This is a genomic window from Salinicola sp. RZ23 (assembly GCF_003206675.1).
GTDB classification, from domain to species: domain Bacteria; phylum Pseudomonadota; class Gammaproteobacteria; order Pseudomonadales; family Halomonadaceae; genus Salinicola; species Salinicola endophyticus.
Window position 1 is genome coordinate 1,886 of sequence record NZ_PZJK01000013.1, and the last position, 115,343, is coordinate 117,228.

A 115,343-nucleotide genomic window follows, 5' to 3' on the forward strand; every position below is an offset into this window, starting at 1 on the left:
CCGTGATCGAAGGGGTTGATGCCGGCGGCGCGCCCCTCCTCGTTGATGTGCTCGATCAGTTCCATGCCCACGCTTGCCGCCATGCGGTCGCGGAACTCGATCATCTCCTTGAACTTCCAGGTGGTGTTGACGTGCATCAGCGGGAACGGCGGCGTGCCCGGGTAGAACGCCTTGCGCGCCAGATGCAGCATCACCGAGGAGTCCTTGCCGATCGAGTAGAGCATCACCGGGTTGCGGAACTCGGCCGCGACCTCGCGGATGATGTGCATCGACTCCGCCTCGAGCTGCTTGAGGTGGGTTTGACGTTCCGGAGAGATTTCCAGCATGAGGGGTTCCGTACGGTTTGATGTCCCTATCCGCGCGTGTCGGCACTCGCGCTGCGGCAAGTGGTGGCACGCGCCACGGTCAGTGCGCGCTTTCCTGGCGCACGGCAATAACGTCTTCTTTGCGATGGATGGTGCCGCCAGGCATGGCAGCGTGCCTTACAGGGCACGGCGCAGCGCGCTTTCCCAGCGCGCATCACGCTGCGCGCAGACAATGAAAGCAGGGTTCACGTAGCTGTCACCTTGGGTACAGCGCAGCGGCGCCAGCGTCTCGGCTTCTAGCACCTCGCCCCCCGCCGCCAGCACCACCGCCTGGGCCGCCGCGGTGTCCCACTCGCAGGTCGGTGCCAGACGCGGGTAAAGATCGGCACGCCCCTCCGCCACCAGGCACAGCTTGAGCGAGCTGCCTAGGCTGGCGCGGCGATGCGCCGGCAGCCCGGCGCAGAAGGCCTCGACCGCCTCCGTGGCGTGGGAACGGCTGCCCACCACGATCCAGGCCTCAGCCGCGGGGTCGGGCAGAACGCGCACGCCGATCCGCTCGACCACCCCCGCTCCAACCTGTTTGAAGGCGCCGTGCGCGCTGCCCCACCAGGTGGTCGGGCCGGCCGGCAGCGCCGGGGCGTGAACGATGCCGAACACCGGCACCCCCGCCTCGATCAGGGCCACGTTGAGGGTGAACTCACCGTTGTGCTTGAGAAACTCCTTGGTGCCATCGAGCGGGTCAATCAGCCAATAGCGCGACCAGCTGCGGCGGGTCTCGAGCGTGGCTGTGGCGGCCTCTTCCGAGACCACAGGGTAACCCGGGGTATGCTGCGCGAGCGCCTGCACCAGAGCATCGTGGGCGGCCAGATCGGCCGCCGTCAGCGGCGAGTCGTCGGCCTTCCAGATCACCTGGGCATCACCTCGATAGATCGCCATGACCCGGTCGCCGGCCTCGTGCACCGCCTGCAGCAGCGCCGCCACCGGCAGACGCATTGCCGCATCTGCCCAGTGCGCGGTGTCAGCCCCGGCAGACGACGTCGCAGAGGTTTCCGTCGTCCTGCCCGTCCCGTGGGAGTGATGGCTCATGTTCGTGCGACTCCTGGTCTTGCTCACGGTGGGGTGTGGTGCCGGCGGCGCGGCGCACCAGCGGTCACCGCACACCCGGGGAGCGTCAGCGGCAACATGACGATGCCCATGTCGCGCCAGACGAAGAGTGCCGCGACCACGTTCTGCAGCGAGAGCACCAGGGCCAGCGACAGCGCCGCCCCCAGCGCGCCGAACAGCGGAATCAGGACCAAAAAGGCGATCAGCCCCAGGGTGGCACAGATCAGCGAGATGTTGCGCATCAGCCGCTCGCGGCCGGTCATGGTCAGCAGGAAAGCCACCGAACCGGTCGCGACATTGACCAGATGACCGATGGCGATGATCCGCAGCAGCGGCGCCGCGGCGCCGAACTCGGGCCCGAACCAGCCCAGCACCCAGGCCGGGAAGAGCAGACAGAGCAGCGCCAGCGGCAGCGCCATGCCCATGGCCACCCGGGTACTCTGACGCGCCAGCCGCGCCAGCGCAGGGTGGTCACCCTGGTGGTAGAGCCGCGAGAAGCGCGGCGGGAAGACCGCGTTGATCACCAGCAGGATGAAGCTGATGATCATGCCCACCCGCTCCGCCGACTTGAACAGCCCCAGGTCGACGTGGCTCAGCAGCGCACCGGCGATGAACATTCCCAGTACCTGCTGCAGGAACATCGACAGGTTGAGCATGATGAAGCTCTGGGCGGTGGCGAAGAAGGTGCCCTTGTTGGCCAGCGTGGTCATGTCCGGTGCCCCACGGATCACCGCCGCGTGTCGGCGCAGCCAGCGCAGGGTATGCAGCGCGCCCTGGGCAAAGACCAGCCAGGCGGCAGCGCAGAAGGCCCAGCTGGCCAGTACCAGCGAACGGCTGTCGCCGAGCAGCGCCAGCGCGAGAATGGCGATGGCCGCCCACAGCGAGATGGCGCCATTCTCCTGCAGGCTGGCTCGCGCCGGCATGCTGGCCCCCTTGAGGAACCCGGCGAGCACGAACGAGAGCGTGAAGGCCGGCGTGGCCACGGCGATCGCCGGCAGCATCTCGCCCAGCGTGGGCGCGGCGAAGACACCGGCGATCGGCGCACGCAGCAGCCAGATCGCCAGCGCGAAGAGCACACTCAGCGCGAGTGCCCGCATCAGCGCCCAGCGTAGATAGCAGCGCACGTTGGGGCTGTCGCTGTCCTGGCTGACATAGCGCATCAGCGAGCCGTTGAGGCCGTAACAGGCGATGATGCCGGCGCCGAAGATCAGGCTCTGTGCCAGTGCGAACAGCCCCACCCCCTGGGCGCCATAGAGCCGGCCCAGCACCACCCCGAGCATGACCGTGCCCAGGGCAGCCACGCCGCGTGCAGCGAAAGTGCGGCAGAGGTTGACCACGAGCTCGCCGCGCAGCCGGCTGCGGATCGCCGCGAACGCTGGCGTCATGGGTGCATCCTCGCGGCCCTTGGCGGCGTGGCGCAGCTCCTGTGTCGGGCGCTGGCTGCGTCGATGGTGATGGGTTTCATGGCGGCTCGCGGGATCACTGGTAGTTGTAGTGGTAGTAGCCGTAGCCATAGGCGGTTGCCGCCTTGCGCTCGACCGCGTTGAGGATGGCGCCGCGCGGTTCGACCCCGGCCGTGCGCAGGCGACCGATCGCCAGCTCCAGCTCCTTGACCGGATTACGCTCGAAGCGCACCAGCATCAGCGAGGTGCCGACCTGCTTGCCGATGATCGCAGCGTCAGTGACCGCCAGAATCGGCGGCGAATCGACGATCACCAGGTCGAAACGCTCACTGACGGTGGCGAGGAAGGCGCTGAAGCGCGGCCCCATCAGCAGCTCCGAGGGGTTGGGCGGCGCCGTGCCCCGGGCCACGTAAGCCAGCCCTTCGCACTCGCCGACCCCGCGGATCACCTCGTCCAGCGTCAGCCGGCCACCCAGCACGTCACTCAGTCCCGACTCAGAGGTCGCGCCGAAGACGTTGTGCACCTGCCCCTTGCGCATATCGGCATCGACCACCAGCACGCGCTGACCGGCCTGGGCGCAGACCGCCGCCAGGTTGACGCTGACGAAGCTCTTGCCCACGCCGGGGCTGGGGCCGGTGATCATCAAGCGATTGTCGTTCGCTTCGAGCATCGCGAAGTGCAGGCTGGTGCGCAAGCCGCGCAGCGCCTCGACCGACACGTCGGCGGGATTGCGCAGCGACAGCAGCCCCTGCGGATGGCGCGGGTCGCGCCGGGAGCCACGGCGATCACGTCGCTCGCGGCGGTTGAGCTTGCGCTGCTCGTCCGACAACGGCACCGTCGCATAGACCGCCAGCCCGGTCTCCTCGATCTGCTCCTGGGTCTCGATACCGCGATGGAAGAGCGCACGCAGGAACACTCCCGCGACGCCGACGATCAGACCGACGATCACCGCCACCGCCAGCAGCAGCGGCTTGTTGGGTGCCACCGGGGTCGCCTGGACCTGGGCCGAATCGAGCACGCGGACATTACCCACGGTGCTGGCCTCGGCGATGCGCGTCTCCTGCACCTTGTTGAGCAGCTGCACGTAGATCTCGTTGTTGACCTCGGCATCGCGCTTGAGACGCAGGATCTCCTGCTGGGTCTTGGGCATCCCCTTGATCTGCTGATCGAGATTCGCCCGCTCACGCTGAAGCTGAGCCTTCTTCTCCAACAACGCCTGGTAAGTGGGATGGCTCTTGGTGAAGCGCTGGGCGATCTCGGCCTCGTTCATCTCCAGCTCGTTGAGCTGGGCCTCCAGATTGACCAGACGATCGAGCACCGACTTGGTCTCCAGCGACAGGTCGACGCTGTCCTGGGATTCGCGATAGCGATTGAGCTTCTCCTCCGCGCGGTCGACCTGGGCGCGGATCTTGGGCACCTGGCCGTCGAGGAATTCGAGGCTCTTGCGCGCCTCCTCGGACTGGCGCTGAACGTTCTGCGAATAGTAGATATCGGCGATGGTGTTGAGGGTCTTTTCGGTCTCCTGCGGATCGGTGCCGGTGAGGCTCCAGCTCAGAATGCCGGTCTCGCTGCCCGCCTCGGCTACTGCCAGGCGCCCGCGCAGCGCATTGATGGCCGCGAGGCGCGAGCCGTGGCGCAGCTCGAAGGTGGCACCGGCGGCAGCGTCGATCGAGGTCACCCGCAGTGCCACCCCGCCGTGGGCGAAGTTGCTCAGTTCACCCAGCTTGCCTTCGCCCAGGTCGTTGCCGTCGGCATCGAACAGGCGATAGCGATAGCTGTTGAGCACCCGCAGTCGGAACGGCTGCCCCTCGTAGGCCTGGGACACCGGCATCTCGCTGACGGCGATCGACTCGCCACTGAAGGCATAGTGCCAGCCGGCAGCAAAACCGGGCCGCGAGACACCCTGGCGCTCAAGCAGACTGCCGATCACCGGCAGCGTCACCGGGGCTACGGAGATGTCGAGATTGAGCAGGTCGACCGCGCGCCCCAGCACCATGCGCGACTGGATGATCTCGATCTCCGACAGTGTCGGCGGCTCCTGGCCCAGCAGCGTCGAGACCTCCTTGAGCGGATTGTTGCCGGGTGACGCGCTCTCGATCTGCACCAGGGCATCGGCGCGATAGATCGGGGTCGCCACGCTGACATAGATCAGACCCAGCAGGGCGAAGGCGACGACACTCGCCAAGACCCACCTCTTGTGATCGACCAGAATCCCGAAGAGGCGCCGGATATCGATCTCTTCGTGGCTGCGCGGCGCGCTCGCCGATGGCGTCGAGGCTTGATTTCCCGACTGCGGGTTCGAGGCGTGAGTCATCGTGGGTCCTTGCATCCTTTCATCGTTCCGGCATCTTGCCGATCCAGCCATCGGCAGCGCTCACCATCAGGCCATGGACGTGCGCGAAGGCGCTCTCGCTCTTGTGATAGGGATCCGGGATCTCGGGCTCGGCGAGCCAGCGCCCGAACAGCAGGGTCTTGCCCGTGACCGCCGGATCGCGCTCGGCAATCGCCCGGCGCTGCCCCTCGCTCATCACCAGAACCAGCTCGGCGTCCTTGAGCATGTCGCCATCGAGCTGGCGTGCAGCGTGGACACCGAGGGTCAGACCGTCGCGCTCGGCACACCGCCGAGCACGTGGGTCGACGTCCTGGCCGACCAGCGCGCCCAGCCCCGCGGACTCGATCCGGCGACCGGGGAAGCGCTGGCGCAGCAGCGCCGCCGCCACCGGGCTGCGGCAGACGTTGCCGATGCAGACCACCAGAATGCGCTGGAACATGGTTCAGTTACCGTCCCTGAGTTCGTCGAAATCACGCGTGGCACGGGTCACCTGATAGACCGAAGTGATGGTCGGGGTGAGCTGGTTGATCACCCGGTTCCAGCGGCTCAGCGGCGCGGCGGTGACATAGACGATATCGGTGGGCTGGAGCATGAACTGGGTGCCCAGCACCAGCGCAGTGGCGTTGCGCGCATCGAGCTGATAGACGGTCGCCAGCTTGCCGCTGGCGGCGGGTGCCTGACGAATCACGAAGATCCCCTTGGCATCGGCCTCCGCCTCGTTCATGCCGCCGGCCTGGGAGAGTGCATCGGTCAGTGACAGCCGCGAGTTGCCCATCGGCAGCGAGACCGGATCGACCACTTCTCCCATCACGAACACCTTCTGGTTGCCCAGATCGGGGACGTGCACCACGTCGCCATCGCGCAGGCGGCGGTTGGCGCTGAGGTCGCCGTCCTGGAGCATGGCATGAACATCGATATGCTCGATCTCATCGCCGCGGGTGAGCACCACGTCATGCCAGTTGGCACTCTCGCGCATGCCGCCAGCCAGGTTGATGGCGTCGAGCAGCGTCAACGGCACGTTGGTGACCGGCATGACCCCGGGCTTGTCGACTTCGCCGGTGACATAGACCTTCTGGGAGTTGAAGCCGGCCACCTTGACGTCGACCTGGGGCGCAGCGATATACGCCGTCAGCCGCCGCTGCAGCTCGTCACGTACTGCATCCACAGTGCGTCCGGCCACCTTCATTCGACCCACATAGGGGTAGAAGATGGTGCCGTCGCTGCCGACGGTACTGCCGGATTCAGTGCTGGGGCGCTCGCCGCCCGCGGGAATGGTCAGTTCGGGATGGTCATAGACCGTCACCGAGAGCACGTCGCCCACCCCGACGCGATACTGATAGGGCGAAGCAGACGACGCCTCCCCGGCGCCTTCAACCGCGCGACTCAGCGCCGTCGGATCGGGCTTCCCGGCACTCCCCGCGCTGGCCTGCTGAGTACGAACCAGCCCCAGCGTGATCGGCTCGACATCGACCAGATCGTCGATGGGCGCCGAGTCAGTCTCATAGCCGATATGGCCACCGGGGGCGAAGGCGCAGCCACTGAGACCGGTAACCAGCAGCAGTGCGGCGAGACCGGCAAGGCCTCGTCCAACGCCGGCCGTTCTCATCAGAGACCTGCCTCGCGCCGGCCCGACCGCTTCCGGCCCCACCCTTTGACTCTTGCGTCTCATCCCGCTCGCCTCTGCCATTCGCGCCATCCCTGTCGCTCAACGCCGCTTGCCTGCGGCAGCATTTTCCTTGCCCCTGAATCCCTATCTTGCTGACGCCGCTTGCATGGCATCAGTGCATTGACTCAATACGTCAAAAGAGAGACAGACCCGACAAAATTAAATTTAAACACGCTACCGCCCCGAGGTTGTCATGGCATTCCCCGAAGCCCTTCATGAAGCTCTTGATTTAGTGAATCGCCCTAATTGAGAGCGATTTAAGCCGAGCCATCCTTCGCGGCAATTCGCTTTCATTCAAGCAATGCCAAAGTCGTGCCAACTTCATAAAAAGACACCTTCTGGAAACATGAAGATTACGCAACCACCGGCGAGACCGCATAACCTCGGTGAAAAATCATTTTCTTGCGTATTTGATGTCCACATTCGCGTTAGCCGGCTGTAACGAAATGGCGACAGGTTATCTGTGGCAAGCACCCAACAGGTGCGGCATCCGACTCCCCGAGCGGGCCTGAGCGTGACCTCAAGCGCCGCTAGACACCTTTGCAAAAACTCTATTAAAGCCAATTTTCAATAGCTTGCAGATCTCTCGAAACCACACCAGGCGGCTTGGGCTTTGGTCTTACTCCCCCACAGAGCGAGGCGTGATAATGTCGCAACACTGCCCGCCAATCGGCCCTTTCTGGTGCACACCTGCCAGCGACAGAACCCCTGTCGCCAATCACTGACAATTCCATTTAGGTTTTTACAAAACCCGTTAAAACGTTGCCAAAAGACACGCAACACTCCCCCTCGACATCGCCGTACCACCGCCCACGGTCACCGTTTCGTAACAATAACTCTCGATTCTCTTCTCAATACTGAGACAAGCACCTGGCTAAAATGACCTTCACTCTCGTGCCATCACGACTTGCACTCTTATTGATACCCATGATTTGACAACTTCCGATTGCCCCGCCGCATAATATTGGCAAGAATGTCATCGGTCTTCGGGCCACGGGCGGGGCGTTAATCGCACTCGTTTATCTTTCCACTCAGATAGGAGCTACCTATGAAGAAGCGAGCCATCTTGGCAGTCGCCTTCATGGCGGTCTCTTCGTTCGCTGCAGCCCAGGAAGTCGCTACGGGCAGCGCAGCCGGCGTAGGTACCGCCGCCAGCGCGTCGACGGCCTCGGCCGTGGGCGCCAGCACCACCGCCTCGTCGGTGGGCGCACTGGCTGCCGCTGGCGGAAGCGATGGAAGTGGTGGTACCGGTACCACCGGCACCACCGGTACGACCGGCACACGTTGATGCGCGTATTGGCTCAGCATTGCCGGGAAGGCCGCCCTCGGGCGGTCTTCTTCATGGGTCTCGCACTGGCGCTGTCGGGTTGCACCATCGGCAGCCAGCGCTCTCCCAGTGACGTCGTCGCCAGCCTGCGGGGGCCCGATGTGGCGACCCAGGCCGCAGCCCTGCCCTACGCCTCGCTGGCACTGGAAGTGGACGGCCACGGCGGACTGCTGGTACTGGCCAGCCAGCGCGGCGCGACGACCTACTGGCAGTTTCGCGACGGCGCCACACTGGCCCTCGAGGATGGCTATCCGGTGAACAGTGCCGGGCTGCGCAACGAGCTGTTGGGCACCCGTATCCTCATCGCCGAGGGGACGCCGCCGCCCTATCCGTGGCGTCAGCCGGGCAGCGAGACGCACTACCGGATCGAGCGCCAGTGGCAGGATGCCGAGGGCGCTCTGCACCAGGACAGCGCCCGGGCACAACTCAGCTGCGCAGCACCGACGTCGGTCGACCTGCCGCTGACCCGGCGCCGGCTGGCGCGCTGTCAGGAAACGCTGCACTGGGCCGGCGGCGCCACCACCGAGGCGACGCTATGGCGCGATCCCGAGGATCGCCGGCTATGGGCCTACGCCGGCCAGCCGTGGCCGGGCGCACCGACACTGACGTGGCAGATCGCCCGTCCCTGGTGACTGTCATGCCGAAGGATCGGCACGCAGCGCCGTTACACCGTCAGGGAAACGACCAGAACATGCGATCTCCCCTTACCTTCGCGCTGGGCCTGCTGGCGCTGGGCGCACTCGCGTTCGATGCCGCGGCCGCGCCGCTGGCGGACGAGGCCTCCTTCACCATCGAGATCCAGGGCCGCACGGCCCCGGCCACGACGCTGCTGGAGGCGTGGTCGGCGCTGTCGCGCCAGGCCCGGGTGAACTGGCCCTTCGCCTATGTCGGTGCCGAGCGCGCCGACGCCTCGGCGCACCAAGTGCAGAGGCGCCTGCTCGCCGAACTCGACGGGCTCGCCATGCAGGCCCGGCTACAGCGACAGCCTGCCCTGGCCAGCGGGCTCGACGCGTGGTCGCGGGCACTCGACGCACGGACGCTTGCACGTATTCCGGGACGGGTCGACCCCAGCTGGCTGATGGCGCATCCGCGCCAGATGCCGGCACTGGCCGATCTCGATCGCCTCGGCTGGTGCGAGACGCCGAATTGGGTCGAGGTGTGGACTCCACAGGGGGTGACGAGACTCGACTGGCACCCCGGGATGACCACCGAGACGCTGCTGGAGGCACTGCCCGAGGCCGCCCGTGCACAGAGCGAACGCCTGGCTTTGATCGATCCGCGTGGCGGGATACGCCGTCTCGGCATGGCAGCGTGGAATCGTGAATCGACCACGCTGGTGCCGGGTAGCCGGGTGGTGTTGCAACTTCCTATGAATGAGGTGAGCGCGCGCTGGGTCGATGCCAGCCTGCCCGACTTCCTGGCCACGCGCCTGCCCGGCGATACCTGCCACACCTTCACGCCCGACGCTGCTTCAGGCTCTACCACCGCCACCGACTGACGACGCCCCAAGCATGATGCTTCCGACCTCCCGCCGTTCCCGCGCGTTGCGCCGCGCAACCCCCGCCATGGGGCTCTCGCTGCCCTTGCTGCTGGGTGCCGCGCCCCATGCCGCTGCCGAGCTCGGCGCGTCCCAGAGCGATTTCGGGGGTGTCGGCCTGATGCAGACACCCAGCGCGCGCATGGCGCCCCTGGGCGAGATCTCGCTGCACTACAACCATGTCTCGCCCTATTCGCGCTATCAGGTCAGCGTGCAGCCGATGGATTGGCTCGAGGCGGGCTTCCGCTACACGTCGATCGGCAACCGTGACTACCGCGCTTCCGGCGACGCCGAACGGGACTATCTCGACAAGGGCATCGACTTCAAGCTCAGGCTCCATCGAGAAGATCGCTACACCCCGGCGCTGGCACTGGGCTTTCGCGACTTCGGCGGTACCGGGCTGTTCGGCAGCGAATATCTGGTGGCGAGCAAGCGCTGGAACGATCTCGACTTCACGCTGGGGCTCGGCTGGGGCTATCTGGGCGCCGGCGGCGGGCTAGGCAATCCGCTCTCGGCACTCTCGGGGCGCTTCGACTCGCGCCGCAGCGAGAACCCGGAAGAGGCCGGCGACTTCGAGTTCGGCGATCTGTTCAGCGGCGATATCGGCGTTTTCGGCGGGATCGAGTACCAGACCCCGTGGGAACCGCTGACACTGCAGCTCGAATACGACGGCAACGACTATCGTTCGGAGCCCCTCGACAACCCGCAGCGCCAGCGCTCGCCGCTCAACCTGGGCGCGCGCTGGCGCCTCGGCGAGCACCTCTCGCTGGCGGCGGGATGGGAGCGCGGCGATACCGCCATGCTCAGCCTTACCCTGAGCGCCAATCTGGCCGGCGCGAGCCAGGCCAAGACCGGCGATCCGCGGCCGCTGGCGGTGAACCCACCACCCGCGCGCACCACCGACGACTGGCAGGCGGTCAGCCACGATCTCCAGGCCAACGCCGGGATGCGGGTCCGCCGCATCACCCGGCGCAACGACGAGCTGGTGGTCGAGGCGGAAGCCACGCGCTACCGCTCGCTGATGGCCAGCGAGGGGCGCGCCAACCGCATTCTCAACAACCGCACCGCCGACGACATCGACACCTACCGCTACCGCTGGCAGAGCGCCGGCATGGGCCTGCGCGACGACGTCCACGATCGCCACGCCTTCCGCCGCGCCGCCGCCTCGGCGGCCTATGACCAGCAGTATCACTACGGACTCTACGCCACCACCCTGACCCAACCCCGCGACAGCGCGCCCAAGGGCGAGCTGCTCTATGCCGATGATCTCGAGCGCTTCGACTGGCGGCTGTCACCGGGCCTCAATCAGAACATCGGCGGTCCGGACGGCTTTCTCTACCAGCTCTATGCCAAGCTCGATGCCAACTATCGCACCGACGCCAACGGCTGGTTCAGCGGCCAGCTGGCGCTCAACCTGTTCGACAACCTGGAGCGCTACGACTACATCGCCGACTCCAAGCTGCCGCGGGTGCGCACCCATATCGGCGACTATCTCGACCAGACCAGTCTCGGCATCTACAACCTGCAGTACACCCGTACCGCGCGCCTTGGCGAGAACTGGTACGGCATGGCCTACGCCGGACTGCTGGAGATGATGTATGCCGGCGGCGGCGGCGAGGTGCTCTATCGCCCCTTCGACAGCCCGATCGCCTTCGGCGTCGATCTCAACTGGGTCAAGCAGCGCGACTTCGATCAGCGCTTCGGACTGCGCGACTACTCCACCTGGACCGGGCACGCCACCGCCTATATCGAGACCGGGGTCGAGGACGTCCTTGCCCAGGTGAGCGTGGGGCGCTATCTGGCCGGCGACCTGGGGGTCACCTTCGATCTCTCGCGTCAGTTCGACTCCGGCGTGCGCGTGGGCGCCTGGTCCACCTTCACCGATGCCGGCGACGCCTATGGCGAGGGCAGCTTCGACAAGGGCTTCTACGTCTCGATTCCCTTCGATGCCTTCTTCGATACCTCGAGCCGCAGCGCCACTACCCTTGCCTGGCAGCCGCTGACTCGTGACGGCGGCGCGCGCCTGGCGCGGAGATACACTCTCTACGGACTGACCCAGGATCGCGAGATGGAGCACTACTGGGAGGACTACGATCAGGTGTGGGATGCCCCCTAGGCTTGGTGCGCAAACGACCAGCGCTCGAGAGTACGGCGGTAAACATTGGCCCCAAATGCCCATGCTGGTGCCAACGGGGAGCCACTAGCGTGCCGAATCCGGCGAGTTCGCACGACCTCCGGCGCTACACTGGGGTCACTACCGGACTGCCGGACTCGTCTCGATGCACGACGCTTCTCAACTCAGCACGCCTAAATCCAGCGCGCCTGAACTCGACGCCTCCAGGCCCAACGCACCTGGGCTCGACGCCCCGTTCTCGCTCACCCCCGAGCAGTGCCGTCGGGCGCGCCTGGCCCGGGATGCACGCTTCGACGGTCGTTTCTTCATCGGGGTCGTCACCACCGGTATCTACTGCCGCCCGATCTGTCCGGTGACACCTCCCCACGAGGAGAACGTGCGCTACTTCGGCTCGGCAATCGCCGCCGCTGCCGCGGGTTTCCGACCCTGTCTGCGCTGCCGCCCGGATAGCGCCCCCCACTCGCCCCCCTGGCGCGGCACCCACACCACCTTGAGCCGGGCGCTGGCACTGATCGATGCCGGCAGCCTGCAGCGCGGCAGTGTGGCCTCACTGTGCCAGCGCCTGGGTATCGGTGAGCGCTATCTACGCCAGCTGTTCCAGCGTCACCTGGGGGTATCGCCCAAGACCTACGCGCTCTATCGCCAGTGCCTGTTTGCCAAGCAGCTGCTTCACGACACCGCGCTGCCGATCACCGATATCGCCTATGCCAGCGGCTTTACCAGCCTGCGCCGCTTCAACGACGCCTTCCAGCGCCAGCTACACCTCACTCCCAGCGCGCTGCGCCGCAGGCGCGCGGACCCGCAGGCGCCGCTGACATTGACGCTCACCTATCGTCCGCCCTACCACTGGGCGCGCCTGCGCCACTTCCATGCGCTGCATCGGCTTGCCGGGCTCGAGTGGATCGATGACGACAGCTTCGGACGCACCTTCCGCCTGGGCGAGGTCACCGGCCATTTCACCGCGCGCCATCTGCCAGAACGCCACGCCTTCAGCGTCAGCCTGGCGCTGAGCGATCTCTCCGTCCTCGACACCGTGGTCCGCTGCCTGCGTCGGCTGCTCGATCTGGATGCCGACACCCAGACGATCGAAGGCCATCTCGCCGCGGCGCTGCCGGGGCTCGCACTGACCCCCGGCCTGCGGTTGCCCGGGGTCTGGGACCTGTTCGAAGCGGGGGTGCGTGCGGTACTCGGTCAGCAGATCTCGATCGCCGCCGCCGTCCGACTGCAGCAGCAGCTGGTCGATCAGCTGGGCGAGCAGGATGCCGCCGGGCGCCGCCGTTTCCCCACGCCGGCGGCGATCGCCGCCAGCGATCTGGCCTTCCTCAAGCTGCCCGGGGCGCGGCGAGAGACGCTGAGGCGCTTCGCCACCGCCTATCGGGATGGCGAGCTCGGTGATGACCCCGCGAGCTGGCAGCGGCTCAAGGGCATCGGCCCCTGGACCGCCAAGGTCGCAGCCTTCCGTGGCCTCAGCGATCCCGACATCTGGCTCGATGGCGATGTCGGCCTGCGCCGAGCGCTGGCGCATCAGCCACAGCCACAGCCACAGCCGCTCGACCCCGCCTGCGCCGCGCCCTGGCGCAGCTACCTCACTCTGCAACTGTGGGACACCGTGATATGAACACACCGCTTTCGTTCGTCGCCCCTCGCCCGCTCGACCATCAACTCGGAGCGTGTCAGCACTACACCCCACCCACCGGCGTGCCGTTGGGCGAGATCGAGATCCGTGCCAGCGAGGCCGGCCTGACCTGGGTCGGATTCGTCACCGATGCCAGCGACAACGCCCGACCGAGTGCCCTGACCCGCCACTGTGCGCAGCAGCTCGATGCTTACTTCGCGGGGGAGCTTACCCATTTCGATCTCCCACTCGCCCCCGCAGGCACCGATTTCCAGCGTCAGGTATGGCAAGCGCTGACCAGGATCGGCTTCGGCGAGACCCGTTCCTATGCCGAACAGGCCCAGGCCATCGGCCGCCCCAGCGCGACCCGTGCAGTGGGCGCCGCCAACGGCCGCAATCCACTGGCGATCGTGGTGCCGTGTCACCGGGTGATCGGCGCCAATGGCCGCCTCACCGGCTACGCCGGCGGGCTCGAGCGCAAACGCTGGCTGCTGGCCCATGAGGGGCATGCCATTGCGAACTAGAGACGAGATATCCACGTACGACGCGCCCCGAACGCGAAAATGGCAACCGGCAAAATTTCCGGCAGAAAGCGCCTGATGGCATGCCTCAAATGGGGCCCGAAGAGCCAATTTGTCAACAAGTGTAAACAATCGGGAACGCTAGTCGACTAACGATGGAAACGGGCCTTACATTCCTCCTTACCAGCCACGCAGGGGGCCCATGCCATGTTAGAAAAACTACACCAGATTCGCGTGAAATATACGCTGGCCTTCTTGATGGTGCCCATAGCACTACTCATCTTGAGCGCAGCGGACTATCGTCTCATCGATGCGCTGAAATCGCGTCTCATGGAGTTCAGCGATACCTTCAACGAAGCGACGAACACAGTACTCAATGCCGATAGAGACATCTATCAGGCCAGGGCTGCGGAGTTGGACTATCTCTTGACCACGCCCGAGTCGCCTCGCGCAGCAGAGCTGGAGGCATCGTATCAGGAGAACGTGCAACAGGTTCAGGATAGGATGCTCGCCTTCCAGAAGCTGATGCACGACTATCCCGATATCGTCCAAGGTACCCAGGACTTCGCCCAGCGATACGCGGCCTGGGCATCAGCGTCCTCGGAGACACTGAGACTACACAAACTTGGTGACTCGGAAGCGGCTAGTCATCAGGCGGACAACGCCTCCATCGTTGCCCTGAATGATATGCGAGACATTCTGGACATCGCAGGAAATTCCACACTCGAGAGAGTTCACATCGTCGAGGATGAGGTTCTGGGATGGGCCAACACCCAGGGTATCTTCGTACTGATATTCAGTCTGCTCGTTCTGGTGGGCGCCGTCTCACTGGCCTTCGCGGGGCCGGTACTGATGTCCAAGGCTCTGCGCAAGATCACCGAGCGGGTGCGTGAAATTGCCGAGGGTGATGGCGACCTCACTGCGAGAATCTCCAGTGAAAGAAAGGATGAAATAGGCGATCTCGCCAACCGTGTCGACGACTTCATTGCCCGTATCGACGGTGTCCTTCAGGAGGTCCGGAGCAGCACGGAATCGGTCAATGTCGCCGCCAATGAGATTGCCAATGGCAGCACCAATCTGTCTGCCAAGACCGAGCAGGCAGCCTCCAACCTGCAACAGACGTCGGCCTCGATGGAGCAGATCTCAGCCACGGTCAAGAATACGGCGGACTCCTCGCAACAGGCCATCGTTCTGACACAGGAAACCCTGGAGGATGCCGAGGCCGGCCAGCAAACCATGCAGGCGGTCATCGCCACGATGAATGACATTCGCCAATCTTCGGTTCAGATCAGCGATATCGTCAGCCTGATCGACAGTATCGCATTCCAGACCAATATCCTGGCGCTGAATGCCTCGGTAGAGGCGGCCCGCGCCGGCGAACATGGGCGCGGTTTCGCGGTGGTCGCCCAGGAAGTGAGAACCCTCGCCAGCCGCTCCAGTGCCGCCTCTACCGAGATCCGAGAGCTGATCGACACCTCGGTATCCCACACTCAGAGTGGTGCAGGCCTGGTGGACGAGGCAGGTGAAGCGATGAAGAAGATCATGATCAGCGTCCAGCGGGTCAACGACGTCATTGCCGAAATCAGTGCCGGGACCAAAGAGCAGAGCGTGGGTATCAGTCAGGTCAATACGGCAGTCTCCGATCTCGATAGCATGACCCAGCACAATGCCTCGATGGTGGAACAGTCGCGTGCGGCCGCGTCGGAAATGCGCGATCAGGTCGCGCTGCTGAACGATCTGCTCGGGAGCTTCAAGCTGAGTGCCACGGCCGCTGATACCGCCACACCCGCTCCGCGACTCCCCACAGCGCCGGAAAACACCTCGGGGCGGGTCTCGCAGCAGAAGTCAGGAAACCCTGCCAAAGCCGAAGAGGAGTGGGCCTCCTTCTAATATATGATATCGCAACGGGCAGACATCCCTTAGGCTTTATCTGAAAGCCGACAAACGAAGGCCAGACCGGGACGCATCGCCAAGGCAGAAATCGGCGAAAGCGCGGACCGGGCTGGCGCATCCGCTCAGGCGATATCAATGAGCAGGTGACTTGCTCCGCTCGTCCTCCGGGCCATCTTTCTGACAATCTGAACGAGGTCCAGCGAGCCGATTTTCAATGCCGTATGGGCAAGCAGCGTACCTGTCAGACATGGCCTGGCTGGCAATGCTTACCAAAGTGCTTCCAGGAGGATCCTGCCATGAGTCGACTCGCTCTGATCGTCGATGACGACCCAGACATTCGCGACCTCTGCGAGCACCTGCTGCTTCAACGAGGCTACGGCGTGGACACCGCCGAGGGCCTCGAAGAACTGGCGAGATCGCCCCACAGATTACAGGTGGATTTGATATTACTGGATTTTTCGCTGGGGGAATTTACCGGGTTCGATATTCTGGAGTATCTCTTCGACCTGAAGATCGATGCCAGTATTCTCGTTCTCAGCGAGTGCAGCCATGACGTCGCGGATCGCATCATTCGCTACGGCAACCAGCGTGGTCTCGGCATGCTCGGCTTTCTGCACAAGTCGAAGCTCATCGCGGATCTGGCGCGTTGGCTGATACCGGCCAACAGCAAACCCAATGCCCCCACCGCGGAGGATCTGACCCGCGGGCTGACCCAGAATGAGCTGTTCCTGGTCTTCCAACCGAAGTTCGACCTCAACCTCAATCGTGTGGTCGGCGCCGAAGCGCTACTACGCTGGCAGGAGCCGAGTCGTGGTGTCATCTCACCCGATGTCATCATTCCCCTGGCCGAACGGCACGAGATGATGGTCGAGCTGACCTGGCAGGTGCTCACCCTCGCCTGCCGCCAGCTGCAGCGATGGCGACAACTGGAATGGAACCTCAGCCTTTCGGTCAATGTGCCCGCGGCGTGGATAAGGTCAGCCGGCCTGTTCGAGGCTTTCGATAGTTTGATCGGTCGCTACGACATCTCCTCCCACGACCTCATTCTGGAAGTCACGGAGTCCACCACGCTGGGGTGCCTGGGGTATGCCAAGCATATCCTCACCGGGCTGCGCCAGCGCGGCTGTCGCTTGTCACTGGACGACTTCGGCATCGGCTACTCGTCCATGATGCAACTGCACCGACTCACGTTCGACGAGCTGAAAGTCGACCGCAGCTTTATCTCCCGCATCGAACAGGACCAGCGCGCCGAGGCGATCGCGCTCTCCATCCTCGACCTGGGCCATCGGCTCGAGATGGTTGTGGTCGCGGAAGGTATCGAAACCCCCGAACAGCACGCGCTGCTCAAGGCCGCCGGCTACGATCTGGGACAGGGATTCTGGCTGGCCCGCCCACTCCCCGAGGCGCATTTCGACCACTGGTACCGGCATCTCGTCCCGCCAGTCACGCCTGGCGTGTAGCGACCTCGAGCTCGGGGAGCGAGATATCCATGCAGGCGAGCAAGGCTTCCCGCGAAGGTGCCCCGCTGTCAATCAAGGTGAGCAGGACAGCGGGCAACCTCTCGCTGTCCTGCTGCTCTGCCAGGCCTTCGCAGTGTGCCGCCAGGGTAGAAAGTTGCCGGAAACCCAGCGCCGCCGCCGCTCCCTTCAAGGCGTGCGCTTCTTGCTGCACGGTCGCGAAATTCTGCGCCTCGGCCGCACGGCGAAGGCCATCGAACCGGGTCGGCAGGCGCTGGAAGAACTGTCGGTAGAGCGACTCCACCGCCGCCTTCGGCAACGATGCCGACAGCTCTTTCAGGTTCGACTGACAGATATAGGTCGGCGTTGCGTCCACCGACGACGTCCGCTGCCCATTGGCACAAGGTGAGTTCGTCGGCATCTCACCGGCTCTGCCGTTATGGTGACGCGACAGATACTTGGCGAGCTCTCGCTGCAGACTGGCGCGGGTGAAGGGCTTGGTGATCACCCCCTGCATCCCGCTGTCGAAACAGCGCTGATGGTCTTCGGGCATGACGTTGGCAGTCATCGCCACGATCGGCAGACGCCCCCCCTGCTCACAGGCGCGCCAGCGCCGCGTAGTCTCCACACCGTCGAGCACGGGCATCTGCATGTCCATCAGCACCAGATCGAATGACTCATGCTGTGTATTCAACAACGACAGAGCCTTGCTGCCGTTTTCGGCCAGCGTCACCCGCAGGCCCAGGGACTCCATCAACCCCTTGGCCACCTGCTGATTGATCGGATTATCCTCGACCACCAGAACATGGCAGAACTGCAGTGCCATCGGCATCAGATCCGCCGGCATGAGATCGGAGGTCTCGGCGCTGTCGGCAGGCGCCTCCACCAGCGGCAGGCGGAACCAGAAACGACTTCCCTCGCCCTCTCGGCTCTCGAAAGCGATCTCCCCCTGCATCGCCTTAATCAAGCGCTTGCAGATCGCAAGCCCCAGACCGGTGCCTTCGTGCCGCCGGGTGATCGAGCTGTCCACCTGAGAAAATGGCGCGAAAAGTCGATCACACTTCTTGGCCGGAATACCGCAGCCAGTGTCACTCACGTCGAACCGCAGCCAGGCTTCCTCATCCCTACTCACGTAAAGCGTGACCCGGCCTGACAGCGTGAACTTGAAGGCGTTGTCGAGCAGGTTCATCACCACTTGACGAATACGTGTCACATCTCCCAGCACCTGCCTGGGCAACTCGGAAGAGAGTGTCGCCTCGAACGCCACGTCACTATTGCCGAGACGATAGATGTCACAGATCTGAGACACGAACGCTTCGAGCTCGAAGGCACTGCGGTCCAGGACCAGCGTGCCCGCCTCCAGTTTCGAATAGTCGAGGATATCGTTGATGATCACCTGCAAGCCGGCGGCACTCTGCTTCAAGGCGGATAGATAGCGCTCCCCCTGGCATGACCCGACTTCGCGCTCCAGCAGATCCGCCATGCCGACGATCCCGTTGAGCGGCGTGCGTATCTCATGACTCATCATGGCCATGAACTCCGACTTGACGAGACTGGCGGACTCCGCACGCTCGAGCGCACCGTTCAACGCCTCGCGCTGACTCTCGAGCTCCCGCAGCTGACGCTTGCACGCGCTCGCCTCACGCAGGAGTGCGCGGATCAGTACGGCAGCGGCGAGGACCGTCATGGCCAACTGGAACATCACCAAGGCGTAGAGCTGTGACAGTTGACGGTGCTCGCGATGATGCAGCGCTTCGGCCTGAATGTGGGCGCGCGTCATCAGGCGCTCCGACGCTGCAAGGAGGGGGGTAATCTCGCGGCGAAGTTCGGAGACCGACGCCAGGCGGCGATCCAGCGGTAGCGACGAGAGCGAAGTCAGCGCCGCACTCAGCCGACCCACTGCCTGGCCGAGCGATTCGTCTGGGCGGCCAGCGCTTCCCAGGGCGTCGCTCTGCTCACCTGCCACCTGTCGAGACAGGCTCACGACCTGGCGCGATAGGCCCTCGACGTCTCGCCGCAAGGCACGCCAATCGGTCTGTGAAGCAAGGGTTTCGATCTGCAGCGCAATCCGGTGACTCTCTTTATTCAACTGATGGCTAGCCCATATCAGCTCATCGGGCGACTGTTCTCCGACGACATGCTGTCGCACCAAGGTGATGCCGCCAGTGGTGAGCGTACTGATGAGAAAGAGGAGCGTGACCACAGTCACACCGGGGAATCGCCGGAACAGAGGTAAAACGTCTTTTAAGCTTGGCATCAACGAGTCCTGCAGTAGAACCAGCCAACTTCGGCACCCGGTGAACGAAGCCCAGGGCCATGGCGATATAGACGACACCTTTCCGGGACGACGAGGATCGAACCGGCGCCGATGCGTCACAGCCTCTTACCTATCGGGCAGCGTATGGTCCTCTCAGGCTGCGTGCCGACACGCTTGTCGCAAGAATCTTGGCTACACGACACTTTTATCGGCATATTGCCGATAAAAATTTAAACCGTCGTGACGGAGCGATCTCCAATTCCGGCTGGGAACTTGTATGTCGCTGAGGCAGACTGGATCGAGAACGGTAATGATCATTCAACGACAGGTTGTCGCATGACCTCATCGATACATATCGGCGTGCTGGAAGACGATCCCGATCAGCAGGCATTCATCACCATCTGCCTGGAAGGCGCCGGTCATCATGTGCACACCTATGCGCGCGCCAGCGAGTTCCAGCGTGCGCTGAAGACACAGCGCTTCGACCTCATCATCCTCGACTGGTATCTCCCCGACGCCAGCGGCATGGATATCCTGAGCCACCTGCGCACCCACGATGGCTGGCGGGGGCCGATCCTGTTCATCACGGCCAACCAGGCGGAGGCATCGGTGGTCAAGGCGCTGGAGCTGGGTGCCGACGACTTTCTGGGCAAGCCGCTGCGGCCGCTGGAGCTGGTGGCCCGGGTCAATGCCCTGGCCCGTCGCCTGGATCAGCACCAGGAGCGCGAGCGTTGCCGCCTGGGACCCTACGCCCTGGATGCGGATCAGCGCCAGGTGCTGCTATCCGATAGTCCGGTGACATTGACCGAACGGGAATACCGTTTGATCAGCCTCTTTTTCGCCCATAGTGGAGAACTGCTGTCGAGGGCGCATCTACTCGAGGTCGTATGGGGGCAGAATGGCAGTCTCTCCACACGCACTCTGGACACCCACGTCAGCCGCCTGCGACGCAAACTCGAGCTGGATGGCCGCCATGGCGTTCGCCTGCAGAGTATCTATCAGCATGGCTACCGCCTCGAGTGTCAGGTGGCGGCGTCCTGACGAGCCATCGCCTGCGACATAGTTACACACCCCCGGCACCGACGATTGGCGCCACCGCCCGTAACCGCTAGAGTCGCGGGTCGACCGACGATGCGACGGACTCCGGCCATGACCCGCCTGTGGCACCACTGCTACCGACCTCTGACCTGGCTGGCGCTGTTCGCCATGCTGATGTCGTTCGTCGGTCCTTTGGTGAGCCAGTCCCAGCGTCTGATGGAGATGCCCGCGCACGGCGGCATGCCGAGTGCCGCGCTGCAAGCGCCAAGCCATCACGCCGATTCGATGCCCGGCGCCCCGGGCGTGGTCGATGCCGCCCAGACCCAGGCCGGCGCCAAGAGTGAGCGCGGCACACCACGCTTCAGTGCCAGCGATCACTGGCACCTGGCGGCCTGCGGCTATTGCGAGCTGTTCCTGCACGCCCCGGGGATCGCCACGCCCGCGGTGATACCGCCGCCCATCGTGCAACCCGCGGCCCCCAGCGTGGCAGCGCCCACGCCGCTGGAAACGCCGCCCGACCCGCACGCACGCTTTTCGCCCCGCGCACCACCTGGCGCCTTCGTCTTGAGCTGACTTCCCAGCGCCCGCCGCCTCAACGCGTCGGGCCCTGTCGGCACGCCCATGCGGCGCTGCCGACGTCGCCAATTCGGAGATCGCCATGTCGACCCCCATGGCGGCGGCCGAGCGCCGCCGCACTCGCCAACTGCTGCTCGCGATGATCACGCGACTGCACTTCTACGTCGGTCTCTTCGTGGGACCCTTCCTGCTGATCGCAGCGCTCTCGGGGATCGCCTACGCGCTGACCCCACAGCTCGAGCAGTGGGTCTACCATGACGCCCTGACCACCCAGAGCGAGGGCAAGGCACAGCCGCTGGCCCGCCAGATCGCCGCCGCCCAGGCCGCCGCGGGGATCAGCACAGCCCCCGCCGCCGTGCGCCCGGCACCGGCGGCTGGCCAGACCACGCGCGTGATGTTCGATGATCCCGGGGTGGGCGAATTTCAGCACCGCGCGCTGTTCATCGACCCGGTGACGCTGGCGGTACGCGGCGATCTGCCGGTCTACGGCACCAGCGGCGTGCTGCCGCTACGCACCACCATCGACCAGCTCCACCGCAGCCTGCTGCTGGGCGAGCCCGGGCGCCTCTACAGCGAGCTCGCTGCCTCCTGGCTGTGGCTGCTGGCGCTGGGCGGCGTGGTGCTGTGGTGGCAGCGCCGCGGTGCCCGGCGCGCCCCGGCGGCCAACCCGCAGCGTCGGCGCCAACGTCACGCCAGCTTGGGCATCGTGGCCGCGCTGGGGCTGGTGTTCTTCTCCGCCACCGGCCTGACCTGGTCGAAATGGGCCGGCGGCAATATCGCCGAACTGCGTCATGCCTGGGGCTGGGGCACGCCGAGTGTTTCCACCTCGCTCAAGGGGCACGAGGCGGCGGCCGCCGATCCCCACGCCGAGCATCATCACGGCGCGGGGGGCATGGACATGGGCGCACAGGTCACCGATGCCGACTTCGACCGCGCACTGGCGGCGGCCCGCCACGCCGGCCTGCTGGCGGGCAAGATCGAGCTGCAGCCACCCTCGGCACCGGACCGCGCCTGGAAGGTGCGCGAGATCGGCCGCGAGTGGCCCACCGAGGTCGACCAGGTGGCGCTGGATCCGCACAGTTTTGCGGTACTCGATCGCACCGACTTCACTACCTTTCCGCTGGCGGCCAAGCTCACCCGCTGGGGCATCGACCTGCACATGGGCGTGCTCTTCGGGCTGCCCAATCAGCTGGTACTGGTAGCGGTGGCCGGCAGCCTGGCAACCCTGATCTGCTGGGGCTATCGGATGTGGTGGCAGCGGCGTCCGACCAGCGGCACGCGCGCCGCACCGCAGACCCTGAGCGCGCTGTTCGTGCAGCTGGGCTGGGGGCCACGCCTGGGCATGTTGCTGGTGGCACTGCCCCTGGGCCTGGCCCTGCCGGTGATGGGCGCAAGCCTTCTGCTGTTCGTGGCGATCGACTGGCTGCGCTGGCGTCTGTCGAGCCCCGCGAGCGTCGCGCGCACCGCCTGATAGCGATCGCGAGCGCACCGCCCAATGGTGCGCTCGCAGCCTTCAGGTCTGGTGTGCCGGGGGCCGAATGCTATGGTAGGGCCTCGCTCCACTGCCACGGCCCGCTGTCGATGACCCGCACCCACCACCCCCGCCCCCAGCTCCAGCTGCGCCTGGTCGCCGAGCGCGATATCGTGCTCGGCCCGGGCAAGATCGCGCTGCTCGAGGCGATCGAGCACCACGGCTCGATCGCCGCCGCCTGCCGCGAGATGCATCTGAGCTACAAGAAGGCGTGGCAGTTGCTGGAGACCATGGGCCGTCACTTCGACACCCCGCTGGTCGACACCTGCTCCGGCGGCAGCCAGCGCGGCGGCGCCACGCTGACCCCCTTGGCCCGCGAGCTCATCGTCCACTACCGCGCACTGCTACAGCGTCTCGACGCAGCCCCGGAAAGCGAGGCCCTGCGCGCGATGCTGCGACCACTGAACACGCCGACGCCCCCTGACCGCTGATCGACGCATCGATACACCGCCGCTGGCCGTGCCGCTGGCGAGAGAGTCGACGCTCTTCCCCACCTGGTCTATAGTCTTTCCCGTTATTTCCAAACAGACATAGCGAGAATGCCATGCCACCGCTGCGCACCGTCGCCACCCTCGGCGCCCTGCTGTTCACGCTGCTGCCGCTCAGCGCCAGCGCTGCCGAGCGCATTCAGGTGTTCGCCGCGGCCTCGCTCACCGATGCCATGAACAGTGCCATCGCCAGCTACGAATCACAGCACGATGTCGAGGTGGTACCGGTCTACGCCTCCTCCTCCACCCTGGCGCGCCAGATCGCCAACGGCGCCCCGGCGGATCTCTACCTCTCGGCCAACGAGCAGTGGATGGACTGGCTCGCCGATCAGGGCACCACGGTCGATCAGCGTATCGACCTGCTCGCCAACCGGCTGGTGCTGATCGCTCCGCGCGGCAGCGATATCGCGCCCTTCACCCCCGGCGATGGCACATCTATCGCCGCGCGACTGGGCGCCGGCGAGCGGCTCTCGGTGGGCAATACCGACCACGTACCGGCGGGGATCTACGCCAAGCAGGCGCTCGAATCCCTCGGCGAGTGGCAGGCGCTGCAGTCGCGTCTGGCCAGTGGCGACAACGTGCGCGCGGCCATGGCCCTGGTCGAGCGTGGTGAAACGCCACTGGGGATCGTCTATCAGACGGATGCCGAAGCCAGCGACGACGTGCGCCAGGTCGGCATCTTCCCCGACGCCAGCCATACACCGATCACCTACCCCATGGCGGTGGTCACCCCAGCGCCCAGCGCCGCCACCGAGGCGCTGCGCCAGTGGCTGGCCGGTGACGCGGCGCGCCGGATCTTCACCCGCTACGGCTTCACGCCGCTCACCGGCGACTGAGCCGGGTGCTCTCGGACGCCGAATGGCAGGCGCTGGCGCTGAGCCTCAAGATCGCCGGCAGCGCGGTGGGCTGGACCCTGATCCCCGGAGTCGCACTGGCCTGGCTGCTGGCGCGCCACGAGTTTCGCGGCAAGGCACTGCTGGATGGTGTCATCCACCTGCCGCTGGTGCTGCCGCCGGTGGTGGTGGGCTATCTGCTGCTGCTGGCGCTGGGGCGCCAGGGCTGGGTAGGGCACTGGCTGCAGACGACGCTCGGCGTCACCCTGCCGTTCACCTGGCAGGGCGCCGCCGTGGCCGGCGGGGTCATGGCCTTTCCGCTGCTGGTACGCGCGGTGCGGCTGTCGCTGGAAGCGGTCGATCCCAAGCTCGAGGCGGCCGCGGCAACCCTCGGCGCCGGGCGCTGGCGAGTCCTCTTCACCATCACCCTGCCGCTGGCCCTGCCCGGCCTGCTCACCGGCAGCGTGCTGGCCTTCGCCCGCGCGTTGTCGGAGTTCGGCGCCACCATCACCTTCGCGTCGAACATTCCCGGCGAGACCCGAACCCTGCCGCTGGCGCTCTACACGCTGATCCAGACACCCGGCAAGGAGGCCGCCGCCGCACGGCTGTGCGCGCTCTCCATCGCCATCGCGATGCTCTCGCTGATCGCTTCCGAGTGGCTCGCCCGCCGCGCCCGGCGGCGCCTGCAGGAGCGCGACCGATGAGCACACTGACGACCACCAGCGCCCTTTCACTCGATCTGCGCAAGCGGCTCGGCGACTTCACCCTGGAGGTGGCCCTGGAGGTGGCAGCAAGCGGCGTCACTGCGCTGTTCGGCGAGTCCGGCAGCGGCAAGACTAGCCTGCTGCGCCTGATCGCCGGTCTCGACCGCCCGGATGCAGGGCATGTGCGCCTGGGCCAGCAGTGGCTGACCCACTGCCAGCGCGGTATCGCGGTACCCGTGCATCGGCGCCGACTCGGGGTCGTGTTCCAGGAGCCGCGCCTGTTTCCCCACTACCGTGTGCGCAGCAACCTCACCTATGGCATGCCGCGGGCCGCCCGTGGGCGCTTCGACGACCTGATCGCACTGCTGGGTATCGAGCCGCTGCTCGAGCGCCTGCCGGGCACGCTCTCCGGCGGCGAAGCCCGGCGCGTCGCCGTCGGCCGTGCGCTGCTCGCCCAGCCCCGCCTGCTGCTGCTGGACGAACCGCTGACCGGTCTCGATGGCGAGCGCAAGCAGGAGCTGCTGCGCTACCTGGTGCGGCTGACCCGGGAGATCGACATTCCCGTGCTCTACGTCAGCCACGACACCCAGGAGATCACCGCCATCGCCGACCACCTGGCGCTCATCGACAGCGGGCGCCTGGTGGCCCACGGCCCGCTCGATGCGCTACTGCTGCGACTCGATCTCGGCGGTCGCCTGGGAGGCTTCGACGCAGCATCACGGCTGTACGGCAGAGTGAGCGCCCAGGATGCCCACTACGCACTCACCCAGATCACCCTGGCCGATGGCCAGAGGCTACGTGTGCCGCGTATCGATCAACCGCTCGGCAGCGGGGTACGTCTGCGTGTCGGGGTACGAGATGTCGCGATCGCTCTGGCCATGCCGGCAGATACCAGCTATCGCAACGGTCTCGTGGCGCGCATCGTCGATACCGCCCCCTCGACGCACGACCCCAGCGCCCAGGAACTGCGCCTGGCGGTCGGCGAGCAGTCGCTGCGCGCCCGCCTGACTCGACAGGCATGCGACGAGATGGGCCTGACACCGGGGCGGGAGGTCATCGCCCTGATCCGCAGCGTCGCTTTCGAGGCGCCAGGCTGAGTCGATCCGCCAATCACGTGAGGACGGCAGCGCGAAGACAATCCCTTTCCGTCTCGAATGGCTGCATCAGGGTTTTTCTTCAACCGAAACAACGGCTTCTCTTGGCGGGTACAGGCCCGCTCACCGAGCACTGTTTCTTTTTGTAATTATTGGATTTTAAACGAAAAAGTCATTAGCTGTCGGCGTCGTCGCTCGGCTAGAATGGCCATGGCAGGAAGCCTGGCTCAGGGACCCCGCTCAAGGATCGAGCGTGATGGCAAGGATCGCGCCAGGGAGAGCCCAGGGATAGATCGAGAGCAAATGGAGCTTGCCGGCGCTCAAGGTCGAGACTCGACAGGAGGTCGAGTGCGAAGGGACTCGCTTCCGTCGTGGTGTTCTCGACGTGCTATTGTCGCCGTTTTACCCTCATCGTCTGCTCCCCACCTTGATCGTACGTGTCGCTACGCCACGGCTACCCGATCTTCTTCTATCGCCCCCCGTTACCGAACGCCTTTCCATTGCCCGTATCGCTATAGACCGCCCTTCTATCGACAGCCCCTTCTATCCGAATGCGCCGCGCTATCCATGCGCTTGCAGACACGCCTTACACTCTGATCCCTGACCTCTCTGCCACAAGCCTGCGACTGCCTGACGGTGCAGGGAGATCGTGCCATGGCGATCACGCTTCACGCCCGCGTCAGCCCGCACCCTTTCAGAATCACCTGGCACAGACAGTCGCTGGCCGCAGCGAAGTCGGCATCCCCCAGCTGGGCCTGTCCGGTGATGCCGATCACCTGTGCCTCGAAATCGGCGTAGTGCTGGGTCGCCGACCAGATCAGGAAGATCAGCCACACCGGGTCCACCGGATCCATGCGCCCCTGCTCGGCCCAGCGCCGGAAGATCGCCGCCCGCGACTCGACCCACTCGCGCATGCTGCCGGCGAGAGTCTCCTGCAGAAACGGCGCCCCCTGCAGTATCTCGTTGGCGAACAGCCGCGAGCTGAGCGGATGCGTCTGGCTAAGCGCCATCTTGCTGCGGATGAACGCCTCGATCACCGTGGCCGGGTCGTCCTCTTCGCTGATGTCGCTGAGCGCGGTGTTCCAGCGCGTCATGGTGCGTTCCAGCAGTGCCACGTAGAGCCGTCGCTTGCTGCCCACGTAGTAGAGCACGTTGGACTTGGGCAGCTCGGCGGCGGCGGCGATCGCCTGGATACTGGCGCCACGGTAGCCGTGGCGCGCGAAGACCAGCTCCGCGGCGTCGAAGATCCGCCGTTCGTTACGCTCACGAACCGTCGGTCCCGCTGCACTCGAGTCGTTCACGCGCTCTCCTTGAATCGTCGATGGTCCACGCGCAATCTTACCCGAACCCTCTTGCCTCCGGGCACGCGATCGGAGAACCTGTAACGACTTGACCGATCGGTCAGCTTTTACCGGCTCTCGTCATGCGGCGTCGGCATCCGTCGCGCCGCCGCATGACGCCCCAGATAACGACAACACCACCACCATGGGTGAGCGATGATCGAATTCTTCCTCAACGGCCGACGCCAGTGCGTCGAGGCCGCGCCCGGGACCAGCGTGCTGGAGCTGCTGCGCGAGACGCTGGGTCATTGCGGCACCAAGGAGGGCTGTGCCTCGGGCGACTGCGGCGCCTGCACCGTGGCGATCGCCGAAGCCGAGTCGGCCCAGCCCGCGCCCTGGCGCACCGCCAACGCCTGCATCACGCCGGCGCATCAGCTCCAGGGCTGCCATCTGGTCACGGTAGAGGGGCTGGCGCAGGGTGAGGCGCTGCATCCGGCCCAGGCCGCCATGGTCGAGTGCCACGCCAGTCAGTGCGGCTTCTGTACTCCCGGCATCGTGATGTCGCTGTTCGCCCTGCACGAGTCGCGCCGCCAGGTGCCCGCCACCCCGCTCGCGTCGCAGACGCTGGAAGCCGCACTGGGCGGCAACCTGTGCCGCTGCACCGGCTACCGCCCGATTCGTGACGCTGCCCATGCCATGTCGACACAGCCCGACAGCCCCCCCGCCTGGGCCGAGGATGCCAGCCTGGAGAGCACCTGGCGCGCCCTCGGTCGCGCCAGTTGCGCCACCCACTACCATACGCCACAGCACCTCACCGAGCTTAAGCAGCTGCGCCGTGAGCACCCCCAGGCCCCGCTGGTGGCGGGTGCCACCGACCTGTGGCTTGGCGCCACCCAGCGGCTCGAACAGTGGCCCGTGGTGATCGATCTGCGCCAGGTCGCCGAACTGCGCCGCATCGAGGCAGAGGAAACGGGATGGTGGATCGGTGCGGCGGTCACCTACCGGGAGTGGGAGCCACTGCTGCAGGCCCACTACCCCGCCTTCGCCCACCTGCTCGAACGTCTCGGCTCGGCCCAGATTCGCCACCGCGCCACGGTCGGCGGCAATATCGCCAACGCCTCGCCCATCGGCGACACCCCGCCGGTGCTGCTGGCGCTCGAAGCACGCCTCAGGCTGGCCGGCCCCGAGGGCGAACGCGAACTGCCGCTCTCGGCATTCTTTCTCGACTACCGCAAGACCGCCCTGCGCGCGGGCGAGTGCATCGTCGCCATCTGGCTACCGCGCCCCGAACCCGACGCACAGCTACGGGTATGGAAACTCTCCAAGCGCCGTGAGGATGATATCTCGACCCTGCTCGGCGCCTTCCACTGGCGTCAGACGGGGGAGCGGCTGCACGACGTGCGCGTGGCCTTCGGCGGCATGGCGGCGACCCCGCTGCGAGTGCCCACGGTAGAGGCCGCACTCGAGGGCAAGCCAGCCACTTCGGAGACCTTCGCCGACGCCAAGCACGCCCTGCGCGCGGCGCTGACGCCGCTGGACGACGTCCGCGGTTCCGCCGAGTATCGGCTGACCGCCGCCGCCAACCTGCTCGAGCGCTGGGCGCTGACCCTCGACCCGAGCCGCGACGATACCCAGGAGGTGGCGCTCGATGCGTACGCTCACTAAACGTCTGCAGGCCAATCACACCCGCGTTGAGGCGCGCCCGCCGGTGCCCGCCACCGAGGCCCCGGTGCAGGGTGACGAGCCGCTGGCGCGGGAGGCCATCGACCCGACCCCGCCAAAGGCGCGCCATCCCCACGCCGCGCGCCACGAGAGCGCGGTCAAGCATGTCACCGGACGCGCCCACTATATCGATGACCTACCGGCACCCGCGGGCGCCCTGCACGCCATGGTCGGCCTGAGCGAGGTCGCCCACGGCCGCTTGCTCCGGCTCGATCTCGACGCCGTGGCCCGCAGCCCCGGAGTGGTCGACGTCATCAGCGCCGGCGACATTCCCGGCCACCGTGATATCGGCCCGGTCTTCCCGGGGGATCCGCTGTTCGCCGAGACGGCCGTGAGCTACGTCGGCCAGCCGCTGTTCGCCGTGGCCGCCACCAGCTATGCCGCGGCACGTCGCGCCGTGCGCGCCGCGGTCATCGAGATCGAACCGCGGGCGCCGCGTTTCGATCCGGTCGCCGCCGCCGCGGCCAGAGAGTTCGTGCGCCCTTCCCACCGCCAGGTCGGTGGTGACTGGGCCCAGGCCCTGGCGCAAGCGCCCCATGTACTGGAAGCACAGCAGTTCGTCGGTGGCCAGGAGCACTTCTACCTCGAGGGGCAGGCGTGCCTGGTCATCCCCAGCGAAGACGAAGGGGTGACCGTCTACACCTCGAACCAGCACCCCAGCGAAACCCAGAAGCTGGTCGCCGAGGTGCTCGATATCCCGTTCCATGCGGTGACGGTGGAGAACCGACGCATGGGTGGCGGCTTCGGCGGCAAGGAGACCCAGGCCGCGCCCTGGGCATGCATGGCGGCGCTGCTCGCCCGGCGCAACGGCCGCGCGGTGCGTCTGCGCCTGCCACGGGCAGAGGATACCCGCGCCACTGGTAAACGCCATCCGTTCCACAACCGCTACCGCCTGGGAATCGATGACGACGGCGTGATCGTGGGCGGCGACATCGAGCTGATCGGCGACTGCGGCCACTCGCCGGATCTCTCCGAGGCGGTGGTCGACCGCGCCATGTTCCACGCCGACAACGCCTATTCCCTGGGCGCGGCACGGGTCACCGGCCACCGCGCGCGCACCCACACGGCCTCCAACACCGCCTTTCGCGGCTTCGGCGGCCCCCAGGGGATGATGATCATCGAGCGCGCCATGGACGATATCGCCCGGCATCGCGGCGAGGACCCACTGACCATCCGCCAGCGCAACCTCTATCGCCCTGGCCGCGAGACCACCCACTACGGCCAGCACGTCGACCAGCACCCGCTGCTGCATCACGTGGTCGAACGCCTGACCCACAGCAGCGACTACTGGCAGCGCCGCGACGAGATCACCGCGTTCAACCGTCACAGTCCGGTGATCAAGCGCGGCCTGGCGCTGACGCCGGTCAAGTTCGGCATCTCCTTCACCGCCAAGCATCTCAACCAGGCCGGTGCCCTGCTCCACGTCTATACCGATGGCAGCGTGATGATCAATCACGGCGGTACCGAGATGGGACAGGGCCTGCACACAAAGATCTGCCAGGTGGTGGCGCGGGAGCTGGGGATCGAGCTGGGGGCGGTGCGCATCAGCGCCACGCGCACCGACAAGGTACCCAACACCTCGCCCACCGCAGCTTCCAGCGGCGCCGATCTCAACGGCATGGCGGCGCGCGACGCTGCCATCCAGGTGCGCCGGCGGCTGCTCGACTTCGCCGCCGAGCACTATCAGTGGGACCGTGAGGGACTCGAGTTGGAGGAGGGGGCGCTGATCGCCGGCAACGGCGATACTCGCCATCGGGTCGCCTGGGGTGAGCTGATCCAGGCCGCCTATCTGGCCCGGGTCTCGCTTTCGGCGACCGGCTTCTACGCCACCCCGCTGATTCACTACGATCGTGCCAGCGGCCAGGGGCGCCCGTTCTACTACTTTGCCTACGGCGCCGCGGTGAGCGAGGTGCGCGTGGACACCCTGAGCGGCGAGTACCGGGTGGAGCGCGTCGACGTGCTCCACGACGTGGGCGACTCGCTCAACCCGGCCATCGACCGCGGCCAGGTGGAGGGTGGCTTCATCCAGGGGATGGGCTGGCTGACCAGCGAGGAGCTGAAATGGAACGCCGAGGGCCGACTGCTCAGCGACGGCCCGGCCACCTACAAGATTCCCACCTTCGGCGACCTGCCGCCGGTCTTCAACGTCGAGCTGCTGGAGGGGCACCCCAACTCCCAGGCCAGCCTCTACCGCTCCAAGGCGGTGGGCGAGCCGCCGTTCATGCTGGCAATCTCGGTCTGGTCGGCGCTGCGCGACGCCCTCGCCAGCCTGGTCGACTACTGCGAGAGCCCGGATCTGGATACGCCGGCAACGCCCGAGCGCGTGCTGCTGGCGGCAGAGGCCCTGCGCCAGCGGAGCCGTTCATGAGCCCAGCCCCGGAGAACCCCGCAGCCGCATGGCCACCGGAGCCCTGGCACGCGGCACTCCACCGGCTGCAGCAGGCGGGCGAGCCCCACGTGCTGGCGAGTATCGTCGCGGCCAGCGGCTCGACCCCGCGGGAGCCAGGGGCCAAACTGGTGATCACAGCAGCCCAGGCGTTCGACACCCTGGGCGGCGGCCACTTCGAGCAGCAGGTGATCGCCCTGGCGCGGGAGACCCTGGCGGCGGCGCCTGCCACGCCGCAGACCCGCCTGGAGACCTTTGTCCTCGGCGCCCGCTCGGGCCAGTGCTGCGGCGGCTGCGTGCAGGTGCTGATCGAGAGTTTCCCCGGCACTGAGCAGCGTCTGAGCCTGTTCGGCGCCGGCCACGTGGGCCAGGCGCTGGTCGCCCTGTTGGCGCCGCTGCCATGGCGGATCGACTGGTTCGACAGCCGTACGGCGGCGTTCGAAGGTAGCGCCGGCGGCCCCCGGGTGCACTGCCACGGTTTCGACGCCGAGGCGCCGGAGGCCACGCTGAAGGCACTGGTCGGACACGGCCACGTGCTGATCATGACCCACGACCATGCCCTCGACCGCCGGCTGCTGGCCGCGCTGGCGCCGCGTGACGATCTCGCCTCGCTGGGGCTGATCGGCTCGGCCAGCAAGTGGTCGAGCTTTCGCGCGGCGCTGGGCCGGGCCGGTCTCGGCGAGTCGGCACTCGAGCGGATACGCTGCCCCATCGGGCTCGCCGCCACTGCCGCCAAGCGCCCCCAGGAGATCGCCATCAGCGTCGCCGCCGAACTGCTGGCACTCTCCACACCGCCCGCTCTAGCGGATGACGACCACCATCGCGGCATCCCCGCGGCCACGCTGCGGGATGCCTTCCCCTCCGCTCGCTGACGATGACCTTGCCACCATGACCCACTCGCATAGACTGCTCCGCGGCGCCCTGTTCACCTGCCTCGACGATCCCGGCGAGGACAACACGCCGCTGCCCGACACCACCCGTTATCTCGAGGATGGCGCGATCTGGATCGTCGACGGCCATATCCACGCCGTCGACGACTACGCCACGCTGGCCGCCCAGCTGCCGCCGGAGATCGAGGTGGTCGACTATCGCGGCAAGCTGATGATGCCGGGCTTCATCGATAGTCACGTCCACTACGTGCAGCTCGATATCATGGCCTCCTACGGCCACCAGCTGCTCGACTGGCTCAACGACTACACCTTCCCCGCCGAGTGCCGCTTCGCCGACGCCGAGCACGCCCGGCACGCCGCCGAGCGCTTCCTCGACGAGCTGCTGCGGGCCGGCACCACCACCGCCCAGGTGTTCTGCTCGTCGCATCCGAACTCGGTCGACAGCTTCTTCAGCGCCGCCCAGCGGCGTCAGTTGCGCATGCTCGCCGGCAAGGTCCTGATGGATCGCCACGCCCCTGCGGCGCTCACCGACGATACCCTCGGTGGGGTGCGCGACAGCGAGCGGCTGATCGCCAACTGGCACGGCCGCGATCGCCTCGCCTACACCCTGACGCCGCGTTTCGCCCCGACCTCCACCCGCGAGCAGCTCGACGCCGTGGGCGGGGTACTGCGCAGCGCGCCGGATCTCTACCTGCAGACCCACCTGTCGGAGAATCGCGGCGAGATCGCCTGGGTCGCCGAACTCTTCCCGGAACGGCGCGACTATCTCGACGTCTACGAGCACTATGGGCTGGTCGGCCCGCGCAGCACCTTCGCCCACGGCATCCATCTGGATCACGACCAGCGCCGCCGCCTGGCCGAGCCCGGCGCCAACATCGCCTTCTGCCCGACCTCGAATCTGTTCCTCGGCAGCGGGCTGATGGATCGCCTGGCCTGCCGCGATGCCGGGCTGGCCACCTCGCTGGCCAGCGACGTCGGCGCCGGCACCTCGCTGTCGGGCTTCGGCACCCTGCAGGGGGCGTATCAGGTGGGAGCATTGCTGGGCCAGCCGCTGACCGGCTGGCAGGGGTTCTACCGGCTGACGCTGGGCAATGCCCGCGCACTGCACCTGGCGGACAGGATCGGTAGCCTGCAGCCGGGCTACGAGGCCGATATCGTGGTCCTCGATCCGGATGCCACACCGCTGCTGTCACGCCGCCTGAGCTGTGCCACGACGCTGGCCGAGCGCCTGTTCGCGCTGATGATGCTGGGTGACGACCGCACCGTGGCCGCCACCTGGGCCAATGGGCGGCCCGTGCATGTGCGCGACTCAGTCGCCGCGGGCAGCGCCTGAGCCGCACCGTCGGCGCTACTCGCTATCCGCTGCCCGTGGGCAGCGGATAGCGCCGCTCGGCGCTACCGGCCTTGACCACCTGGCCCGGCACCGCATGACCGACCAGCGCCGGCAGCTCCTCGGCCACCGCCAGCAGACGCGCCAGATCGACCCCGGTCTCCACGCCCATCTGGGCGAACATGTGGGCCAGATCCTCGGTGCAGACATTGCCGCTGGCGCCCGGGGCGAAGGGGCAGCCGCCAAGCCCACCGAGGGCGGCGTCGAAGCGCGTCACCCCCTGCTGCCAGGCACTGAAGGCATTGACCAGTCCCATCCCGCGGGTATCGTGCACGTGTAGCGTCAGTGGCAGCCAGGGCCAGCGCGCCAGAACCTCGCCGCACAGGGTCGCGACCTGCTGCGGATTGGCCATGCCGGTGGTGTCGCACAGACTGATCCCCTGAACGCCCAGCGCCAGCAGGCGCTCGATGATCTCCATCACCCGCCGCTGCGGTACCGCGCCCTCGAACGGACAGCCAAAGGCGGTAGAGATCGAGGCGTTGACATGGACCCCGCTGCCGCGGGTGATCTCGAGAATGCCGGCAAAGCGCGAAAGCGACTGCTCGGCGCTCATGCGCAGATTGGCGCGGCCGTGGCTATCGCTGGCGGAGAGCACCAGATTGATCTCGTCGACACCCACCGCCAGGGCACGCTCGGCGCCCTTCTCGTTGGGCACCAGCACCACGTAATCGACCCCGGGGACGCGCTCGATCCCCTGCATCACCGCCTCGGCGTCGCGCAGCGTGGGGATCGCTTTGGGCGAAGTGAAGGAGGTCGCCTCGATCTTGGCCACACCAGTGCGCGAGAGCGCATCGATCCAGCGGATCTTCTCCGCCGTGGGCACGAACCGGGGCTCGATCTGCAGGCCATCGCGCGGCGCCACCTCGTTGAGCGTCACCCGCTCACTGCCCCGCGGCATGCCGCCAGAGGCCGCCCCCGTCAAGGTGTTTCGAGACATCAGATCACCCCCCGCTCGCGCATCTTGGCCTGGGTCTCGCGGTCGATACCGAGTTCATCGAGCACGTCCTGGGTGTGCTGGCCCAGCGCCGGGCCGCCGCCGTGGATACGCCCCGGGGTACGGCTCAGCTTGGGCAGCACCCCGGGTACCTTGAGCTCGTCGCCATCGGCCAGGCGCACGCTCTCGATCATCTCGCGGGCCAGATAGTGGGGATCGGCGACGATATCTTCAGCGGTATAGGGATAGCCCACCGGCACATGGGCGCTCTCGAGGGTGTCCAGGACCTGATCGCGGGCACGCAGACGGGTCCACGCCTCGATCGCACCATCGATCAGGTCGGCATGCTGGCTGCGGCCATCGTTATGGGCGAGACGCGGATCCTCGGCCAGATCGGCACGACCGATCGCCTGCATCAGCCGCTTGAAAATACTGTCACCGTTGCCGGCGATCAGCACGTACTCGCCGCCGGCGCAGCGGTAGGCGTTGGAGGGGGTGATGCCGGGCAGCGCACTGCCGGCAGGCTCACGCACCACACCGGCGGCGTCGTACTCGGGCAGCAGGCTCTCCATCATGGCGAAGACCGACTCGTAGAGGGCGACATCGATATACTGTCCGCGGCCGCTGCGCTGGCGCTCCTGCAGTGCCAGCAGCGCGCCGATCACGCCGTAGAGCGCCGACAGCGAGTCGCCGATGCTGATGCCGACCCGCACCGAAGGCTGGTCAGGATGGCCAGAGAGATAGCGCAGGCCGCCCATGGCTTCGCCGATCACGCCGAAGCCCGGGCGATCACGGTAGGGGCCGGTCTGGCCGTAGCCGGAGATGCGCACCATGATCAGCCGCGGATTGAGCTCGCTCAGCGCTTCCCAGCCCAGATCCCACTGCTCCAGGGTACCGGGGCGGAAGTTCTCGACCACGATGTCCGCTTCTGCCACCAGCCGGCGCACCACCGACTGCCCCTCCGCCGTGCGTAGATCCAGCGCCAGCGAGCGCTTGTTACGGGTCTGCACGTGCCACCACAGCGAAGTGCCATCCTTGAGCACGCGCCATTTGCGCAACGGGTCCCCCGTACCGGGCGGCTCGATCTTGATCACGTCGGCGCCGAATTCACCCAGCAGCTTGCTGGCGAAGGGCCCCGCGATCAGCTGTCCCAGTTCGATCACCTTGAGCCCGGCCAGCGCCTGGGCACCGTCGTTTGCCGACATCGCCTTCTCCCATGGTTGGCAGCGGCAGGCGCGGGCGCCATACCGCGTGGCGCGCGCCGGCCGCCGATGCCAGGCAGCATGGCGTAGCCCGACGGCGCCGACAATTGGGCAATCGTCAAGCAAGGCTTCGCCAAAGACGAATGCTGGGTTAGGCTCTGGGGCCCCTTCGTCAGCCTGCAGCTCAATCATGAAGCGACTCGATTTCACCACCCTGCGCCTGTTCATCGCCATTGCCGACTCGCATAGCCTGACCCGGGCGGCGGCGCGCGAGCACCTGGCGCTGGCAGCGGTGAGCAAGCGCATCAGCGACCTCGAGACCCAGCTCTCGACCACCCTGCTCTACCGCCGACCGCGCGGCGTCGAGTTGACCCCGGCGGGCCATGCGCTGTTGCACCACGCGCGGCATATGCTGGATAGCCTCGACCATCTGACCGCGGATCTGAGCGAATACAGCGTGGGGGTCCGCGGGCACGTGCGCATGCACGCCAACACCTCGGCGGTGATCGAGTTCCTGCCCGAGGATCTGAGCGACTTCACCTGGCGCTACCCGCAGATCCGCATCGACATGCAAGAGCGCCTGAGCCACGAAATCATCGCTGCCGTGCGTGAAGGGCTCACCGATATCGGCATCTTCTCGGCGCATATCCCCGCCGCCGAGCTGCAGACCCGCGCCTATCGCCGCGACCGGCTGGCGCTGGTGACCGCCAGCGACCACCCGCTGGCAGGACGCGACAGTATCGCCTTTGCCGAGACGCTGGATTACGACTTCATCGGACTGGAGCAGGACTCCTCGCTGCACAGTCTGTTGCAGCAGGATGCCCAGCGCTTGAAGCGCGCGCTGCGCATGCGCATTCAGGTGCGCAGTTTCGAGGGCATCTGCCGCATGATCGATCGCGGCATGGGGGTGGGCATTCTGCCGGCGCGCGCGGTCTCGGCCTACCGCGGCAGCCTGTCGCTGGCAACGGTCCCGCTGAGCGATACCTGGGCCGAGCGCGAGCTGGTGATCGGGATGCGTGACTATGACTCGCTGCCACTGATCGCGCGTGAGATGGTCGACCACCTGACCACGGCGGGCGAGCGCGCCGATACCTTGGGACAGCGTCAGTCGCGTGCCGCTGAGGCAAGTACTCCCGTGGCGAAGAACCCCGAAGCAGAGACTCCCGAGGTGGGCGCTCAGTCGCGTCGATAGACGTCGTCGAAGCGCTCGATATCGTCCTCGCCCAGATAGCTGCCACTCTGGATCTCGATCAGTTCGAGCGGGATCTTGCCCGGGTTCTCGAGCCGGTGCACCATCCCCAGCGGGATATAGGTGGACTGGTTCTCGGTCAGCAGGAAGGTGTCGTCCCCGCAGGTCACCCGTGCGGTACCGCACACCACCACCCAGTGCTCGGCACGGTGGAAGTGCTGCTGCAGCGAAAGGCGCCCACCCGGCGCCACGCAGATATGCTTGACCTGATAGCGCGCGGCGCGATGCACGCCATCGTAGCTACCCCAGGGGCGATGTACGCGACGGTGGAGATCCCACTCGCTGCGGTTGTCGCGCTTGAGCGCCGCGGCGATCCGCTTGACCTCCTGGGCCTGCTCGCGATGGGTCACCAGCACCGCATCCGAGGTCTCCACGATCAGCAGGTCATCGACCCCCACCGCCGTGACCAGGCGGCTTTCGGCATGGATCAGACTGCCGTGAACATCCTCGGTGATGACGTCGCCACTGAGCGCATTGCCCGCGGCATCCTTGTCGGCGATCTCCCACAGCGCCTGCCACGAACCGACATCGGACCAGCCAGCGTCGAGCGCCACCACGCAGCCCTCGGCGGTATTCTCCATCACCGCGAAGTCCACCGACTCGGCTTCGCAAGCGGCGAAGGGGGCCGGTGCCACGCGCAGGAAATCGAGATCCGACTGACGCGCCTCCCAGGCGGCGGTCACCGCGTCGAGCATGTCCGGGCGATGTGCGCCCAGCTCCTCCAGGTAGCGGTCGGCGCGCATCAGGAACATGCCGCTGTTCCACAGATAGCGCCCGCTGGCGAGGTAGGTTTCCGCGGTCGCGGCATCGGGCTTCTCGACGAAGCGCTGGATCGGCACCGCCAGCTCGGCGCTCGGCGGCTCACTCGCTTCGATATAGCCGTAGCCGGTCTCGGCGCGGGTCGGCGTCACCCCGAAGGTCACCAGCCGTCCCTGGCGGGCCGCCGCCTGAGCCGGCCCCAGCGCCGCACGCAACGCTTCGGGGTCACGGATGGCATGATCCGCCGGCAGTACCAGCAGCATGGCGTCGGGATCGCGCACCATCGCCTGCAGCGCGGCCAGGGCAACTGCCGGCGCGGTATTGCGCGGCGCCGGCTCGAGCAGGATCTCCGCACGCCAGCCGGCCCCGCGCAGCTGCTCGGCGACCACGAAGCGATGCGCCTCCTGGCACACCACGATGGGATCGGCGGGCTCGATGCCAGCAAAGCGATCCAAGGTCTCGAGCAGCATGCTGCGCGGCCCGACCACCGGCAGGAACTGTTTGGGAAAGCTCGCTCGCGACATCGGCCAAAGCCGGGTGCCGGCACCGCCGGCGAGCACCACGGGAATCAACATGCGCTGGCGTCCTCACTGGGTCGATACACGAACGGTCGGTGATCTGTCAGGCCAACCCGGGCCTGATACCGAGGGCGCCGCGGCCCGCCAGCCGCGGCGGACTGGTGTCAGCGCGCGCGCGGCGCGTCCCGGTCGAGCGAGTCGCCGCGCCCCACGGCAAAGTAGAGCAAGCCAGCGTCGCGTACCGCCGCCGGATCGAACAGATTGCGGCCGTCGACGATCACCGGCGTGGCGAGTTCCTGCTTGAGCTGAGCGAAATCGACCGTGCGGAACGACTTCCACTCGGTGCAGATGACCAGCGCATCGGCCCCCACCACGGCCTCGTCTCGGGCGTCGACCAGGGTCAGGTCGTCACGCTCACCGTAGAGCCGGGCACACTCCTCCATCGCTTCGGGGTCGAAGGCGCGCACCCTGGCGCCGGCGGCCCACAGCGCCTCCATCAGCGCCCGGCTCGGCGCTTCGCGCATGTCGTCGGTGTTGGGCTTGAACGCCAGCCCCCAGATCGCCACCACCTTGCCCGCCAGGTCACCATCGAACGCCTGTTTCAGCTTGGCGAAGAGCGTGGCCTTCTGACGCTCGTTGACCGCTTCCACCGCATCCAGCAGTTGGGCCGGATAGCCGATCTGTGCCGCCGTACGCGACAGCGCCTGAACGTCCTTGGGGAAACAGGAGCCGCCGTAGCCACAACCTGGATAAATAAAGTGATAGCCGATACGCGGGTCGCTGCCGATCCCCCGGCGTACGTTCTCGACATCCGCACCGAGGCGCTCGGCGAGATTGGCGATCTCGTTCATGAAGCTGATCTTCGTCGCCAGCATGGCGTTGGCCGCATACTTGGTCAGCTCGGCGCTACGCACGTCCATGAACATCAGCTTCTCGGCGCGCCGGTTATAGGGCGCGTAGCACTCGCGCATGAGCGTCTTGACGCGTTCGGCGTCCGTCCCCACCACGATACGCGCACCGTGGGTGAAGTCTTCGATCGCCGCCCCCTCCTTGAGGAACTCAGGGTTGGAACAGACATCGAATGGCAGCTCGACGCCACGCCCGGCGAGGGTCTCGGCGATCGCCTCGTGCACACGGTCAGCGGTGCCCACGGGCACGGTGGATTTATCGACCACCACCTTGTAGGCATCCATATGCTCGCCAATCGAGCGCGCCACGGCGAGCACGTACTGCAGATCGGCACTGCCGTCCTCGTCGGGCGGCGTGCCCACGGCAATGAACTGCAGGGTCCCGAACGCCACCGCTTCCCGCGCATCGGTGGTGAAGGTCAGCCGCCCATGGGTCACGTTCTCGGTGACCAGCGCCTCCAGCCCGGGTTCGTAGATCGGAATCTCGCCACGCTTGAGCCGCGCGACCTTGTGTTCATCGATATCCATGCACATGACTTCGTGACCTGCATCTGCCAGACAGGCCCCCGTGACCAGGCCAACGTAGCCCGTGCCGAAAATCGTGATTCGCATTGCGGTTCCTTCGACTTCGAATGAGAGCGCCCGCGCGCCGCGATACCCCTACCGCGACGATGACCGAGCGCAGGATAGCTGGTGCCAATGGTAAAGGGTTTTGGCCTGCGTGGCGCGCTCCGAGAGGCGCAAAAGCGCAAGCTTCCGCCTGCCCGCGGTGACTTGACGATGTCTGGCGACAGACCACTGAGCAAGGCGTTGCGCATGCTGGCGCCACAGGCGCAGGCATGCTTAAAAGTGCGGTTTAAGGTGATAAAACGCCACTTGGCGTCGCGAAACACTTTAACTCGTGATAATCGCAAACGCGGTCTTCGATAAACTATTTCATGATCCAGGTTTTACATAACGCAACGCTGCGTTTTCACATAACGCAACGCTACGTTGCCGGGCGGAAACAGCAAGGGACAACGCGCATGAAGCTTAAAAACAGCCCAACCGGGATTCAAGAAAGGTGTTTCAACCGGGTCAGCGTCGTCAGCATATCGAGCACGCACTGCTGACTCAGCGCATATTCCGACATCAGCGCGCGGAGGCGCTCTTCGAACTGCGGGCGTTCGTCGACGGGGGACGCGGAGGCCTGACGTGAACCACCGTCGAGCTCACGTAGCGCCTGCGCAAAAGCATCATCCAATTCTCGGAACTTACGGAGTTTATCGCGTTCGTTCATGTGTGGGCGTGGCATAGAGTAACGATCGTTGGCTGCAATGGCCGGACACCGTCAGGTGTAGGCAGTTAGGGTGAATGACCTGAGCAGGAGTACGCCTGTGACGATCGGGCGAACCATTCTCGACAGGGTCGCAAGCGGACCCCAACAGGCTTTCAGCTGGTCGTCGAAGAGCATAGCGGAATTCCGGCACGAAATCATCTACCGCGTAGACGCCCTAAATGCGGGCTACTCACCGCGCGTGCTGGCGGACAAGTATGCGACAAGGTCCCGGAAAGTCACGATGATATTCATGGACTGAACAACAAAGAGCGCCCACCCTTGAGGGTAGACGCTCTTTCTGAAGCGATCTGCTCGGGCTCGACCAGAGCTGTGTCAGGATGCCGTCTGGCCCCTACACCTCTCGCCGAGACCCGAATCGGATCACTCTTCGGTACGCACGACCCAGGATTCCACGGTGTCGCCGCCGTGCTCTTCCTTCCACGCTTTCAGCGTTTTATGGTTACCGCCACGCGTCTCGACCACTTCCCCCGTATTGGGGTTCTTGTAGATCTTGAGCTTGCGTTTGCGACGGCCACCGGCGCTGGCAGGTTGCGCATTGGCAGCAGCAGCGCTGCTGGGACGCGGGCTAAGCAGTTCGATAACGTCGGAGGCGGACTTACCATACTCCGCCATCAGGGCCTCGAGCTTCTCCTTGAATTCGAGCTCGGCCTTGAGGCGCTGGTCGCCTTCCATACGTTTCAGCTCTTCTTCTAACTGCTTAAGGAGCTGTTCCTTTTTGACGTAGTCACTGAGAAGAGACATTCTGAGTTCCGTTGCAGATTGATTGGCCCTCACATTATTGCGCTAAAATCGTAATATGCAACCCTTTTGCAATGATATTTTTTTGCTTACCAGTGGTTAATAAGGCGTTTCTTGGATACCCGCCGCGCCGCGGGATAACCCAACTCCGGGCACGTCGTATAATGAACTTTCTGATACCGGCTGAATCGATCAAACGGACCGTTTGGTACGTATTCTTTTGCCGCAGGCAAAATAGGCGCCGTGCGTGGCGCAGAGCGTTGCCGAGGCCGCTATGCTAACGCCCGCCACGCGCTGAAGCGGCTCATGGCCGATACTGCCAGACGTCGGCAATCCGGGAGCTGTCCCTGGTAACTTCTAGGCTTGGAAATGACACACCGTGATATATCTGGGATGTAAGACTCCGACCGCACGCGCCTGGCGACTGTTGATTCTCGTCACGTTACTCACTGTCATCGCCGGCTGTGCCGGATCCGGCCTGGCGCAGCGCGACGGCTATGTCGCCGATCGCCGCCAGCAGTCGAGCGCGTTCAACGAGCGCGTGCGCTATGTGGTGCTGCACTACACCGACTCCGAGGCGCCACGCGCACTGCGCACGCTGATGGGCCCCAAGGTCAGCGCCCACTATGTGGTGTCGCGCACACCCGACCAGCGTGGTGGCGAACCGCTGGTGTGGCAGTTGGTCGATGAGGAGAAACGCGCCTGGCACGCCGGCGTCAGTGCCTGGGAGGACCGCACTCAGCTCAACGACTCATCGATCGGTATCGAGATCGTCAACCGAGGCCCGAGCCATGACGCCTCGTCAGGTGACTGGGAGCCCTACTCCGAAGCGCAGATTGCGGCGGTCATCGCACTCGTCGGTGATATCGTCCGACGCTATCGGCTGCCGCCCACGGCGATCGTCGGCCACGCCGATATCGCCCCCGAGCGCAAGATCGACCCGGGTCCGGCCTTTCCCTGGCAGCGTCTCCATGCCGCCGGCATCGGTGCCTGGCCGGATGCCGCCAGCGTCGCCCGCTATCGACAACGTTTCGCCCGTTGCCCGCCGACGCTCACGCAGTTGCAGCGCGCGCTCGGCGCCTACGGTTATGCGCTGCCCGCCAGCGGCGCGCAAGATACGCGGACCCAGGCGGTCTTGCGCGCCTTCCAGATGCACTTCCGACCGGCGGACTACCGTGGCGAACCCGACGCAGAGAGCGCAGCGATCGTCTGGGCACTGCTCGCCAAGTACCGCCCCGAGGCATTGAAGGAGCCGCACCTGGCAACGCTCACATGCCCGCCGGATAGTGGATCAGATCGTGGATTCGCGCCCTAGCCGCATCGAGATTGCGATAGGCATGGGGTCGGTCGGCGGCGAAGCGCATGGCATCGCCGGTTTCCAGACGGTGCCACTGCCCCTCGATCGCCAGCTCCATCGCGCCCTCGATCACCACCACGTGCTCGACGATCCCCGCCGCATGGGCCGGCGACTCGCTGAACGTGCCCTGAGGAAGATCGATGACGAACATCTCGAACCCCAGACCGGGGTCAAAGGCAAACAGCGGCAGCACGGTCATGCCTGACGCATCGTGATGCCAGGGGGTCGATGATCGGCTGGCCGGGGTCAGCCCCGGCGCCAGAAAGTAGCTCATGGGCACGCGCAAGCCACTGGCGATCTTCCATAGCGTGGCGACCGTGGGGACCGACTCTCCGCGTTCGATCTGCCCCAGCATCGCCTTGCTCACACCGGTCTCCCGGGAGACGCCATCCAGGCTCATCCGGCAAGCCTGGCGACGCGCCTTGAGTCGCTGACCCAGCGCCGCGAGATCGGCTTCCATGACAACTCCTCTTCCGTCACATGGCGGTTTGCACGACTATCTTCCGCAATACGCGCGCCAGAGGCAATGTGCGTTATAGCGCACATTGCCTCCGCGAGATCCGTGCGTTATAACGCACGGATCATTTTCGAGATCTTCGCCATGCCCAACTCAACCTTCTGGCGCGACAGCAGCCCCGCCCACGTCACCGCCGGTTTCGTCGCCGTGCTGGTCGGCTATAGCAGCTCCGCGATCATCATCTTCCAGGCCGCCGCCGCCGCGGGTGCCTCGCCGGGTCAGATCGGGGCCTGGCTGAGCGCCCTGGGTCTGGCGATGGGCATGACCTCGATCGGACTTTCGCTGCGCTATCGGCAGCCGATTCTCACCGCCTGGTCGACACCCGGGGCCGCGCTACTCGCGGTGAGTCTGCCCGGCAGCTCGCTCAACGAAGCGATCGGGGTCTTCATGTTCTGCGCCCTGCTGGTGCTGATCTGCGGCATCACCGGCTGGTTCGCGCGGCTGATGCGGGTGATTCCGCAGTCGATCGCGGCGGCGATGCTGGCAGGCGTGCTACTGCGCTTCGGCCTCGATGCGTTCGTCTCGCTGGGCCACGAGTTCACCCTGGTACTGGTGATGCTGGCGACCTACCTGATCGCCAAGCGCTGGCTGCCCCGCTACGCCATCCTGCTGGTGCTGGTGCTGGGTCTCGCATGTGCCGCCGCACTGGGCAAGATCGATACCGAGGCGGCGCGCTGGTCGTTCGCGCTGCCGCTGCCGATCATGCCCCATTTCAGCCTTGCCAGCCTGCTCGGCATCGGCCTGCCCCTGTTCGTGGTCAGCATGGCCTCGCAGAACGCTCCCGGCGTCGCCACGCTGCGCGCCGCAGGCTATGACACCCCGATCTCGCCGCTGATGATCTGGACCGGCCTGGCCACGCTGCTGCTGGCGCCCTTCGGGGCCTTCAGTGTATGCCTCGCCGCCATCACCGCGGCGATCTGCATGGGCAGCGATGTCCACGCCGATCCGGCGCGACGCTACCCGGCCGCGGTCTGGGCGGGGCTGTTCTATCTGCTCGCGGCGGTGTGCGGCGGCTCGATCGGCAGTCTGTTCGACGCCCTGCCGCGGGAACTGGTCGTGGCCCTGGCAGGCCTGGCGCTGCTGCCGACCATCGCCACCAGCCTGCACCGGGCACTGCGCGAGGAGGCCCAGCGTGAGCCGGCCATGATCACCTTTCTGGTCACCGGTTCCGGCGTGAGCCTGTTCGGCATCGGCGCCGCCTTCTGGGGGCTGGTCGCAGGGATGCTGGCACTGGGAGTCGCCGGCTTTGGCCGCCACTCACGATCCTAGGCGGGGTCGACGGCCAGCGGCTCCACGTCCACCGCCACCTCCAGCGCATGCGAGCCACCGCCGCTCATCACCCCTTTCAGCGGCGGCACGTCGCCGTAGTCGCGGCCCCAGCCGGTGATCAGATGCCGCTCGCCGGGCAGTGTGCCGTTGGTCGGATCGAACTCCAGCCAGCCCCAGCTGGGCAGATAGAGCGCGCTCCAGGCGTGGGAGGCGTCCGCACCCACCATCCGCGGCTGACCCGGCGGCGGTCGCGTTTCGAGATAGCCGCTGACATAGCGCGCGGCGAGCCCCAGCGAGCGCAGACAGCCGACCATCAGATGAGCGAAGTCCTGGCACACGCCGCGGCGCGCCTCGAGCACATCGAGCACCGGTGTCGCCAGCGTGGTGTAGCCGGGATCGTAGAGGAAGCCTTCGAAGATACGCTGATTGAGTTCGGCGGCCGCCTCGATCAGTGGCCGCCCCGGTGTGAAGCTGATGGCAGCGAAATCGCGCAGCGCCGCGTGGCGGGCAACGAATGGCGAATCGAGCTGGTAGGGCCGACACGCCACCCGCTCGCGGCTGGTCGCACGTACCGCTTCCCAGGCACCGACCGCAGGTGGCTGTGGCCGCGGGCCAGTGGAAAGGCAGGTCTCGGCGGTCACCGTCAGGCTCTGATGTATCTCTTGAACACTGAAGTAGTTGACCTCGTTGCCGAACACATCGCGCCGCGTCTGCAGCACGGCCGGCACCGGCGTCACCGTCAAGCGGGTCGGCTCGGAGAGCTGCCAGGTCAAGCGCCGCGGCGTCAGGCGCGCCTCGTTGTGGCACAGCGAGACCGGCGCGGCATAGTCGTAGCGGGTACTGTGGCTGACGCGATAGCGCATGAAGTCCGTTTCTCTCTCTAGCGACACCCGCGGCTCCTATCTAGACAACCCACGAGCTAGACAACCCACGAGCTAGACAACCCACGAGCTAGACAACCCGCGATCCAGGCATCCCACGATCCAGACGCCATGAGACGCTTCTCCAGGCAGTCTGCGCGGCGTCGTGCCCTCAGGGCGCCTGCATCGGAATCAGCTGACGTGGTGCCTCGGCGTGGCTGAAGTGGCTGTGCTCGATCGCCTGGGACAGCGCCGCCAGCGGCTCGGCCAGTGCATCCAGCAGAGTCGACAGGGCCTGCCTCGCCTGCGGCAGCAGAGCACTCTCGGCCAATGCGTCGAGATCCGCCAGATGCAGCGCGGCGCGCGCGCGAATCAATAGCCGCGCCTCGTCGCTGCGATAGGGCGTATCCTGCGGCTGGGGCAGATGCGCGATCTGACGCTCCAGGCGTTTGAACATATAGCCGATCGAGCGCGGATTGCCCTCATCGAACAGCAGCAGATCGAGAATCGCCGCCGGATAGAGCTCGCTACGATAGCGCCGACGGTAGGCGCTCGCGTTGTCGGTGGTCGCCAGCACCACTTCCCATAGGCCATCGCCGGCCAGTGGGGCACCGTCGGCCTCCGGCGCGGCCTGGGGGGCCTCGATCAGCGCCACCCGCAGCAGTCGCAAGGTCAGCATGGCGCGCTCGATGAAGCGCCCGATGTCGAGAAAACGCCAGCCGTAATGGTGCGGCATGGTCTCGTTACAGAAGCCGAAGAACGCCGCCGACTGGGTGATCAGCGCTTCCACCGCGCGCCGTCCTTCATGGATGCCCGCCTGCGGCAGGCGCACCCCCTCCTGATGCAACTGGTTGAATACCCGCCAGGCGTCGTCGCCGAGATGGTCGCGCACCGCCCGGCCATTGGCCACCAGCCGCGCCAGCAGGTTGGGCAGCGCCTCTGGATGGCTCTCCTTGAATAGCGACAGGAGCTGCTCGCGGTCGTGCTGGAAGCGGCTCTGGACAGGATCGACCAGTCCCCGCTCGAGACCCAGCAGCCGGAGCAGATCGTCCAGAGCCGGGTCGGCGAGGCTCTCCTGATCCTGTTCCATCAGGCGATAGATCGCTTCGCGCAGCAGCCGCGCGTGGCCATCCAGGCGCTCGCCGTAGCGCCCCAGCCAGAACAGGCTCTCGGCCACCCGGCTGGGCAGATCGGCGCCGTCCCGGGTGACCACGAACGGCTGCGATGCACGCCGCAGGCGGCTGACGTGGGGCTGCGGCGAGGTCGCGCTGACCCACACGTCCTTGACGCACTGGCTCGTCGCCATCTCCGCCCCGGGCAGCCCCTGCCACGCCACCCCGCCCGGCATCGCTTCGAAACCCGCCGGATGGCGGTGGTCGTCATAGCGCGCCTGCACGAAGCAGCGCAGATTGAAGGTCGCCGGCGTCAGCGAACCGCCGACATGAGTCATGAACGGCGCCGTGGCGCCCTCCAGCGGACGCGACGCCACATAGTGCTCGGGGTTCGCCACCAGCGCCTCGCGCAGTGCCGCTCGCGCTGCCGGCGATAATGTTTTGGGTTCGCTGATCGCGTGGCCGGCGTCGACGCGCTGAAAGCGCAGACGCTCGAAGTCGGCGAGCGCCCAGGCCAGCCCCGCCGTCTCGCCACACCAGTGCGACTCGGGCCCCGCCATCGCCAACGGCTCGCCCAGCAGGCGCTCGCACAGACGCGGCAGATAGGCCGCGATCAGCGGGTTCTCGAGCACGCCGACACCCGGTGGGTTGGCCACTCCGACACCGCCGCCACGAATCGCCGCCAGCAGCCCGGGCACGCCGATCAGCGAGTCGGCCTCCAGCTCCAGCGGATCGCTCCAGGCGTCGCCGATCTGCTTGAGCAGCACGTCCACCGGCTCCAGCCCGCCCAGGGTGCGCATCCATACCCGCGCATCGCGCACCACCAGGTCGCTCCCCTCGACCAGCGCCAGGTTGAGATAGTTGGCCAGGTAGGCGTGTTCGAAATGGCTGGCGTGTGCCGAGCCCGGTGCCAGCAGCGCGATCCGCGGCTGGTCCAGCGTCAGCGGCGAGAGTGCGCCGAGGGCGTGGTGCTGACGCTCGAGGAAGCCCGCCAGGCGACGCAGCGGGGCGTTGCGATAGACACCGGGGAAGGCGCGCGCCATGGCGATCCGATTCTCCAGCGCGAAGCCCATGCCGGTCGGTGTCTGCAGATGATCGGCGAGCACGCACCAGCGACCCTCGCTGTCGCGGCTCAGATCCACCGCCAGCAGTGACAGCGCCGGCCCGCGCTTGCCGTAGAGACGGTCGCAGGCGAGCAGAAACCCCGGATTGGCGAACAGCGCATCGGCGGGCAACACGCCCTCCTCGAGCATGCGCCGGGGGCCATAGATATCTGCCAACAGCGCGTCGAGCAGGCGCATGCGCTGGAGTAGCGCGCCTTCCAGGCCCTGCCACTCGGTCGGCGTGATCACCAGCGGCAGCGGGTCGAGCCGCCACTGGCGCAAGCTCTCGGGATCATCGGCCGAGCGCCCGTAGGTGACGCCGTTCTCGTGCAGCAGGCGCTGAATCTCCTCGACCCGCTGCGCCAGGGTGTCAGGATCGAGACGTTCCAGCGCCGTCAGCAGCGGCTGCCAGCGGCGCCTCAGCGAACCGCGTGAGGTCACCAACAGATCAAAGCCCGACTCTGTCTCATAGTCGCCCAGCCAGGGCCTGGTGAGGGTATCGATCTCAGCCATCGCTGCCTTGCTACCTTTGCTCGGGCACATCCGGCCAGCGTCGAGTCCGGCCTCCTGCCGGACCATGCGAACCACCCAGGGGCGGCCCGACCAGTCTCACGTGGGACGTCGGCCCGCTACACCAGGCCGACGGTGATGCGCGTCAACTACCGCCGCATGCACTGGCGCCAGCTTAATCCCACCACCTGCCGGCGTCACCTCTGATCGCCTTATCGGCCGCCGGCGCATTCCCTGCAGCCCGGTCAACCGCCCTACTGTCACCAAGGCGCTGCACGACGCCCCCGGCCCACGGTGGCACGACAGCTCAGCGGCCGCCGCCGCACATCACAGGTGACAGTTTGGTCCAGCGCTCACTATGCTGAGACGACGACACAACAACACGACGACCGGCCAGACCGATTCGCCGGCAGGAGCTTGAGCGATGGGCAATGTGGATTGGCAGCAGTACCCCGGCAGAGACTTCTACGACGAACTGATCGCCGCCGGGGGTGCACCACGGCCAGCCGCGGCGCCGCTGTGCGACATGCTGCAGAGCTTCACCCCGAGCGAACTCAACGAGCGCAAGCTGGCCGCCGAGGTGGCGATCCGCACCATGGGGATCACCTTCACCGTCTACTCCGAAGGCAGCACCATCGACCGCGCCTGGCCGTTCGACATCGTCCCGCGAATCATCCCCGCCAGCGAATGGCGCGGCATCGAGGCGGGCCTGAAACAGCGCGTCGACGCTCTCAACCTGTTCATCGATGACCTCTACCACGATCAGAAGGTGATCAAGGACGGCATCCTGCCCGGTGAGATCCTGGCCCAGTCAGTCAATTTCCGCCCCCAGTGCCGCGGCATCGATCCGCCCCATGGCATCTGGGCCCACATCTGCGGTTCCGATCTGGTGCGTGACGGCGACGGCACGGTCTACGTCCTCGAGGACAACCTGCGTGTTCCCTCCGGCGTCTCCTACATGCTCGAGAACCGCAACGTGACCAAGCGCGTGCTGCCGGAGCTGTTCCAGACCGGGCGCATCCTGCCGGTAGATGACTACCCGGCGCAGCTCTACGACACCCTGGCCAGCCTCTCGCCGCGTCCCGGCGACGAGCCCCAGATCGTGGTGCTGACGCCTGGCATCTACAACTCCGCCTACTACGAGCACGCCTACCTGGCGCAGCAGATGGGGGTGGAGCTGGTCCAGGGCTCCGACCTGATCGTCGACGACGATGACGTGGTCTACATGCACACCGTCGACGGGCTCAAGCGGGTCGACGTGATCTATCGTCGTATCGACGATCTGTTCCTCGACCCGGAAGCCTTTCACCCCGACTCGATGCTCGGCACGCCGGGACTGATGCGGGCCTGGCGTGCCGGCAAGGTGGCACTGGCCAATGCCCCCGGTGCCGGCGTCGCCGACGACAAGGTGGTCTACGCGTTCGTGCCCAAGCTGATTCGCTACTACCTCGACCAGGAGGCGACGCTACCCAACGTGCCCAGCTACCTGTGCATGTTCGACGACGACCGCCGCTACGTGCTCGACCACCTCGACGAGCTGGTGGTCAAGCCGGCCAACGAGTCCGGCGGCTACGGCATGCTGATCGGCCCACGCGCGACCGCGGCAGAGCGCGCCGCCTTCGCCGAGCGCATCGAGGCCGATCCACGCAACTACATGGCGCAGCCGACGCTGGCGCTGTCTACCACACCGACCCTGTTCGACGGCGCTCCCGAGCCGCGCCACGTCGATCTACGTCCGTTCATCCTCTCGGGACCGGAGACCCATGTCACCATGGGCGGACTGACCCGGGTGGCGCTGGTCAAGGATTCGCTGGTGGTCAACTCCTCCCAGGGCGGGGGCAGCAAGGACACCTGGATCGTCGACACCGAGGAGGATTGAGCCATGCTGTCACGCGTCGCCGAAAACCTGTACTGGATGGCCCGTTACGTCGAACGCGCGGAGGACACCGCGCGACTGATCAGCGTCAACAGCAATCTGCTGCTGGACATGCCGGCACGCGCCGCGCTGAGCTGGTCGACCCTGATCGACATCACCGGCAGCGAAGAGACCTTCGATGCGCTCTACACCGAGCGCAGCGAGCGCAACGTGATCGACTTCCTGTGCCTGTCGCGGGAGCACTCCGGCTCGATTCTCTCCTCGCTGGCCAATGCCCGTGAAAATCTGCGCACCACCCGTGACGTGGTACCGCGGGAGATCTGGGAGGAGCTCAACCAGTGCTATCTGGAGATTCAGGAGCAGACTCAGACCGGGCTGAAACCGCGCCATCGCGACCCCTTCCTCAAGAGCGTGGTACGCGCCTGCCAGACCCTGACCGGCCTGATCGAAGGCACCCTGAGCCACACCGAGGCGCGCACCTTCCTCTCGCTGGGACGGCACCTGGAGCGCGCCGACATGACCACGCGCATCCTTGACGTCCGCTCCGACAACCTGCTGCCACGCAGCCCGGAAGAGCTGATCCCGTTCGAGCACCTGCAGTGGATGAGCGTGCTCAAGTCGCTCACCGCCTACCAGATGTACCGCCAGGCGGTGAGACTGCGGGTGCGCGGGCCCGATGTGCTGCGCTTCCTGCTCCAGGATCACGATCTGCCGCGCTCGGTGCTGCGCAGCCTCGAGGAGGTCAGTTGGGAGTTGCAGACCCTGCCCAACCACGACCGGCCGCTGGCGGTGGCGACGCTGGTGCGCGCCGAGGTCGCCGAGGCCGACGTCCAGACCCTGGCTCGCGCCCCGGAGCAGCTGCACCAGCTCATCGACGAGTTCCAGATCGGTTTCAACAACCTGCATGAAGCGATCGCTGGCGCCTACTTCGTGGTGCGTCCGGTCAAGACTGCCAGCGCCCAGGAACGTACCCTCGGCGACGACGACGATTGAGCGCCACCCTCACCCGCGCGGCGGCGTGGCCGCTGCGCGGGTCACCAGGTCATGGACATAGGCCAGCTTGTCGCGGATCGCCGGCGTGATGATCACCGGTACCACGTCGAGCAACCCCATTTCCCGGTTGAGCTCGTTGAGCCCGACGCCGACCCGCTGGAAGACCAGAATCATGGCATCGATACCACTGTCCGGTGCCACCCGGGGCAGCCCCAAATCGCCGGCGGTATCCAGCACCGAGACGATGTCCTCGTAGAGCGAGAAAGTCTCGGCGAAATCCTCCCACGGGTGCATGGTGGCGTAGGCCGATACATAGCGCTCGGACCAGTTGGCGGCAGGGCCCTCGGCATAGTAGCGCGCCAGCGCCTCGGCATAGGTGGGCGTGTCGTGATCGCCGAACACCGCCCGACTCGCCGCCTCCTCGCGTCCCTTGATCAGCAGATCCCAGTAGTAGTGGCCGATCTCATGGCGGAAGTGACCGATCAGGGTGCGCTGGGGTTCATCGAGATCGATCCGCAGGCGCTCGCGCTCGACGTCGTCGGCCTCCTTGAGGTTGATCGTGATCAACCCTTCTGCGTGCCCGGTATACACCGTCTCGCCACTGTCGGTGGCGCGCCATTGCCCCTGGTCCGGCAGGGCATCGGCCATGAAGGCGAAGCGCAGCGGCAGCGCTGACGCGTCCTGCGGTGCCGGATGCGGCAGACCCATCAGATCCAGGGTGTAGAACAGCCGCCGCTTGGCCGCTTCCAGCGCCGCCCAGCGCTCGCGGTGACCATCGATGGAGAGGTCGGGAATGACCGTGTTGTGGCGACAGCAGTCGCACAGGCCTTGGTAGCGGGCCGCTTCCCGCGGTGTCAGAAGGCGGTTGCAGACGCCGTGGTGGGCATTGTTGAAGCACTTGACCAGGGTCACACCGCACACGGGGTTGGCGCAGCGATAATCCGCCCCCTGCGGGATCAGCGCAGTCACGCTACGGCACACCGGACACCAGCCGACCTCGGCATGGCACACGGTACAGCGGGTATTGTCGAAGAAGAGCCGACTCGGCGGCTGACAGCAGTGACACTCGAAGGTGCGCATGCGCTCTCTCTCAAAACGGCGTCGAGCGCGGCGGCCAGCCCGGTTGGCGACTACCCGCCACCCCACATCGTGGCGGTGGCGGCGTCAGGGCGCCGCCGCGCCCCTGCCTGAGAGCTTAGCAGAGCTTGAGCTCGACACCGCCAGCGCGGCGAGCGGGTCCCGCCGCCGAGGCTCAGCGCGCGGCGAGATCGACCCGTGACGACTCGATCCAGGCCAGCGCCTGACCCAGGTCACGCGGCCGTTCGACCCGCACCACCTCCTCCTGCCAGCCGCGGGGCAGCCCGCGCGAGGCCAGTAGCGCATCGACCCGGGCCGAATCGACGGGACCGTCGAGGTGGGTGGCATCGACACCCGCGCCCGCCTCGCTGGGCAGGTAGATGGTGTTGTTGGAGAAGTCGACGGCATAGGCGATCACCCCGGGCACGATGAAGAACAACAGCCCGATGCCGTCGGCGATCGCCACGCCGGGATCGATGCGCCCGGGCAGTTGGCCCTTGCGTTCGGGATAGAACAGCGTGCCGCAGCCGGCGAGGGAGAGCGTCAGGCTGGTAACGAGCGCGATGGCGACGGCGCGCCTGGGGGTGATCAGTGACATCGTTGGGTCCCGCGATAGAGGTCGAGCGTTAACCTAATGTAACGCGTGCCCGACGTCCACCGCCCGGCACCACGAAAACACCCGCCAGGGATGGCGGGCGTCGGGAAGCCTCGGGTGCCAGGCGCGGCCACGACGGCCATCCGGCCGCGCTCCGATCACACCAGCGAGGCGCCGTAGCTCCACAGCAGCACGGTCAGCGCCAGCAGCGCTTCGAGCACCAGGATGCCGATCGCCAGGGCCGCGCTGGAGGCGCGAATACCCTCGCCGCGGTCGATGCCGAGGAACGAGGGCAGCCCGGCGAACAGTAGATAGGCGGTGTAGCAGAGCCCGATGATCCCCGCGAGCAGGCAGAGCCAGACGATGGGATAGAGGGAGACGATGCCGCTCAGGAACATGGGTGTCGCCATGTAGCCGGCGAATACCACGCAGCGATTGAGACTCGGCCGCGACGGATAGCGCCGCGCCAGCCAGTGCACCACGTTACCCATCAGCCAGACCGCGGCCAGAATCAGTCCATAGAAGATGATCGCGAGCAGAATGGCGGTGGAGGGCGCCACCTGCACGCGCTCCGCCAGGCCGGTCTCCGAGGTGCCGAAGTGCCACCCCACCAGCGTGGTGCCGATGAACGAGCACACCACCGGCACCGCCGCCAGTATCAGCACGTGGTGTCCGTAGAGGTGGGAAACGGTCTCGTTCTCGCTGCTGATCTCCTGCCACTCGCGGTTGGGATGCGTGAGAAGTCCCCAGACATGATTGATCATGACGCGCCTCTCCACCGCCGCGGGCCGCCGACGACGGCTTCCGTGAATGCCACCGCTCGCCCGGACGGACGATATCGGTCGCGGCCCTGAATTCACTATAGAAAAAAACTCACGCCAGGACAGGTCGAGCTGTCACCAGGCCGGCGCCGAGAACCGCTCCCCCGCGCCGACTTTATCATCCATGATCGCGGGGATTTTGACTGGCCCCCTCCCCGTGGGCGGCTGCCATCTCTATACTGGCCGGCTCACGATCGACTCATCTCCGGGCCGCAGTCGGCTCGCCGCCGATCCCGGACATCGCTGCTGAATACAGGAACGAACACGCCATGCGCGCCAGCCAACTACAGATCTCGACCCTCAAGGAAACGCCGGCGGATGCGGAAATCGTCAGCCATCAGCTGATGCTGCGTGCCGGCATGATCCGCCGTCTGACCTCGGGGCTCTATACCTGGCTGCCGGTGGGCCTGCGTACCCTGCGCAAGGTCGAACGCATCGTGCGCGAAGAGATGGACCGGGCCGGCGCCCAGGAAGTGCTGATGCCGGCGGTGCAGCCGGCCGAGCTGTGGCAGGAGTCGGGGCGCTGGGAGCAGTACGGCCCGGAACTTTTGCGCCTCAAGGATCGTCATCAGCGCGACTACTGCGTCGGTCCGACCCATGAAGAGGTGATCACCGATCTGGTCCGGCGCGAGCTGTCGAGCTACAAGCAGTTGCCGACCAACTTCTATCAGATCCAGACCAAGTTCCGCGACGAGATCCGCCCGCGCTTCGGCGTCATGCGCTCGCGCGAATTCATCATGAAGGATGCCTACTCCTTCGACGTCGACGAGGCCGGTCTGGCGCGCTCCTACGAGAAGATGTACGACGCCTACGTGCGCATCTTCACCCGCCTGGGACTCGATTTCCGCGCCGTGCTCGCCGACAACGGCTCGATCGGCGGCACCGGCTCCCACGAGTTCCATGTGCTCGCTGACTCCGGCGAAGACGCGGTGATCTTCTCCACCGGTTCCGACTACGCTGCCAACATCGAGAAAGCCGAAGCGCTGCCCCCGGCCGGCGCCGAGCGCGCAGCGCCACAGGAGACGCTGCGCCAGGTGCCCACCCCCGGCGTGCGCACCATTGCGGCGCTGGTCGAAGGGTTCGACCTGCCGATCGAGAAGACGGTCAAGACGCTGATCGTGCACGGGGCCGAGGGCGGGTTGGTCGCCCTGATGGTACGCGGCGATCATCAGCTCAACGAGATCAAGGCGGAGCACCTGCCCCAGGTCAAGGCGCCGCTGACCATGGCCGAAGAGAGCGAGATTCGCGCTGCGGTGGGCGCCGGCCCCGGTTCGCTGGGCCCGGTGGGGCTGCCGATGCCGCTGATCGTCGACCGCAGCGTGGCGCTGATGAGCGATTTCGGCGCCGGCGCCAACATCGACGATCAGCACCTGTTCGGGATCAACTGGGAGCGCGATCTGCCGCTGCCCGAGGTCGCCGATCTGCGCAACGTGGTCGAGGGCGACCCCTCGCCGGACGGCCAGGGCACCCTCGCCATCACCCGCGGCATCGAGGTCGGCCACGTCTTCCAGCTGGGCCAGAAGTACTCGCAGGCGATGAATGCCACCGTGCTCGGCGACAACGGCCAGCCCGCCACCCTCTACATGGGCTGCTACGGTATCGGCATCACCCGCGTGGTCGCCGCTGCCATCGAGCAGAATCACGACGCCGGCGGGATCATCTGGCCCGACGCCATCGCTCCCTTCCAACTGGCGATCGTGCCGATGAACGCGCACAAGTCCGAGCGCGTGCGCGATACCGCCGAGACGCTCTACACACGTCTCACCGCCGCCGGCATCGATGTGCTGCTCGACGACCGCGATCTGCGCCCCGGGGTCAAGTTCGCCGATCAGGAGCTGATGGGGATCCCCCATCGCCTGGTGATCGGCGATCGCGGTCTGGACAACGGCGAACTGGAGTACAAGGGGCGCCGCGACAGCGAGGTCACCATGGTCGCTGTCGAGGATCTCGATGCGTTCCTCGCCGAGCGCCTGGGCTGATCATCACCTGACCGGGCGAGCGCTCGCCGGCGCGCTGGCAGCCCTGCTGCTGGCGGCCGGGGCCTTTCTCCCGGTCACGGCAAATCCCGCGGGCACGCCTCAACCGCAGTCCGACTCGATCAGCGCTCTGGCCGCCGACACCGCACCCTCGCCCGCACTGATCGAGGCGCTGGCGCAGGCGATGGCCGCGGAGCCCGACGGCGGCGATCGCTTCGATGCCCAGGTCTGGCTGCTCGACATGCAGTCGCGCCTCGCCCGGCGCCAACCCCAAGCCTACCCCGATCGTCAGGCGCGCTTGAGCCTGCTGCAGCGGATTCACGCCGAGGCGCGCCGCGCCGCCCTGCCGCCGGAGCTGGTGCTGGCGCTGATCGACGTGGAAAGCCGCTTTCGCCCCGCGGCCCGCTCGCCCGTCGGCGCGCGTGGACTGATGCAGGTGATGCCGTTCTGGAAAGCCGAGATCGGCCGTCCCCAGGACGACCTGGAGGATGTCGCCACCAATCTGCGCTACGGCTGCACCATCCTCGCCCACTATCTGTCTCGGGAGAATGGCGACTGGACCCGCGCCCTGGCCAGGTACAACGGCAGCCTGGGCCGCACCACCTATCCGGAACAGGTGATGGCAGCCTGGTATCACTACTGGTGGGTGAAGCGTTGAGCCCCGTGCGACCGGCGGCCGCTCAGACTTGCTTGCGATCCTCGACCTCGGTATGCGAAGTCCCCGGCGGTAGCGGATGGCCCTTGACCCGCTCGGCACGGGTGGCCTCGCGCACCTCGAGGATCTCGATCTCATAGCTGAGGGAGTGCCCGGCCAGCGGATGGTTGGCATCCACGGTGACACTGCCCGCGTCGGCGGCGATCACCGTCACCGTATGCGGCCCTTCCGGCCCCTGGGCCTGGAAGCGCGCGCCCGCATGCAGCGGCTGGTCGGCGGGAAAGGCGCTGCGCGCCGTCTCGCTGACCAGCGCTTCGTCACGCTCGCCATAGCTCTCGACGGGGCTCAGCGTCACGCGCATCTGCGCGCCGGGCGCAGCGCCTGCCAGCTGTGCCTCGAGCGCCGAGAACAGGTTGCCATGGCCATGCAGATAGCTCAGCGGCTGCTGGCGCGCGCGGGAGTCGTCGAGGGTGCGGCCGTCGGCATCGCACAAGCGGTAGTGCAGCGTGGCGACACGCCCGGGGATAATGGTGATTGACGTCATGGGTCGTTCCTGAAATGGGTAAATCTCGGCTGCAACGCGTGGCAACCTCACGCACCCGACGGGGGTGACCGCTCTGAGTCGGCACAAGAGGTCCGCGAGCGCGGAAAGTGCCGTGGCAGTACCCAGGGTGCGTGCTCGAACAACGCCTGAGGTACGCGCCTGCGCAGCGCCTAAGGGACGTGCTTGCGCAGCGCCTCCACCGGCAGCTCCAGGCGCTGGGTCTGCTGCAACAGGTTGAGCAGCACGATGGCTCGCTCCTCGCCCTTCTGCGCGTCGAACACCGCCTGCAGGGCGCGAAACGGCCCGTCGGTGATCTCCACCAGGTCGCCACGCCGGTAATAGACGTTGGCACCCTCGCGACTGGTATCGGCGGCGACCCGATCACGCAGGGTCGCGACCAGCGCATCCTGCACCGCAACCGGTTCGTGGCCGAAGCCGACCAGCCGCAGTACGCCGCGGGTGGAACGAATCGGGCGCCAGTTGCTGGCGAGACGGTCGAGGCGAATGAACAGATAGTGGGGAAACAGCGGCTCGGCCACCCAGACCAGCTTGCCGCGGCGGCGCCGTTGCACTTCCAGCACCGGGTGGAACACCTCGTAGCCCTGGTTGTCCAGATGTTCGCTGGCGCGAAACGATTCACCGCCCTTGCACTGGATCACGTACCAGCGCGGCAGCGCATCGCCATCCTTCATCGACTCCGTGGTCATGCTCGTCTTCCTGATCGCGATCACAATCCCGTAGCGCGCCCGGGCAGGGAAAAGCGTGGCAGCCAGATCCCCCGCGCCAGACGCGACACGATCGGCTAGAGTAGCATTTTTCGCGTCACCACGTCCGCCGACGACACGGCGGACCCTGTCTGGAGGTTGCATGCAACGCGAGCCACGCGACTGGCTGACATCGTGCCGGGTCTATCTGCGCGCCCCGGTCATCACCCTGCTGTTTCTGGGGTTTTCCGCGGGCCTGCCCTATCTTCTGGTGTTCTCCACCCTCACCGCCTGGCTCGAGGACAGCGGCGTCGACGTCGCCGCCATCGGCTTCTTCAGCTGGATCGGCATGCTCTACTCGATCAAGCTGTTCTGGGCGCCGATCGTCGACCGCGTGCGCCTGCCACTGCTGGGTCGCGCGCTCGGCCAGCGGCGCAGCTGGATGCTGCTCGGGCAGGCGCTGATCGCCGCCGGCCTGGTCGGGCTCTCCGGGGTCGATCCGCTGGGGCACCTACCGCTGGTCGCCGCCTTCGCCCTGCTCACCGCCTTCGGCGCGGCGACCCAGGACATCGTCATCGACGCCTATCGTATCGAATCGGGGGAGGCGGAGATCCAGGCCGCGATGGCATCGACCTATATCATCGGCTATCGCATCGGCATCGTGGTCGCCGGCGCCGGCGCGCTGTATATCGCCGACGCCGCCTCCTGGTCGACAGCCTATCTGAGCATGGCGGCGCTGGTCGGCATCGGCATGCTGACGGTGCTGCTGCGCCCCGAGCCGCCGCGCCAGCAGGGGCTGGGCCGGGTGCTGTTCCACCCACGGGTGAAGCGCTTCCTGCACGCCGGAGCATCGCGCCCCGAGTGGCAGCGCCGCGCCGGGGTGTGGCTGATCGCCGCCGTGGTCTGTCCAGTGGCCGACTTCTTCCAGCGCTATGCGCGCCTCGCCTTCGCCCTGCTGCTGTTCGTCGCGATCTACCGCATCGGCGACATCGTGATGGCGGCGATGGCCAATCCGCTCTATCTCAGCCTGGGCTTCACCAAAAGCGAGATCGCCAGCGTGACCAAGGTCTTCGGCGTCGCCATGACCATCGGAGGGGGCGTACTCGGCGGACTGCTGGTGGTGCGCTACGGTCTCGCGCGCATGCTGGTGATCGGCGGTATCGCCGTGGCGCTGACCAACATGGCGTTCGCGGTACTCGCCCTGGGCGGCCAGAGCCTGCCGCTGCTGGTGCTCACCATCACCGGTGACAACCTCGCCAACGGCCTCGCCAGCACGGTGTTCATCGCTTTCCTGTCGAGCCTCACCTCGCGCGCCTACACCGCGACCCAGTACGCGCTGTTCTCGTCGCTGATGACGCTGCCGGGCAAGTTCATCGGCGGGTTCTCGGGCGTCGCCGTAGCCAACCTCGGCTTCGCGCCCTTCTTCGTGCTGAGCGGGCTGCTCGGGGTGCCGGCGATCGCCCTGGCGTGGTGGCTGGGCCGGCGTCTGCCGGAACTCGGCGGGGCGCGCGACACGCCGGCGCCTTGATCCGGCGGCCGACACCCCTCGGCGATCACTGGTTGCGGCGGCTCTCGCCGGCGCGCGCGCAGGGCTGGCGCGAGAGCCACTCCAGCGCGCCGTCCGAGGCGGCCCACTGATCGCGCATCAGTTGGCGGTACTGCCACGCCTCGGCGCGGGTGCCGGGCTCGGGCATGTCGACGCTCAAGCGTGCCGGACGCGGACGCTCCTCGCACAGCACGCGCACGATATAGGGGTTGGCCGCGCACACCTCACCGAGCACCGCGCGCGCATCGTCATGCCGCGCCAGACGATAGAGCGCCAGCACGCGCCCCATCTGCACACCGAGCATGTCGGCGCCCTCCGGCCCAGCCTCACTCACCGCCAGCGCCTGGTCGTCGTTCCCCTCACGCAGCAATTGGTCGATCACCAGCTCACGCAGGCCCAGGCTATCCTCGGCGTCCAGTGCCAACAGTCGCTGCGCCAGCGCCCGCGCCTGGGGGCCGGCACCCCGCTCCATGCCGATCACCAGCGCCAGGCCCGTGCGCAACAAGGTGGCGTTGTCGGCGTCGTGCCAGGAGAAAGTACCGCCGGCATCCTCGAGCTGGGTCAGCCAGGCAGCGTAGCGCTCGGCCAGCGGGGTGAAGAAGGTGTCGACCATCCACGGCAGGCTGCCGAAGCGGCTCGCCAGCGCCAGGGTCAGTGCCTGCATCACCTTGGGCGCATCGAGCCACTCGGGGTTGGCGCACAGCCCCTGCAGCCACTGCGGCGCGGTGACCCAGGGGTCACCGAGGAACCCGAGTGCGGCGTCCTCGTCGATCTCGATCTCACAGGCTTCGATCCAGCCGGCGTAGAGTGACGCCTCGCGCCGACTGGGCTCGTAGAGCAGCGCGCCCTCCGGCGAACGTGACAGCACCAGCCGCGGTGGACGCTGCTGGGTGTGCAGCAGCGCCTGCAGCGCGGTCAGCGGCCCGGCCAACGCCTCCTCGGAGTTGATCACCTGCTCGGCCAGGGTCGACTCGGGGTCGTCGGCGAGCTCGGCGATGAAGTCGAGCTGATCGGGGTCGGCGTGGTGCTGGCGCGCCAGCCGCCGCCACCAGAAGGCCGCGCGCTGGCGCGCCTTGCCCACGTTGCCCTCGTGCAGCAGCACCATGGCTTCGATATAGGCCAGCGAGGGAGAGTCCGGCAGCGTCCGCTGGGCGCTCTGGAAGGCCTCCCGGGCGCTGGCCAGGTCACCGCTGTCGAGGTGCATCAGACAGAGCCGCTCGTAGGCCGCGGCACGGAGGAAATCGGGGCCGCTGGCGATGACCCGCTCGATCAGCGCGCCACGCTTGCGCAGGAAACCGCGCTCCTGATAGAGATCGATCAGGATCTCGAAGGCCGGCTCGATCTGCTCGGCCAACGCCTGCCAGTCACGCTCACCGGCGAACAGCGACTCGAGAATCTGCTGGGCACGGCCGTTGTTGCCGCTCTCGGCGGAGACGATGCCCGCCTCGAGCAGCGCCTGCGCCGGCGCCTTGCGGCTCTCCAGTGCGGCTTTCAATGTCTCGCCGCGCCACTCACGCAGCGACAGCATCCACATCAGATGCGTCGGTACGGCGCTGGGCAACTCCACCCGCAGGCAGCAGTCGCGATAGGCACGGCCCGAATCGCACCAGCAGGGTTCGTCGGGGCGCGGCTCGGCCAGCGGCTCGCAGCCGAACTGGCGACGCACCAGCGGCGTCTGGTTCCAGATGATCGGCGCCAGCGCCTGGGCCATGTCCAGACTGCCGCCGCACTGCTCGGCCCCTTGCGTGCGCGCCCATGCCATCAGTGCCGGGTAGTGTTCGTTGTCGCGAATTGCCTCGAGGGCGCCACTGGCATACCCCAGCAGCTGTTCGACCCAAGCAGTCAGCATGGCGTTCCTCCGTTCGATTGGCCCCATCCTAGCACGCTCGGCAACAGCGCTGGCGACGCTCGACCTGGGGTGCTAAGTTAGCCGCCGCCCGCTCTGTCCGCTGTCGTTTGCAAGGAGCAAGCTTGCTCTCGTTGATCCCCCCAACTCTCCGCCGCCGCCCCCAAGTCGCCGCCAGCGATACCCCCCAGGTGCGCCTGGAGCGCGAGGGGCGCGACGAGATCCGTCGTATCACCGCCGCGGTGGAGAAAGTGCCGTGGACCGTGAGCCTGCTGCAGATCCTGTGGACCGCCGGGCCGGTGACCCTGCTCGGCGCCTGGGGCGGCTACCTGCTCGGCTACGGCAAGGCGCCGACGATCGAGAACTACATCTTCTTCATCTCGTTCACGGTGATCACCGGCATCTTCGGCGTACTCGCCAACCTGCTCCACCACCTGACCCGTGGGCGACGCGTCGAGCGCACCTCGCAGCGCATCGAGCGGGTGATCAAGACGCTGCCGGAGCTGCTGCTGGCAACCCGCAACCTGATCGTCGAGAGCCTCGACGGCGACGCGCGCCGCCGCGAGGCCGCCGCCATGCTGCTGCGCAAGCAGGACCTGTCACCGGCCGGCGTCGAGCTGGCCGCGCTGGAGCTGCTCGACGACCCCGAGAGCGCGCGCCTGATCGGCCAGATCGAGGTCTATCGCCGGGTCGGCCTGCACGCCCGTATCAGCGATCTCTTCACCACTTACCGTGAACGTATCGAGCCGCAGTTCGGCGAGCTGTTCGATCTTGCCCCCCAGGCCATCACCCTGCTGCGCGAGCGTTTCGAAGGCCGCGCGCCCGATCCGCGCTACGGCGTGGCACGGGACGAGAACTTCATCGAGCGCGTCATGGCGGCGATCGAGAGTGACAACGACCTGTTGATGACACTGCAGGATGTCGAGGAGATGGTGATCCTCGCCTTCGAACTGATCAGCGGCCGCGAAATTCCGGTGCTCTCGTTCGAGTACCGCGGCCGCTGGAAACTGGCGCGCGCCTTCGACAATCTCGAGGAGGCCCGCGCCCGCCACCGCATCGCCCAGGCCACCGGACTTTCGCGTCTCAAGGCGCTCAATACCTATCTCACCGAGCGCTCCGTCACGCCGCTGGCCGAGAGCGTCTCCGGCCAGCGCGCCGACGCCCTGCTCGCCCACAGCGTGACGGCGATCGACGACCTCAGCGCGCGCATCGACGCCCAGGTGCGGGCGATCCAGAACGGACGCAAGGAGCAGCGCCAGACACTGCGCGAGAACGCCGAGGTGCTGACCAACGCGATCAAGCTCTACAAGAGCGTCTCCAGCGCCTATGAGTCGGTCGGCCGCAGCCACGCCCACCGCCTGCGCATGGCCGAACGCTGGGAAGCGCTCAGCGCCAATCTCTCCGACAGCACTACCCGCCTGCGCCTGGGTCCTGGTCGGCGCGGTCTGCGCATCCGCGAGAGCAAGATCGCACTCGACGACGAGGCCAAGGCGGAGGTGTGCAAGCTGCTCGGGCGCCACATGGAGAAGGCCAACATCGGCACCTTCCGCGACCGCCTGCGTCAGGCCGAGCGCGATACCCAGTTGAGCGTCGGCGTCGATACCGCCAAGCGCGTGGCGGTGGAGATTTTCCTGGCGCTTGAGCCCCACGTGCAGCTCTCTCGCCCCGCGGTACAGCGCGCCATCAACAGCTCCAACGCGGCGGATTTCGGCCAGCTCGAACCCAATCTCTCGGCCGCGGCCAAGGCAGCCATGGGCTCGGCGATGGTGCGCGAGATCGAGATCGACCTGTCGCGCACCGCAGAATCTCTGGCCCTGGCCCTGGTGCGCCACTACCGGGTGGCACTGGAGCCGGCGGCGATGGCGTTCCTGCAGCGCCAGTATGGCGCCCGCGAAGCCACCCTGACGATGCTCACCAACGTCAACCTGGAGCGCAGCGAGACGCCCAACGTCAGCTATCTGAGCATGGCGCCACCGGCGGTGGGCACGCCGCACCGCCAGTGGTACCGCGCCCTGGTGCGGGCCCGCCGACATCTGGAGAAGTGAACCGCGCATGCGTCTGATCGTCGCCGAAAAGCCCAGCCTGGCGCGGGCCATCGCCGCCGCGCTGCCCACCCCCGCGGTGCGCCGCGAGGGCTATCTGGAGGCCGGCGACACCTGCGTCAGCTGGTGTCTGGGCCATCTGCTGGAGCAGGCCCCGCCAGAGGCCTACGACCCCCGCTATCAGCAGTGGCGCCTCGACGATCTGCCGATCGTGCCGAGCCGCTGGCAACTGGTGCCGCGCCCCCAGGCCCGCGGCCAGATCGCGGTGCTGCGCAAGCTGCTCAAGCGCGCCACCAGCGTCGTCCACGCCGGCGACCCCGACCGCGAGGGCCAACTGCTGGTGCAGGAGGTGCTCGACCATCTCGGCTGGCGCGGTCCGCTGCAGCGTCTACTGGTGCAGGATCTCAACCGTCCCGCGGTGGCCAAGGCGCTCGCCCGGCTCGAGGACAACCAGCGCTACCAGCCGCTGTTCGCCGCCGCCGAGGCGCGTTCGCGGGCGGACTGGCTCTATGGCATCAACCTGACCCGGGCGTGGACGCTGATCGGCCGCCAGGCGGGTTACGACGGTCTGCTCTCGGTGGGTCGGGTGCAGACCCCGGTGCTGGGACTGGTGGTGCGCCGCGATCGCGAGATCGCCGCCTTCGAGCCCTACCCCTTCTATCCGCTGTGGGTCGATCTGGCGGTCGCCGCCGGCGAACTGCGCGCCTGGTGGCTACCCGACGAGAGCCAGCCGCTGGATGCCCAGGGGCGCCTGCTCGACCCGCGCCCGGCCCAGGCGCTGGCCGCGCGCCTGCCCGGCAGTCAGGGCCGGCTGGCGACGCTGGAGCAGCGCCGCAAGCGGCAAGCGGCACCGCTGCCCTACTCGCTCTCGGCGCTCCAGGTGGACGCCGCGCGCCGCTTCGGGCTCTCCGCCAAGCGGGTGCTCGACGTGTGCCAGGCGCTCTACGAGCGGCATCAACTGATCACCTATCCGCGTTCGGACTGTCGCTACCTGCCGGCGGCCCACCATGCCGAGGCCGCACGCACCCTGGCGAGCGCCTGCCAGCATGACGCGACACTCACAGAGTGGGTGCAGGGGGCCGACTTCGGCCGGCGCTCCAAGGCCTGGGACGATGCCAAGGTCGGCGCTCACCACGCCCTGGCGCCGAGCGGACGCCCGGCCGATCTCGCGCGCCTGAGCCGGGACGAGGCCAACCTGTTCCGGCTCATCGCGCGCAACGTGCTGGCACAGTTCTACCCACCGCTGGAGACCTTCGAGACCCAGGCGCTGTTCGAGATCCTCGACGAACGCTTCCAGGCCAAGGGGCGCGAGATCATCGAGCCGGGCTGGAAGCCGCTGTTCACCACCCGTGACGACGTGCCCACGCTTCCGACGCTGCACCAGGGCGAGGCGGCTCGCGTGCTGGGCGCCGAGGTCGAGAGCCGCGAGACGCGCCCGCCGGAGCCGTTCAACGATGCCAGCCTGATCAAGGCAATGATGAACATCGCGCGCTACGTCGACGATCCGGCGGTCAAGCGCACCCTGCGCGAAACCGACGGCCTGGGCACCGAGGCCACCCGGGCCGGCATCATCGAAACCCTGCTGACCCGTGGCTATCTGGTGCGTGAGGCCAAGGCATTGCGCGCCTCGCGGACCGGCCACGCCTTGATCGACTCGCTGCCGCCGGCGGCCTCGCAGCCGGAACGCACCGCGCTGTGGGAGCAGCGCCTGACCAGCATCGCCGAGGGCAACGCCGCGGCGCAGCCATTCGTCGACGCCCTGCTCGCGGATCTGCGTCAACTGCTCGGCCAGGCCAGCGCGAGCAAGCTCGACCAGGCGCTCAAGGCCGCACGCCAGGGTGCCGCCCCGGATGCCCCCAAGGCGACACGCGGCAAGCGCCAGACGGCCAAACGCGGCGGCGGCCAGTCACGCCGACGCACGGCCAGCAAGGGCAAGCCACGCACGCGCCGCGCCAAGGGATCGAGTTCATGACCGCCGCGCCCTGGCTGGTGCTCGGCGCGGGTGCGCTGGGCCAGCTGTTCGCGGCGCGCCTGGCCGCGGCAGACGACATCGGGCCGATCGCGCTGCGCGGGCGCCACGGCCTGCTGAATCAGTTGCGGCTGCAGGAGACCGATGGCAGCTGGCGCAGCCTGGCGCTGGCATCGCCCGAGGCGCCGCCAGCGCTGGTGATCGTCGCCACCAAGGCGCCCGATGCCGAGCAAGCGCTGCAGCAGGCGCAGCTGGCGCCGGGCACCCCGCTGCTGCTGCTGCAGAACGGCTTCAGCGTCCAACCTCGACTGAGCGCCCAGTGGCCGGGGCCGGTGCTGTGCGCGGCGACCACCGAGGCGGCTTACCGCCAGCCGCCACCGGCGATTGGTGTGGTGCACGCGGCGGCGGGCCACACCTGGCTCGGCGATCTGGCGGCACGCCACTTGGCACTGGCCGAGACGGTCGCCGCGATCTTGACCCGCGTCGGCCTGGCGGCCAGCGCCTGCGACGACATCGATGAGAAGCTGTGGCACAAGCTGGCGGTCAACGCCGTGATCAATCCACTGACGGCGCGGCATCGGGTACTCAACGGCGCCCTCGCCGAGCCGCAGCTGAGCGCCGAGGTCGCAGCGCTGTGCGCGGAGATCGCGCAGCTGATGGCGGCGGCGAAGGTGCCACCCCCGGCCGCGGGCTGGCAGGGATGGGTCGGCGCGGTGATCGAGGCCACCGCAGGTAACCGCTCGTCGATGCTCCAGGATGTACTGGCCGGGCGGGGCACCGAGCGCGACGCCATTCTGCAGCCGCTGCTCGCGCTCGCCGACACCCACGCCCTGGCGGTACCGCGGCTACGCGCCTGCTATCGCGCTACGCCGGCCTGAGCGCCAGGTGTGCGGCGGCGATTGGCAATGCGCCCGCAGGCCAAGCCGCTGGCGTGACTCGTGGGCTCAGGCTGACCCGCCATCGACCCGCCGGCGCAGCGCCTCCAGCTCCTCCATCAGCTCCAGGGCGAGCGCAGCACCGGCCAGGTTGACCCCCAGGTCGCGCTGCAGGCGCCTGACCGTGCGTACCCGGGTCAGACTGCTGCCGTAGAAGCGCCACTGTTCGTGATAGCGCCCCGCGGGGGTGAGAATGCCCTCGTCGACCAGCTCGATCACCCACTCGGCGTGCACGGTGCAGCTGCGGCAGAGATCGCCCAGGGTCAACAGCGGACGCTCGTCGAGATTGTCCCCCTCGAGCACCGATTCGCCCGCTGGAATATGTCGCGTCATGATCCGTTACCTCCCAGTTCGGCACGGGGGTCGAAAGCGCTGGCCTCGGCCAGCTGGCGGTAGGCCGCCGCCACCGCCTCGTTGTCGGCCGAGGGCGTCACCAGCATCAGCTCGACGTAGAGATCGCCGGGCGGCGTGCCAGGGATACCGCGCCCCTTGAGGCGCAGGCGGCGCCCGCCAACGGCGCCGGCTGGCACCTTGAGGGTCACCTCGCCGCCCGGTGTCGTCAGCGCCAGCGTGGTGCCCAGCGCCGCCTCCCAGGGCGCCACCGGCAGGGTCACGGCGACGTCGCGACCGTCGACCCGGTAGCGCGGGTGGGGACGAAACTCCACCTCCAGATAGAGATCGCCGGCGGCGGCACCGTTGACGCCAGCACCACCCTGTCCGGCGAGCCGGATACGCTGGCCCGCCTTGACGCCCTTGGGAATACGCACCTTGAGCGTGCGCTCCCGCGGGCGCAGATAGCCTTGCGGGTCGAGCTCGGCGCTCTGCAGCGACAGGGTGCGGGTGGCGCCCTGATAGGCATCCTCCAGCTCGATCAGCACCTTGGCGTGATGATCCTCACCGTGCAGCGCCTGCCCGTGGGCCCGACCGCCGCGCTCGAAGCCACCCCCAGCGTCGAACCCCGAAAATCCGCCCCTGCCGCCACGGCGGCCGAACAGCGTCTCGAAGAAGTCACTGAAGTCGGCACTCTCGCCGTGGGTATAGCCCCCGCCGCTGAACTCGAAGCCGGCATCCCAGTCGGGCGGCGGCTCGAAGCGTTCGCCCTCGCGTCCCCCAAGACGGTCGTAGGCGGCTCGCTTCTCCGGGTCCTTGAGTACCTCGTAAGCCTCGCCCAGCGCCTTGAACTGTGCCTCGGCGTCGGTCTCGCGGCTGACATCGGGGTGATACTTGCGCGCCAGCTTGCGATAGGCGCGCTTGATCTCCTCCTGGGTGGCGTCACGTTCGACGCCGAGCACCGCATAGTAGTCCTTGAACTCCATTGGCGACCTCCCCTGTCCACACGTCCCGGGGCGAGCACCTCGCCCCGGCCCAGTGCCACGTCTCAGCCGGTGTTGCGCAGCCCGGCGGCGATGCCCGCCATGGTGACCATCAGCGCCCGCGAGAGCGCCGGGCTGATGTCGCCGTCGGCGTCACGGTTACGCTGCAACAGCTCGGCCTGGAGCCCGTGCAGCGGGTCGATGTAAGGGTTACGCACCTCGATGGCCTGGCGGATCAGCGGCGTGTCCTCGAGCAGCGTGCGCTGATCCAGAATCCGCAGCAGCACCGCTTCCAGGTCGACCAGGCGCTGGCGCAGCGAGCTGCCCAGTTCGCGTAGCGCCGGGGCATCGACCAGCCGCTCTTCGTAGTAGGCGGCGATCTGGCCGTCGGACTTGGCCAGCAGCATCTCGAGCATGTCCAGATAGGTGCGGAAGAACGGCCACTGCTGGCGCATCTCGCGCAACCTGGCCAGCCCGCCCTCCTCGGCCACCCGGGTGGCGAAGGCTTCTCCGCTGCCCAGCCAGGCCGGCAGCATCAGTCGAATCTGAGTCCAGGCGAAGATCCAGGGAATCGCACGCAGCGTCTCGATGCCCCCCTCCTGGCGCCGCTTGGCCGGGCGCGAGCCCAACGGCAACCGACCCAGGGCGCTCTCCGGTGTCACCGCACGGAAGTAGTCGACGAAGTCCGGGTTCTCGCGCACCACGCCCACATAGGCGGCGTGAGCGATATCGGCCAGGCGCTCCATCTCCTCGCGCCAGGCCGGCTGCGGCGCCGGCGGCGGCAACAGGGTCGCCTCCAGCACCGCACAGGTGTAGATCTCCATCGAGCGTAGCGCGATATCCGGCTGACCGAACTTGAAGCGGATCATCTCGCCCTGCTCGGTGACCCGGAGACTGCCGTTCACCGAGCCCGGCGGCTGCGACAGGATGGCGGCGTGGGCCGGGCCGCCGCCACGCCCCACGGTACCGCCACGGCCATGGAACAGGGTCAGCGCCACGCCGCCCTCGCGGCACACCTCGACCAGCCGCTCCTGGGCCCGGTACTGGGCCCAGGCCGCCGCCAGCTGGCCGGCGTCCTTGGCCGAGTCGGAGTAGCCGATCATCACCTCCTGATAGTCACCGGCCACCGCACGGTAGCCCGGCAGCGCCAGCAGCCGCTCGATCACCGCCCCGGCGCGGTCGAGATCGTCGAGGGTCTCGAACAGCGGTGCAATGGGCAGGTTCAGCCCCTCGCCGGCCTCCTTCATCAGCAGCGCCACCGCCAGCACGTCGGAGGGCTGCTGCGCCATCGAGATGATGTAGGTACCCAGCGCCTCGCGCTGCTCGCGCCCGATCACACGGAAGGTGTCGAGCACCTCACGCGCCTCGGCAGAGCAGGCCCAGCGCGGCGGCACCAGCGGCCTTGGCGACGCCAGCTCGTCGAGCAGGAACTGCTGGCGCTGCGCTTCCGGCCACGCCAGATAGCCACCGATCCCCAGGTGGCGTGTCAACTCGTCGAGGCACTGGGCGTGGCGCGCGCCATCCTGGCGCACGTCGAGCTTGGCCAGGGTCACCCCAAACACCCCGACCCGGCGCAGGGTATCGAGCAGCACACCATTGGCGATGGTCTCCAGACCGACGTCACACAGCGAGCGATAGCAGGTCAACAGCGGCGCATGCAGCTGCGCGCGGGTCTCGATGATCGGGGCGTCCGCCACCGGCTCGCCGTCGAGCCGGGCGCGGGCCCAGGCACGGGTCGCCTCCAGCCGGATGGTGAGCTGCTTGAGCAGCGCGCGGTAGGGCTCGGGATCGTCACCCACCTCGGCGCGCAGAGCGTCGTTGGCCTGCCACATCGATAGCTCGGCGCGCAGCTGATCGAGATCGCGCAGATAGAGATCCGCCGCCATCCAGCGGCCCAGCAGCAGCACTTCCTGAGTGACCGCGGCGGTGACATTGGGGTTGCCGTCGCGGTCGCCGCCCATCCAGGAGGCGAAGCGGATCGGCGAGGCGTCCAGCGGCAGGCGCTCGCCGGTGGCGTCGAGCAGCAGCGCGTCGAGGTCACGATGGAAGGTCGGTACCGCCTGCCACAGCGCGTTCTCGATCACCGCGAAACCCCACTTGGCCTCGTCCACCGGTGTCGGCCGCTCGTGGCGGATCTCGTCGGTATGCCAGGACTGGGCGATCAACTCCTCGAGTCGCCCCTGGGCGCGCTGCAGCACCTCGGGATGCTCGCCGCTGGTCTCGATCCGACTCAGGCACTCGTCGATGGCATCGTATTTCTGGATCAGGGTGCGCCGAATGACCTCCGTGGGGTGAGCGGTCAGCACCAGGTCGACCCGCATACCGGCAAGCGCATCGACGATCTCGCGGGGCGACTTGCCGGCGGCAGCGATGCGCTCGATCAGCTCGCCCAGGTCGGGCTGGGTGCCGGGGCGATAGTCCTCGACCCGGCGAAAGCGTGCCCGGTAGTGCTGCTCGGCGATGTTGGAGAAATTCAAAAACTGGTTGAAGGCTCGGGTCACCGGCAGCAGCTCGTCGTCGGGCAGCGCGCGCAGATAGTCGATCAGCGCGTGGCGATCGGACGCCTCGGCCCGCTGGCGCCCCTGCTTGGCCAGCGCGCGGATCGCCTCGATCCGATCGACGAAGTCGCTGCCCATGTCGTTGGCGATGGTTCTACCCAGGCTGTCGCCCAGCAGCCTGACATTTTCCCTGAGCGATTCGTGCAGCGAGGTATCGTGGTCCGACGTCATGGGGGCGTGCTCTGAACTCATGAAGGTTCCTCTGCGGGCGGCGATGCGCGATGGCGACTCCGGCCTGACGACGACAGATGTGGCGGCAACGACCGGATGACGAAGAGAGTATTACCCAAACATAGCCATAAGCGAGGCGTCCCTGGCAAGCGCGGCAGGCCTGCCTGCAGCCACCGCGGCGCGTTACTGCGAGGGACCACGCTCCGGTGTCTCTGCCTGCTGGCGCTCCGCTGTCTCTGGCTGCGGGCGTTCTTGAGCCTTGGCCGCCTGCCAGTGGCGCTCCATCTGCGTCAGCGTGGCCTCCCCGGGGGTGACGCCGTCTTGTGCCAGCGCCTCCTCGACATGGCGGAAGCGGCGTTCGAACTTGTGGTTGGTACGCCGCAGCATCTGCTCGGGGTCACACTTCAGCCGCCGCGCCAGATTGACCACCGCGAACAGCAGGTCGCCCACCTCGGCCTGGGCGTGCTGGCGATCGCCGTAGGCGAGTGCCGACTCGACTTCCGCCAGCTCTTCCCGGATCTTGTCGATGACACCACGCTCGTCGGGCCAGTCGAAGCCCTGGCCGGCGGCGCGCTTGCTCAACTTGGCCGCCCGGCTCAGTGCCGGCAGCGCAGCGGGAATGTCATCCAGCGCCGAGACCCGCGCCGTACCCTGGGCCTTGCGCGCCTCACGCTCCTCGGCCTTGAGCGCCTCCCAGCGCGCCTTGACCTCGGACTCGGCGACAGCACCATCGCTGCGCCGCGAGTTCAGGGTGCCATCGGGAAACACATGCGGATGGCGGCGCAGCATCTTGGCGGTTAGCGTGTGGACGATGTCGGCGAACTCGAAGCGCCCCGCCTCGCGCGCGAACTGGCTGTAGTAGACCACCTGGAACAGCAGGTCACCGAGCTCGCCGGGCAACTCGTCGAAGGCGCGGCGCTCGATCGCGTCGGCCACCTCGTAGGCCTCCTCCAGGGTGTGCGGCACGATCGAGTCCCAGTCCTGCTTGAGATCCCACGGGCAGCCGTCGCGGGGGTCGCGCAGCACGGCCATCAGCGTGAGCAGATCGTCGAGGGTGTAACGGTGAGTCGCGGCGGTCTCTTCGGTCAGGCTCACTGGATCTGTCCCTGGCGCAGGCGTTTGACATCGATCACGTTGGGCAACTGCTGGATGCGCGAGAAGATGCGCTCCAGCGCCTCGAGCCCATCCACCTCGAGGGTGATGCGCATGCGCGCGATATTGTCGTGCTTGTCGGTGGCGGTGTTCACCGAGGTGACATTGATCCGGTCACTGGAGAGCACGTGGGTGACATCGCGCAGCAGACCCGAGCGATCCCAGGCTTCGATCTCGATGTCCACCGGATACTGGGTGCGCGCACGGTCACCCCACTCGACGTCGACGATGCGCCGTGGCTCTTCGCTGCGCAGCTGCAGCACGTTGGCACAGTCCTGGCGGTGGATGGTGACCCCGCGCCCCTGGGTGATGTAGCCGATGATCTGATCGCCGGGAACCGGGTGGCAGCAGTTGGCCATCAGCGTCTTGAGGTTACCCACCCCGAGCACGGTGATGCCATCACCGGCCTCCCGCGAGGGCTGGCGCTTGGGCTTGGTCAGCAGGCGGTCGAGCTGCTCCTGGTCGTCGCTCTCGCCGAACTTCTGCTGCGCCTGGTGCAGCACCTGGCCGATTCGCAGATCGCCGGCGCCGATCGCCGCGTACATGTCCTCGGCGCTGGTGTAGTTGACCGCCTCGGCGAGTCGGGTGAGATCGACGCCCTCGATATCCAGGCGCCGGAACTCACGGTCGAAGATCGCCTTGCCCTCTTCCAGGTTCTGCTCACGCGCCTGCTGCTTGAACCACGCCTGGATCTTGGCCCGCGCCCGCGAGGTGCGTACGTAGCCCAGATTGGGATTGAGCCAGTCACGGCTCGGTGCGCTCTTGGTCGCGGTGAGGATCTCCACCTGCTGGCCGGTCCTGAGCAGGTAGGTCAGCGGGACGATGCGCCCGTCGACCTTGGCCCCACGGCAACGGTGGCCGATCTCGGTGTGCACGCGGTAGGCGAAGTCGATCGGCGTCGCCACCTGGGGCATGTCGATGACATGGCCATCGGGCGTGAAGACGTAGATCCGATCCGGGGCCACGTCGCTGGTGAGGCCTTCGCGGAAGTCGCCGACCTCGCCGACCTCCTCCTGCCACTCCAGGACCTGGCGCAGCCAGGCGATCTTCTCTTCGTAGCTGCGGCTCTTGGGGTCGAGATCGGTGCCCTTGTAGCGCCAGTGGGCACAGACGCCGAGCTCGGCCTCTTCGTGCATGGCAAAGGTGCGTACCTGGATCTCCAGCACCTTGTTCTCGGGGCCGAATACCGCGGTATGCAGCGACTGGTAGCCGTTCTTCTTGGGGTTGGCGATATAGTCGTCGAACTCGTTGGGCACGTGGTGCCAGCGTGAGTGCACCACCCCCAGGGTGGTGTAGCAGTCGGCGATCTCGGGCACCAGAATGCGCACCGCGCGCACATCGTAGACCTGGGAGAAGTCGATGTGCTTACGCTGCATCTTGCGCCAGATCGAATAGATGTGCTTGGCGCGGCCGTCGACCTGGTACTGGCTGATCCCCTGACGCTCGAGCAACTCCTCGAGGGTGGCGACCACGTCCTTGATGTAGCGGTCGCGGTCGAGACGCTTCTCCGCCAGCTGCTTGGCGATCGACTTGTACTCGCTCTCGTGAAGATAGCGAAAGGCGAGATCCTCGAGCTCCCACTTCACCTGGCCGACACCGAGCCGGTGTGCCAGCGGTGCGTAGATGTCGAACACCTCCCGCGCCACACGCAGTCGCTTCTCGCGCGAGGCGTCCTTGACCTGACGCAAGGCGCAGGTGCGCTCGGCGATCTTGATCAGCGCCACGCGCACATCGTCGACCATGGTCACCAGCATCTTGCGCAGGTTCTCCTGCTGGTTGTGCTGGGAGAGCCCCTGCTTGGGCGCCTGCAGCTGGCTGATCGCGGCCATGCTGAGCACCCCTTCGATCAGCTGCGCGACCTCCCGCCCCAGGCGCTTGGCCACGCCCTCGACGCTGATCAAACCACGGCGCACGCTGCGGTAGAGCACGGCTGCCTCCAGCGTCGGCTGATCGAGCCGCAGCTGGCTGAGGATATCGGCCATCTCCAGCCCGGTAAGCAGACTCAATCCGGGCACGCTCTCCAGCGTCGTCGCCTGCGGATTCTCCCCCGCGGCACGCGCCAGCTCGCACGCCTGACGCATGCGCTGCGGGTCGCGCAGCGCCACCTCGTCGTTCAACCGCTCGAGCCACCCCTCGAGATCGACACCGCCGGGGCCGACCGACGGCTGATCCTCACGCACCTTGACCATGCCTGTCCTCGCCTCCTGGAGCCTGTTGATGCCGCCGCCTTGCGCTGAGCGGCAAGCCACACGGCGCCGGGCTTTCGTTGTTCGTGATAATCGCGTTCGTGATGCTTGCGTTCGTCGTGATTCGCGTCAGTCGTGATCGGTGCCGCCAGCGTCGCCCGCCGTGTCGCGCCGCGTGAACAGCGCCAGCGACTCCAGGTGCGCCGTATGTGGAAACATGTCGGCGACCGCCAGCCGCCGCAGCACCAGGCCGCCGGCGACCAGATGCGCCGCATCCCGCGCCAGCGACGCCGGATCACAGGAGACATAGAGCACCTGCGCCACCTGACTCTGCGCCAGCCGCCGGCAGAGGGCATCGGCGCCATCCCGCGGCGGATCGAGAATCAGCGTATCGTGTTCCGCCAGCAATGCCTCGAGACGCGCGTCCGGTGCGCTCAGATCCGCCTGCACCGCCGTCACCGCGGGTAGCGCATTGGCGTCGGCGTTGGCCCGCAGGCGCTCGACCATCGTCTGGCTGCCCTCGACGGCGGTCACCGCAGACACCTCACCGGCCAGCGCCAGCGAGAAGTTGCCGATGCCGGCGAACAGGTCGAGCAGCCGCATGCGCGGCGTCGGTGCCAGCCAGGCGCGGGCGGTATCGATCAGCCGCTGGTTGATCTCGGCGTTGACCTGAACGAAATCCCCCGGGGCCAGCGCCAGCGTCACACCATGGGCGGCGCCCTGAACGCGTACCGCCAGCGTGGGCGCCGCGCCCAACCAGTGCAGCTGGGGCTGCTCACGGCCCTGTAGCTGGGCCACCGCGACGCCGTGGTGCTCGCCGAAGCGCCGCCAGCGCTCGCTGTCCTCGCTCACTTCACGCAGCTGCCGCACCACCACCACCGGCATGGCGTGATCGTCCAGCAGCAGCTCCAGGTGCCCCACGTGACGCGGCACGTCCAGCGTCGCCAGCAGCTCGCGCAGCGGCGCCAACAGCGCAGCCAGCACCGGTGTCAGCACCATGCAGCCGACGATATCGACCAGCTGATCACTGCCGCGGGCGCGAAAACCGAGATGCACACCCCCTTCGCCGTCACGCTTGACCCCGAGCCGGGCGCGCCGCCGGTAGCCGACATCGGCACCGGCGATCAGTCCCACCTCGCCGGGGGCCTCGATGCCCTGGCGGGCGAGCAGCTCGCTCACCACCCGGCGCTTGTGCTCGCGCTGGGCGGCGATATCCATGTGCTGCAGGTCGCAGCCGCCACAGCGGTCGAAATAGGCACAGGGCGGCGTGACCCGCTCGGGCGCGCTCACCAGACGCTGGCGCACGTGGGCCTCGTCGAAGCGCCGCCGCTCGCGGTGCACCGCCACCTCGACCCGTTCGCCGGGCAGCGCACCACTGACGAACACCGTCTTGCCGCTGGCCGCGCGCGCCACGCCGCGCCCATCATGGGCCAGGCGTTCGATGTAGAGCCCCGGCGCCGCGGCGTCCCCGCTGGGGGCGGTGGTGCTCTCCCGTCTGCGCGCCGGCGTACGGCGTTTTCCCAGCATCGCCATCTCAGGCGTCCGGGGCGTAGAGGCCGGTGGAAAGATAGCGATCGCCGCGGTCACACACGATGAATACGATCACCGCATTGTCGACCTCCTCGGCAATACGCAGGGCCCCGGCCAGGGCACCACCGGAGGAGACCCCGGCGAGAATGCCCTCTTCGCGAGCCAGTCGGCGCATATGGTGTTCCGCCTCGTGCTGCTCGATGTCGAGGGTGCGATCAACCCGGGCGGGCTCGAAGATGCCCGGGCGGTAGGCCTCGGGCCAGCGCCGAATACCGGCAATGCTGGCGCCGTCCGCCGGCTGCAGACCGACGATCTCGATCGACGGATTGCGCTCCTTGAGATAGCGCGAGGTGCCCATGATCGTACCGGTGGTGCCCATGGAGCTGACGAAGTGGGTGATGCGCCCGGCGGTCTGCTCCCACAGCTCGGGGCCGGTGGAGCGATAGTGCGACAGCGGGTTGTCGCCATTGGCGAACTGATCGAGGGACTTGCCCTCGCCGCGGGCGATCATGGCGTTGGCGAGATCGCGTGCGCCCTCCATGCCCTGCTCCTTGCTCACGCCGATCAGCTCGGCACCATAGGCGGCCATCGCCTGCTTGCGCTCGCTGGAGGCGTTCTCCGGCATGATCAGGACCATGCGATAGCCCATCACCGCCGCCGCCATGGCCAGCGCGATGCCGGTGTTGCCGGAGGTGGCCTCGATCAGCGTATCGCCGGGAGCGATATCACCGCGGGCCTGGGCCTCGCGCAGCATCGACAGCGCCGGCCGGTCCTTCACCGAGCCTGCCGGGTTGTTGCCCTCGAGCTTGGCCAGCAGCGTGTTGTCGCGGCCGGCGTTGATGCGGGCGAGCCTCACCAGCGGCGTATTGCCGACGGTTTGCGCGAGCGTGGGAAATGCCATGGCAGATGTCCTAGCAGTCGGTAGACATGACGCGCCGTCACCGCACCTGGCGGTGAACGCGAAAAACATCTCCCCAGTATATCGAACACGGCGTATATCGAACACGACGCGCCACGTGCGCCTCAACGTCGCACGCCGGCAGCCGGGCACCCCGGGTCCAGGGTAGTCACGCGACAGCCCCGGCGGGCAGCGCTAGCCTGCCGCGGTGAGGCGGAAAACGCAAAACGAATTCGCAACGCCGCGTAGTGATGGTTCAATAGGCAACCGTGCACCGCCCGGCCGAGTGACCGAATCGGCGCCCAACGACACGCTCGAGGCACGCACCCCGCCTGCGCGCGCTACGGATCGCGCCGTATCGGCCGATAGATGCAACCTAATCGACATCAAGGGGTTTGTTGCCGCCGATGCTCTCACGCTGGTTGACACGTCTTGCGCTGATCCTGGTGATCGGCGTCCTGCTCTTGAGCGGCCGCCATCTCTGGCAGCTGGAGCAGGCGCGAGGCCAGCGGGTGCCGGAACACCTGGGAACGATGGGCCGCGTGCTGGTCCCGACGCTCACCGAAGCGCTGCGCGACGAGGATCACGCTACCATCCACCGACTGCTGGTGCAGCTCTCGAACGACCCCGACATCCGCAACGTCACCCTGCGCAATGACGACGGCAGTGAGGCTGACTGCAGTGGCGAGGCCCCCGGCCCACCGCCACGCCCGCTGGACGCCGGTGCCGGCGGCTGGCATGCGGAGTCCGCGCAGCGCTGGCTGCTGCCGATCGATTGGCTGACGCCCGCGCAACTGCCGCAGCGCCTGTGGCTGGATATTCAACTGAGCCCCGACGCGGTCGACACCGATGGGCGATCGCTCTACCACATCCTGACGATGTCACTCTCGAGCCTGTGCCTGTTGCTGCTGCTGGGCGCAGGCGTGGCCAGACGGCGCCACGCCACGCCGCTTCACCCCGCCGCGGATCGGCGCGATGGCAAACCCGGCGATCCATATTTTGGCGAGACTGACCCTGGCGAGACGGCTCCAGGTGAAACTGACCCAGGCGAGACTGACCCTGGCACAATCGGCCCTGGCGGCACCGCTCCCGCACTGCCCACCGAGACGAATGGGCCCACCCCTCGGCCCGACGCTGCCTCGCCCTCTACTCGGCCCGACGCTGCCTCATCCCCTGCTTGGCCCGATACCGCCAAGGAGATCAGCGATCTGGCCTATGTCAGTCACGAACTGCGCGCCCCGCTCTCCGGGGTGCTCGGGCTCTGCCGGCTGCTCGAGAACAGCCCCCTCGATGCGCGTCAGCGCGAGTGGCTGCGGCATATCCATCTGGCCTCCAACGGCTTGCTCGATACTGTCGATCACGTGCTCGGCGACGAGCGCCGTCGGCAGGTGGAGACCACCTTCGATATCGCCGATCTGCTATGGGAGGTGAACTGCCTGCAGACCCCGCTGGCGCAGGCCCGCGGCATCACCCTGCTGGGCATGGTCTATGACGAGGTGCCTCCCCGTCTGGTGGGCCAGCCGGTGGCACTGCGTCAACTGCTGACCAACCTGATCAGCAACGCGGTCAAGTACGGCGCTGCGGGCGATGTGGTCACCCGCATCACGCTGGCGGGCCGGGACGGCGAGCGCGTACGGCTGACGATCAGCGTCAAGGATGCCGGGTGTGCCGAAGGGAGCGACCGCGAACAGTTGCGCCGTGCGCTGGCGGCCCCGGCGGAGACCGCGGGGAGCGGCAGCGGTCTGGCCGTGTGTCGGCGACTGACGCGGGAGATGGGGGGCGAGCTGCGCCTCGGCAACGATGGCCGGCGCGGCAACAGCGTGATCGCCAGCGTCACGCTGGGCGCCTGCGAACCGTTCTCCAGGCCCGCCGAGTTCGACCTCGGCCAGGCGCGGATCGGCCTCTATCAGCGCCATACCCGCCTCGATCATCTACTCGCCTACGCACTCAAGCGCTGGTCGGCCCGCGCGCAGCCGATCACCCATGCCGACGCCCTGGCCAACGGCGACGAGCCGCCCGCGCTGATGCTCATCGGCCTCGATCAGCAGGATCTCGAGCCCGCCGCAAGCGCTGCCTGGCAGCGCCGTTTCGATGCCATGCGCACGCCGTGCCTGCTGGTAGTCAACGCCGAGCCGACCCAGCCGCTGCCGTGGCACCTGCCGGCCGGCAGTAGTGTGCTGCGATTGCCGATCTCGCGCTATCTGCTGGGGCGCACCCTGGCCGGCATGCTCGATGCCGCCGGGCGCCAGGCGAGCAGCGACCAGCCGCGCATTCTGGTGGTCGACGACGACGAGCTGAGCCAGCACTATCTGGATGCGCTGATACCGATCGTGGGTGCCAGCTCACTGGTGGCGGGCAGCGCCGAGGCGGCATTGACGCTCGCCGCCGGCCACGCCATCGACCTGGTACTGATGGATCTGCGCCTGCCCGACGCCTCCGGCGCCGCGACCATCGCCCGTCTACGCGCCCTCGGCGGCCGCTGGACCCACCTGCCGATCGTCGCCATGAGCGCCAGCCCTGGCGCCGAGCTACCCGAGGAGGGGCCCGGCGGCTGCCAGCAGCTGCTGACCAAGCCGATCGACGAGCGCCAGCTACGGTCGCTGCTGATGCGCTATCTGCCCGGCGTCAGCGAGCCCACGGGGGAGCCGGAGCTGGCGGTGGTCGACCCCGACCTCGCCCTGCACCTGAGCGGCGGCCGTGAAGCGCTGGCCGATGAGCTGCTGACCCTGCTGCTGGCCGAACTGCCGCACCACCGCCTGAAGCTGGCTCAGGCGTGGCAGGCCGCGGACGCCGAAGCCCTCAGCGACGCCGTGCACCAACTCGGGGGCGGCTGCCGCTACTGCGGCGTGCCCGCGTTGAGCGCCGCCTGCAACGCGCTGGAGACGCGCCTGCAGCAGGCGCCGCTGGCCGACTGCCGGCGCGAGTGGATACAACTGACCCACGCCTGCGACCAACTCGCCGCCTGGGCCGAGCGGCACGCCACCGGCGTCACCCCACCCCGCTGAACCGGCCGGATATCCTGCGACCACCTGGCCGGAGCCAACCAGCGCCGCCGGGCGATAGTCCTAGTGAGCGTGGCCGTGATCGTGATCATGGTCCTCATCATAGGACTCGAGCTGGGCCACCAGCCCGGCCTCCTGGCCGGCGACCATCAGCCGCTTCATCTCCACCACCGCCTCCTTGAGCCCCACGAACAGCGCACGAGCGATGATGCTGTGGCCGATGTTGAGCTCGTGGATACCGGGAATCGCCGCGATCGCTTCGACATTGTGATAGTGCAGACCGTGGCCAGCGTTGACCACCAGCCCCAGCTCGCTGGCCAGCTCTGCCGCCGCGGCGAGACGCGCATACTCGACGCCGCGGGCGTCACCCTGGGCTTCGGCATAGGCACCGGTGTGCAGCTCGATCACCGGCGCCCCCACCGCCTGGGCGGCGGCGATCTGATCCGGTTCCGGGTCGATGAACAGCGATACCCGGCATCCCACGGCGGCGAGCCGGCGGCAGGCAGCAGCGATCGCATCACGCCCGGCGATCACATCGAGCCCACCCTCGGTGGTGAGCTCCTCGCGCTTCTCCGGCACCAGGCAGACATCCGCCGGGCGCAGGCGCTCGGCCAGCGCGATCATCTCTTCGGTGACCGCCATCTCGAGGTTCATGCGGGTGTTGAGCACCGCCGCGATCAGCTCGACATCGCGCTCCTGGATATGCCGGCGATCCTCGCGCAGATGCAGCGTGATGCCGTCGGCACCGGCCTCCTCGACCAGCAGTGCCGCCTGCACCGGATCCGGGTAGCGGGTACCACGGGCCTGACGCAGGGTGGCGATATGATCGATATTGACGCCCAGTTGAATCCGGGTGGTAAGCATGCGGTCACTCCTTTTGCTGAAGCCTGTCGCTAGACACTGTCACTAAAGCTTGTCACTGACACCTACCCCTGAAAGCGTTCATTGACGCCCTCGGGGGAAGCGATCAGGCAAGATCGGGGGCTTGGCCGGCGGATTGGCGCTGCGGCGCATAAAGGGGCACCCAGGTGCGACCTGGCGGGCAGGCCGAGTAGGCCCGCCCGCCGCTCAGGAGAGACCGCGCCGCCGCTGGCTCAAGCGCTGCATCAGCTCCCGCGAGCGCAACGGCTGCGGCCCCAGCAGTGGTGCCAGCGCTGCCCGGGTCAGCGCCTTGCTGAGGCCGGCCAGCCCCGGGGCATCCCAGTCGCCACGGGCAAGCAGCTTGAGCGTGCGCCCGTCCCAGCCCGGCGCATCCGCCGTCACCGGCGAGAAACGCCGGCTCGACGGGCTGTAGGTATAGCGTGTGGCGGGGTCCAGCGGGCGCTCGTCGACGTCGGCAAATACCGGCTCGGCATCCAGTGTCTCGAGCAGGGTGATCTCCAGACGACGCAGCGCGGTGGCACGCTCGGCGGGCCGGGTCAGACGCTCGAGGGTCCAGGCATAGATGGCGAAGACCTCACCCACCGGCAGCCCCACGGGCAACGAGCGGGTCAGCAGCTCGTTGGCGTAGAGCCCGCACAGCAGCCCCTCGCCCGCCAGCAGCACCGCACTCTGGGTGGTCTCCATCATGCGCAAGCGCTTGAGATCGCCCTCGCCGATCCAGGTGAGGTGCAGCGGTGCGAACGGCTGCAGCTTGGCGCGTGACTTGCTGCCGGCTCGCTGCACGCCCTGGGCCACGGCACGGATGTGGCCATGCTCCAGGGTGAGCACGTCGACCAGCGCGCTGGTCTCGCGATAAGCGCGCTTGTGCAGCAGATAGGCCGGCTGGGGTTGCATACGCCTGCCCTAGTCGAGATCGTAGCCGAGACTCTTCAGCGCACGGTCGTCGTCGGACCAGCCGCGCTTGACCTTGACCCACAGGTTGAGCATGACCTTGGCATCGAAGGCACGCTCCATCTCCTGACGCGCCTCGGTGCCGATCTTCTTGATACGCTCGCCCTTGTCGCCGATCAGGATCTTCTTCTGCCCCTGGCGCTCGACCAGGATCAGCGCACTGATATGGACCACCCGGCCCTCGTCGCGGAACTCCTCGATCTCCACCGTCATCTGGTAGGGCAGCTCGTCACCGAGCTGGCGCATGACCTTCTCGCGCACCAGTTCGGCGGCCAGGAAGCGCTGGCTCTTGTTGGTGATCTGGTCGTCGGGGAAGTAGTGGACCCCTTCCGGCAGGCGCTTGGCCACCTCGGCCTCCAGCTCCGGCACATTGGTGCCGTGCTTGGCCGAGAGCGGCAGGATCGCGGCGAAATCGCGGCGGGCCGACAGCGACTCCAGCCACGGCAGCAGCGAAGCCTTGTCTTCGAGCCAGTCGACCTTGTTGACCGCGAGAATCACCGGCGCCTCGACGTGGACCAGCTTGTCGAGCACCACCTGATCCTCGTCGGTCCAGCGCGTCCGGTCGACCAGGAATACCACACAGTCGACGTCGCGCAGTGCCTGCGTCGCCGCCTGGTTCATGAAGCGGTTGATCGCCTTGTTGCGATCCCGGGTCTGGAGATGCATGCCGGGCGTATCGACGTAGATGAACTGCGCCGTGTCGACGGTCTTGATCCCCATGATCTGGTGCCGCGTGGTCTGCGGCCGCCGTGAGGTGATCGAGACCTTCTGTCCCAGAATACGGTTCATCAGGGTCGACTTGCCCACGTTGGGGCGCCCGACGATGGCCACGAAGCCGCAGGTCTCAGTCATCCGCGCTTGCTCTTGGTAGGTTCGAGTTTGGCCAGCGCCAGCTCCGCTGCCTGCTGCTCGGCGAGACGCCGGCTGGTGCCTTCGCCGAGGGTCGGCGATTCGCCGAGCATGGCGATATGACACTCGACGCTGAACGTCTGGGCGTGCGCCTCGCCCTCCACCGAGGTCACCTCGTAGCGGGGCAGCGCCTGCTGGCGCGACTGCAGAAACTCCTGCAGCCGGGTCTTGGGGTCTTTCTGGGTGTTGTGCAGGTCGATCGACTCGAGCCGAGTGCCGAACCACGCCAGCACGCGGCTGCGTGCCACATCCATGCCGGCGTCGAGATAGATCGCACCGATCACCGCCTCGAGCGCATCGGCAAGGATCGAGTCGCGCCGGTGGCCGCCGCTCTTCATCTCCCCGGAGCCGAGCCGCAGGCAGGCACCGAGTTCGAACTCGCGCGCCACCTCGGCCAGCGTCTGGCCCTTGACCAGGCCGGCACGCAGGCGCGACAGCTGGCCCTCGCGCGCCGCCGGAAAGCGCTTGAACAGCGCCTCGCCGATCACGAAGTTGACGATCGAGTCGCCCAGAAACTCGAGCCGTTCGTTGTTGGAACCGCCGACACTGCGGTGCGTCAGAGCCAGCTCCAGCAGCGTCGGATCACGAAACTCGTGACCGATACGGCGCCGGAAGCCTTGCAGAGGATCACTCACGTCATTCCCATTTTCATTGTCCGACGCAAAGCGGGCGCGGGTAGTCCCGTCGCCCGCTTTGCGAGTGCATCGTGGTCGGATCGGTTGCCGATCCGCCGTCGCGATACCGCACCGGCGGCGACCTCGACGGGCCACCGCTGTCGGTTCGCGCTATGCGATTCAGTGTATCTGGCGCACCGTGCTGAAGCTAGGCAGACCGCCGTCCCAGTGCATCCATACCGCGAACGCCTTGCCGACGATATTGGCCTCCGGCACGAAGCCCCAGTAGCGGCTGTCGTTGGAGTGGTCACGGTTGTCGCCCATCATGAAGTACTCATGATCGGGCACCACGATCTCGCGCATCTGCGGCCCGGGCATGCTCGGGTTATTGTAGATATCGTGCTCGACCTTCCCCAGGTGCTCGCGCAGCAGCTCCTCGCCAGGCGCCTGCGGCGGGTCGGCGTTGACCAGGGTCTTGGGTACCGGCTCGCCGTTGACGTAGAGCTGCTTGTTCTCATAGCGAATGTGATCGCCAGGCAGCCCGATCACCCGCTTGATGAAGTTGACCGAGGGGTCTTCCGGGAAGCGGAATACCATCACGTCACCGCGCTGGGGCTCGCCGAGATCGGCGATCTCGGTATTGATCACCGGCAGGCGCAGGCCGTAGGCGAACTTGTTGACCAGGATGAAGTCGCCGACCTTGAGGGTCGGACGCATTGAGCCCGAGGGGATCTGGAACGGCTCGATGACGAAACTGCGCAGCACCAGCACGATCAGCAGGACCGGGAAGAACGATCGTGCGTAGTCGATCGGCCACGGGTCCTTGTACGTCACCGCCTCGCGGCTGCCCTTCTTCTCGGCGGCGGCGCGTTGACGCTGACGACGGGCGCGGCGCCAGAACAGGCTATCGAGTAACCACACCAGCCCCGTGATGGCGACTGCCACCACCAGTAACAACGAAAAATCCATGAGACCGTTTCCTACTCATTCACTTTGAGAACGGCGAGGAACGCATCCTGGGGGATCTCCACACGCCCCACCTGCTTCATGCGTTTCTTGCCGGCTTTCTGCTTCTCCAGCAGTTTCTTCTTGCGGGTGACATCGCCACCGTAGCACTTGGCGGTGACGTTCTTGCGTAGCGCCTTGACAGTGGAACGTGCCACCACGTGACCGCCGATCGCCGCCTGCACCGCGACATCGAACATCTGGCGCGGAATCAGCTCCTTCATCTTCTCGACCAGCAGGCGGCCGCGGGCATGGGCGTGGTCACGATGGATGATCAACGCCAGGGCATCGACCCGGTCACCGTTGATGAGGATATCCAGACGCACCAGTTTGGCCGCCTCGAAGCGCTCGAAGCTGTAGTCCAGCGAGGCGTAGCCCTTGGAGATCGACTTGAGGCGATCGAAGAAGTCCATCACCACTTCCGCCATCGGCAGCTCGTAGACCAGCTGCATCTGGTTACCCAGCACCTGCATGTCGAGCTGCACGCCGCGCCGGTTGACGCACTCGCTGATGACGTTACCGACGAACTCCTGCGGCACCAGGATATTGGCGCGCACGATCGGCTCGCGCATCTCGTCGACGTTGCCCAGGTCGGGCAGCTTCGACGGGTTGGAGATGTAGATCAGCTCACCATCGTCCATCAGCAGCTCGTAGATGACCGTCGGCGCCGTGGTCAGCAGATCGAGGTCGTACTCGCGCTCCAGCCGCTCCTGGATGATCTCCATGTGCAGCGTGCCGAGGAAGCCGACGCGGAAGCCGAAGCCCAACGCATCCGAGTTCTCGGGCACGTAGTCGAGCGAGGCGTCGTTGAGCGCGAGCTTCTCGAGGGCGTCGCGGAAGTCCTCGTAGTCATCGGAGCTGACCGGGAACATGCCGGCGTAGACCTGCGGCTTGACCTTCTGGAAGCCAGGCAGTCGCGGCACGTCCTTGGTCTTGGCGTGGGTGATGGTGTCCCCCACCGGCGCGCCGTGGATATCCTTGATGCCGGCGATCACGAAGCCCACCTCGCCCGCACGCAGGATCCCGGTGGAGTGCTGCTTGGGGGTGAAGAAGCCGATGTCGGTCACTTCCCAGTCGCGGCCGGTCGACTTCATGTGAATCTTGTCACCCTTCTTGAGGGTGCCATCGAACAGCCGCACCAGCGATACCACGCCCTGATAGTTGTCGAACCAGGAGTCGATGATCAGCGCCTGCAGCTGGCCCTCGCGGTCACCCTGGGGCGGCGGGATGTCGCGCACCAGGCGCTCCAGCAGCTTGTCGATGTTGAGCCCGCTCTTGGCCGACACCTGCACGGCGTCGTGGGCATCGAGACCGATGATCTCTTCGATCTCGTGGGCCACTTTATCCGGATCGGCCTGGGGCAGGTCCATCTTGTTGAGGACCGGGAGCACCTCCAGATTCTGCTCGATCGCGGTGTAACAGTTGGCCACCGACTGCGCCTCGACCCCCTGCGCGGCATCGACCACCAAGAGCGCGCCCTCGCAGGCGTAGAGCGAGCGCGACACTTCATAGGAGAAGTCGACGTGGCCCGGGGTATCGATGAAGTTGAGCTGGTAGGTATGGCCATCCTCGGCGTGGTAGTCGAGGGTCACCGACTGCGCCTTGATGGTGATGCCGCGCTCGCGCTCCAGATCCATCGAGTCGAGCACCTGCTCTTTCAATTCGCGCTCGCTCAATCCGCCGCACACCTGGATGATGCGGTCGGCCAGCGTGGACTTGCCGTGATCGATGTGGGCGATGATCGAAAAATTCCGTATGTACTTGAGATCAGTCGAGTTTTCGTCTTTTGACATCAAATGAAACCTAGGGTGTGTACGCAGCCCTGTACATAGAATTTTTCTTGCCGGCGAGCTGGTAGGAAAAAAGGAAGGCCGGCATTGTAGCGCGACGACGCATCAATGTCGTCAAACGCCAGTACACGGCTATCAACCAGCCATACCCTCCATGCGAGCGGAGCCCATGTAGCAGTCTAGTACGGCGAGGTTTGGTTCATTGCCGCGCGACGCAGATCGCAGACGGCCATCGCCACAGCCTCATCCCGCCACGGTGCAAAACGCACCATTCCGCATCAAAAATTTTGTTGTAAAACCGTGGAAAGCCTCAGCAACGGCGCAGCCTGCCACCATGTGCATCACCGCAACAAAACCGACCCATTTAGCGCGCAGGCGGGGCGGGGAGTCGACAGCGCGCCGGGGGGAAGCAAGGCTATGGAGAGGCAGGCGGTGGCCACAGGGTGTCCGTTGGCTACTCGGCTCGTTGAATGGTCAAGTCGACGTGCCGTCTCTCTACTCACTCGCTGCCGTCTCTCTACTCACTCGCTGCCGTCGAGTGAGCTTCTCGAGCCTGACGGAAATCCTCCGCATGCTCGAAGATCCAGAGCCACATAGGGATGATCTTCAAGAGAAATTCCTCCCCCAACCGAGTCAGCTCGTAATCGACTCGCGGCGGGACTTCCTCATAATCCTGGCGAAGAATCAGACCATCGCGCTCGAGCTGCCGCAGCGTTCTCGTTAGCATCCGCTGAGTGACGCCATCGAGCCGTCGGCGAAGCTCGGCGTGTCTCAACCGCCCTCCCTCCTTGAGCGCGTGGATCACCCCAAAAGCCCAGCGATTGCCGGCGTGGGATAGCACCTCTCTCTTCAGCCAGTCGTCCTCGTCTTCCATCGCGTCGCAGAGCGCCCGGGAGCGAGTGAGCAGGTCGTCTTCGTCTTTCGGTATCACTGATGTACCTACTTATGTGGGGAATCCTGACGTGCAAACATCCGCTACCTCGATCAAAGCCGTCAACGTTGGAGATAGCATGAATCGCACAGACAGGAAGGAATCGATATTGGTATTGGGCGCGGGGGAGCTGGGCTTCGAAGTATTGCGCCACCTGGCAAACCACGCTCGCAAGCATCAATCAGCGCGTATCTACGTCCAGTTGAGACAATCCACGATAGAGACGACCGATCCGGTCAAGAAGCAGCAAATCGATCAGTTGCGGGCATTGGGCGTCGAGACTGTCCCTGGCGATGTCGCCGCAACCGGCACGAATGAACTCGCCGCCCTTCTCGCCCCCTACGATACGGTCATTTCCTGCATCGGCTTTTCGGCTGGGCGTGGCACGCAGACCAAGATTACCCAGGCAGTGCTCCAGGCCGGCGTGAAGCGCTATGTGCCGTGGCAGTTTGGCGTTGACTACGACACGATTGGCCGAGGTAGCGCCCAGGACGTATTCGACGAACAACTTGATGTGCGCGACCTGCTCCGGGCGCAGAACCGCACAGAGTGGCTCATTGTCGCCACGGGAATGTTCACCAGCTTTCTGTTCGAACCGGCTTTTGGCGTCGTGGATCTTGAGCAGAGCGAGGTTCACGCCCTGGGTAGCTGGGATAACCAGGTTACCGTGACAACACCAGAAGACATCGGACGCTTGACCACAGCGATACTGTTTCACGAGCCACGCTTCCGGAACGAAACCGTGTTCGTCGCAGGAGACACCATCAGCTACGGGGAATTGGCGGACGAGCTGGAGCGCCAGCTCGACCGCTCTTTCAAGCGACAAGAGTGGTCGATTTCCTACCTTAGCGATGCGCTACATGCCGATCCCGACAACAACCTGTTCAAGTATCGCGCCGTGTTCGCGGCAGGCGTTGGCGTCGCATGGCCCAAGGAGACGACGTTCAATTATCGCGAAGAACTCGAAACAGTCGATGTCCCAACCTGGATACACCGCCACCTGGTTGAGTGATGGCCGGCCCATTTATAGCTGAGAAGGGCGCCATCGGATCTACCCCATTCGCTCGCTAGGGCGAATAAGCGAGCGTCGGAGCCAATGCTGACGGGAATTAGTTGGACTGCGTGGGGCTTATCAGGACCGCCATATCAAACCGCTGGCATAGGGGCCTGCTTCATGTTGGAAAGCACCCGCTCTGCGATTCTGGGCTTGGCCAGGGCGAGATCCTCGAGCAACTCCATCCACATCCGCAGCGTTGTCTGGTCGGCAGGCAGTGTGCCGAGGGTGGGAAACACGTGCAGCTCGAAGCTACGCAGGATCTCCCGCGCACCAGCCTTCTGGGGCCCGCAGTAGCGCTCGTACCAGTCCCGCACCAGAGTTTCGTTTGTGTGAGCCTCCGAAATCGACGCCTGTTCTATTTTCCGCAGTAACCTGGGGGCATGGCCCTGCTCTCATGGCTGTGCCAAGGACAGCGACCAGGTGCGCTGCGGCCGCGCCAGACGCGACGAGCCCCGCCGGGGGCGGGGCTCGTCGGGCACGCGTGCGACTGGCGTCACTCTTTCTTGTCGTGGGCCTTGAGCCGCAGGGCGACGAAAAGCGAGTTGCCGTCGCGCGAGATGCGCACCGGCACCGCGCGGTCACCGTCGACCTTCTTGACCGCCTTGATCAGCGCATCGGCACTGTCGACCGGCTTCTGATCGAAGCTGACGATGACGTCACCCGGCTGGATGCCGGCAGCGGCAGCGGCGCCGCGCGGGTCGACCCGGCGCACCAGCACGCCACTATCGACGTCGAGCTGCTGCTTCTCCTGGGCGCTCAGGTCGCTGATGGCGATGCCCAGTTTGGTCTGGTCGTTGGTCGACTGTTCGCCAGACGAGCCGTCGGCGCTCAGCGACGCGGGCCAGTCACCCACGGTGACGTCGATGTTGCGGGTATCGCCGTCACGCAGGACCTTGAGCTTGATCTCCGCGCCCGGGGCGAACTTGCCGATGATCCGCGGCAGCGTGGTGGAGTCATCGACGGCATCCCCGTTGACGCTGAGGATCACATCACCGGCCTTGAGTCCGGCTTTCTTGGCCGGGCTGTCGTCGCTGACGTCGGAGACCAGCGCGCCCTTGGTGTCATCGAGCCCGAACGACTCGGCCAGGTCCTTGGACACCGGCTGGATCACCACGCCCAGCCAGCCGCGGCTGACGTGACCTTCGGTACGCAGCTGGTCGGCGACGTTCATCGCCACGCTGATCGGAATGGCGAAGGAGAGGCCCATGAAGCCGCCGCTGCGGGTATAGATCTGGGAGTTGATGCCCACGACCTGGCCATCCAGGTTGAACAGCGGACCACCGGAGTTGCCCGGATTGATGGCGACGTCGGTCTGAATGAACGGCACATAGGTATCGCTGGGCAGGGTACGGTTGATGGCGCTGACGATGCCCGCGGTGACCGAGTGGTCGAAGCCGAACGGTGAGCCGATCGCCGCCACCCACTCGCCGACCTGAAGATCATCGGAGTTGCCGATCTTGAGCGTCGGCAGATCCTTGGCGTCGACCTTGAGCAGTGCCACGTCGGTACGCGGGTCGGAACCCACCAGCTTGGCCGGCAGCTCACGCCGATCGTTCAGGCGCACCATGATCTTGTCGGCGTTCTTGACCACATGGGCATTGGTGAGAATGTAGCCATCGGAGCGGATGATGAAACCCGAACCGAGCGACTTGCGCTCCTCCTCGCCACTCGGCGCACCGGGCATCGGTGGCATCTGATCGCCGAAGAAGCGGCGGAAGATATCGGGGACATCCTGCTGCCCGAAGGGGTCGTCGGAGGCGCTGACCGTGCTGGTCGTGGAGATGTTGACCACACCCGGCGCCGCCTGCTTGACCAGTGCGGTGAAGTCCGGCAGGTCGCTGGCGCGGGCCGCCTGCGCCGAGAGCAGCGCCATCATCAGCACCAGCCAGGGAGCGAACCATCTTGTCATACGTTCCATTAAACACTCCTAACACCATGAAGACTCGTCACGAGCCATACGTTTGCGATGGCCGGCCCCGGCGAGAGATAACGCGGTCACAATGAACCCCGCCCAGGACACGGCGCCAGTGGCCGCATGCCGCCGCCACCACCCTTTTCATTGATGCGGAAAAAGCCGAAGAGTTCAACGAGATGTAAAGATTCTTTACCGCCAGCAGAGGGCGCCGCCCAGCATCGCCACGGTGAATGACCGACGGCGGCCGTCGCGCGCCGGGCCATGCCAATGTCTCTGGATAGACCAGCGCGGAGTGCCGACAGCCCCCTCGATGCGCGGGCTGAGCGCCCAAGAAATACAAAGGGGCGCGGTCGTCGCAAGACGGCCGCGCCCCTTTTGGCGGCAAACTTCGCGCTCAGCGCGTGGCGGAGGCGTCGATCGCGTGCAACTGGCTGGCGTAGTTGCCGGAGCCGTGCAGCAGCCCCAGATCACCATTGCCCAGCGTGCGTCGAGCCAGGTAGGACTGCAGCGAAGCGCCCTGGCCCTGCTCCAGGCCAGCATCGCCGCTGGCGCTGAACAGCGGCAACATGACGTCATCGCCGATGGTCATCAGCCCGTGATGCTCGCCACCAGCGCCAGCACCGGCCATCGAGAAGATCGGCATGCCACTGGAGGCCGGTGCGCGCATCGACGCCGGGATCACCCCCCCTTCGCCGCTGCCGGAAGGCAGCGCGAAAGCGGGCTGTGCGCTCGCTGCCGGGGCGAGCGACTCACCGCTGGCCGCGATCTCGGCTGGCGCGGTGGGATCACCGCCGAAGCCGTTGTAGACCTGCACGCCGGTGATCACCATCAGCGACACCGCCGCGGCCACCGCCGCGCCACCCATGAAGGAGAACGAGTGGCGACGGGACGCCGACGGCGCCTCGGCCACGCCGGGAGCCGGCTCTTCGGCGATCGCCGCCATCACGTCGGCGGAGATATCGATATCCACCACCGCATCGCGCTCGCGCTGCATCATGCTGCGCGCCAGATGGTAGCGTCGCCAGGTGTCCGCCTCGCCGGAAGCCGCCTCCATCTGCTTGAAGACGCGCCGGAGATCGAACTCGTCGCCCTCGTCGTCCATCAACGCGGAAAACGACTCACGTACCTGCTTCATAGTCACACCCTCACACTCGGCCAGTGCCTTGCCCGTGATCGCTGTCGGCAGCGTCGCCGGACAACGACATCAGTGTCTCTTTCACACACTATGACGCCACAGGCCCGCGACAGTTCATTTTCGATTCATGTTTATTTGAAGATCGAATGCGTCGCCCGCTGCCCATGCCTCAGCCATCGTTGGCGACATCGGAATTCCCCCGCTCCAGCAGCGGCTGGATATGCTTGTCGACCGCCTCCCGCGCACGAAAGATGCGCGAGCGCACGGTGCCCACCGGGCACTCCATGATGGTGGCGATATCCTCGTAGGAGAGGCCATCGAACTCGCGCAGAGTGATCGCCGTGCGCAGATCGTCGGGCAGATTGTCGATCGCGGCGAAGACCGCCGACTCGAGCTGATCGCGGGCGATCGATGCCTCGGGGGACTCGATGTCGGAGAGCCGCCCGCTCTGATCGATCACCTCGGCATCAGCGATGTCGAGATCGCTCCCCGGCGGGCGCCGCCCGCGGGAGACCAGGTAGTTCTTCGCGGTATTGATGGCGATACGGTACATCCAGGTATAGAAGGCACTTTCGGCACGGAAGCTGCCGAGAGCCCGATACGCCTTGATGAAAGCCTCCTGCGCCACGTCCTGGACCTCGGCATGGTCCTGCACGTAGCGGCCGATGAGCCCCAGAATCTTGTGTTGATACTTCTTGACCAGAAGATCGAAGGCCCGGGTATCCCCCTTCTGGGCTCGCTCGACCAACTGCTGGTCGGTCTCTCTGGCACCCATTCAGGCACTCCACCGGTTCATGGGCGCGGCGCATCGGAACAACAGCGGGTGACGATCGGGGTATGACAGTGACAATACGCTCATGATTCAACCTGGAGCCGTGGGACTCGCGATTCATTGACAGGCGTGCAACTTATAACAGAACCCCGGTTTTTAACAGAAAGCCGGAGGCGGCACGCGGTGAAAGCCTGCCAGTCTTGCCGTTTTGGCGCCCGCCATCAAGTCATCGGCCAGCGCCACGCGACCGCCTGCGGCTTGCGGAAAGTTGATTTTTGCCCGCCGCAGCCGCCATAGTACGCGCTCTACACGCAGACGCGCGCCCTTGGATGGCGCCGTCTCCCCAGCGCGAACAACCGCAGATTTCAACGGGCCCAGCATGTCGGAACAGCAGGTCAACAATCTCAACGTCCTGGCGCAGGACGTTCTGATATCTCCCGAAGTGCTCAAGCAGCACATCCCGCTCAGCGAGACCGCCGAGCGCACGGTCATCGAAGGCCGCCAGACCATCCAGCGCATCCTCGATCGCGAGGATCCGCGCCTGCTGGTGGTGATCGGTCCCTGCTCGATCCACGACCCCGAGGCCGCCCGCGACTATGCCCGGCGCCTGCGCCAGCTCGCCGACGCGGTGAGCGACAGCCTCTATATCGTGATGCGCGTCTACTTCGAGAAGCCGCGCACCACGGTGGGCTGGAAGGGCCTGATCAACGACCCTCATCTCAACGACTCCTTCGAGATCGAAGAGGGGCTGCACATCGCCCGCCGCCTGCTGGTGGACCTGGCCGAGATCGGCCTGCCGCTGGCGACAGAGGCGCTCGACCCGATCTCGCCGCAGTATCTGCAGGACTGCATCAGCTGGTCGGCGATCGGCGCCCGCACCACCGAATCCCAGACCCACCGCGAGATGGCCTCGGGGCTCTCCGGCCCGGTCGGCTTCAAGAACGGCACCGATGGCAGCCTGGACGTGGCGGTCAACGCACTGCAGTCGGTAGCCAGCCCGCACAACTTCCTGGGCATCGATCAAGCCGGCCAGGTCGCAGTCATCCGTACCCGCGGCAACGCCTACGGCCATGTGGTACTGCGCGGCGGCAACGGCAAGCCCAACTATGACAGCGTCAGCGTCACCCTGGCGGAGCAGGAGCTGGCCAAGGCCGGCCTCAAGGCGAATCTGATGGTCGACTGCTCCCACGCCAACTCCAACAAGGACCCGGCGCTGCAGCCGCTGGTGATGGAGAACGTGACCCACCAGATCCTCGAAGGCAATCGCTCGATCATCGGCCTGATGATCGAATCCAACATCGGCTGGGGCGCACAGAAGATTCCCGCTGACCGCAGCCAGCTCGAGTATGGCGTGTCGATCACCGATGCCTGCATCGACTGGGCCACCACCGAGCGCAGCCTGACCCAGATGGCCGAACAGCTCGCGCCAGCGCTCAAGGCACGTCTCGACACCCAAGAGTGAACCCGCCAGGCCCTGACACGCCGNNTCGGCGTGTCAGGGCATCGGAAAGGTGAGTACTCGTGCCGATGTCGGCGACAGCACAGGCCGGGTCAGGCTGGCGTCTCTTTGACCACGCCTTCGATCTCACGCCGGAACGGCGGCAGCGCGTCCAGCAGCGCCTTGCCGTAGCGCCGGGTCAACACCCGGCGGTCGAGCAGCGAGATACGCCCGCTGTCGTTCTCCTTGCGAATCAATCGACCGCAGGCCTGGACCAGCTTGATCGAGGCGTCCGGCACCGAAATGCGCATGAAGGGGTTCCCCCCCTGGCTCTCGATCCACTCCGCCAGCGTCGCCCCCACCGGATCGTCCGGCACCGAGAACGGCAGCCGGGTGATCACCACATGGGTGAGATAGCGCCCCGGCAGGTCGATCCCCTCGGCGAAGCTCGCCAACCCGAAGATCAGACTGCCCTGCCCCGCGCCCACCGCCTTGCGATGACGCTCGAGCAGCTCGCGCTTGGGCAGCCGGTCCTGGGACAGCAGACGCGACGCCCAGGGCTCGGCGAGCGCCTCGGCGACGCTCTTGAGCTGCTTGCGCGACGAAAACAGCACCAGGATCGCCTCATCGTCCTCGCGCCCTTCGATGAACTGCACGATGGCGCGGTCGTGGGCCACCGGGTCGCCGGGCTCCACCGCCTCCCGCGGCACGCTGAGGGTGGCGCGGGAGTAGTCGAACGGACTGGGCAGACGCTGATAGCGATAGCGATTGGCCAGGCCGGCACGCTCCTGTAGCCGCTCGAACCGGTTGAGCGCGGTCAGTGTGGCCGAGGTCACCACCGCCCCGTAGCAGGCCCCCCACAGGTGGCGCGCCAGGGTCTCGGCGGCAGAGACCGGGCTGGCCGAGAAGGTCAGCTCGGGCTCGCTGCCGAAACGCTCGAAGGTGAGCCAGCGCGCCTGGGGCTTCTGATCCGGCGGGTCCTCGCTGGCCAGCGCCTGCCACAGCGCGTGGGCGTCCAGGGCGCGACCGTGGAGCAGCGCGCTCAGCGGCAGCCAGGGTTCGGCCTGCTCCCGTGACAGCCCGGTGGACTTGTCCGGGTCGAGGCTCTCGCGCAGGATCTCGGTCATCGTCTCCAGGTCGCGGGCCAGTGCCGCAAACGGAATCACCAGCTGCTGCGCCAGCGCCACCAGCGGTGCCGGCGCGCGGCCGTTGGCGAAGCGATGGTGCCGGGTCTCGTCCCCCGCTCCCTGCTCGAGCCCGGCGATCTGATGCCCCATGGCGTAGGCCTCGCCGAGACTCGGCTCGAGCGCCGCGATCCGTTCGGGAAAGGCCGCCAGCAGGCGCGCCAGGGTCGGCTGGGCGGCGAGCGCGGTATTCAGCTCGGTGAGCGACTTCTTCAGCGTGCGCAGCCAGCGCAGGGTGCCATTGACCGCAAAGCGGTGGTGGAAGTGATCCAGCGCCTTGTCAGGAAGGTGATGCCCCTCGTCGAAGATGTAGATGCACTCCTTCGGCGGCGGCAGCACCATACCGCCGCCGAGGGCGAGATCCGCCAGCACCAGATCGTGGTTGGCGACCACGATATCGGCCTGCTCCAGATGCCGCCGCGAGCGGAAGTATGCGCAGGCCCCGAAGTGACCGCAGCGGCGGTTGGTGCACTGGCGATGGTCGACGGTCAGGCGGCGCCAGTCACGGTCGTCGATCGCGACCGGCCAGCTGTCGCGATCGCCCTCCCACTTGCCCGAGGCGTAGGTATCGGCCATCTCCTGGACCAGCTGCGGAAAGTCCCCGCCGGCATCGGTGGCGATGGTCTGCTCGAACAGCGACAGCGTGGGATTGGGCTCGCTGCCCTCCAGCGCCTGATCGAGCTTGGCCACGCACAGATAGCGCCCGCGCCCCTTGGCCAGGGCGTAGTCGAAATCGAGCCCGCTATGCTCGCGCAGCCGCGGCAGATCCTGATTGAGCACCTGCTCCTGCAGCGCCACCGTGGCGGTCGCCACCACCAGCCGCTTGCCGCGGGCCTTGGCCACCGGCAGCGCCGCCAGCAGATAGGCCAGCGTCTTGCCGGTGCCGGTACCCGCCTCGAGCACGCAGACGTGCTCCTGGGAGGTGCGCCGACCCTGGTCGTCGTGCTCGATCCCGGCCAGGGTGCGCGCGATCTCCGCGATCATCAGCCGCTGGCCGTAACGGGGCGTGAGCTCCAGGCCCTCGAGCGTGCGTCGATAGGCGTCCTGAATCTCCTGCTTGAGCGTCTCGTCGAGCATGCGGGTTCCGGGCAGGCCGGCCTGTGTGGGGAAGGCAGGGTGACCGCTCACAGGGGTGAGCGGTCAATCGGGGTGGCTTAGACGAGCATCGACTCCGGCGGCTGCTCGCAGGGCAGCTTGTCCTTGATATAGGCCTCGATCTCGGGCAGAGAGAACGCGTCCTCCTCGCCGACGAAGCTGATCGAGACCCCCTTGGCGCCGGCGCGACCGGTACGGCCGATACGGTGCACGTAGTCCTCCGGATCCTCGGGCAGGGTGTAGTTGACCACGTGGCTGACATCTTCGATATGGATGCCACGCCCGGCGACGTCGGTCGCCACCAGCACCTGGATCTCGCCGTCACGGAACTTCTCCAGCGTGCTGATGCGCTGGTTCTGCGGCACGTCACCGGAGAGCATCGCCACGTTGATGCCCGCTTCGCGCAGCGTTCCATCGAGTTCACGTACCAGATCGCGGCGGTTGCCGAACACGATCACGCGCTCCATCGACTCCTGCTTGAGCAGGTTGATCAGCAGTCTGCGCTTGTCGCTGTCGCTGACCAGATAGACGCGCTGGTCGATATTGGCGGCATTCTCGGTGGTCACCTCGATCTCGACGTGGGCCGGCTTGTGGGTCCACTGCTCGGAAAGACTGAGGATATCCGGGGTGAAGGTCGCCGAGAACAGGAAGGTCTGGCGCTCTTCACGCTTGGGCGTATAGCGGATGATGCGCTTGACGTCGGGGATGAAACCCATCGACAGCATGCGGTCCGCCTCGTCGAGCACCAGCACCTCGACCTGGGAGAGATCGATGTCGCGCTTCTGCTGGAAGTCCAGCAGCCGGCCCGGGGTGGCGACCAGGATGTCCAGGTTCTTGACCAGCTGCTCGCGCTGCTTCTGGTAATCCATGCCGCCGACCACGCTCGCCACGTTGAGCGAGGTGAAGCGCGCCAGCGCCTTGGCATCTTTTTCGATCTGCAGCGCCAGCTCGCGGGTGGGCGCGACGATCAGGGCCCGCGGCGTCCCCGCGCGCTGACCATCCGGCGCCTCCTCCTCGAGGAAGTAGGCGAGCATCGAGATCAGGAAGGCGGCCGTCTTGCCGGTACCGGTCTGCGCCTTGCCGACCACGTCGCCGCCGAGCAGCGTGTACATCAGCGCTTCGGCCTGGATCGGGGTGCAGTACTCGAACCCCTCGGCGTGGATGGCACGCATCAGCGCCAGCGGCAGATCGAAATCGTGGAACCGCCAGCGGCCGGCCACGGGCGCGACTTGGAACTGATCCAGCGACCAGCCGGTGGCGTTACGCGACTGCGATTTACGAGGCTTGCGTCGACGCCGCTTGGGTCTGCGGTTCTGTGCCGGTGCCTGGGTGTTGTCCGACTCACTCATAATTATGACGAATGTCCGAATTCGATTGACGATGAAGCCCGCGCGGATATGGAGAGCCGCCGAAGCAGTGCTGGCGCTCGATCCGACACCGCCACTCGGCACCGCCGCTGGCGGCACACCGAGGCCCGGCGTCGGCGCGGGCAAGCTCCTAGTGTACCAGCCTGGGTGCGTGACGTCGCCAGCCGGGCGGCGAGCCCGGCCTGTCAGTCGCCTTGGCGCCTGTTAGAATGGAGCCATGAGACGACAATGCCCCCGGCACTCAGGCCGTGGGCGCCGCTAGCAAAGGCCGCGTGAATGACTCGCAGAAAGAAGACCCGCTCCCTGGCCGACAAGGTCAGCATCCGCACTGGCAAGCGCAAGGATTACCGCCGCTGGCGCCATGACAACCCCGACGAGGTCACCTCGTCGCGCCGCTACGTGGCCAAGAAGGATCAGCAGCGCAAGGCGCAGGCCGAGCGCAAGCTGAAGCGCCAGAGCGTGGCGCCGCTGCCGCTGCACACATCCGATGCCAGCCAGGAGGATACCGACTGATGCGCCTGGTCTCGTTCAACATCAATGGCATCCGTGCCCGCCTGCACCAGCTCGAAGCGCTGGTGGAGACCCATGCCCCGGACGTGATCGGGCTGCAGGAGACCAAGGTCCAGGATAGCGAATTCCCGCGCGAGGCGGTCGAGGCCCTCGGCTATCACGTCCACATCCACGGCCAGAAGGGGCACTACGGCGTCGCGTTGATGACCAAGGCGCGCCCGGAACAGGTCCACTACGGCCTGCCCGACGACCCCGAGGATGCCCAGCGGCGGCTGATCGGTGCCACGCTGGCAATGCCGGACGGCCGCCCGCTGACGGTGTGGAACGGCTACTTTCCCCAGGGCGAGAACGTCACCCACCCGACCAAGTTCCCGCACAAGCGCGCCTTCTATGCCGGGCTCAGCACACTACTCGATACGCGCCACGACCCCGCCGAGCGCCTTGCCATCATGGGCGACTTCAATATTTCACCGCAGGATATCGACATCGGTATCGGCGAGGAGAACCGCAAGCGCTGGCTGCGCGAGGGCAAGACCAGCTTTCAGCCGGAAGAGCGCGAATGGCTAGAACGGCTCAAGGGGTGGGGGCTGAAAGATAGCTACCGCCTGTGCCATCCCGACAGCAGCGAGCTGTTCAGCTGGTTCGACTACCGCTCCAAGGGGTTCGATCGCGAGCCCAAGCGCGGTCTGCGTATCGACTACATCCTGGTCACCGAGCCGCTGGCCGAGGCCACCCGCGCCGCCGGTATCGACTACGTACTGCGCGGCATGGAGAAGCCCTCGGACCACGCTCCGGTGTGGAGCGACTTCGATCTCGACTGAGTGGATGCCAACCTGATTGGCAACGACAGAATCGACGACGCCCCGGCTTGCGGGGCGTCGTCGAGGGTCAGCGGCCACCGGCAACCGATTCAGCCAGCCGGGGCAGACCGCCGCTCTTCAGCCCAGTGACTTCAGCCACTGCTGGGCCTGGGCCTCCCCCGCCGCCGCCGCACGCTCGAGCGCCCGGCGTGCCAGTTGCGGCCGCTCCAGCTGGGCCGCGGCGACGCCCATCAGCAGCCAGTCGCGCCCCTGGGCAGCCTGCGCCGACGAGACACCACTGCCCCTCTTCTGGGCCACGGCGCTCTGGGCCACTTCGCTCTGGGAAACTTCGTCGGCGGGCACGATCTGACCCAGCGCGTCGAGCACCACCTGCCACTCGCCCCAGCCGTAGGCGGTCTCGGCCAACTGGCGCCAGTCCGCCGTACTGCCAGTTCGGGTGGCCAGCGCGCGCCACGCCGCCAGCGCCTTGGCGTGTTCGCGTGCGGCGGTCCACGCCTGCGCCTCCAGGCGCAGGTTCCGGGTCGAGCGCGGCAGCTGGCCAGCATCCAGCCAGCGCGCCAGATACTCCCCCGCGCGGGCCGGCGTCCCCCCTGCGATATGCAGCTCGGCCAGCTGCACCAGATCCTGCGGCTGAGTCAGCACGCCACGGCGCCAGCCGCTCTCCCAGATCGCCGCCGCCCGCCCGGGGTCGCCGGCACGCTGGGCAAGGCCCGCAGCGCGCCGCCACACCTCCGGCGAGTCAGCGGCGTCGCCGAGCAGCGCCAAGGCGTCGTCGAAGCGTCCGCTCTGCTGATAGACCGTGCTGGCAAGCTGGCGCTGAGCGTCGTTCCAGGCGGCGCTACCCGATGCGCGCAGGCGATCGAGCGAGTTGGCCGCCGCCTGCCACTCGCCCAGGGCGGCACGCGTGCGCACCAGCAACCAGCGCGACTCGGCGTCGCCACCGCTGGCCTCGACCCAGCGCGTGAGCAGATCGGCGCCGCGCTCGCGCTGGCCGGCCGCAAGGCGCAGCTGCGCCTCCTGGCGCAGCCAGGCCAGCCGCCGCGCCGCCGGGACCTCAGCGATGCCGCGGGCCGTGGCCAGGCGTGCCGCCGCGGCCGCACTCTCGCCCTGGCGCGCCAGGGCGCTGGCTTCCAGTTGCAGAAACAGAGCCCGGGCCCAGCGATCGGCGGCATTGCCGCCCTCGAGACGCGCCGCAGCGGCCTCGGCACGTGACGTCACCGCGGCGTTGTCGCCCGCCGCCAGCTGCTGCTGCAGCGTCTTGAGCGACGCAATCATGCTGGCGCGCAGGGCCGGCCCCTCCGCCAGCGCCGGCGTGGCCACCAGCAGCGCCAGCAGCAAGGTAGCGCCAAGACGGCGCGAGCCGGCTCGGCGCTTGCCGGCAGTGAAAGCTCGGGTAGTACTGTGCAACGTGGTGGCAATCTCTGGCGCGTCCATGGTCACCCTTGCAGTTTGAACTCGATACGCTGGGTGGCGCGGCGCACGTCGTCCGCCGGCGGGAAGCGCCAGCGTGCTACCGCCTCCTCCACCGCGCGGTCGAACACATTGGCCGGCTCGGCGTCGATCACCCGCAGGCTGCCACCGTCCACGCGGCCATCGGGCTGGATGACGAAGCTGACCTCGACATAGCCCTCCATGCCGCGCCGCCGCGCCCGCGCCGGATAGGTCGGATTGACCCGACTGGTCGGCTGCAGCTGCCCGACGTCCCGCGGTGAGGCCTGGGTGCCCTTGCTCGACGCTGGCTGCGAAGACGGCGCCTGGGCCGTACTGGGCGCCGGCGACGGGCTCGGCTCGGGCCGCGGCTGAGGCTGAGGTTGCAGTGCTGGCTTGGATTGAGGCTTTGGCTGGGGCGTCGGCCGCGCCTCGCTCAGCTCGGGTAGCGAGGCGTCCAGGGTCGGCGCCGGGGTCTGCGTCTGCGCCACCTGAGGCTCGGGTACCGCGATCGGACTGGGCGTCGGCGCCGGAGCCGGTGCAGCCGCCGGTGGCGGCGGTGGTGCGGCCGGCGGTGGCGGTGGCGGCGCGGCACTCGACGTCGGCGCCGTCTGCGCCTGCTGCGGCGCCTCGACCATGGCGATCGGCGCCGCGCTGACGATCTCCTGGTTGTCCGGTGCCGGCGGCGCCACCAGCAGTGCCAGCAAATAGAACAGCACCAGCGCCAGCGCAGCACCGGCAACCACGCCTACCACCCTACGCATCAGCCGGCATCCCGGTTGGCCGCCACGGCGACGTTGTCGACCCCGGCCTGGCGAATCCGATCCATCACCTCGAGCAGCAGTCCGGTGGTCGAGCGGCGATCGGCCTGAACCACCACGCTACCGTTGCCGGAGACCAGCGCGGCGACCTTGGCGCCGACCCGATGCGCATCGACCGCCTCACCGTCGACCCAGACCGCGCCATCCTGGGTGATCGCCACCAGCACCTGGGTATCGGGGCGTGCGGTCGCCTCGCTCGACTGCGGCCGCTCGATCTCCACCCCGCTCTCCTTGATGAAGCTGGTGGTCACGATAAAGAAGATCAGCATGATGAAGACGACATCCAGCATCGGGGTCAGATCGATCCCGGTGGTATCGTCGCTCGCTTCCCGCAGGCGCCGTCTACGCATGGGCATCCTCCACCGCGCGGGCCATGCGATCGTGCAGTCGCTGATCCTCGCGCCGAATGATCTGTTCCAGTCGGGACACGAACAGCAGCCCGACCACGGCCACGGCCATGCCCACCAGGGTGGGCAGCGTAGCGCGGGCAACGCCGTCGGCCATCGCCCGCGCCTGACCACTATCGCTGAGCGAAAGACTGTCGAACACCTGGATCATCCCGGTCACGGTGCCCAGCAGTCCCAGCAGCGGACACACCGCCACCAGCAGCTTGAGCCACGGCAACGGCTGGCGCAGGCGCGCCAGCAGTTCACGGGTCCACACCTCACGCAGGGTGAGCGCGCTCCAACTGACGTGGTCGCGACGCTGGATCCAGGCATCGATCAGCGCCCGGCGGGCACGGCGGTGGGTGACGCGCCAGTAGATCAGACGCTCCAGCGCCAGCGCGAACAGCGCCATGGCAACCAGCATGATCACCACCAGGACTCCGCCGCCGGCGCCGATCAGCCAGCGGATCGGTTCAAGCGTGAACGCCACGATGGCTCTCCTGATCCTGGCCCGCGGCCTCCAGATGCTCGGCCAGGACCGCACTGGCGCGCCCCTCGAGCAGCCCGACCAACCGCCGACTGCGGCTGCTCAGCGCGGTATTGACGAACAGCAGCGGCACCGCGGTGATCAGACCCAGCACGGTGGTCACCAGCGCCTGGCTGATCCCCCCGGCCATCAACTGCGGGTCGCCGGTGCCGAACACGGTGATCGACTGGAAGGTGATGATCATCCCGGTGACCGTCCCCAGCAGCCCCAGCAGCGGTGCCACCGCAGCGATCAGCTTGACGATCGGCTGGCCCCGCTCCAGGCGCGGCTGCTCCGCCAGCAGCGCCTCATCGAGGCGCGCCTCCAGGGCCTCCGGAGCCTGGCTCGGGCCCAGCGCACCGAAGCGCCCCAGCACCCGCCCCAGGGGGTTGTCGTCACGCAGCCGCTCGGGGTCGCGCAACTGACGCCGCATGCGCGCACTCACCTGGAGCAGGTAAACGTACTGCGCCAGCGCCACCAGCAGGCCGATGGCCCCAAGACCCACGATCACGTAGCCGACGTAGCCCCCCTGCTGGAACCGCTGCCACAGGCTGGGCTGCTGCGCGATCGCCTGCAATACCTCACCGTCGGTGGGATCGAAGAAGAAGCGCTCGCCCTGCCCGGCCTGAAAGTCGCGCAGCGCCGATCGGACATATCCGGGGGTATGCGGGAAGACATCGAGCGGCAGCTTGGCATCGGTATCACGCGCCAGCAGATCGCCCTGGCTGAAGGCCACGCTGTCACCCAGACGCACCACCGGACGCACCTGGACATCGCCGTCGGCCGCCGCCACCGGTGCCTGGAAGCTCACGCCGCGGGCACTCTCCGCGATCAGCGCAGCGAGATCGCCACGCAGCCGGTCGAGGGTATCGATATCGATCAACCCACGATCGTCCAGCCGCGGCGGCAGCTGCGCCGCGCCACCCAGCGTCAGCCAGCTGTCGCTGAGGGCATCACGCAGCTCGCCGGCCTGCTGCTTGATCACCTGCGACACCGCTTCGATATCGGCTGCATCGCCGCCACGCTGCTGATTCAACGCGGCCAGCGTCTGGCGCTGCTCGCGCTGGCGCTGTTCCAGTTTTTCGCGCTTTGCCTGGGCCGCCGACAGCCGTTTTTCGGCGTCCGCTACCGCGGCTTCGAGCTTCTGGCGGTCATCCACCAGCGCGGCCAGGCGCGCATCGTCACGCGCCTCGGCCTCGCGACTGTCGGCCTGGAAGCGCGCCAGCACCTGCTGCAGCGTATTCGGCGCCTCCGCCTTGTCCTGGCTCTTGGGAGCCTCCTGGGTCTGGGCGGGTGTCGACTCCTGGGCCTGAGCCTGGGGCGCCATCAACACCGCCAGAACCAGCGCGGCCAGCACCGCCCGTCCCCGTGCCATGAGCATATCCATGGTCATGACGCCGACTCCTGTTCCTGTTCTGGCGCCGGGACATCCGCCTGGGGCGCATCTGCCCGGGGAGTGCCCGCTGCCGTCTTGTCATCGGCCGTCGCCGGCGACTGCCCGGGCACCACACTGATAGAGGCCGGCAACGCCAGCAGCGCCGGCGCAGCCTGGTCACGGGCAATACGAATCCCCCGGCGGACCTCGTCGATCTGGCCCCGATCGAGGGGCTCCCAGCGCTGGCTCGCAACCTTCCATACGCCACCGGCGTGGCCATCGGGAGTGACGTAATAGAAACCGGTGCGCCCCACCCGCAGGTAGTCGACCTGGCGCGCATAGTCGCTGCCGGCCTTCGCATCCGGCGCGCGCTCGCCCGTCAGCGGGCCGCTCCACTGGTCCATCTGGCGACCGTAGTCGAGCTCGGTGCGCCACACCGAAAAGATCTTCTGCAGCTTCCCGGCCTGTGAGGTTTCATCGCTGGCGAGCATCTGCTCGAGGGTATCGACTCGCGCCAGGCGCTCCTGACGCAGAAACGGCATGTCGGCCTCGATCATCCCGCGCAGCTGCTCGACCATCTCGCGCATCTCGCCAGGCAGCGCTTCCCGTGTGGTCGAGATCTGCGCCAGCGCCTGTTGCTGCGCCTTGATGCGCCGGGCCTGATCCGCGACCACCGGCGCCAGCTCGGCGTTGTAGCTCTCCAGGCGATCCGCCTGAAGCGTGGCGCGACGCAGCCGCTCGAGGGCCTCGCGGGTGGCGTCGTCGGCACTGTCGATACGCCGCTGCAGCGCGGCCTGGGTCTGCTGTGCCTCGATGCTGGCCTGACTGAGCGAGTCCTGAGCCTGGGCCTGAGCGGCCAAGCCGGCGAGACTCGCGGCGACGAAGCAGAGCGCCGTGACACGGCGGTGGCTTCGTTTCCGCGGGGAATGAAACACCACGCTATCTCCTTGCGAATGGGCCTGAAGCCGTGGGAATGGACCTGAAGCCATGACGGCCACCGCCAGATCCCCTGGGGCGGGACAAAGGCAGCGAAAAGTGAGACGACAACCTAGTACAAACAAGAACAATTATCAATCAGAATCCAGACCACGCCGCCCGCCCGTCGCACACCGGCTCCACCAGTCCATGGGACCTGCGTACGCCAGACTTGGGGAGCGGCATAAAGAGCGCCTCTGCCGCTCAGGAGACGCCTGGCTCAGCGCTCAAGGAGGGCCGAGATGATCAATCCTCCCCCTGACTGCGTCATGGCTGGACGTCATTGCACAAGTTGCTCATGATATTTTTCAGTCAGGCCAGCGCCTCCTCTGCCATCCAGGTCTCTACCCATCATGTCGAACATGACCATCACCGACCTCAGCGTAGCGTGGGATGTCGACAGCCTATCGCGGGCCGTTGTGGCCCTGAGTGCCAAGTCGGTGTCAGCGGACTGGGAAAATGCGCGGCATCAGCACCGCAAGGCACAGCTCATTTACTCGGCGCGCGGCATCCTCAACTGCGAAGTCGAAGACGGCGTCTGGATCGTGCCGCCGCAGTGCGCCATCTGGATACCCGGAGACCTGCCCCATTCGGCACGCGGGGCAGGTGAAACGGAGTGCTACTGCCTGTTCGTCGAGCCTGACGCGACCCCGGACCTGCCGACGACCTGCTGCACGATTTCGGTATCGCCACTACTGCGCGAGCTGCTACTCAGGGCGGCCGGTTTTCCCGCGCTTTACCCACCGGGGGGGCGGGAAGAGCGGCTGATTGCCGCCCTGCTCGATGAGCTGGCGGCGGCACCGGTGGAAGACCTGCATCTGCCCATGCCGCGCGACCCTCGATTGCGCCGCCTCACGGGAATGCTGCTGGCCGACCCCACGGACAAAACCGCCAAGGCCGATTGGGCAACGCGAATTGGCATGAGCGAACGCAGCATGAGCCGTCTTCTGCTGCACGACATTGGCATGAGTTTCGGGCGCTGGCGTCGGCAGCTGCATGTCATTCTCGCGCTTCAACGTTTGACCCGGGGGGAAAGCGTGCAACGTGTGGCGATGGAGCTGGGATATGAAAACGCCAGCGGCTTCGTCACCATGTTCCGCAAGGCGGTGGGCAAGCCGCCGGCACGCTACCTCTCGGATCGCCTGAGCGGCGCGGCAAGGGCCTCCACGCCCGGCATCGTGCTCCCTGACGCCACGCCCCCCGATACGGAATGACGAAAATCAGCCAGACTATTTTTCATGACGGCCATTCTGTTAACGCTCATTACATTTGGCCTGACTGAATAACAATCTGGCCGGGTTTCGCCATGACTACTCTCTGACTCCATTGTTAAATACGGCATCCAAATGCAAATGAGACTTATTGATGCCTTCGTTCACACCTGCTGCCCCCTCCCGCTGGCCAACCGATAGGCACCCAGAGCCCGCCGCTCATCCTCATCTGGCTGGGCCGTACAAGAGCGCCACCTGGCGCATGCCCCGTACCGTGCTGGGCTCGGCGGTGGCTGCCGCAGCCCTCATCAGCGCGCAGGGCGCCCTCGCTGCCGAATCAGGGCAGCCCCCACCCAAGTCGGGAAAAACGTCTCGAGCGGAGATGAGCTTGCCGGACATCACCATCCAGGGCCGCAGGGATATGGCGACCACCGAGGGCACTGGCGCCTACACCACCGGCGAGACAGCGGCGGCGACGCACCTGCCGCTCTCCCTGCGGCAAACGCCCCAGGCGGTGACGGTGATCACGCGCCAGCGCATGGATGATCAGCAGTTGAATTCAGTGCAGGAGGTGCTGGAGAACACCACGGGCATCGAGTCTTACCAGTCCGACAGCGAACGCTCGAGTTTCTATTCCCGTGGCTTCCTGATCAACAACGTGCAGTACGACGGTATCCCCACCGAGGTCGGTGGTATCGTCAACGGCAGCGGCATCGGCTCTATCGATACCGCGTTCTATGATCGTGTCGAGGTCGTGCGGGGCGGCTCCGGCCTACTGACCGGCACCGGCAACCCCTCCGCCGCCATCAACCTGGTGCGCAAACGACCGACCCGTGACTTCTCGGCATCTGCCTCGCTCGGGGCGGGCAGCTGGGATACCCATCGCGGCATGGCCGACATCTCGACGCCGTTGACCGAGGACGGCCGTGTTCGCGCCCGCGTGGTGGGGACATATCAGGACGGGCACGCCTACCTCGACGGTTACAAGCCGAAGAGGCAAGGCTTCTACGGCATCATCGAGGCAGACCTGAACGAAGAGACGACGCTGAGTCTGGGTTATGCCTACCAGGACATCACGCCGAAAGGCTCCACCTGGGGCGGTCTACCGCTATGGTTCAGCGACGGTACGCAGGCAGCGTACTCTCGCGGCAAGAACTACGCGCAGGAGTGGAGCCACTGGGACAACACCCACAAGACGGCGTTTGCCGAGATCGAGCATCGCTTCGACAACGGTTGGAACCTCCGTGCCATCGCCAACCAGTACCGTACAGAACAGGATGCCGAACTGCTCGGCCTGATCGGCCGCCCCGATCGCACCACGGGACTGGGCACCTTTCCCAACGGCGCCTATCCGGCTGCGCTGGCATCCGAAGGACACAGCCGTCAAAACACCTTAGACGTCATGGCAAACGGCCCCTTCGACCTGTTGGGCCGCCAGCACGAACTGGTGATCGGAGCGACGAGTTCCCGCCGCACGTCCAGCGGTAAGGACATTGCGCCCTTCTATGCCGGCACCGCGCCGGTCAATGTCTATACCCTGAGCCCCGCCTTCCCCCGCCCTGACTTCGATGCCATGGCTGCGATACCGAAACACACCCGCATCAAGCAGAGCGGTGTCTATAGCGCTGCCCGGTTTTCGCTGGCCGATCCCCTGACACTCATCATCGGCGGTCGATTCAGCCACTACGACATCGACGACAGCGTCAACGGTACGTCGTTGCACTACGAAAAAAACGCTGAATTCACCCCCTATGCCGGCCTGGTCTACGACATCGACGAGACCTATTCGACCTACCTGAGCTACACGCGCCTATTCAATCCGCAAACCGACTATCGGGACAGCAACGGCAACGTACTCACGCCGTCCAAGGGGAAAACCACAGAAATCGGCCTCAAAGGTGCTTACCTCGAGGGGCGCCTGAATGCGTCGATGGCCCTGTTCGAGACCAAGCTGGATAACGCGGCACAGCAGGTCGCCGGTACCTACACGCCAGGCGGCAGCCAGGCCTATACCGGCGCCGATGGGACGAAATCCCGCGGGATCGAGCTGGATCTCCAGGGCGAACTGACGCCTGGCTGGAACCTATACGCGGGTATTGCCCACTTCACCGCACAGGATGGCAATGGCGAGCGTTTGAATTCGCAGCTCCCGCGGACCACGGCCCAGCTTTTCACCACCTACCAGCTGCCCGGCGCGTGGCACCCGTTGACGCTCGGCGGCGGCGTCAAGTGGCAAAGCCGCTTCTACCAGGCGGCCAATACCGGCACCAGCTCATTGGGCGGGGAACAGGGCTCCTACGCACTGGTATCACTGATGGGGCGTTACGCCATCACCCAGCACACCGACGTGGCCGTCAACGTCAATAACGTATTCGACAAGAAGTACGCGCTACAGAAAGGCGATTTCGACACCGTGGGATATGGCGCGCCACGCAATGTGATGGTGACGCTGGACTACCGCTACTGATCTACCGACTGGCGAACGTTTCAGCCGCGGCTATCCGCGGATAGCCAACCATCGATTATCGAGAGAGACCTCATGTCCCTTCACTCCCCTTTGAGCCGGCCACAAGCGCTGGCCACGAACAACCCGAACAAGATGGCCCTGTTCTGGCTGACCACTGCCGTAGGTGCCGTGCTCTTTGTCACCTTTCAGCTGTTCTTCTACGTCAACGACTGGGTAGGAGTAGAGGGAGCGAATCCGGCGATCACCTTCGAGCCAGACGTCCTGTGGGTGTTTTGCGCGTTCTATGGGTCTTGGATCGTCACGGTGCTGCTCGCGCTGATCGGAACCCGCAGGGCGCAGTGGGCGGCGCTGATCCTCGGCACCGCGATGGTCGTACTGAATACCTTCGGCGGGATCGCCGACGGATTGCGCGACGGTTGGTACATCGCCTTCTCAGCCGTTTTCTTCATTACCTTGCCAGGCGTGTTCGCCATTGCGAATACCTGGCGCGGCCTCAAAAGCCAAGGAGCCAGCCATGTCGATGGATAGTTCTGACTTCCCCCTGGTCTGGATGCGTTTTACGCAGGAGCCCGGACATGATCACCAGGAGGACTTCGCCGAATTCGAGGCCAATCTGCAGCGCGGCAAACCCTTCATACTATTGAGCGATAGCGCACCGACGGAAGAGCACGAACACTCCCCGGAAGAGAAGAAACGCACTGCGCTCTGGATGAAACAGCACAAGGCCGAATTACGCAGGCTGGTACTGGCCATGATTCTGATCGAACCCAGCTCGGCAAAACGCCTTGGCTTCAAGCCCTTTGCCGCCGTTTTTCCCAAGTTCTGGGGCTACCCGCTACTGCTCGCGGCTTCACGTGAACAAGCCATGGAGATGGCAAGAGAACTGCTGCCGGAGGATGCCAAGTCATCCCACTGATGGTCTTCCCTGGCGTCCGACCTCGCATGCCACTCGGCAGCGGCGCACTTCGGCCATCTACGCTGACCACATCACGCGCATGAAAAAGCCGGCGCCCTGGGGCGCCGGCTCGGATCGAGACGAGGCGCGGGTTACAGCTTCTGCTCCAGCGCCGGCAGGATCTCGAACAGATCGCCGACCAGACCATAGTCGGCGACCTGGAAGATCGGCGCATCTTCGTCCTTGTTGATCGCCACGATCACCTTGGAGTCCTTCATCCCGGCCAGGTGCTGGATCGCACCGCTGATACCCACCGCGATGTAGAGCTCCGGCGCGACGATCTTGCCGGTCTGCCCCACCTGCATGTCGTTGGGCACGAAACCGGCGTCGACCGCCGCCCGGGAGGCACCGATGGCAGCGCCCAACTTGTCGGCGATCCCTTCGAGCAGCTTGAAGTTGTCGCCGCTGCCCATGCCGCGGCCGCCGGAGATGACGATCTTGGCGCTGCCCAGCTCAGGGCGATCGCTCTGGGCCAGCTCTTCACCGATGAACCGGCTGCTGGCATTGCTCACGTCGGCGGCGACGGGTTCGATGGCGGCACTGCCACCGTCCGCCACGGCGTCGAACGCGGTGGTACGAACCGTGATCACCTTGAGCGGATCGCTCGACTGCACCGTAGCAATGGCGTTGCCGGCGTAGATCGGCCGCTTGAAGGTGTCGTCGCTGACGACCTCGAGGATGTCGGAGATCTGGGCCACGTCGCGCAGCGCCGCCAGACGCGGCAGCACGTTCTTGCCGGTGGTAGTGGAGGCCGCCAGCACATGGGTGTAGTCATCCGCCAGTGCCACCAGCAGCGCCGCCAGCGGCTCTGCCAGCTGATGCGCATAGACCGCGTCGTCGGCCACCCGCACCCGGCGCACACCGTCGAGGCCGGCAGCGGCCTGGGCCACGGCGTCGACCCCTTCGCCGGCCACCAGCACGTCGATGTCGCCACCGATCGCCCGTGCCGCGGCGACCACATGCGCCGTGCCCGCCGCCAGTTCGCCATCATGCTGTTCGGCGAGAATCAGAATGCTCATGCCTGCCGCTCCCTTCAAAGCACTTTCGCTTCGGTCTTGAGTTTCTCCACCAGCTCATCCACCGAGCCGACCTTCACACCACCCTTGCGCTCGGCCGGGGTCTCGACCCCGAGCAGCTTGAGCCCACTCTCGACGCTGACGCCCAGCGCTTCCGGCGTCTTGCTCTCGAGCGGTTTCTTCTTGGCCTTCATGATGTCGGGCAGCTTGGCGTAGCGCGGCTCGTTGAGACGCAGATCGGTGGTGACCACTGCCGGCAGCGTCAGCGCCACCGTCTGCAGGCCGCCGTCGATCTCGCGGGTGACGTGGAGTTCGCCGTTGTCGAGAGTGACCGCAGAGGCGAAGGTGGCCTGGGGCATGCCGGAGAGTGCCGCCAGCATCTGGCCGGTCTGGTTGTTGTCGGTGTCGATCGCCTGCTTGCCCAGGATCACCAGATCCGGCTGCTCCTCGTCGACCACCGCCTTGAGCAGCTTGGACACGGCCAGCGACTCGACCCGCGCCTCGGTCTCGACGTGAATGGCGCGATCGGCACCCAGCGCCAACGCCGTGCGCAGCTGCTCCTGCGCGGCCTTGGGACCGACGGTGACCGCGACGATCTCGCTCGCCACGCCCTGCTCCTTGAGTCTCACCGCCTCTTCGACGGCGATCTCGCAGAACGGGTTCATGGCCATCTTGACGTTGGTCAGATCGACATCGGAGTGATCCGGTTTGACGCGGATCTTGACGTTGTAGTCGATGACGCGTTTGACCGCGACGAGTACTTTCATGGATGTCCTCGCAGGCTGAAGAAAAGATCGGCAAGAGGGCGGAAGCGCGCACTGACAGGGCTACAGACAAAACCTCACCATCACGCGAACGCGCGATACTTCCGCCGAACCGATTGACGCGCAACAGACTCGCGTCAAACGTGGCCGGGGTCAATCCGCCAGTGGTCCCATCCCGCGGCGGCGGGGCCGGATCAGGGACAACGACGGCGGAAAAGTGCGATGATAGCCCATTATCGAGCGCGGCCCGAAGCCGCGCCTTGGCATAAGCAAAGCGCGCGACGTCATAACATCGAGGCGCGCGGGCAGCACCCCTATAACAGGTCGCGGCCGGGGCAAAGGCCGGGCCGACAATACCGTAGCGCTAGCAAGGAGGAACCGGTTTGGAACGCGAATCCATGGATTTCGATGTCGTCATCGTCGGTGCGGGTCCGAGCGGACTGGCGGCGGCGTGCCGACTGATGCAGCAGGCCCAGGCGGCGGAGCGCGAACTTTCCGTGTGCGTGGTCGAGAAAGGCTCCGAGGTCGGCGCCCACATCCTTTCCGGTGCCGTGCTCGAGCCGCGCGCCCTGGCCGAGCTCTTCCCCGACTGGGCCGAACGCGGCGCACCGCTGAAGACCGCGGTCACGCGTGACGATCTCTATCTGCTCAAGGATGCGGAAAAGGCGCAGAAGCTGCCCGGCGCGCTGGTGCCCAAGAGCCTGCACAACGTGGGTCATGATACCCAGAACTACATCATCAGCGCCGGCAACCTGTGCCGCTGGCTGGGTGAGCAGGCGGAGGCCCTGGGGGTGGAGATCTTCCCCGGTTTCGCCGCCCAGGAGGCGCTGGTCGACGACGATGGAATCGTGCGCGGCATCATCACCGGTGACATGGGCGTGGCCGCCGACGGCAGCGAGACCGCCAACTACATGCCGGGCATGGAACTGCGCGCCAAGTACACGCTGTTCTGCGAAGGCGCCCGCGGGCATATCGGCAAGCGCCTGATCGAGCGCTTCGATCTCGCCGCCGGCCGCGACCCGCAGCACTATGCCATCGGCTTCAAGGAGCTGTGGGACGTGCCCGCCGAGCAGCACGAACCGGGCCTGGTGGTGCACGGCTCCGGGTGGCCACTCACCGACAAGGCGGCCGGCGGCGACGGCCACGGCGGCTGGTTCCTCTACCATGGCGACGACAATCAGGTAATGGTGGGACTGATCGTCGACCTGAGCTATCGCAACCCCTATCTGTCGCCGTTCGACGAGTTCCAGCGTCTCAAGCACCACCCGCAGCTCAAGCGCTACCTGGAGGGCGGCAAGCGGGTCGCCTACGGCGCGCGGGCGATCGCCAAGGGCGGTGCCAACTGCCTGCCCAAGATGACCATGCCCGGGGCACTGCTGCTCGGCTGTGACGCCGGCACGCTCAACTTCGCCAAGATCAAGGGCATCCACACGGCGATGAAGTCCGGTCTGGTCGCCGCCGAGAGCGTGTTCGAGGCCCTCGCCGAGGATGATGCCGGGGGCCGCGAACTCACCGCCTTCACCCAGGCGTGGGAGTCGAGCTGGGCGTGGCAGGAGCTGCAGGCCAGCCGCAGTTTCGGCCCGGCGGTCCATCGCTACGGTACCCTCGGTGGCGGTGCCTACTACTTCGTCGATCAACTGCTCGGGGGCGGCAAGCTGCCCACGCTGCACGACACCACGCCGGACTACCGCCTCACCCCCGCCACCGAGGCAACTCGCATCGACTACCCCAAGCCGGATGGCAAGCTCTCCTTCGACAAGCCCTCCTCGGTGTTCCTCTCCAACACCAATCACGACGAGGATCAGCCCTGCCATCTGCGCCTGACGGATCCCAGCATTCCCATCGACAAGAATCTGCCCGAATACGCCGAGCCGGCACAGCGCTACTGCCCGGTCGGCGTCTACGAGGTGGTCGAGGAGAGCGACGGCCCGCGGTTCCAGATCAACTTCCAGAACTGCATCCACTGCAAGACCTGCGATATCAAGGACCCGGCACAGAACATCACCTGGGTGGCACCGGAGGGCGGCGGCGGCCCCAACTACCCCAATATGTGATGCGGGCCGGGCCAGGCCCGCAGCGGGAGTCGCCAGGCTCGATCGGAAACGCCGACCAGCGCACTGCGTTGCCGGCCCTGCCTAGGCGGGGCCGGTGGCCACGGGACGTCCGGCATCCTCGATCCACTCGCTCCAGGAGCCGACATAGAGCCGCGGCAGCGCCAGGCCGGCCACCGCATAGGCGAGGATGTTGTGGCACGCGGTCACCCCGGAGCCGCAGTAGGCGGTCAGCCGCTCTCCCTGGGGCAGGGTCGCGGCCAGCGCTGCCGGTGACTGGAAGCAGCCATCGGCGGCAAGATTGTCGGCGCAGGGGTGACACAGGGCGCCGGGGATATGACCGGCCACCGGGTCGAGGGGCTCCTCCTCGCCGCGGAAGCGCGAGGCAGCCCGGGCGTCGATCAACTGACCTCCCTCAGCCGCCAGCCGTTCCAGCCCGATCCAGGCCGTGTCGTGGTAGTCGGGCTGCCAGGCCGTGGCACCGGCCGCCGCCTCACGCGATACCTCGTTCGGCGCCAGGGGTACCGTCTCCCCCGCCGCCGCCTGCCACGCCTGAATGCCACCATCGAGCACGCGCACATCCGGGTGCCCCGCCCAGCACGCCAGCATCCACCAGCCCCGCGCCGCTGCCAGCCGGCCACCCTGATCGTCGAACACCACCACGGCTCGCCCAGGCGTCACGCCGAGACGCAAAAGCGTCGCCGTGAAGTCCGCCTGTGACGGCAAAGGATGGCGGCCGCCGGCGCCGGATGCTGCCGACATGTCGCGTTCGAGATCGAAGCGGCGGCTACCTGGCAGGGTCACGGCAGCCTTGGCGCTGTCCTGACGAAAGGCACGGCAATCGAGCAGCAGTGGCGGCTGGGAGGTCTGCAGCTGGGCTTCGAGTGCTTCGGGGGTGATCAGTACCGACATGGCGCAACGCCTCAGGCATGGGAGTCACCCCATGCTGCGCCGTACCGCACTCGCTGTCGAGTCGACTCAGGCGATCCGCGCCAAGGGGGCCCGCGAGGCGATCAGCCGGCGCCGCCCGGCACCCTCGAAGCGCACCTCGATCACCGGATCGGCGGGGTCACCCTCGACCATGACCACCTCGCCGGCGCCGAAGTTGGCGTGGTGGAGCCGCTCGCCGACCTGCCAGCCCGCTGCCGGCGCGACAGTGGCCATCTCGCGCACAGGCGTCAGCGTCAGCTGGCAGCCGACACGCTCGAGATAGCGCGCAACCAGCGCTGGCTCGCTGACGCTGACACTCGCCTCACTCTGGCTGGCCAGCGCCTGACCGACGCGCTCGCACTCCGCCACTGCGCTCTCGGCGAGAAACCGGCTGGGGCGATGTTCGCCGCCATCGTGCAGCAGCAGCAGCCGCTCACGGGCCCGGGTCATCGCGACATAGTAGAGCCGACGCTCCTCCTCCAAGCGTTGGGGCGAGAGCGGATTGTCACGGCTGAAATGGGGGAAATCCTCTTCGTTGAGGCCCCAGAGCATGACCAGCGGCCACTCCAGCCCCTTGGCCCCATGCACGGTACTGATCAGCACGCCATCGGGGCGGTTCTCCACCGGATTGCGCAGCAGCTCGATGAAGGCATCGGGGTCGTTGGCCAGCTCGCCGGCCTGTTCGATCAGCACGTCGAGCAGGCGCACGTCGTCGTCCGCCTTTTCCCGCCGCGAGGCCGAGCGCCGCAGCACCTTCTCGGCGTCGATCGCCTCGATCACATGGGCCAGCAGCTTCGCCGGCGGCCAGTTGCCCAGCCGCGGCAGCTCGCACAGCAGCTGCCATCGGCGTTTGAGGTGGCGCCGCTGGCCGGGCTTGAGCCCTGCCAGTAGCGGATCCTCCCGCCGCGGCCACTGCTGGGTCGCGGCGAGCGCCTCGCATAGCCGCCGCACGCGCTCCTGGGCGACGAAGGTCGTGGGCTGCGAGAACAGCAGCCCCAGATGCCCCGGATCCTGGAGGCGGTGTGGCTCCCGCGCCAGCTGCAGATAGCCGGCCAGCGCCTGGACCAGCGGCAGGCGGAAGACGAAGCGCGACTCCTGAGCCAGCCGGAACGGAATGCCCGCGCGCAGCAGCTGCAGCTGTACCGAGACCGACAGCGACCAGCTGCGCACCAGCACGCAGGCCTCGTCGTGGCGACGGCCGGCCGCCTGCCAGCGGCCCAGTTCGTCGAGCAGCGCCGCAGCACCCACGCCGCTGCCGAGCCGTGTCTGCGGATTGCCCAGCGCGGCCAGACACAGCTGATCGCTGCCCTGGGCGTTGCCGCGGATCGCATGGTTGGCCGCCAGCGCCAGGGCATGGCCGTGGCGGAAGGTGTAGGAGAGCGGATAGTCGCTGGCGGCCCCGAACAGACCATCGAAGCGCGCCAGCATGGCGTCGGCGCGGGCCCCACGCCACTCGTAGATGCACTGGTTGGCGTCGCCCACCGCCATCACCTGCGCCTGCTCCCCGGCCAGCAGCTTCAACAGTCGCAGCTGCGACTCGTTGATGTCCTGGTACTCGTCGACGATGACGTGATTGAGATAGCCCTGAACCCGCCGCCGCGCCTCGGGCTCGGCTTCGAGACAGCGCAGCGGACGGTAGAGCAGATCGGCATAGGTGATGCTGCCGGCCGCCTCGAGCAGCGACTCGGCGATGGCGAAGGCCTCGATGAAGTGACGTTCGCCCGGGGTGTAGTCGAGGCGCTCGAACAGCGCCGCGGGGTCGGCCATTTCGGCCTTGACCAGATCGCAGAACTGGGCGAAGGCCTCTACCCGCTCGGCCTCCAGCGCCCCCTCCTGGGTTTCGGCGTCGGCCTGGGCGAGGCTCTGGGCCACCGCCTGGCGCAGCAGCCGCTCGTGCTGCCAGTCGGCCTGCAATAGCTGCCGCGGCGGCAGAAAGCCCCAGCGGGTCAGACTCTGGGTCAGGCGATGACCAATCGAGTGAAAGGTTCTCACCTCGGGCAGCGCCACCCCCGCCGGCGCCTGCCGCGCCAGTTTGTCACGGAAGTCGTCGCGCGCCGCGCGGTTGAACATCAGCACCAGCAGGCGCCGTGGTGACTCACCGCTGGCGAGCAGATGAAGTACCCGCTGCACCAGGGTGGTGGTCTTGCCGGCGCCGGCCACCGCCGCCACCCGGGCGTGGCCGCTGACGTGGCCGACCACCGCCCGCTGTTCGGCGGTCAGCGCCGCGCCACGGTTGAGCGCGACGTCGGCGTGCGTGGCCTCGCTCATTCCTCACCCTCCGCCAGCCGGCCCAGGGGCTGCCACACCCCGTCGCTGTCGAGCCCCAGCTCGGCTCCGCGCCATTCGGCGCTCTCGATCAGCCGGTAGTAGAGATTGCGATGCAACCGCGCCTCGAGGCCGTGGCGCACCGGCAGCGCCGGCCGCCACTCGCCCTGGGGGTCGGGCGCCAGCTGCAGGCGATGTGCCTCCCCTAGACGCAGCCGCTCACCCCACTGCAGAGCGATAGACCAGCCATCGGCATCCGCGTCGGCATCGATCGCCAGCAGCGGGCGATCCTCGACCCGAATACGCAGCTTCTCGGCCGGGGTCACCAGGTAGTAGTCGCCGTCGCTCTCGCGCCGCAGCACGCTGCTCAGCAGGCGTGCCAGCTCAGGGCGGCGAATCGGCGCCCCCTCGTGAATCCACTCGCCACCGGCGGTGATCAGCAGATCCATCTCACCGCAGAACGCCGGGTCCCACTGGTCGAGGGGCGGCACGCCGCGGGCGTCGAGCTGATGGAATAGCGTATCCAGGCGCATGGGGCGGCTCCTGATGAGAGTGACGGTGGATAGGCTTTGTACGAAAACTACCTGCGCTCGCTGACTTTGCGGACAAACCCTGGACGAACGCGCTCGCGCCTCACACAAAGGGGTTGATGTGCTGCGCATCTTCCTGATGGCAGCCCGGGAACAGCCGATAGAAGTTGGCCCGGGTCTGCATCGCCACCTCGTCGACACTGATGCCGCGCACCTCGGCGATACACTCGGCGACCTCCACCACCCACTGTGGCTCGTTGGCCCGCCCGCGATAAGGCACCGGGGCCAGAAAGGGGCTGTCGGTCTCGATCAGCAGGCGATCCAGCGGCAGCCGGCGGGCCACCTCACGCAGCGCGTCAGCGCTGGCGAAGGTGACAATGCCCGAGAGCGAGATGTAGTAACCCAGGCGCACCGCCTCGCGCGCCATGTCGAGATCTTCGGTGAAGCAGTGCAGCACGCCACCCACCGCCGGGTCTCCATGCTCACGGATCAGCGCCAGCGTCTCCTCGCGCGCCTCCCGGGTGTGTACCACCACCGGCAACTCCAGCGCCCGCGCCGCCTCCAGATGGGCCACGAAACGCCGGCGCTGGCGCTCGTGCGGCACGCTGTCGACGTGGAAGTCGAGCCCGGTCTCGCCGATGGCCACCGCCGAATGGCGCTCGGCGCAGTCAGCGATCTCTGCAGCGTCGGGCTCCTGTGACACTGCCTGCAGCGGATGCAGGCCGAGCGCGATGTCGACATCGGCATGCTCGCGCGTCAGTGCCGCCAGCTCGGGCGCGCTCTCCAGGGTGGTGGCGATGGCCAGGAAGCGCTGCACGCCCCGCGCGCGCGCCGCGTCGAGGGCAGCGCCGAGATCGCCGGCGTAGGGCGTCAGATCGAGGCGGTCGAGGTGGCAGTGGGAGTCTACGAACATGACGATATCCAGAAAACGGTAATGATGAGCTCTTTGAGACAACCGGTCCGCGTGCGCCGGCGTTGACTATCCGATCTAGAGAGCGGGCGCCGCCTAGAGCGTATGGC

96 protein-coding genes (1 of these 96 cut by a window edge) are annotated in these 115,343 nt (G+C 66.8%); 40 read left to right on the top strand and 56 right to left on the bottom strand.

Features of this window, described 5'->3' with window-relative positions; all coding sequences use genetic code 11:
• The 6 genes from DOM67_RS20155 to DOM67_RS12625 all read right to left on the bottom strand — a co-directional run.
• Positions 1-326: phosphoadenosine phosphosulfate reductase family protein (locus DOM67_RS20155; RefSeq protein WP_348627306.1), on the bottom strand; the 326-nt coding region annotated here is incomplete at its 3' end.
• 156 nt (positions 327-482) lie between these two features.
• Positions 483-1,391, bottom strand: a complete 909-nt coding sequence (gene cysQ / locus DOM67_RS12605) for a 3'(2'),5'-bisphosphate nucleotidase CysQ (RefSeq protein WP_342588216.1) — start codon at positions 1,389-1,391, stop codon at positions 483-485.
• A 23-nt stretch (positions 1,392-1,414) separates the two neighbouring features.
• A complete protein-coding gene (locus tag DOM67_RS12610; RefSeq protein WP_157958856.1) occupies positions 1,415-2,794 on the bottom strand; it encodes an oligosaccharide flippase family protein in 1,380 nt (459 codons plus the stop codon).
• 94 nt (positions 2,795-2,888) lie between these two features.
• Complete coding sequence (locus tag DOM67_RS12615) at positions 2,889-5,141, bottom strand: polysaccharide biosynthesis tyrosine autokinase (protein WP_348627302.1); 2,253 nt, start codon at positions 5,139-5,141, stop codon at positions 2,889-2,891.
• 4 nt (positions 5,142-5,145) lie between these two features.
• Positions 5,146-5,583: a low molecular weight protein-tyrosine-phosphatase gene (locus DOM67_RS12620; protein WP_110676377.1), complete on the bottom strand. Its 438-nt coding sequence runs from the start codon at positions 5,581-5,583 to the stop codon at positions 5,146-5,148.
• A gap of 3 nt (positions 5,584-5,586) precedes the next feature.
• The gene (locus tag DOM67_RS12625) at positions 5,587-6,750 is read right to left on the bottom strand and encodes a polysaccharide export protein (RefSeq protein ID WP_110676379.1); all 1,164 of its coding nucleotides are present in this window, start codon (positions 6,748-6,750) and stop codon (positions 5,587-5,589) included.
• 1,108 nt (positions 6,751-7,858) lie between these two features.
• On the opposite strand from DOM67_RS12625, the gene DOM67_RS12630 reads away from it, so the two are divergent.
• From DOM67_RS12630 to DOM67_RS12665, 8 genes are all read left to right on the top strand, one after another.
• Positions 7,859-8,098 (top strand): hypothetical protein, encoded by a 240-nt coding sequence (locus DOM67_RS12630; RefSeq protein ID WP_110676381.1) that lies wholly within the window; start codon positions 7,859-7,861, stop codon positions 8,096-8,098.
• A gap of 53 nt (positions 8,099-8,151) precedes the next feature.
• Positions 8,152-8,769, top strand: a complete 618-nt coding sequence (locus tag DOM67_RS12635; RefSeq protein WP_157958857.1) for a YjbF family lipoprotein — start codon at positions 8,152-8,154, stop codon at positions 8,767-8,769.
• 59 nt (positions 8,770-8,828) lie between these two features.
• Entirely contained in the window at positions 8,829-9,635 is an 807-nt protein-coding gene (locus tag DOM67_RS12640; RefSeq protein WP_157958858.1) for a capsule biosynthesis GfcC family protein, read from the top strand.
• Positions 9,636-9,648: 13 nt separating this feature from the next.
• Positions 9,649-11,790, top strand: a complete 2,142-nt coding sequence (locus tag DOM67_RS12645) for a YjbH domain-containing protein (protein ID WP_232825245.1) — start codon at positions 9,649-9,651, stop codon at positions 11,788-11,790.
• Between the two features lie 163 nt (positions 11,791-11,953).
• Positions 11,954-13,426, top strand: coding sequence for an AlkA N-terminal domain-containing protein (locus DOM67_RS12650; protein WP_110676389.1), 1,473 nt, complete (start codon positions 11,954-11,956; stop codon positions 13,424-13,426).
• Positions 13,423-13,947, top strand: coding sequence for a methylated-DNA--[protein]-cysteine S-methyltransferase (locus DOM67_RS12655; RefSeq protein WP_110676391.1), 525 nt, complete (start codon positions 13,423-13,425; stop codon positions 13,945-13,947). Before DOM67_RS12650 ends, DOM67_RS12655 begins: the two co-directional genes overlap by 4 nt.
• 204 nt (positions 13,948-14,151) lie before the next feature.
• Positions 14,152-15,834, top strand: coding sequence for a methyl-accepting chemotaxis protein (locus DOM67_RS12660; protein WP_110676393.1), 1,683 nt, complete (start codon positions 14,152-14,154; stop codon positions 15,832-15,834).
• 299 nt (positions 15,835-16,133) lie between these two features.
• Complete coding sequence (locus DOM67_RS12665; protein WP_232825266.1) at positions 16,134-17,297, top strand: EAL domain-containing response regulator; 1,164 nt, start codon at positions 16,134-16,136, stop codon at positions 17,295-17,297.
• Here the strand turns inward: DOM67_RS12665 and DOM67_RS12670 are convergent.
• Positions 17,281-19,551 carry an ATP-binding protein gene (locus DOM67_RS12670; protein ID WP_110676397.1) on the bottom strand — a complete coding sequence of 757 codons (2,271 nt, stop codon included), beginning with the start codon at positions 19,549-19,551 and terminating at the stop codon, positions 17,281-17,283. The genes DOM67_RS12665 and DOM67_RS12670 overlap by 17 nt on opposite strands.
• A 336-nt stretch (positions 19,552-19,887) precedes the next feature.
• Here DOM67_RS12670 and DOM67_RS12675 point away from each other — a divergent pair, with 336 nt between their 5' ends.
• The 7 genes from DOM67_RS12675 to modC all read left to right on the top strand — a co-directional run bounded on the left by DOM67_RS12675 (position 19,888) and on the right by modC (position 25,818).
• A complete protein-coding gene (locus DOM67_RS12675; RefSeq protein WP_232825246.1) occupies positions 19,888-20,592 on the top strand; it encodes a response regulator transcription factor in 705 nt (234 codons plus the stop codon).
• Positions 20,593-20,700: 108 nt separating this feature from the next.
• Entirely contained in the window at positions 20,701-21,162 is a 462-nt protein-coding gene (locus DOM67_RS12680; protein WP_157958859.1) for a DUF2946 domain-containing protein, read from the top strand.
• 85 nt (positions 21,163-21,247) lie between these two features.
• Positions 21,248-22,636 carry a PepSY-associated TM helix domain-containing protein gene (locus DOM67_RS12685; protein WP_232825247.1) on the top strand — a complete coding sequence of 463 codons (1,389 nt, stop codon included), beginning with the start codon at positions 21,248-21,250 and terminating at the stop codon, positions 22,634-22,636.
• 110 nt (positions 22,637-22,746) lie between these two features.
• Complete coding sequence (locus DOM67_RS12690) at positions 22,747-23,127, top strand: LysR family transcriptional regulator (RefSeq protein ID WP_110676401.1); 381 nt, start codon at positions 22,747-22,749, stop codon at positions 23,125-23,127.
• A 113-nt stretch (positions 23,128-23,240) separates the two neighbouring features.
• On the top strand, positions 23,241-24,020 hold the full coding sequence (modA, locus tag DOM67_RS12695; RefSeq protein ID WP_110676403.1) for a molybdate ABC transporter substrate-binding protein: 780 nt from the start codon (positions 23,241-23,243) through the stop codon (positions 24,018-24,020).
• A gap of 5 nt (positions 24,021-24,025) precedes the next feature.
• Positions 24,026-24,721, top strand: a complete 696-nt coding sequence (gene modB / locus DOM67_RS12700; protein WP_110676405.1) for a molybdate ABC transporter permease subunit — start codon at positions 24,026-24,028, stop codon at positions 24,719-24,721.
• Entirely contained in the window at positions 24,718-25,818 is a 1,101-nt protein-coding gene (gene modC / locus DOM67_RS12705) for a molybdenum ABC transporter ATP-binding protein (protein ID WP_110676407.1), read from the top strand. Before modB ends, modC begins: the two co-directional genes overlap by 4 nt.
• A gap of 665 nt (positions 25,819-26,483) precedes the next feature.
• Here the strand turns inward: modC and DOM67_RS12710 are convergent.
• On the bottom strand, positions 26,484-27,116 hold the full coding sequence (locus DOM67_RS12710; RefSeq protein WP_110676409.1) for a TetR family transcriptional regulator C-terminal domain-containing protein: 633 nt from the start codon (positions 27,114-27,116) through the stop codon (positions 26,484-26,486).
• A 195-nt stretch (positions 27,117-27,311) separates the two neighbouring features.
• Between DOM67_RS12710 and xdhA the strand changes: the two genes are divergently transcribed.
• From xdhA to guaD, 4 genes are read left to right on the top strand one after another with little or no spacing between them, the layout of a single operon-like run.
• Entirely contained in the window at positions 27,312-28,760 is a 1,449-nt protein-coding gene (xdhA, locus tag DOM67_RS12715; RefSeq protein WP_110676411.1) for a xanthine dehydrogenase small subunit, read from the top strand.
• Positions 28,744-31,185, top strand: a complete 2,442-nt coding sequence (gene xdhB, locus DOM67_RS12720; protein WP_110676413.1) for a xanthine dehydrogenase molybdopterin binding subunit — start codon at positions 28,744-28,746, stop codon at positions 31,183-31,185. Before xdhA ends, xdhB begins: the two co-directional genes overlap by 17 nt.
• Positions 31,182-32,075 carry a xanthine dehydrogenase accessory protein XdhC gene (gene xdhC, locus DOM67_RS12725; RefSeq protein WP_110676415.1) on the top strand — a complete coding sequence of 298 codons (894 nt, stop codon included), beginning with the start codon at positions 31,182-31,184 and terminating at the stop codon, positions 32,073-32,075. Before xdhB ends, xdhC begins: the two co-directional genes overlap by 4 nt.
• Positions 32,076-32,091: 16 nt before the next feature.
• Positions 32,092-33,426, top strand: a complete 1,335-nt coding sequence (gene guaD / locus DOM67_RS12730; RefSeq protein ID WP_110676417.1) for a guanine deaminase — start codon at positions 32,092-32,094, stop codon at positions 33,424-33,426.
• A 22-nt stretch (positions 33,427-33,448) separates the two neighbouring features.
• Here the strand turns inward: guaD and DOM67_RS12735 are convergent, their stop codons facing one another.
• Positions 33,449-34,420 carry a hydroxymethylglutaryl-CoA lyase gene (locus tag DOM67_RS12735; RefSeq protein WP_232825248.1) on the bottom strand — a complete coding sequence of 324 codons (972 nt, stop codon included), beginning with the start codon at positions 34,418-34,420 and terminating at the stop codon, positions 33,449-33,451.
• Positions 34,420-35,622, bottom strand: a complete 1,203-nt coding sequence (locus DOM67_RS12740) for a CoA transferase (protein WP_110676421.1) — start codon at positions 35,620-35,622, stop codon at positions 34,420-34,422. Before DOM67_RS12740 ends, DOM67_RS12735 begins: the two co-directional genes overlap by 1 nt.
• A 187-nt stretch (positions 35,623-35,809) precedes the next feature.
• Here DOM67_RS12740 and DOM67_RS12745 point away from each other — a divergent pair, with 187 nt between their 5' ends.
• Entirely contained in the window at positions 35,810-36,811 is a 1,002-nt protein-coding gene (locus tag DOM67_RS12745) for a LysR family transcriptional regulator (RefSeq protein ID WP_110676423.1), read from the top strand.
• On the opposite strand, the gene DOM67_RS12750 is transcribed toward DOM67_RS12745, so the two are convergent.
• From DOM67_RS12750 to DOM67_RS12770, 4 genes are all read right to left on the bottom strand, one after another.
• Positions 36,796-38,202: a mannose-1-phosphate guanylyltransferase/mannose-6-phosphate isomerase gene (locus DOM67_RS12750; protein WP_110676425.1), complete on the bottom strand. Its 1,407-nt coding sequence runs from the start codon at positions 38,200-38,202 to the stop codon at positions 36,796-36,798. The two genes, DOM67_RS12745 and DOM67_RS12750, sit on opposite strands and share 16 nt — an antisense overlap.
• Positions 38,203-38,309: 107 nt before the next feature.
• Positions 38,310-39,665: a UDP-glucose/GDP-mannose dehydrogenase family protein gene (locus DOM67_RS12755; protein ID WP_110676427.1), complete on the bottom strand. Its 1,356-nt coding sequence runs from the start codon at positions 39,663-39,665 to the stop codon at positions 38,310-38,312.
• Positions 39,666-40,107: 442 nt separating this feature from the next.
• On the bottom strand, positions 40,108-40,332 hold the full coding sequence (locus tag DOM67_RS12760; protein ID WP_110676429.1) for a hypothetical protein: 225 nt from the start codon (positions 40,330-40,332) through the stop codon (positions 40,108-40,110).
• Positions 40,333-40,752: 420 nt separating this feature from the next.
• Entirely contained in the window at positions 40,753-41,133 is a 381-nt protein-coding gene (locus DOM67_RS12770) for a histone-like nucleoid-structuring protein, MvaT/MvaU family (RefSeq protein ID WP_110676433.1), read from the bottom strand.
• A gap of 424 nt (positions 41,134-41,557) precedes the next feature.
• On the opposite strand from DOM67_RS12770, the gene DOM67_RS12775 reads away from it, so the two are divergent.
• The gene (locus DOM67_RS12775; protein ID WP_232825249.1) at positions 41,558-42,445 is read left to right on the top strand and encodes an N-acetylmuramoyl-L-alanine amidase; all 888 of its coding nucleotides are present in this window, start codon (positions 41,558-41,560) and stop codon (positions 42,443-42,445) included.
• Here DOM67_RS12775 and DOM67_RS12780 read toward each other — a convergent pair.
• Entirely contained in the window at positions 42,399-42,947 is a 549-nt protein-coding gene (locus DOM67_RS12780) for an XRE family transcriptional regulator (protein WP_110676435.1), read from the bottom strand. The two genes, DOM67_RS12775 and DOM67_RS12780, sit on opposite strands and share 47 nt — an antisense overlap.
• A 141-nt stretch (positions 42,948-43,088) precedes the next feature.
• On the opposite strand from DOM67_RS12780, the gene DOM67_RS12785 reads away from it, so the two are divergent.
• Complete coding sequence (locus DOM67_RS12785) at positions 43,089-44,273, top strand: benzoate/H(+) symporter BenE family transporter (protein ID WP_110676922.1); 1,185 nt, start codon at positions 43,089-43,091, stop codon at positions 44,271-44,273.
• Here the strand turns inward: DOM67_RS12785 and DOM67_RS12790 are convergent.
• Both DOM67_RS12790 and DOM67_RS12795 read right to left on the bottom strand, forming a co-directional pair.
• Positions 44,270-45,163, bottom strand: coding sequence for a transglutaminase family protein (locus tag DOM67_RS12790; protein ID WP_348627303.1), 894 nt, complete (start codon positions 45,161-45,163; stop codon positions 44,270-44,272). The two genes, DOM67_RS12785 and DOM67_RS12790, sit on opposite strands and share 4 nt — an antisense overlap.
• 142 nt (positions 45,164-45,305) lie before the next feature.
• On the bottom strand, positions 45,306-47,861 hold the full coding sequence (locus DOM67_RS12795; protein ID WP_157958860.1) for a circularly permuted type 2 ATP-grasp protein: 2,556 nt from the start codon (positions 47,859-47,861) through the stop codon (positions 45,306-45,308).
• Between the two features lie 421 nt (positions 47,862-48,282).
• On the opposite strand from DOM67_RS12795, the gene DOM67_RS12800 reads away from it, so the two are divergent.
• Together DOM67_RS12800 and DOM67_RS12805 are read left to right on the top strand one after the other, a co-directional pair.
• Positions 48,283-49,737 carry a circularly permuted type 2 ATP-grasp protein gene (locus DOM67_RS12800; RefSeq protein WP_110676441.1) on the top strand — a complete coding sequence of 485 codons (1,455 nt, stop codon included), beginning with the start codon at positions 48,283-48,285 and terminating at the stop codon, positions 49,735-49,737.
• A 3-nt stretch (positions 49,738-49,740) separates the two neighbouring features.
• Positions 49,741-50,727: an alpha-E domain-containing protein gene (locus DOM67_RS12805; RefSeq protein ID WP_110676443.1), complete on the top strand. Its 987-nt coding sequence runs from the start codon at positions 49,741-49,743 to the stop codon at positions 50,725-50,727.
• A gap of 9 nt (positions 50,728-50,736) precedes the next feature.
• Here DOM67_RS12805 and DOM67_RS12810 read toward each other — a convergent pair whose 3' ends face one another.
• The 3 genes from DOM67_RS12810 to DOM67_RS12820 all read right to left on the bottom strand — a co-directional run bounded on the left by DOM67_RS12810 (position 50,737) and on the right by DOM67_RS12820 (position 53,163).
• Complete coding sequence (locus tag DOM67_RS12810; protein ID WP_110676445.1) at positions 50,737-51,807, bottom strand: putative zinc-binding metallopeptidase; 1,071 nt, start codon at positions 51,805-51,807, stop codon at positions 50,737-50,739.
• A 172-nt stretch (positions 51,808-51,979) separates the two neighbouring features.
• The gene (locus tag DOM67_RS12815) at positions 51,980-52,402 is read right to left on the bottom strand and encodes a hypothetical protein (RefSeq protein ID WP_110676447.1); all 423 of its coding nucleotides are present in this window, start codon (positions 52,400-52,402) and stop codon (positions 51,980-51,982) included.
• Between the two features lie 155 nt (positions 52,403-52,557).
• A complete protein-coding gene (locus DOM67_RS12820) occupies positions 52,558-53,163 on the bottom strand; it encodes a Yip1 family protein (protein ID WP_110676449.1) in 606 nt (201 codons plus the stop codon).
• Between the two features lie 326 nt (positions 53,164-53,489).
• Here DOM67_RS12820 and DOM67_RS12825 point away from each other — a divergent pair, with 326 nt between their 5' ends.
• Both DOM67_RS12825 and DOM67_RS12830 read left to right on the top strand, forming a co-directional pair.
• Positions 53,490-55,199: a proline--tRNA ligase gene (locus tag DOM67_RS12825; protein WP_110676451.1), complete on the top strand. Its 1,710-nt coding sequence runs from the start codon at positions 53,490-53,492 to the stop codon at positions 55,197-55,199.
• Positions 55,171-55,854, top strand: a complete 684-nt coding sequence (locus DOM67_RS12830; protein ID WP_110676453.1) for a transglycosylase SLT domain-containing protein — start codon at positions 55,171-55,173, stop codon at positions 55,852-55,854. Before DOM67_RS12825 ends, DOM67_RS12830 begins: the two co-directional genes overlap by 29 nt.
• A 22-nt stretch (positions 55,855-55,876) precedes the next feature.
• On the opposite strand, the gene DOM67_RS12835 is transcribed toward DOM67_RS12830, so the two are convergent.
• Together DOM67_RS12835 and rfaH are read right to left on the bottom strand one after the other, a co-directional pair.
• Entirely contained in the window at positions 55,877-56,386 is a 510-nt protein-coding gene (locus DOM67_RS12835) for a peptidylprolyl isomerase (protein ID WP_110676924.1), read from the bottom strand.
• A 179-nt stretch (positions 56,387-56,565) separates the two neighbouring features.
• The gene (gene rfaH / locus DOM67_RS12840) at positions 56,566-57,102 is read right to left on the bottom strand and encodes a transcription/translation regulatory transformer protein RfaH (RefSeq protein ID WP_110676455.1); all 537 of its coding nucleotides are present in this window, start codon (positions 57,100-57,102) and stop codon (positions 56,566-56,568) included.
• Between the two features lie 160 nt (positions 57,103-57,262).
• On the opposite strand from rfaH, the gene DOM67_RS12845 reads away from it, so the two are divergent.
• Positions 57,263-58,627, top strand: a complete 1,365-nt coding sequence (locus DOM67_RS12845; RefSeq protein WP_110676457.1) for an MFS transporter — start codon at positions 57,263-57,265, stop codon at positions 58,625-58,627.
• A 25-nt stretch (positions 58,628-58,652) separates the two neighbouring features.
• Here DOM67_RS12845 and DOM67_RS12850 read toward each other — a convergent pair whose 3' ends face one another.
• Positions 58,653-60,494 (bottom strand): SEC-C domain-containing protein, encoded by a 1,842-nt coding sequence (locus DOM67_RS12850; protein ID WP_110676459.1) that lies wholly within the window; start codon positions 60,492-60,494, stop codon positions 58,653-58,655.
• A 122-nt stretch (positions 60,495-60,616) separates the two neighbouring features.
• Here DOM67_RS12850 and DOM67_RS12855 point away from each other — a divergent pair, with 122 nt between their 5' ends.
• The 3 genes from DOM67_RS12855 to DOM67_RS12865 are packed head-to-tail and all read left to right on the top strand — an operon-like array spanning position 60,617 to position 65,380.
• Positions 60,617-62,536, top strand: coding sequence for a hypothetical protein (locus tag DOM67_RS12855; RefSeq protein ID WP_232825250.1), 1,920 nt, complete (start codon positions 60,617-60,619; stop codon positions 62,534-62,536).
• A 7-nt stretch (positions 62,537-62,543) separates the two neighbouring features.
• Entirely contained in the window at positions 62,544-64,505 is a 1,962-nt protein-coding gene (locus DOM67_RS12860; RefSeq protein WP_110676461.1) for a DNA topoisomerase III, read from the top strand.
• Complete coding sequence (locus DOM67_RS12865; RefSeq protein ID WP_110676463.1) at positions 64,502-65,380, top strand: 2-dehydropantoate 2-reductase; 879 nt, start codon at positions 64,502-64,504, stop codon at positions 65,378-65,380. The genes DOM67_RS12860 and DOM67_RS12865 overlap by 4 nt, the downstream gene beginning before the upstream one ends.
• A gap of 66 nt (positions 65,381-65,446) precedes the next feature.
• On the opposite strand, the gene DOM67_RS12870 is transcribed toward DOM67_RS12865, so the two are convergent.
• The 7 genes from DOM67_RS12870 to cysM form a co-directional block, all read right to left on the bottom strand.
• Positions 65,447-65,770, bottom strand: coding sequence for a chaperone modulator CbpM (locus DOM67_RS12870; protein WP_110676465.1), 324 nt, complete (start codon positions 65,768-65,770; stop codon positions 65,447-65,449).
• On the bottom strand, positions 65,767-66,753 hold the full coding sequence (locus tag DOM67_RS12875) for a DnaJ C-terminal domain-containing protein (RefSeq protein WP_110676467.1): 987 nt from the start codon (positions 66,751-66,753) through the stop codon (positions 65,767-65,769). Before DOM67_RS12875 ends, DOM67_RS12870 begins: the two co-directional genes overlap by 4 nt.
• Before the next feature lie 62 nt (positions 66,754-66,815).
• Entirely contained in the window at positions 66,816-69,479 is a 2,664-nt protein-coding gene (gene ppc, locus DOM67_RS12880; RefSeq protein ID WP_110676469.1) for a phosphoenolpyruvate carboxylase, read from the bottom strand.
• Between the two features lie 183 nt (positions 69,480-69,662).
• Positions 69,663-70,574 carry a nucleoside triphosphate pyrophosphohydrolase gene (mazG, locus tag DOM67_RS12885; protein WP_280951067.1) on the bottom strand — a complete coding sequence of 304 codons (912 nt, stop codon included), beginning with the start codon at positions 70,572-70,574 and terminating at the stop codon, positions 69,663-69,665.
• Positions 70,571-72,820: a GTP diphosphokinase gene (gene relA / locus DOM67_RS12890; RefSeq protein WP_110676471.1), complete on the bottom strand. Its 2,250-nt coding sequence runs from the start codon at positions 72,818-72,820 to the stop codon at positions 70,571-70,573. The genes mazG and relA overlap by 4 nt, the downstream gene beginning before the upstream one ends.
• A 126-nt stretch (positions 72,821-72,946) precedes the next feature.
• Positions 72,947-74,344 carry a TRAM domain-containing protein gene (locus DOM67_RS12895; RefSeq protein ID WP_348627304.1) on the bottom strand — a complete coding sequence of 466 codons (1,398 nt, stop codon included), beginning with the start codon at positions 74,342-74,344 and terminating at the stop codon, positions 72,947-72,949.
• Positions 74,345-74,351: 7 nt separating this feature from the next.
• Positions 74,352-75,248 (bottom strand): cysteine synthase CysM, encoded by an 897-nt coding sequence (cysM, locus tag DOM67_RS12900; protein ID WP_110676475.1) that lies wholly within the window; start codon positions 75,246-75,248, stop codon positions 74,352-74,354.
• Positions 75,249-75,652: 404 nt separating this feature from the next.
• Here cysM and DOM67_RS12905 point away from each other — a divergent pair, with 404 nt between their 5' ends.
• A complete protein-coding gene (locus DOM67_RS12905) occupies positions 75,653-78,250 on the top strand; it encodes an ATP-binding protein (protein WP_110676477.1) in 2,598 nt (865 codons plus the stop codon).
• Between the two features lie 60 nt (positions 78,251-78,310).
• Here the strand turns inward: DOM67_RS12905 and pdxJ are convergent, their stop codons facing one another.
• The 7 genes from pdxJ to DOM67_RS12940 form a co-directional block, all read right to left on the bottom strand.
• Positions 78,311-79,111 (bottom strand): pyridoxine 5'-phosphate synthase, encoded by an 801-nt coding sequence (gene pdxJ / locus DOM67_RS12910; RefSeq protein WP_110676479.1) that lies wholly within the window; start codon positions 79,109-79,111, stop codon positions 78,311-78,313.
• A gap of 204 nt (positions 79,112-79,315) precedes the next feature.
• The gene (recO, locus tag DOM67_RS12915; RefSeq protein WP_110676481.1) at positions 79,316-80,023 is read right to left on the bottom strand and encodes a DNA repair protein RecO; all 708 of its coding nucleotides are present in this window, start codon (positions 80,021-80,023) and stop codon (positions 79,316-79,318) included.
• 9 nt (positions 80,024-80,032) lie between these two features.
• On the bottom strand, positions 80,033-80,932 hold the full coding sequence (gene era, locus DOM67_RS12920) for a GTPase Era (RefSeq protein WP_110676483.1): 900 nt from the start codon (positions 80,930-80,932) through the stop codon (positions 80,033-80,035).
• Entirely contained in the window at positions 80,929-81,624 is a 696-nt protein-coding gene (gene rnc / locus DOM67_RS12925; protein ID WP_110676485.1) for a ribonuclease III, read from the bottom strand. The genes era and rnc overlap by 4 nt, the downstream gene beginning before the upstream one ends.
• A 159-nt stretch (positions 81,625-81,783) precedes the next feature.
• Positions 81,784-82,572: a signal peptidase I gene (gene lepB / locus DOM67_RS12930; protein ID WP_110676487.1), complete on the bottom strand. Its 789-nt coding sequence runs from the start codon at positions 82,570-82,572 to the stop codon at positions 81,784-81,786.
• 11 nt (positions 82,573-82,583) lie between these two features.
• The gene (gene lepA, locus DOM67_RS12935) at positions 82,584-84,401 is read right to left on the bottom strand and encodes a translation elongation factor 4 (RefSeq protein WP_110676489.1); all 1,818 of its coding nucleotides are present in this window, start codon (positions 84,399-84,401) and stop codon (positions 82,584-82,586) included.
• A gap of 514 nt (positions 84,402-84,915) precedes the next feature.
• Positions 84,916-85,272, bottom strand: a complete 357-nt coding sequence (locus DOM67_RS12940) for a helix-turn-helix domain-containing protein (protein ID WP_110676929.1) — start codon at positions 85,270-85,272, stop codon at positions 84,916-84,918.
• Between the two features lie 136 nt (positions 85,273-85,408).
• Here DOM67_RS12940 and DOM67_RS12945 point away from each other — a divergent pair, with 136 nt between their 5' ends.
• Complete coding sequence (locus tag DOM67_RS12945) at positions 85,409-86,341, top strand: aromatic alcohol reductase (protein ID WP_110676491.1); 933 nt, start codon at positions 85,409-85,411, stop codon at positions 86,339-86,341.
• Positions 86,342-86,475: 134 nt separating this feature from the next.
• Here DOM67_RS12945 and DOM67_RS12950 read toward each other — a convergent pair whose 3' ends face one another.
• The 4 genes from DOM67_RS12950 to rpoE form a co-directional block, all read right to left on the bottom strand.
• Entirely contained in the window at positions 86,476-86,700 is a 225-nt protein-coding gene (locus DOM67_RS12950) for a hypothetical protein (protein ID WP_110676493.1), read from the bottom strand.
• 179 nt (positions 86,701-86,879) lie between these two features.
• Positions 86,880-88,304: a DegQ family serine endoprotease gene (locus tag DOM67_RS12955; RefSeq protein ID WP_110676495.1), complete on the bottom strand. Its 1,425-nt coding sequence runs from the start codon at positions 88,302-88,304 to the stop codon at positions 86,880-86,882.
• Between the two features lie 391 nt (positions 88,305-88,695).
• Positions 88,696-89,436: a sigma-E factor negative regulatory protein gene (locus tag DOM67_RS12960; protein WP_110676496.1), complete on the bottom strand. Its 741-nt coding sequence runs from the start codon at positions 89,434-89,436 to the stop codon at positions 88,696-88,698.
• A gap of 169 nt (positions 89,437-89,605) precedes the next feature.
• Complete coding sequence (gene rpoE, locus DOM67_RS12965; protein WP_035470046.1) at positions 89,606-90,211, bottom strand: RNA polymerase sigma factor RpoE; 606 nt, start codon at positions 90,209-90,211, stop codon at positions 89,606-89,608.
• A 376-nt stretch (positions 90,212-90,587) separates the two neighbouring features.
• Here rpoE and DOM67_RS12970 point away from each other — a divergent pair, with 376 nt between their 5' ends.
• Positions 90,588-91,670, top strand: a complete 1,083-nt coding sequence (locus tag DOM67_RS12970; RefSeq protein WP_110676498.1) for a 3-deoxy-7-phosphoheptulonate synthase — start codon at positions 90,588-90,590, stop codon at positions 91,668-91,670.
• Positions 91,671-91,759: 89 nt separating this feature from the next.
• Here DOM67_RS12970 and dinG read toward each other — a convergent pair whose 3' ends face one another.
• Positions 91,760-93,907 carry an ATP-dependent DNA helicase DinG gene (gene dinG / locus DOM67_RS12975; RefSeq protein ID WP_110676500.1) on the bottom strand — a complete coding sequence of 716 codons (2,148 nt, stop codon included), beginning with the start codon at positions 93,905-93,907 and terminating at the stop codon, positions 91,760-91,762.
• Between the two features lie 77 nt (positions 93,908-93,984).
• Positions 93,985-95,274: a DEAD/DEAH box helicase gene (locus DOM67_RS12980; RefSeq protein ID WP_110676502.1), complete on the bottom strand. Its 1,290-nt coding sequence runs from the start codon at positions 95,272-95,274 to the stop codon at positions 93,985-93,987.
• Positions 95,275-95,568: 294 nt separating this feature from the next.
• Here DOM67_RS12980 and DOM67_RS12985 point away from each other — a divergent pair, with 294 nt between their 5' ends.
• Together DOM67_RS12985 and xthA are read left to right on the top strand one after the other, a co-directional pair.
• Positions 95,569-95,805 carry a hypothetical protein gene (locus tag DOM67_RS12985; protein WP_110676503.1) on the top strand — a complete coding sequence of 79 codons (237 nt, stop codon included), beginning with the start codon at positions 95,569-95,571 and terminating at the stop codon, positions 95,803-95,805.
• Positions 95,805-96,623 carry an exodeoxyribonuclease III gene (gene xthA, locus DOM67_RS12990; protein WP_110676505.1) on the top strand — a complete coding sequence of 273 codons (819 nt, stop codon included), beginning with the start codon at positions 95,805-95,807 and terminating at the stop codon, positions 96,621-96,623. Before DOM67_RS12985 ends, xthA begins: the two co-directional genes overlap by 1 nt.
• A 117-nt stretch (positions 96,624-96,740) precedes the next feature.
• On the opposite strand, the gene DOM67_RS12995 is transcribed toward xthA, so the two are convergent.
• Genes DOM67_RS12995 through DOM67_RS13020 form a run of 6 tightly spaced genes read right to left on the bottom strand, consistent with a single transcriptional unit; the run spans position 96,741 to position 102,097 of the window.
• Positions 96,741-98,057 carry a hypothetical protein gene (locus tag DOM67_RS12995; protein WP_232825251.1) on the bottom strand — a complete coding sequence of 439 codons (1,317 nt, stop codon included), beginning with the start codon at positions 98,055-98,057 and terminating at the stop codon, positions 96,741-96,743.
• Between the two features lie 2 nt (positions 98,058-98,059).
• Positions 98,060-98,815 carry an energy transducer TonB gene (locus DOM67_RS13000; protein WP_110676509.1) on the bottom strand — a complete coding sequence of 252 codons (756 nt, stop codon included), beginning with the start codon at positions 98,813-98,815 and terminating at the stop codon, positions 98,060-98,062.
• The gene (locus DOM67_RS13005; RefSeq protein ID WP_110676510.1) at positions 98,815-99,222 is read right to left on the bottom strand and encodes a biopolymer transporter ExbD; all 408 of its coding nucleotides are present in this window, start codon (positions 99,220-99,222) and stop codon (positions 98,815-98,817) included. The genes DOM67_RS13000 and DOM67_RS13005 overlap by 1 nt, the downstream gene beginning before the upstream one ends.
• Positions 99,215-99,682: a MotA/TolQ/ExbB proton channel family protein gene (locus tag DOM67_RS13010; RefSeq protein WP_110676931.1), complete on the bottom strand. Its 468-nt coding sequence runs from the start codon at positions 99,680-99,682 to the stop codon at positions 99,215-99,217. The genes DOM67_RS13005 and DOM67_RS13010 overlap by 8 nt, the downstream gene beginning before the upstream one ends.
• 49 nt (positions 99,683-99,731) lie before the next feature.
• The gene (locus tag DOM67_RS13015; RefSeq protein WP_232825252.1) at positions 99,732-101,177 is read right to left on the bottom strand and encodes a MotA/TolQ/ExbB proton channel family protein; all 1,446 of its coding nucleotides are present in this window, start codon (positions 101,175-101,177) and stop codon (positions 99,732-99,734) included.
• Complete coding sequence (locus DOM67_RS13020; RefSeq protein WP_232825253.1) at positions 101,174-102,097, bottom strand: DUF3450 domain-containing protein; 924 nt, start codon at positions 102,095-102,097, stop codon at positions 101,174-101,176. Before DOM67_RS13020 ends, DOM67_RS13015 begins: the two co-directional genes overlap by 4 nt.
• A 390-nt stretch (positions 102,098-102,487) precedes the next feature.
• Between DOM67_RS13020 and DOM67_RS13025 the strand changes: the two genes are divergently transcribed.
• From DOM67_RS13025 to DOM67_RS13040, 4 genes are all read left to right on the top strand, one after another.
• Positions 102,488-103,348 carry a helix-turn-helix transcriptional regulator gene (locus tag DOM67_RS13025; RefSeq protein ID WP_110676512.1) on the top strand — a complete coding sequence of 287 codons (861 nt, stop codon included), beginning with the start codon at positions 102,488-102,490 and terminating at the stop codon, positions 103,346-103,348.
• Positions 103,349-103,733: 385 nt separating this feature from the next.
• The gene (locus DOM67_RS13030; protein WP_198651807.1) at positions 103,734-105,812 is read left to right on the top strand and encodes a TonB-dependent siderophore receptor; all 2,079 of its coding nucleotides are present in this window, start codon (positions 103,734-103,736) and stop codon (positions 105,810-105,812) included.
• A 72-nt stretch (positions 105,813-105,884) separates the two neighbouring features.
• On the top strand, positions 105,885-106,340 hold the full coding sequence (locus DOM67_RS13035; protein WP_110676517.1) for a hypothetical protein: 456 nt from the start codon (positions 105,885-105,887) through the stop codon (positions 106,338-106,340).
• Positions 106,327-106,728, top strand: a complete 402-nt coding sequence (locus DOM67_RS13040; RefSeq protein ID WP_110676519.1) for a hypothetical protein — start codon at positions 106,327-106,329, stop codon at positions 106,726-106,728. Before DOM67_RS13035 ends, DOM67_RS13040 begins: the two co-directional genes overlap by 14 nt.
• Before the next feature lie 131 nt (positions 106,729-106,859).
• Here DOM67_RS13040 and DOM67_RS13045 read toward each other — a convergent pair whose 3' ends face one another.
• A complete protein-coding gene (locus DOM67_RS13045) occupies positions 106,860-107,786 on the bottom strand; it encodes an FAD-binding protein (protein WP_110676520.1) in 927 nt (308 codons plus the stop codon).
• Positions 107,787-107,800: 14 nt separating this feature from the next.
• Positions 107,801-108,550 carry an electron transfer flavoprotein subunit beta/FixA family protein gene (locus DOM67_RS13050; RefSeq protein ID WP_110676522.1) on the bottom strand — a complete coding sequence of 250 codons (750 nt, stop codon included), beginning with the start codon at positions 108,548-108,550 and terminating at the stop codon, positions 107,801-107,803.
• A gap of 395 nt (positions 108,551-108,945) precedes the next feature.
• Here DOM67_RS13050 and DOM67_RS13055 point away from each other — a divergent pair, with 395 nt between their 5' ends.
• On the top strand, positions 108,946-110,601 hold the full coding sequence (locus DOM67_RS13055) for an electron transfer flavoprotein-ubiquinone oxidoreductase (protein ID WP_110676938.1): 1,656 nt from the start codon (positions 108,946-108,948) through the stop codon (positions 110,599-110,601).
• A gap of 81 nt (positions 110,602-110,682) precedes the next feature.
• Here the strand turns inward: DOM67_RS13055 and DOM67_RS13060 are convergent, their stop codons facing one another.
• The 5 genes from DOM67_RS13060 to DOM67_RS13080 form a co-directional block, all read right to left on the bottom strand.
• Positions 110,683-111,510, bottom strand: coding sequence for a sulfurtransferase (locus DOM67_RS13060; RefSeq protein WP_110676524.1), 828 nt, complete (start codon positions 111,508-111,510; stop codon positions 110,683-110,685).
• A 66-nt stretch (positions 111,511-111,576) separates the two neighbouring features.
• Positions 111,577-113,796 (bottom strand): ATP-dependent helicase, encoded by a 2,220-nt coding sequence (locus tag DOM67_RS13065; protein WP_110676526.1) that lies wholly within the window; start codon positions 113,794-113,796, stop codon positions 111,577-111,579.
• Entirely contained in the window at positions 113,793-114,326 is a 534-nt protein-coding gene (locus DOM67_RS13070) for a DUF1285 domain-containing protein (RefSeq protein ID WP_110676528.1), read from the bottom strand. The genes DOM67_RS13065 and DOM67_RS13070 overlap by 4 nt, the downstream gene beginning before the upstream one ends.
• 100 nt (positions 114,327-114,426) lie before the next feature.
• Complete coding sequence (locus tag DOM67_RS13075) at positions 114,427-115,236, bottom strand: TatD family hydrolase (RefSeq protein ID WP_110676530.1); 810 nt, start codon at positions 115,234-115,236, stop codon at positions 114,427-114,429.
• 93 nt (positions 115,237-115,329) lie between these two features.
• On the bottom strand, positions 115,330-115,343 hold the final stretch of the coding sequence (locus DOM67_RS13080) for a PilZ domain-containing protein (RefSeq protein ID WP_110676532.1). It continues 322 nt past the right edge of the window; 14 of the gene's 336 nt are visible here — the last part of the coding sequence; the start codon falls outside the window, past its right edge; it ends in the stop codon at positions 115,330-115,332.

Coding starts and splice junctions, on each gene's coding strand:
- ppc (WP_110676469.1), bottom strand. CDS start 69,479: ATGACGTCGGACCACGATACCTCGCTGCACGAATCGCTCAGGGAAAAT.
- DOM67_RS13010 (WP_110676931.1), bottom strand. CDS start 99,682: ATGCTGGTTGCCATGGCGCTGTTCGCGCTGGCGCTGGAGCGTCTGATC.
- DOM67_RS12620 (WP_110676377.1), bottom strand. CDS start 5,583: ATGTTCCAGCGCATTCTGGTGGTCTGCATCGGCAACGTCTGCCGCAGC.
- rpoE (WP_035470046.1), bottom strand. CDS start 90,211: ATGGGTGCCAGAGAGACCGACCAGCAGTTGGTCGAGCGAGCCCAGAAG.
- DOM67_RS12760 (WP_110676429.1), bottom strand. CDS start 40,332: ATGAACGAACGCGATAAACTCCGTAAGTTCCGAGAATTGGATGATGCT.
- DOM67_RS12625 (WP_110676379.1), bottom strand. CDS start 6,750: ATGAGAACGGCCGGCGTTGGACGAGGCCTTGCCGGTCTCGCCGCACTG.
- xthA (WP_110676505.1), top strand. CDS start 95,805: ATGCGCCTGGTCTCGTTCAACATCAATGGCATCCGTGCCCGCCTGCAC.
- DOM67_RS12740 (WP_110676421.1), bottom strand. CDS start 35,622: ATGTCGGCAAACGACGGTGCCCAGGCGCTGGCCGGGCTCAAGGTGATC.
- DOM67_RS13045 (WP_110676520.1), bottom strand. CDS start 107,786: ATGAGCATTCTGATTCTCGCCGAACAGCATGATGGCGAACTGGCGGCG.
- DOM67_RS12685 (WP_232825247.1), top strand. CDS start 21,248: ATGTCGACCCCCATGGCGGCGGCCGAGCGCCGCCGCACTCGCCAACTG.
- DOM67_RS12655 (WP_110676391.1), top strand. CDS start 13,423: ATGAACACACCGCTTTCGTTCGTCGCCCCTCGCCCGCTCGACCATCAA.
- DOM67_RS13060 (WP_110676524.1), bottom strand. CDS start 111,510: ATGTCGGTACTGATCACCCCCGAAGCACTCGAAGCCCAGCTGCAGACC.
- DOM67_RS12770 (WP_110676433.1), bottom strand. CDS start 41,133: ATGTCTCTTCTCAGTGACTACGTCAAAAAGGAACAGCTCCTTAAGCAG.
- DOM67_RS12870 (WP_110676465.1), bottom strand. CDS start 65,770: ATGACGCGACATATTCCAGCGGGCGAATCGGTGCTCGAGGGGGACAAT.
- DOM67_RS13075 (WP_110676530.1), bottom strand. CDS start 115,236: ATGTTCGTAGACTCCCACTGCCACCTCGACCGCCTCGATCTGACGCCC.
- DOM67_RS12795 (WP_157958860.1), bottom strand. CDS start 47,861: ATGGCTGAGATCGATACCCTCACCAGGCCCTGGCTGGGCGACTATGAG.
- DOM67_RS12610 (WP_157958856.1), bottom strand. CDS start 2,794: ATGACGCCAGCGTTCGCGGCGATCCGCAGCCGGCTGCGCGGCGAGCTC.
- DOM67_RS12960 (WP_110676496.1), bottom strand. CDS start 89,436: ATGAAGCAGGTACGTGAGTCGTTTTCCGCGTTGATGGACGACGAGGGC.
- lepA (WP_110676489.1), bottom strand. CDS start 84,401: ATGTCAAAAGACGAAAACTCGACTGATCTCAAGTACATACGGAATTTT.
- DOM67_RS13065 (WP_110676526.1), bottom strand. CDS start 113,796: ATGAGCGAGGCCACGCACGCCGACGTCGCGCTCAACCGTGGCGCGGCG.
- DOM67_RS12825 (WP_110676451.1), top strand. CDS start 53,490: ATGCGCGCCAGCCAACTACAGATCTCGACCCTCAAGGAAACGCCGGCG.
- DOM67_RS12845 (WP_110676457.1), top strand. CDS start 57,263: ATGCAACGCGAGCCACGCGACTGGCTGACATCGTGCCGGGTCTATCTG.
- DOM67_RS12970 (WP_110676498.1), top strand. CDS start 90,588: ATGTCGGAACAGCAGGTCAACAATCTCAACGTCCTGGCGCAGGACGTT.
- DOM67_RS12660 (WP_110676393.1), top strand. CDS start 14,152: ATGTTAGAAAAACTACACCAGATTCGCGTGAAATATACGCTGGCCTTC.
- DOM67_RS12680 (WP_157958859.1), top strand. CDS start 20,701: ATGACCCGCCTGTGGCACCACTGCTACCGACCTCTGACCTGGCTGGCG.
- DOM67_RS12865 (WP_110676463.1), top strand. CDS start 64,502: ATGACCGCCGCGCCCTGGCTGGTGCTCGGCGCGGGTGCGCTGGGCCAG.
- DOM67_RS12895 (WP_348627304.1), bottom strand. CDS start 74,344: ATGCTGGGAAAACGCCGTACGCCGGCGCGCAGACGGGAGAGCACCACC.
- modC (WP_110676407.1), top strand. CDS start 24,718: ATGAGCACACTGACGACCACCAGCGCCCTTTCACTCGATCTGCGCAAG.
- DOM67_RS12875 (WP_110676467.1), bottom strand. CDS start 66,753: ATGGAGTTCAAGGACTACTATGCGGTGCTCGGCGTCGAACGTGACGCC.
- lepB (WP_110676487.1), bottom strand. CDS start 82,572: ATGGATTTTTCGTTGTTACTGGTGGTGGCAGTCGCCATCACGGGGCTG.
- DOM67_RS13055 (WP_110676938.1), top strand. CDS start 108,946: ATGGATTTCGATGTCGTCATCGTCGGTGCGGGTCCGAGCGGACTGGCG.
- DOM67_RS13035 (WP_110676517.1), top strand. CDS start 105,885: ATGTCCCTTCACTCCCCTTTGAGCCGGCCACAAGCGCTGGCCACGAAC.
- DOM67_RS12635 (WP_157958857.1), top strand. CDS start 8,152: ATGGGTCTCGCACTGGCGCTGTCGGGTTGCACCATCGGCAGCCAGCGC.
- DOM67_RS12980 (WP_110676502.1), bottom strand. CDS start 95,274: ATGAGTGAGTCGGACAACACCCAGGCACCGGCACAGAACCGCAGACCC.
- DOM67_RS12745 (WP_110676423.1), top strand. CDS start 35,810: ATGAAGCGACTCGATTTCACCACCCTGCGCCTGTTCATCGCCATTGCC.
- DOM67_RS12850 (WP_110676459.1), bottom strand. CDS start 60,494: ATGCTGACTGCTTGGGTCGAACAGCTGCTGGGGTATGCCAGTGGCGCC.
- DOM67_RS12630 (WP_110676381.1), top strand. CDS start 7,859: ATGAAGAAGCGAGCCATCTTGGCAGTCGCCTTCATGGCGGTCTCTTCG.
- DOM67_RS12780 (WP_110676435.1), bottom strand. CDS start 42,947: ATGGAAGCCGATCTCGCGGCGCTGGGTCAGCGACTCAAGGCGCGTCGC.
- DOM67_RS12820 (WP_110676449.1), bottom strand. CDS start 53,163: ATGATCAATCATGTCTGGGGACTTCTCACGCATCCCAACCGCGAGTGG.
- DOM67_RS12755 (WP_110676427.1), bottom strand. CDS start 39,665: ATGCGAATCACGATTTTCGGCACGGGCTACGTTGGCCTGGTCACGGGG.
- modA (WP_110676403.1), top strand. CDS start 23,241: ATGCCACCGCTGCGCACCGTCGCCACCCTCGGCGCCCTGCTGTTCACG.
- xdhC (WP_110676415.1), top strand. CDS start 31,182: ATGAGCCCAGCCCCGGAGAACCCCGCAGCCGCATGGCCACCGGAGCCC.
- DOM67_RS12815 (WP_110676447.1), bottom strand. CDS start 52,402: ATGTCACTGATCACCCCCAGGCGCGCCGTCGCCATCGCGCTCGTTACC.
- DOM67_RS12800 (WP_110676441.1), top strand. CDS start 48,283: ATGGGCAATGTGGATTGGCAGCAGTACCCCGGCAGAGACTTCTACGAC.
- DOM67_RS12670 (WP_110676397.1), bottom strand. CDS start 19,551: ATGCCAAGCTTAAAAGACGTTTTACCTCTGTTCCGGCGATTCCCCGGT.
- dinG (WP_110676500.1), bottom strand. CDS start 93,907: ATGCTCGACGAGACGCTCAAGCAGGAGATTCAGGACGCCTATCGACGC.
- DOM67_RS13000 (WP_110676509.1), bottom strand. CDS start 98,815: ATGCGTAGGGTGGTAGGCGTGGTTGCCGGTGCTGCGCTGGCGCTGGTG.
- DOM67_RS12650 (WP_110676389.1), top strand. CDS start 11,954: ATGCACGACGCTTCTCAACTCAGCACGCCTAAATCCAGCGCGCCTGAA.
- relA (WP_110676471.1), bottom strand. CDS start 72,820: ATGGTCAAGGTGCGTGAGGATCAGCCGTCGGTCGGCCCCGGCGGTGTC.
- DOM67_RS12750 (WP_110676425.1), bottom strand. CDS start 38,202: ATGTTGATTCCCGTGGTGCTCGCCGGCGGTGCCGGCACCCGGCTTTGG.
- DOM67_RS13070 (WP_110676528.1), bottom strand. CDS start 114,326: ATGCGCCTGGATACGCTATTCCATCAGCTCGACGCCCGCGGCGTGCCG.
- DOM67_RS12810 (WP_110676445.1), bottom strand. CDS start 51,807: ATGCGCACCTTCGAGTGTCACTGCTGTCAGCCGCCGAGTCGGCTCTTC.
- DOM67_RS12955 (WP_110676495.1), bottom strand. CDS start 88,304: ATGGAACGTATGACAAGATGGTTCGCTCCCTGGCTGGTGCTGATGATG.
- guaD (WP_110676417.1), top strand. CDS start 32,092: ATGACCCACTCGCATAGACTGCTCCGCGGCGCCCTGTTCACCTGCCTC.
- DOM67_RS12995 (WP_232825251.1), bottom strand. CDS start 98,057: ATGGACGCGCCAGAGATTGCCACCACGTTGCACAGTACTACCCGAGCT.
- DOM67_RS13015 (WP_232825252.1), bottom strand. CDS start 101,177: ATGACCATGGATATGCTCATGGCACGGGGACGGGCGGTGCTGGCCGCG.
- xdhB (WP_110676413.1), top strand. CDS start 28,744: ATGCGTACGCTCACTAAACGTCTGCAGGCCAATCACACCCGCGTTGAG.
- cysM (WP_110676475.1), bottom strand. CDS start 75,248: ATGGCATTTCCCACGCTCGCGCAAACCGTCGGCAATACGCCGCTGGTG.
- cysQ (WP_342588216.1), bottom strand. CDS start 1,391: ATGAGCCATCACTCCCACGGGACGGGCAGGACGACGGAAACCTCTGCG.
- DOM67_RS13050 (WP_110676522.1), bottom strand. CDS start 108,550: ATGAAAGTACTCGTCGCGGTCAAACGCGTCATCGACTACAACGTCAAG.
- DOM67_RS13005 (WP_110676510.1), bottom strand. CDS start 99,222: ATGCGTAGACGGCGCCTGCGGGAAGCGAGCGACGATACCACCGGGATC.
- DOM67_RS12830 (WP_110676453.1), top strand. CDS start 55,171: ATGCGTTCCTCGCCGAGCGCCTGGGCTGATCATCACCTGACCGGGCGA.
- DOM67_RS12615 (WP_348627302.1), bottom strand. CDS start 5,141: ATGCAAGGACCCACGATGACTCACGCCTCGAACCCGCAGTCGGGAAAT.
- DOM67_RS12945 (WP_110676491.1), top strand. CDS start 85,409: ATGAATCGCACAGACAGGAAGGAATCGATATTGGTATTGGGCGCGGGG.
- xdhA (WP_110676411.1), top strand. CDS start 27,312: ATGATCGAATTCTTCCTCAACGGCCGACGCCAGTGCGTCGAGGCCGCG.
- DOM67_RS12665 (WP_232825266.1), top strand. CDS start 16,134: ATGAGTCGACTCGCTCTGATCGTCGATGACGACCCAGACATTCGCGAC.
- DOM67_RS12940 (WP_110676929.1), bottom strand. CDS start 85,272: ATGGAAGACGAGGACGACTGGCTGAAGAGAGAGGTGCTATCCCACGCC.
- recO (WP_110676481.1), bottom strand. CDS start 80,023: ATGCAACCCCAGCCGGCCTATCTGCTGCACAAGCGCGCTTATCGCGAG.
- DOM67_RS12675 (WP_232825246.1), top strand. CDS start 19,888: ATGACCTCATCGATACATATCGGCGTGCTGGAAGACGATCCCGATCAG.
- rfaH (WP_110676455.1), bottom strand. CDS start 57,102: ATGACCACGGAGTCGATGAAGGATGGCGATGCGCTGCCGCGCTGGTAC.
- era (WP_110676483.1), bottom strand. CDS start 80,932: ATGACTGAGACCTGCGGCTTCGTGGCCATCGTCGGGCGCCCCAACGTG.
- DOM67_RS12690 (WP_110676401.1), top strand. CDS start 22,747: ATGACCCGCACCCACCACCCCCGCCCCCAGCTCCAGCTGCGCCTGGTC.
- DOM67_RS13040 (WP_110676519.1), top strand. CDS start 106,327: ATGTCGATGGATAGTTCTGACTTCCCCCTGGTCTGGATGCGTTTTACG.
- DOM67_RS12735 (WP_232825248.1), bottom strand. CDS start 34,420: ATGTCTCGAAACACCTTGACGGGGGCGGCCTCTGGCGGCATGCCGCGG.
- DOM67_RS12905 (WP_110676477.1), top strand. CDS start 75,653: ATGCTCTCACGCTGGTTGACACGTCTTGCGCTGATCCTGGTGATCGGC.
- pdxJ (WP_110676479.1), bottom strand. CDS start 79,111: ATGCTTACCACCCGGATTCAACTGGGCGTCAATATCGATCATATCGCC.
- DOM67_RS12785 (WP_110676922.1), top strand. CDS start 43,089: ATGCCCAACTCAACCTTCTGGCGCGACAGCAGCCCCGCCCACGTCACC.
- DOM67_RS12985 (WP_110676503.1), top strand. CDS start 95,569: ATGACTCGCAGAAAGAAGACCCGCTCCCTGGCCGACAAGGTCAGCATC.
- DOM67_RS12805 (WP_110676443.1), top strand. CDS start 49,741: ATGCTGTCACGCGTCGCCGAAAACCTGTACTGGATGGCCCGTTACGTC.
- DOM67_RS12860 (WP_110676461.1), top strand. CDS start 62,544: ATGCGTCTGATCGTCGCCGAAAAGCCCAGCCTGGCGCGGGCCATCGCC.
- DOM67_RS12640 (WP_157958858.1), top strand. CDS start 8,829: ATGCGATCTCCCCTTACCTTCGCGCTGGGCCTGCTGGCGCTGGGCGCA.
- DOM67_RS12645 (WP_232825245.1), top strand. CDS start 9,649: ATGATGCTTCCGACCTCCCGCCGTTCCCGCGCGTTGCGCCGCGCAACC.
- DOM67_RS13025 (WP_110676512.1), top strand. CDS start 102,488: ATGTCGAACATGACCATCACCGACCTCAGCGTAGCGTGGGATGTCGAC.